110 protein-coding genes (1 of these 110 running past the window's edge) are annotated in these 113,390 nt (G+C 57.4%); 47 read left to right on the top strand and 63 right to left on the bottom strand.

Features of this window, described 5'->3' with window-relative positions; all coding sequences use genetic code 11:
• Positions 1–92: GTP-binding protein (locus C0U40_RS20125; RefSeq protein ID WP_132095103.1), on the bottom strand; the 92-nt coding region annotated here is incomplete at its 3' end.
• A gap of 293 nt (positions 93–385) precedes the next feature.
• Between C0U40_RS20125 and C0U40_RS18440 the strand changes: the two genes are divergently transcribed.
• The 3 genes from C0U40_RS18440 (at position 386) to C0U40_RS18450 (ending at position 5,223) form a co-directional block, all read left to right on the top strand.
• Positions 386–1,759 carry a cytochrome P450 gene (locus C0U40_RS18440; RefSeq protein WP_101657270.1) on the top strand — a complete coding sequence of 458 codons (1,374 nt, stop codon included), beginning with the start codon at positions 386–388 and terminating at the stop codon, positions 1,757–1,759.
• A 161-nt stretch (positions 1,760–1,920) separates the two neighbouring features.
• Positions 1,921–3,900, top strand: coding sequence for a bifunctional 2',3'-cyclic-nucleotide 2'-phosphodiesterase/3'-nucleotidase (locus C0U40_RS18445; RefSeq protein WP_101657271.1), 1,980 nt, complete (start codon positions 1,921–1,923; stop codon positions 3,898–3,900).
• A 135-nt stretch (positions 3,901–4,035) separates the two neighbouring features.
• Entirely contained in the window at positions 4,036–5,223 is a 1,188-nt protein-coding gene (locus tag C0U40_RS18450) for a YHYH protein (RefSeq protein ID WP_101657272.1), read from the top strand.
• A 42-nt stretch (positions 5,224–5,265) separates the two neighbouring features.
• Here the strand turns inward: C0U40_RS18450 and C0U40_RS18455 are convergent, their stop codons facing one another.
• From C0U40_RS18455 to C0U40_RS18470, 4 genes are all read right to left on the bottom strand, one after another.
• Positions 5,266–6,381, bottom strand: a complete 1,116-nt coding sequence (locus C0U40_RS18455; protein WP_101657273.1) for a M48 family metallopeptidase — start codon at positions 6,379–6,381, stop codon at positions 5,266–5,268.
• A 17-nt stretch (positions 6,382–6,398) separates the two neighbouring features.
• Positions 6,399–7,694: a DUF898 family protein gene (locus C0U40_RS18460; protein WP_101657274.1), complete on the bottom strand. Its 1,296-nt coding sequence runs from the start codon at positions 7,692–7,694 to the stop codon at positions 6,399–6,401.
• Between the two features lie 130 nt (positions 7,695–7,824).
• On the bottom strand, positions 7,825–10,152 hold the full coding sequence (locus tag C0U40_RS18465) for a DNA topoisomerase IV subunit A (protein WP_101657375.1): 2,328 nt from the start codon (positions 10,150–10,152) through the stop codon (positions 7,825–7,827).
• A 96-nt stretch (positions 10,153–10,248) separates the two neighbouring features.
• Positions 10,249–11,061 (bottom strand): SH3 domain-containing protein, encoded by an 813-nt coding sequence (locus C0U40_RS18470; RefSeq protein ID WP_101657275.1) that lies wholly within the window; start codon positions 11,059–11,061, stop codon positions 10,249–10,251.
• 182 nt (positions 11,062–11,243) lie between these two features.
• Here C0U40_RS18470 and C0U40_RS18475 point away from each other — a divergent pair, with 182 nt between their 5' ends.
• The 8 genes from C0U40_RS18475 (at position 11,244) to cobO (ending at position 17,075) form a co-directional block, all read left to right on the top strand.
• Complete coding sequence (locus tag C0U40_RS18475; RefSeq protein WP_101657276.1) at positions 11,244–12,077, top strand: SDR family NAD(P)-dependent oxidoreductase; 834 nt, start codon at positions 11,244–11,246, stop codon at positions 12,075–12,077.
• Between the two features lie 62 nt (positions 12,078–12,139).
• A complete protein-coding gene (locus tag C0U40_RS18480) occupies positions 12,140–12,340 on the top strand; it encodes a twin transmembrane helix small protein (protein ID WP_101657277.1) in 201 nt (66 codons plus the stop codon).
• 1 nt (position 12,341) lies between these two features.
• Complete coding sequence (locus C0U40_RS18485) at positions 12,342–12,914, top strand: cob(I)yrinic acid a,c-diamide adenosyltransferase (protein WP_101657278.1); 573 nt, start codon at positions 12,342–12,344, stop codon at positions 12,912–12,914.
• Positions 12,915–13,157: 243 nt separating this feature from the next.
• Complete coding sequence (locus C0U40_RS18490) at positions 13,158–13,919, top strand: electron transfer flavoprotein subunit beta/FixA family protein (RefSeq protein ID WP_101657279.1); 762 nt, start codon at positions 13,158–13,160, stop codon at positions 13,917–13,919.
• A complete protein-coding gene (locus C0U40_RS18495) occupies positions 13,919–14,845 on the top strand; it encodes an electron transfer flavoprotein subunit alpha/FixB family protein (RefSeq protein ID WP_101657280.1) in 927 nt (308 codons plus the stop codon). Before C0U40_RS18490 ends, C0U40_RS18495 begins: the two co-directional genes overlap by 1 nt.
• Before the next feature lie 137 nt (positions 14,846–14,982).
• Positions 14,983–15,393, top strand: a complete 411-nt coding sequence (locus tag C0U40_RS18500) for a DUF1330 domain-containing protein (RefSeq protein WP_101657281.1) — start codon at positions 14,983–14,985, stop codon at positions 15,391–15,393.
• Between the two features lie 63 nt (positions 15,394–15,456).
• A complete protein-coding gene (locus C0U40_RS18505) occupies positions 15,457–16,332 on the top strand; it encodes a 3-hydroxybutyryl-CoA dehydrogenase (protein ID WP_101657282.1) in 876 nt (291 codons plus the stop codon).
• A 134-nt stretch (positions 16,333–16,466) separates the two neighbouring features.
• Positions 16,467–17,075, top strand: a complete 609-nt coding sequence (cobO, locus tag C0U40_RS18510; protein ID WP_101657283.1) for a cob(I)yrinic acid a,c-diamide adenosyltransferase — start codon at positions 16,467–16,469, stop codon at positions 17,073–17,075.
• 58 nt (positions 17,076–17,133) lie between these two features.
• Here the strand turns inward: cobO and C0U40_RS18515 are convergent, their stop codons facing one another.
• From C0U40_RS18515 to C0U40_RS20370, 5 genes are read right to left on the bottom strand one after another with little or no spacing between them, the layout of a single operon-like run.
• Positions 17,134–18,033, bottom strand: a complete 900-nt coding sequence (locus C0U40_RS18515) for a hypothetical protein (protein WP_101657284.1) — start codon at positions 18,031–18,033, stop codon at positions 17,134–17,136.
• Between the two features lie 44 nt (positions 18,034–18,077).
• Complete coding sequence (locus tag C0U40_RS18520) at positions 18,078–20,318, bottom strand: glycosyltransferase family 2 protein (RefSeq protein ID WP_353616053.1); 2,241 nt, start codon at positions 20,316–20,318, stop codon at positions 18,078–18,080.
• Positions 20,319–20,334: 16 nt separating this feature from the next.
• Positions 20,335–21,375 carry a glycosyltransferase family 2 protein gene (locus tag C0U40_RS18525; RefSeq protein ID WP_101657286.1) on the bottom strand — a complete coding sequence of 347 codons (1,041 nt, stop codon included), beginning with the start codon at positions 21,373–21,375 and terminating at the stop codon, positions 20,335–20,337.
• A complete protein-coding gene (locus C0U40_RS18530; protein ID WP_101657287.1) occupies positions 21,372–22,280 on the bottom strand; it encodes a hypothetical protein in 909 nt (302 codons plus the stop codon). Before C0U40_RS18530 ends, C0U40_RS18525 begins: the two co-directional genes overlap by 4 nt.
• Before the next feature lie 5 nt (positions 22,281–22,285).
• Positions 22,286–23,944, bottom strand: a complete 1,659-nt coding sequence (locus tag C0U40_RS20370) for a hypothetical protein (RefSeq protein ID WP_286135112.1) — start codon at positions 23,942–23,944, stop codon at positions 22,286–22,288.
• A gap of 207 nt (positions 23,945–24,151) precedes the next feature.
• On the opposite strand from C0U40_RS20370, the gene C0U40_RS18545 reads away from it, so the two are divergent.
• On the top strand, positions 24,152–24,688 hold the full coding sequence (locus C0U40_RS18545; RefSeq protein ID WP_101657288.1) for an NADPH-dependent FMN reductase: 537 nt from the start codon (positions 24,152–24,154) through the stop codon (positions 24,686–24,688).
• Positions 24,689–24,786: 98 nt separating this feature from the next.
• On the opposite strand, the gene C0U40_RS18550 is transcribed toward C0U40_RS18545, so the two are convergent.
• Positions 24,787–25,215, bottom strand: a complete 429-nt coding sequence (locus C0U40_RS18550) for a DUF1801 domain-containing protein (protein WP_145991958.1) — start codon at positions 25,213–25,215, stop codon at positions 24,787–24,789.
• 76 nt (positions 25,216–25,291) lie between these two features.
• Between C0U40_RS18550 and C0U40_RS18555 the strand changes: the two genes are divergently transcribed.
• Positions 25,292–26,008: a helix-turn-helix transcriptional regulator gene (locus C0U40_RS18555; RefSeq protein WP_101657290.1), complete on the top strand. Its 717-nt coding sequence runs from the start codon at positions 25,292–25,294 to the stop codon at positions 26,006–26,008.
• A 71-nt stretch (positions 26,009–26,079) separates the two neighbouring features.
• Complete coding sequence (locus tag C0U40_RS18560; RefSeq protein ID WP_286135113.1) at positions 26,080–27,342, top strand: lytic murein transglycosylase; 1,263 nt, start codon at positions 26,080–26,082, stop codon at positions 27,340–27,342.
• A 63-nt stretch (positions 27,343–27,405) separates the two neighbouring features.
• On the opposite strand, the gene C0U40_RS18565 is transcribed toward C0U40_RS18560, so the two are convergent.
• Positions 27,406–28,278 carry a LysR substrate-binding domain-containing protein gene (locus C0U40_RS18565; RefSeq protein ID WP_101657291.1) on the bottom strand — a complete coding sequence of 291 codons (873 nt, stop codon included), beginning with the start codon at positions 28,276–28,278 and terminating at the stop codon, positions 27,406–27,408.
• A 103-nt stretch (positions 28,279–28,381) separates the two neighbouring features.
• Here C0U40_RS18565 and C0U40_RS18570 point away from each other — a divergent pair, with 103 nt between their 5' ends.
• Positions 28,382–28,672 carry a DUF6552 family protein gene (locus C0U40_RS18570; protein WP_286135114.1) on the top strand — a complete coding sequence of 97 codons (291 nt, stop codon included), beginning with the start codon at positions 28,382–28,384 and terminating at the stop codon, positions 28,670–28,672.
• A 35-nt stretch (positions 28,673–28,707) separates the two neighbouring features.
• Here the strand turns inward: C0U40_RS18570 and C0U40_RS18575 are convergent, their stop codons facing one another.
• Positions 28,708–31,797 (bottom strand): ABC transporter transmembrane domain-containing protein, encoded by a 3,090-nt coding sequence (locus C0U40_RS18575; protein WP_101657292.1) that lies wholly within the window; start codon positions 31,795–31,797, stop codon positions 28,708–28,710.
• A gap of 114 nt (positions 31,798–31,911) precedes the next feature.
• Positions 31,912–32,985: a cell division protein ZapE gene (zapE, locus tag C0U40_RS18580; protein ID WP_101657293.1), complete on the bottom strand. Its 1,074-nt coding sequence runs from the start codon at positions 32,983–32,985 to the stop codon at positions 31,912–31,914.
• 88 nt (positions 32,986–33,073) lie between these two features.
• Here zapE and C0U40_RS18585 point away from each other — a divergent pair, with 88 nt between their 5' ends.
• Positions 33,074–34,327, top strand: coding sequence for an MFS transporter (locus C0U40_RS18585; protein ID WP_101657294.1), 1,254 nt, complete (start codon positions 33,074–33,076; stop codon positions 34,325–34,327).
• Between the two features lie 31 nt (positions 34,328–34,358).
• Here the strand turns inward: C0U40_RS18585 and C0U40_RS18590 are convergent, their stop codons facing one another.
• A complete protein-coding gene (locus C0U40_RS18590; protein ID WP_101657379.1) occupies positions 34,359–35,267 on the bottom strand; it encodes a rhodanese-related sulfurtransferase in 909 nt (302 codons plus the stop codon).
• Positions 35,268–35,371: 104 nt separating this feature from the next.
• Between C0U40_RS18590 and pncA the strand changes: the two genes are divergently transcribed.
• The gene (pncA, locus tag C0U40_RS18595; RefSeq protein ID WP_101657295.1) at positions 35,372–35,980 is read left to right on the top strand and encodes a bifunctional nicotinamidase/pyrazinamidase; all 609 of its coding nucleotides are present in this window, start codon (positions 35,372–35,374) and stop codon (positions 35,978–35,980) included.
• A 101-nt stretch (positions 35,981–36,081) separates the two neighbouring features.
• Positions 36,082–37,374 (top strand): nicotinate phosphoribosyltransferase, encoded by a 1,293-nt coding sequence (pncB, locus tag C0U40_RS18600; protein WP_101657296.1) that lies wholly within the window; start codon positions 36,082–36,084, stop codon positions 37,372–37,374.
• Between the two features lie 9 nt (positions 37,375–37,383).
• On the opposite strand, the gene arfB is transcribed toward pncB, so the two are convergent.
• Positions 37,384–37,797: an alternative ribosome rescue aminoacyl-tRNA hydrolase ArfB gene (arfB, locus tag C0U40_RS18605; RefSeq protein ID WP_101657297.1), complete on the bottom strand. Its 414-nt coding sequence runs from the start codon at positions 37,795–37,797 to the stop codon at positions 37,384–37,386.
• Between the two features lie 155 nt (positions 37,798–37,952).
• Here arfB and C0U40_RS18610 point away from each other — a divergent pair, with 155 nt between their 5' ends.
• A complete protein-coding gene (locus C0U40_RS18610; RefSeq protein WP_101657298.1) occupies positions 37,953–38,300 on the top strand; it encodes a hypothetical protein in 348 nt (115 codons plus the stop codon).
• Positions 38,301–38,357: 57 nt separating this feature from the next.
• Here the strand turns inward: C0U40_RS18610 and C0U40_RS18615 are convergent, their stop codons facing one another.
• Together C0U40_RS18615 and C0U40_RS18620 are read right to left on the bottom strand one after the other, a co-directional pair.
• Complete coding sequence (locus C0U40_RS18615) at positions 38,358–38,600, bottom strand: calcium-binding protein (RefSeq protein WP_101657380.1); 243 nt, start codon at positions 38,598–38,600, stop codon at positions 38,358–38,360.
• Between the two features lie 215 nt (positions 38,601–38,815).
• The gene (locus C0U40_RS18620) at positions 38,816–39,058 is read right to left on the bottom strand and encodes an EF-hand domain-containing protein (RefSeq protein WP_101657299.1); all 243 of its coding nucleotides are present in this window, start codon (positions 39,056–39,058) and stop codon (positions 38,816–38,818) included.
• Positions 39,059–39,278: 220 nt separating this feature from the next.
• On the opposite strand from C0U40_RS18620, the gene C0U40_RS18625 reads away from it, so the two are divergent.
• A complete protein-coding gene (locus C0U40_RS18625; RefSeq protein WP_101657300.1) occupies positions 39,279–39,743 on the top strand; it encodes an RNA polymerase sigma factor in 465 nt (154 codons plus the stop codon).
• Positions 39,744–40,060: 317 nt separating this feature from the next.
• Here the strand turns inward: C0U40_RS18625 and C0U40_RS18630 are convergent, their stop codons facing one another.
• On the bottom strand, positions 40,061–40,690 hold the full coding sequence (locus C0U40_RS18630) for a queuosine precursor transporter (protein WP_101657301.1): 630 nt from the start codon (positions 40,688–40,690) through the stop codon (positions 40,061–40,063).
• A 186-nt stretch (positions 40,691–40,876) separates the two neighbouring features.
• Between C0U40_RS18630 and C0U40_RS18635 the strand changes: the two genes are divergently transcribed.
• A complete protein-coding gene (locus tag C0U40_RS18635) occupies positions 40,877–41,539 on the top strand; it encodes a DUF2268 domain-containing putative Zn-dependent protease (protein ID WP_101657302.1) in 663 nt (220 codons plus the stop codon).
• Here C0U40_RS18635 and C0U40_RS18640 read toward each other — a convergent pair.
• Positions 41,521–42,015 carry a DUF1772 domain-containing protein gene (locus tag C0U40_RS18640; protein ID WP_180957748.1) on the bottom strand — a complete coding sequence of 165 codons (495 nt, stop codon included), beginning with the start codon at positions 42,013–42,015 and terminating at the stop codon, positions 41,521–41,523. The genes C0U40_RS18635 and C0U40_RS18640 overlap by 19 nt on opposite strands.
• Before the next feature lie 88 nt (positions 42,016–42,103).
• Between C0U40_RS18640 and C0U40_RS18645 the strand changes: the two genes are divergently transcribed.
• Positions 42,104–42,709, top strand: a complete 606-nt coding sequence (locus tag C0U40_RS18645) for a TetR/AcrR family transcriptional regulator (RefSeq protein ID WP_101657304.1) — start codon at positions 42,104–42,106, stop codon at positions 42,707–42,709.
• A 3-nt stretch (positions 42,710–42,712) separates the two neighbouring features.
• Here the strand turns inward: C0U40_RS18645 and C0U40_RS18650 are convergent, their stop codons facing one another.
• The 5 genes from C0U40_RS18650 to dapA form a co-directional block, all read right to left on the bottom strand.
• On the bottom strand, positions 42,713–43,897 hold the full coding sequence (locus C0U40_RS18650) for an aromatic amino acid transaminase (RefSeq protein WP_101657305.1): 1,185 nt from the start codon (positions 43,895–43,897) through the stop codon (positions 42,713–42,715).
• Positions 43,898–43,918: 21 nt separating this feature from the next.
• Positions 43,919–44,770, bottom strand: a complete 852-nt coding sequence (gene sseA, locus C0U40_RS18655) for a 3-mercaptopyruvate sulfurtransferase (protein WP_101657306.1) — start codon at positions 44,768–44,770, stop codon at positions 43,919–43,921.
• A gap of 137 nt (positions 44,771–44,907) precedes the next feature.
• Positions 44,908–45,390 (bottom strand): SsrA-binding protein SmpB, encoded by a 483-nt coding sequence (smpB, locus tag C0U40_RS18660; protein ID WP_101657307.1) that lies wholly within the window; start codon positions 45,388–45,390, stop codon positions 44,908–44,910.
• On the bottom strand, positions 45,390–45,908 hold the full coding sequence (locus C0U40_RS18665; protein ID WP_180957749.1) for an AAA family ATPase: 519 nt from the start codon (positions 45,906–45,908) through the stop codon (positions 45,390–45,392). Before C0U40_RS18665 ends, smpB begins: the two co-directional genes overlap by 1 nt.
• Positions 45,909–46,006: 98 nt before the next feature.
• Positions 46,007–46,879: a 4-hydroxy-tetrahydrodipicolinate synthase gene (gene dapA / locus C0U40_RS18670; protein WP_101657309.1), complete on the bottom strand. Its 873-nt coding sequence runs from the start codon at positions 46,877–46,879 to the stop codon at positions 46,007–46,009.
• A gap of 148 nt (positions 46,880–47,027) precedes the next feature.
• Between dapA and C0U40_RS18675 the strand changes: the two genes are divergently transcribed.
• Positions 47,028–48,983, top strand: a complete 1,956-nt coding sequence (locus C0U40_RS18675) for a lytic transglycosylase domain-containing protein (protein ID WP_180957750.1) — start codon at positions 47,028–47,030, stop codon at positions 48,981–48,983.
• Positions 48,984–48,989: 6 nt separating this feature from the next.
• On the opposite strand, the gene C0U40_RS18680 is transcribed toward C0U40_RS18675, so the two are convergent.
• Positions 48,990–49,901, bottom strand: a complete 912-nt coding sequence (locus C0U40_RS18680; RefSeq protein ID WP_101657311.1) for a DMT family transporter — start codon at positions 49,899–49,901, stop codon at positions 48,990–48,992.
• A 4-nt stretch (positions 49,902–49,905) separates the two neighbouring features.
• The gene (mnmD, locus tag C0U40_RS18685; protein WP_101657312.1) at positions 49,906–50,589 is read right to left on the bottom strand and encodes a tRNA (5-methylaminomethyl-2-thiouridine)(34)-methyltransferase MnmD; all 684 of its coding nucleotides are present in this window, start codon (positions 50,587–50,589) and stop codon (positions 49,906–49,908) included.
• A gap of 57 nt (positions 50,590–50,646) precedes the next feature.
• Between mnmD and C0U40_RS18690 the strand changes: the two genes are divergently transcribed.
• The gene (locus C0U40_RS18690; protein WP_101657313.1) at positions 50,647–51,726 is read left to right on the top strand and encodes an NAD(P)/FAD-dependent oxidoreductase; all 1,080 of its coding nucleotides are present in this window, start codon (positions 50,647–50,649) and stop codon (positions 51,724–51,726) included.
• 3 nt (positions 51,727–51,729) lie between these two features.
• On the opposite strand, the gene C0U40_RS18695 is transcribed toward C0U40_RS18690, so the two are convergent.
• Positions 51,730–52,545, bottom strand: a complete 816-nt coding sequence (locus tag C0U40_RS18695) for an FAS1-like dehydratase domain-containing protein (RefSeq protein WP_101657314.1) — start codon at positions 52,543–52,545, stop codon at positions 51,730–51,732.
• Between the two features lie 67 nt (positions 52,546–52,612).
• Here C0U40_RS18695 and C0U40_RS18700 point away from each other — a divergent pair, with 67 nt between their 5' ends.
• Positions 52,613–53,014 carry a VOC family protein gene (locus C0U40_RS18700; protein WP_101657315.1) on the top strand — a complete coding sequence of 134 codons (402 nt, stop codon included), beginning with the start codon at positions 52,613–52,615 and terminating at the stop codon, positions 53,012–53,014.
• The gene (locus tag C0U40_RS18705) at positions 53,007–53,759 is read left to right on the top strand and encodes a sulfite exporter TauE/SafE family protein (RefSeq protein ID WP_101657316.1); all 753 of its coding nucleotides are present in this window, start codon (positions 53,007–53,009) and stop codon (positions 53,757–53,759) included. The genes C0U40_RS18700 and C0U40_RS18705 overlap by 8 nt, the downstream gene beginning before the upstream one ends.
• 24 nt (positions 53,760–53,783) lie before the next feature.
• On the opposite strand, the gene rnr is transcribed toward C0U40_RS18705, so the two are convergent.
• Genes rnr through C0U40_RS18730 form a run of 5 tightly spaced genes read right to left on the bottom strand, consistent with a single transcriptional unit; the run spans position 53,784 to position 58,941 of the window.
• Positions 53,784–56,003: a ribonuclease R gene (gene rnr / locus C0U40_RS18710; protein WP_101657317.1), complete on the bottom strand. Its 2,220-nt coding sequence runs from the start codon at positions 56,001–56,003 to the stop codon at positions 53,784–53,786.
• Between the two features lie 56 nt (positions 56,004–56,059).
• On the bottom strand, positions 56,060–56,629 hold the full coding sequence (locus C0U40_RS18715) for a TIGR04282 family arsenosugar biosynthesis glycosyltransferase (protein ID WP_435673803.1): 570 nt from the start codon (positions 56,627–56,629) through the stop codon (positions 56,060–56,062).
• A gap of 17 nt (positions 56,630–56,646) precedes the next feature.
• On the bottom strand, positions 56,647–57,063 hold the full coding sequence (locus C0U40_RS18720; protein ID WP_353616054.1) for a GNAT family N-acetyltransferase: 417 nt from the start codon (positions 57,061–57,063) through the stop codon (positions 56,647–56,649).
• Positions 57,063–58,214 (bottom strand): succinyl-diaminopimelate desuccinylase, encoded by a 1,152-nt coding sequence (dapE, locus tag C0U40_RS18725; protein WP_101657320.1) that lies wholly within the window; start codon positions 58,212–58,214, stop codon positions 57,063–57,065. Before dapE ends, C0U40_RS18720 begins: the two co-directional genes overlap by 1 nt.
• A gap of 52 nt (positions 58,215–58,266) precedes the next feature.
• Entirely contained in the window at positions 58,267–58,941 is a 675-nt protein-coding gene (locus tag C0U40_RS18730; protein WP_101657321.1) for an RluA family pseudouridine synthase, read from the bottom strand.
• A 105-nt stretch (positions 58,942–59,046) separates the two neighbouring features.
• On the opposite strand from C0U40_RS18730, the gene C0U40_RS18735 reads away from it, so the two are divergent.
• Both C0U40_RS18735 and C0U40_RS18740 read left to right on the top strand, forming a co-directional pair.
• Positions 59,047–59,457, top strand: coding sequence for a nuclear transport factor 2 family protein (locus C0U40_RS18735; protein ID WP_101657322.1), 411 nt, complete (start codon positions 59,047–59,049; stop codon positions 59,455–59,457).
• Positions 59,458–59,567: 110 nt separating this feature from the next.
• On the top strand, positions 59,568–61,043 hold the full coding sequence (locus C0U40_RS18740; protein ID WP_101657323.1) for a matrixin family metalloprotease: 1,476 nt from the start codon (positions 59,568–59,570) through the stop codon (positions 61,041–61,043).
• A gap of 47 nt (positions 61,044–61,090) precedes the next feature.
• Here the strand turns inward: C0U40_RS18740 and C0U40_RS18745 are convergent, their stop codons facing one another.
• Genes C0U40_RS18745 through C0U40_RS18775 form a run of 7 tightly spaced genes read right to left on the bottom strand, consistent with a single transcriptional unit; the run spans position 61,091 to position 68,932 of the window.
• Positions 61,091–63,538: a GcvT family protein gene (locus tag C0U40_RS18745; RefSeq protein WP_101657324.1), complete on the bottom strand. Its 2,448-nt coding sequence runs from the start codon at positions 63,536–63,538 to the stop codon at positions 61,091–61,093.
• Positions 63,535–63,993, bottom strand: coding sequence for a pyridoxamine 5'-phosphate oxidase family protein (locus C0U40_RS18750; protein ID WP_101657325.1), 459 nt, complete (start codon positions 63,991–63,993; stop codon positions 63,535–63,537). The genes C0U40_RS18745 and C0U40_RS18750 overlap by 4 nt, the downstream gene beginning before the upstream one ends.
• Positions 63,990–64,862, bottom strand: coding sequence for a homocysteine S-methyltransferase family protein (locus C0U40_RS18755; RefSeq protein ID WP_101657326.1), 873 nt, complete (start codon positions 64,860–64,862; stop codon positions 63,990–63,992). The genes C0U40_RS18750 and C0U40_RS18755 overlap by 4 nt, the downstream gene beginning before the upstream one ends.
• Before the next feature lie 16 nt (positions 64,863–64,878).
• On the bottom strand, positions 64,879–67,320 hold the full coding sequence (locus tag C0U40_RS18760; protein ID WP_101657327.1) for a GcvT family protein: 2,442 nt from the start codon (positions 67,318–67,320) through the stop codon (positions 64,879–64,881).
• A 10-nt stretch (positions 67,321–67,330) separates the two neighbouring features.
• The gene (locus tag C0U40_RS18765) at positions 67,331–67,957 is read right to left on the bottom strand and encodes a LysE family translocator (RefSeq protein ID WP_286135116.1); all 627 of its coding nucleotides are present in this window, start codon (positions 67,955–67,957) and stop codon (positions 67,331–67,333) included.
• On the bottom strand, positions 67,954–68,337 hold the full coding sequence (locus C0U40_RS18770) for a GFA family protein (protein ID WP_101657329.1): 384 nt from the start codon (positions 68,335–68,337) through the stop codon (positions 67,954–67,956). The genes C0U40_RS18765 and C0U40_RS18770 overlap by 4 nt, the downstream gene beginning before the upstream one ends.
• A 22-nt stretch (positions 68,338–68,359) precedes the next feature.
• Positions 68,360–68,932, bottom strand: coding sequence for a helix-turn-helix domain-containing protein (locus C0U40_RS18775; RefSeq protein ID WP_101657330.1), 573 nt, complete (start codon positions 68,930–68,932; stop codon positions 68,360–68,362).
• A gap of 160 nt (positions 68,933–69,092) precedes the next feature.
• On the opposite strand from C0U40_RS18775, the gene C0U40_RS18780 reads away from it, so the two are divergent.
• The gene (locus C0U40_RS18780) at positions 69,093–69,788 is read left to right on the top strand and encodes a Crp/Fnr family transcriptional regulator (RefSeq protein ID WP_101657331.1); all 696 of its coding nucleotides are present in this window, start codon (positions 69,093–69,095) and stop codon (positions 69,786–69,788) included.
• A 92-nt stretch (positions 69,789–69,880) separates the two neighbouring features.
• On the top strand, positions 69,881–71,578 hold the full coding sequence (locus tag C0U40_RS18785; protein WP_101657332.1) for a Y-family DNA polymerase: 1,698 nt from the start codon (positions 69,881–69,883) through the stop codon (positions 71,576–71,578).
• 10 nt (positions 71,579–71,588) lie between these two features.
• Here C0U40_RS18785 and C0U40_RS18790 read toward each other — a convergent pair whose 3' ends face one another.
• The 3 genes from C0U40_RS18790 to recQ all read right to left on the bottom strand — a co-directional run bounded on the left by C0U40_RS18790 (position 71,589) and on the right by recQ (position 76,036).
• The gene (locus C0U40_RS18790) at positions 71,589–72,821 is read right to left on the bottom strand and encodes an MFS transporter (protein ID WP_101657333.1); all 1,233 of its coding nucleotides are present in this window, start codon (positions 72,819–72,821) and stop codon (positions 71,589–71,591) included.
• 252 nt (positions 72,822–73,073) lie between these two features.
• Positions 73,074–73,838, bottom strand: coding sequence for a peroxide stress protein YaaA (gene yaaA / locus C0U40_RS18795; protein WP_101657334.1), 765 nt, complete (start codon positions 73,836–73,838; stop codon positions 73,074–73,076).
• A gap of 131 nt (positions 73,839–73,969) precedes the next feature.
• Entirely contained in the window at positions 73,970–76,036 is a 2,067-nt protein-coding gene (gene recQ, locus C0U40_RS18800) for a DNA helicase RecQ (protein ID WP_101657335.1), read from the bottom strand.
• A gap of 124 nt (positions 76,037–76,160) precedes the next feature.
• Here recQ and C0U40_RS18805 point away from each other — a divergent pair, with 124 nt between their 5' ends.
• From C0U40_RS18805 to C0U40_RS18820, 4 genes are all read left to right on the top strand, one after another.
• Positions 76,161–77,036, top strand: a complete 876-nt coding sequence (locus tag C0U40_RS18805) for a lysophospholipid acyltransferase family protein (RefSeq protein WP_101657336.1) — start codon at positions 76,161–76,163, stop codon at positions 77,034–77,036.
• Between the two features lie 64 nt (positions 77,037–77,100).
• Positions 77,101–78,324 carry a 3-deoxy-D-manno-octulosonic acid transferase gene (locus C0U40_RS18810; RefSeq protein ID WP_180957751.1) on the top strand — a complete coding sequence of 408 codons (1,224 nt, stop codon included), beginning with the start codon at positions 77,101–77,103 and terminating at the stop codon, positions 78,322–78,324.
• Entirely contained in the window at positions 78,321–78,950 is a 630-nt protein-coding gene (locus C0U40_RS18815; RefSeq protein WP_101657338.1) for a glycosyltransferase family 29 protein, read from the top strand. Before C0U40_RS18810 ends, C0U40_RS18815 begins: the two co-directional genes overlap by 4 nt.
• Positions 78,951–78,981: 31 nt before the next feature.
• Positions 78,982–79,971 (top strand): KpsF/GutQ family sugar-phosphate isomerase, encoded by a 990-nt coding sequence (locus tag C0U40_RS18820; protein WP_101657339.1) that lies wholly within the window; start codon positions 78,982–78,984, stop codon positions 79,969–79,971.
• 19 nt (positions 79,972–79,990) lie between these two features.
• On the opposite strand, the gene C0U40_RS18825 is transcribed toward C0U40_RS18820, so the two are convergent.
• On the bottom strand, positions 79,991–80,299 hold the full coding sequence (locus C0U40_RS18825) for a YciI family protein (protein ID WP_101657340.1): 309 nt from the start codon (positions 80,297–80,299) through the stop codon (positions 79,991–79,993).
• A gap of 225 nt (positions 80,300–80,524) precedes the next feature.
• On the opposite strand from C0U40_RS18825, the gene C0U40_RS18830 reads away from it, so the two are divergent.
• Both C0U40_RS18830 and C0U40_RS18835 read left to right on the top strand, forming a co-directional pair.
• Positions 80,525–81,478 (top strand): DMT family transporter, encoded by a 954-nt coding sequence (locus C0U40_RS18830; RefSeq protein WP_101657341.1) that lies wholly within the window; start codon positions 80,525–80,527, stop codon positions 81,476–81,478.
• 41 nt (positions 81,479–81,519) lie between these two features.
• Entirely contained in the window at positions 81,520–81,918 is a 399-nt protein-coding gene (locus C0U40_RS18835) for a rhodanese-like domain-containing protein (protein ID WP_101657342.1), read from the top strand.
• 15 nt (positions 81,919–81,933) lie between these two features.
• Here the strand turns inward: C0U40_RS18835 and C0U40_RS18840 are convergent, their stop codons facing one another.
• The 8 genes from C0U40_RS18840 to ubiE form a co-directional block, all read right to left on the bottom strand.
• Positions 81,934–83,577: an amidohydrolase gene (locus C0U40_RS18840; protein WP_101657343.1), complete on the bottom strand. Its 1,644-nt coding sequence runs from the start codon at positions 83,575–83,577 to the stop codon at positions 81,934–81,936.
• A 59-nt stretch (positions 83,578–83,636) separates the two neighbouring features.
• A complete protein-coding gene (locus tag C0U40_RS18845) occupies positions 83,637–84,662 on the bottom strand; it encodes an ABC transporter substrate-binding protein (RefSeq protein WP_101657344.1) in 1,026 nt (341 codons plus the stop codon).
• Between the two features lie 5 nt (positions 84,663–84,667).
• Positions 84,668–85,489: an ABC transporter permease gene (locus C0U40_RS18850; protein ID WP_101657345.1), complete on the bottom strand. Its 822-nt coding sequence runs from the start codon at positions 85,487–85,489 to the stop codon at positions 84,668–84,670.
• Positions 85,482–86,384: an ABC transporter permease gene (locus tag C0U40_RS18855; protein ID WP_101657346.1), complete on the bottom strand. Its 903-nt coding sequence runs from the start codon at positions 86,382–86,384 to the stop codon at positions 85,482–85,484. The genes C0U40_RS18850 and C0U40_RS18855 overlap by 8 nt, the downstream gene beginning before the upstream one ends.
• Entirely contained in the window at positions 86,384–87,454 is a 1,071-nt protein-coding gene (locus C0U40_RS18860; protein ID WP_101657347.1) for an ABC transporter ATP-binding protein, read from the bottom strand. Before C0U40_RS18860 ends, C0U40_RS18855 begins: the two co-directional genes overlap by 1 nt.
• A gap of 193 nt (positions 87,455–87,647) precedes the next feature.
• On the bottom strand, positions 87,648–88,529 hold the full coding sequence (locus C0U40_RS18865; RefSeq protein ID WP_101657348.1) for an MBL fold metallo-hydrolase: 882 nt from the start codon (positions 88,527–88,529) through the stop codon (positions 87,648–87,650).
• A gap of 77 nt (positions 88,530–88,606) precedes the next feature.
• On the bottom strand, positions 88,607–90,130 hold the full coding sequence (gene ubiB, locus C0U40_RS18870) for a 2-polyprenylphenol 6-hydroxylase (protein ID WP_101657349.1): 1,524 nt from the start codon (positions 90,128–90,130) through the stop codon (positions 88,607–88,609).
• 1 nt (position 90,131) lies between these two features.
• Positions 90,132–90,881 (bottom strand): bifunctional demethylmenaquinone methyltransferase/2-methoxy-6-polyprenyl-1,4-benzoquinol methylase UbiE, encoded by a 750-nt coding sequence (gene ubiE, locus C0U40_RS18875; RefSeq protein WP_101657350.1) that lies wholly within the window; start codon positions 90,879–90,881, stop codon positions 90,132–90,134.
• A 107-nt stretch (positions 90,882–90,988) separates the two neighbouring features.
• Here ubiE and mutM point away from each other — a divergent pair, with 107 nt between their 5' ends.
• From mutM to dnaA, 5 genes are all read left to right on the top strand, one after another.
• Complete coding sequence (mutM, locus tag C0U40_RS18880) at positions 90,989–91,861, top strand: bifunctional DNA-formamidopyrimidine glycosylase/DNA-(apurinic or apyrimidinic site) lyase (RefSeq protein WP_101657351.1); 873 nt, start codon at positions 90,989–90,991, stop codon at positions 91,859–91,861.
• Positions 91,862–91,935: 74 nt separating this feature from the next.
• The gene (locus C0U40_RS18885; RefSeq protein WP_101657352.1) at positions 91,936–92,712 is read left to right on the top strand and encodes an enoyl-CoA hydratase; all 777 of its coding nucleotides are present in this window, start codon (positions 91,936–91,938) and stop codon (positions 92,710–92,712) included.
• Positions 92,713–92,808: 96 nt separating this feature from the next.
• Positions 92,809–93,075 (top strand): 30S ribosomal protein S20, encoded by a 267-nt coding sequence (rpsT, locus tag C0U40_RS18890; RefSeq protein WP_101657353.1) that lies wholly within the window; start codon positions 92,809–92,811, stop codon positions 93,073–93,075.
• Between the two features lie 460 nt (positions 93,076–93,535).
• On the top strand, positions 93,536–93,973 hold the full coding sequence (locus C0U40_RS18895) for a rhodanese-like domain-containing protein (protein WP_101657354.1): 438 nt from the start codon (positions 93,536–93,538) through the stop codon (positions 93,971–93,973).
• 19 nt (positions 93,974–93,992) lie between these two features.
• On the top strand, positions 93,993–95,375 hold the full coding sequence (dnaA, locus tag C0U40_RS18900) for a chromosomal replication initiator protein DnaA (RefSeq protein WP_101657355.1): 1,383 nt from the start codon (positions 93,993–93,995) through the stop codon (positions 95,373–95,375).
• Between the two features lie 74 nt (positions 95,376–95,449).
• Here the strand turns inward: dnaA and C0U40_RS18905 are convergent, their stop codons facing one another.
• Positions 95,450–96,136 carry an SGNH/GDSL hydrolase family protein gene (locus C0U40_RS18905; protein ID WP_286135117.1) on the bottom strand — a complete coding sequence of 229 codons (687 nt, stop codon included), beginning with the start codon at positions 96,134–96,136 and terminating at the stop codon, positions 95,450–95,452.
• Between the two features lie 309 nt (positions 96,137–96,445).
• Between C0U40_RS18905 and dnaN the strand changes: the two genes are divergently transcribed.
• The 5 genes from dnaN to gyrB all read left to right on the top strand — a co-directional run bounded on the left by dnaN (position 96,446) and on the right by gyrB (position 102,398).
• Positions 96,446–97,564, top strand: coding sequence for a DNA polymerase III subunit beta (gene dnaN, locus C0U40_RS18910; protein WP_101657356.1), 1,119 nt, complete (start codon positions 96,446–96,448; stop codon positions 97,562–97,564).
• A gap of 1 nt (position 97,565) precedes the next feature.
• Positions 97,566–98,681 (top strand): DNA replication/repair protein RecF, encoded by a 1,116-nt coding sequence (gene recF / locus C0U40_RS18915; RefSeq protein WP_101657357.1) that lies wholly within the window; start codon positions 97,566–97,568, stop codon positions 98,679–98,681.
• A gap of 62 nt (positions 98,682–98,743) precedes the next feature.
• Positions 98,744–99,172 (top strand): VOC family protein, encoded by a 429-nt coding sequence (locus C0U40_RS18920; protein ID WP_101657358.1) that lies wholly within the window; start codon positions 98,744–98,746, stop codon positions 99,170–99,172.
• Entirely contained in the window at positions 99,169–99,792 is a 624-nt protein-coding gene (locus C0U40_RS18925; protein WP_101657359.1) for a LysE family translocator, read from the top strand. Before C0U40_RS18920 ends, C0U40_RS18925 begins: the two co-directional genes overlap by 4 nt.
• 188 nt (positions 99,793–99,980) lie before the next feature.
• Positions 99,981–102,398, top strand: coding sequence for a DNA topoisomerase (ATP-hydrolyzing) subunit B (gene gyrB / locus C0U40_RS18930; RefSeq protein WP_101657360.1), 2,418 nt, complete (start codon positions 99,981–99,983; stop codon positions 102,396–102,398).
• Positions 102,399–102,465: 67 nt separating this feature from the next.
• Here the strand turns inward: gyrB and C0U40_RS18935 are convergent, their stop codons facing one another.
• The 7 genes from C0U40_RS18935 to C0U40_RS18965 all read right to left on the bottom strand — a co-directional run bounded on the left by C0U40_RS18935 (position 102,466) and on the right by C0U40_RS18965 (position 108,909).
• Positions 102,466–103,416 (bottom strand): oligopeptide/dipeptide ABC transporter ATP-binding protein, encoded by a 951-nt coding sequence (locus C0U40_RS18935; RefSeq protein WP_101657361.1) that lies wholly within the window; start codon positions 103,414–103,416, stop codon positions 102,466–102,468.
• Positions 103,413–104,387, bottom strand: coding sequence for an ABC transporter ATP-binding protein (locus tag C0U40_RS18940; protein ID WP_101657382.1), 975 nt, complete (start codon positions 104,385–104,387; stop codon positions 103,413–103,415). The genes C0U40_RS18935 and C0U40_RS18940 overlap by 4 nt, the downstream gene beginning before the upstream one ends.
• A 5-nt stretch (positions 104,388–104,392) precedes the next feature.
• The gene (locus tag C0U40_RS18945; RefSeq protein WP_101657362.1) at positions 104,393–105,265 is read right to left on the bottom strand and encodes an ABC transporter permease; all 873 of its coding nucleotides are present in this window, start codon (positions 105,263–105,265) and stop codon (positions 104,393–104,395) included.
• Entirely contained in the window at positions 105,265–106,185 is a 921-nt protein-coding gene (locus tag C0U40_RS18950; protein ID WP_101657363.1) for an ABC transporter permease, read from the bottom strand. Before C0U40_RS18950 ends, C0U40_RS18945 begins: the two co-directional genes overlap by 1 nt.
• 70 nt (positions 106,186–106,255) lie before the next feature.
• Entirely contained in the window at positions 106,256–107,788 is a 1,533-nt protein-coding gene (locus tag C0U40_RS18955) for an ABC transporter substrate-binding protein (RefSeq protein WP_101657364.1), read from the bottom strand.
• Between the two features lie 54 nt (positions 107,789–107,842).
• On the bottom strand, positions 107,843–108,457 hold the full coding sequence (locus C0U40_RS18960; protein WP_101657383.1) for an RraA family protein: 615 nt from the start codon (positions 108,455–108,457) through the stop codon (positions 107,843–107,845).
• Between the two features lie 107 nt (positions 108,458–108,564).
• Complete coding sequence (locus C0U40_RS18965) at positions 108,565–108,909, bottom strand: RidA family protein (protein ID WP_180957752.1); 345 nt, start codon at positions 108,907–108,909, stop codon at positions 108,565–108,567.
• 167 nt (positions 108,910–109,076) lie between these two features.
• Between C0U40_RS18965 and C0U40_RS18970 the strand changes: the two genes are divergently transcribed.
• Entirely contained in the window at positions 109,077–110,009 is a 933-nt protein-coding gene (locus tag C0U40_RS18970) for a LysR family transcriptional regulator (protein WP_101657365.1), read from the top strand.
• Here C0U40_RS18970 and C0U40_RS18975 read toward each other — a convergent pair.
• The 3 genes in view from C0U40_RS18975 to C0U40_RS18985 are tightly spaced (at most 29 nt apart) and all read right to left on the bottom strand, a layout consistent with a single transcriptional unit that may run on beyond the window.
• Positions 109,991–110,938 (bottom strand): ornithine cyclodeaminase family protein, encoded by a 948-nt coding sequence (locus tag C0U40_RS18975; RefSeq protein ID WP_101657366.1) that lies wholly within the window; start codon positions 110,936–110,938, stop codon positions 109,991–109,993. The genes C0U40_RS18970 and C0U40_RS18975 overlap by 19 nt on opposite strands.
• Complete coding sequence (locus tag C0U40_RS18980; protein WP_101657367.1) at positions 110,935–112,179, bottom strand: Zn-dependent hydrolase; 1,245 nt, start codon at positions 112,177–112,179, stop codon at positions 110,935–110,937. The genes C0U40_RS18975 and C0U40_RS18980 overlap by 4 nt, the downstream gene beginning before the upstream one ends.
• 29 nt (positions 112,180–112,208) lie before the next feature.
• Positions 112,209–113,390, bottom strand: partial view of a TRAP transporter large permease gene (locus C0U40_RS18985; RefSeq protein WP_101657368.1) — the 3' portion only. The gene runs 102 nt beyond the window's last position; the window shows 1,182 of its 1,284 coding nt (coding positions 103–1,284); its start codon lies beyond the right edge, outside the window; it ends in the stop codon at positions 112,209–112,211.

Genomic DNA, 113,390 nt, shown 5'->3' on the forward strand with positions numbered 1-113,390 from the left:
GCAGCCGTCAGAGTCGTCTTGCCGTGGTCAACGTGGCCGATTGTACCGATGTTACAATGCGGCTTCGTGCGTTCAAATTTCTCTTTTGCCATCATGGCCTCCGTCTTCATGCGGCACGACAGTGCCAAGTGTGATAGGCCTTACCACAAGACCCGTAGAGATGCGACTGCACCCCGATTCCGATTTGCTGTCAGGTAATTGGCCTGAACACAAAAATCAACCGTCAAATTGGGGAAAACACGTCGCATCCCCAGTCTGTCAGGGTGAAATCCGTACCCGAGCTCTGTTCCCGCCGTCAACCCGCCGGTTTTGCCCTGAAACTGTCCAAGCAAACCTCTGGAAGCAGCGGCGGTTTGGCCTATACTAAGCCTATAGGAGCCTGATTATGCCTGACGGAACCCGCCCCCCTGCCCTGCCGCCCAAGGTCGAACTTGTGAAACAGCCGTTGGGGATTTTACAGACCCTTCGCAAGGCGCGGGAGAACCTGATCGAAATCATTCCCGAAATTGCCACCAAACAGCCGATCATCACCGGTAAGACAGGTATTATCCGCTGGCATATGGTGATGGACCCGGAAGCAAACCGGCGCATCCTGAAGGAAAAGCTGGATGTCTATCCGAAGTCCGATGTGACCAAGAATATCCTGCGCCCTGCCATCGGCGACAGCCTGTTCATTGCGGAAGGAGCGCACTGGCGCTGGCAGCGCCGTGCTGCGGCACCGGTGTTTTCCCATCGCAACATCGCTGCCCTTGCGCCGATCATGTCGGCCAGCGCAGAGGCGGTTTGCCAGCGGCTTGAAAACTGTGGCGGTCAGGCAGATGTGTTCGACGAAATGGTCCGCGCCACATTTGAAGTGATTTCCGATGTCACCTTTTCGGGCACCGGCACAATGGACAGCAGTGGTGTTCACAAAGCGATTGATGCCTATATCGACCAGACCGCGCGGGTCTCCCTATTTGATGTGCTGGGTGTGCCGACATGGGTGCCGCGCTGGTCACGGATCTTTGGCCCGAATTCCCTCGGAAATATGAAATCCATCGCGGACGAAAGCATCAACGCCCGCCGTGCCAGTGGCCCCAAACCTGTGCCGGACCTGCTGGACCTGCTGCTCGAAGGATCTGATCCGGAAACCGGCCGCCAGATGAACAGCGCAGAATTGCGGGACAATTTGCTGACCTTTATCGTAGCGGGCCATGAAACGACCGCCCTGACCCTAAGCTGGGCGCTTTACCTCTGCGCGTTCGATCCCGAAGTTCAGGACAAGCTACGGGCAGAGGCGCAATCTGTACTGCAGGGCCGGATCGCAACTGGCGCCGATACTGAACGGATGCCCTATTGCACGCAAGTCATCAAAGAGACACTGCGGCTCTATCCCCCTGCGGCCTTCCTGTCCCGCACGGCGCAGGCTGCGGACACATTGTGCGGCCGCGAAATCCGGCGCAAGGATACAGTGATGCTGCCGGTCTATGCCCTGCACCGCAACACATTGCTCTGGGACGAGCCGGATGCTTTCAAACCGGAGCGTTTCGGCCCTGATGCCAGCCACGACCGCTATAGCTGGCTGCCCTTTGGCGACGGCCCCCGCATCTGTATCGGCAGCCATTTCGCGATGGTCGAAGCCACTATCATCCTGTCCACGCTGGTTTCCCGCTTCCGTTTCGAACGCATGGAAGGGCGCGATCCGAAACCTGTGCTGGTTGTCACCTTGCGCCCCGAAGGCGGTGTTCCGCTGCGCATCTCCGCCGCCCCGCAGAGCTGACACGGATTTTCTTGTTTCAGACCTGAAAGAGTCCTAGGCTTTGGCATTCGCTTTGCCCTGGCTATGGGGGTTTCACAAGACTGTCACACCCTCGTGCTAGGTGCGCGGCATATCCGGCCCCTATCGGTCGGACCCTGCCAACAGCCAACGGGAGTAACACCATGACACGACCTTTTACCCAGATGAATCGCCGCAGTTTTCTAGGGGCCGGCGCGGCCTCCACCGCCTTGCTGGCGCTGCATCCTTTCTCTGCCAACGCGGCCGCCAATCAGGCCCATTTGCGGATCATGGAAACCACCGATCTGCACGTCCACGTCTTTCCTTACGACTATTACGCCGACCGTCCGGCGGATAATGTTGGTCTGGCCCGCACAGCCGCCCATATCGACACGATCCGCGCGGAATCCACCAACTCCATGCTGGTTGACAACGGTGACTTTCTTCAAGGCAACCCGATGGGAGATTACATCGCCTACGAGCGGGGCATGAAAGAGGGCGACACCCATCCGATCATCACGGCGATGAACACGCTCGGATATGAGGCATCGACCCTTGGCAACCATGAGTTCAACTACGGTCTGGACTTCCTCATGAAATCCCTTGCCGGTGCTGAATTCCCTGTGGTCAGCGCCAATGTGGTGACAGAAAAAGGCGCCAATCCCCGTGCGGACAAGGGTCTGGTGAAACCCTATGTGATCCTCGACAAGGAAATCACCGACGGGTCCGGTGAAACCCACAGCCTAAAAATCGGGCTGATCGGCTTTGTACCGCCCCAGATCATGAACTGGGACCGCCGCCATCTGGAAGGCAAGGTTCAGGCCCGCGATATTCTGGAAACCGCCCGCGCCTGGGTGCCGGAAATGAAAGAGAAAGGGGCCGATATTATCATCGCGCTGTCCCATTCCGGCATCGGGGCGGCACAGGAAACTGACGGCATGGAAAACGCCTCTGTGCCGCTGGCCGCAGTGGAAGGGATCGACGCGCTGATGACAGGTCACAGCCATCTGGTCTTCCCGAGCGAGAAATACGCAGGCTTTGCCGCAGTTGACGCGGACAAAGGCACCATCCACGGCAAACCCGCAACGATGGGCGGCTTCTGGGGATCGCACCTTGGCGTGATCGACCTGATGCTGGAGAAATCCGGCAACGAATGGCAGGTGGTCACATCCTCCACCGAAACCCGCCCGATTTCCGAACGGGACGAAAACCGCAAAACGGTGGCGCTGGTGGACAGTGTCGCCATGGTGGAAAACAGCGTTCAGGCGGAACATGATGCAACGCTTGCCTATGTACGCCGCTCGGTCGGGAAAACCGATGCGCCGTTGCATTCCTATTTTGCGCTGGTGGCGGATGATCCTTCGGTGCAGATCGTTTCCCAGGCCCAGACCTGGTATATCACCGAGATGATGAAGGGCACCGAATACGAAGCCCTGCCGATCCTCTCTGCCGCAGCCCCGTTTAAGGCGGGTGGTCGGGGCGGACCGGAGTATTACACAGATGTGCCAAAAGGCGATGTCGCGATCAAGAACGTGTCGGATCTTTACCTGTACCCCAACACGGTGCGCGCGGTGAAGGTGAACGGCGCACAGGTGCGGGGCTGGTTGGAACGGTCTGCCGGTATGTTCAACCGTGTTGAACCGGGAAAGGCGGATCAGGTTCTGCTGAACCCCGAATTTCCATCCTACAACTTTGATGTGATGGACGGTGTGACCTACAAAATCGACCTGTCCCAGCCTTCAAAATTCGACGCGAAAGGGGTGGTGATCAATCCCGAAGCCAGCCGGATTGTGGATCTCATGTATCAGGGGAAACCTGTCACGGATGATATGGAATTCATCGTGGCCACCAACAATTATCGCGCCAGCGGCGGCGGTGCTTTCCCGGGTGCGATGGGCGATACGATTGTCTTTGAGGGTCCGGACACCAACCGCGATGTGATCGTGCGCTACATCGTGGAACAGGGAACCATCAACCCGACAGCCGATGGCAATTGGGGTTTTGCGCCGCTTGAAAACACCAGCGTCCTGTTTGACACCGGCCCGAAAGGGGCGGAGCGGATTTCCGATGTGAAGGGCGTCCAGCTTGAACAGGCCGGCGACGGACCAGACGGGTTTGCACGCTACCGCATCACACTCGGGTAGATACAATGGGCGGGGGCGAACCCGAAATTCGCCCCCTGCCCTATCTGCTCGCAAAAATTTGAAAAAAATTGCGACGGAAAGCGAGCAGCCGCACGTACCAGCTTTGAGAATACCAAAAAGCGGACGTGACGATTGATGACTCCCTCCCGAAGTATCACAGCAAAACTTGTTGCAGCGCTGATCGTTGGGGCCACGCCCCTTCATGCCCATGACGCGCACAATCATGGCGGAGACCTCAATTTTTCAGGTTTGACCCAACCGGTACAAATTCAGGATTGCACACTCGCGAACGGTGACAGCGCCCAGTGTGCGCGGATCATTGTGAATTACAAACCTGCCGATCTGGAAATCGGCCCCTTCTGCCCGTCTACGCTGGATCAGAAAGGCGGGATCTGGGACTGGGACGGCGAGAACGCGGGGCTTTACCGTGTTGATGGCGACTACCTGAAGATGCTGGCCGAACTTGGCTATAAAATGTTTGATGACGCGGGCAACGTATTTACCTCTGACATCTCTGTCGCTGAACCGGTGCAAGAACATACCTGCATCAATGTCGCGCCGGATGAAACCGTCAGGATCACCGCACTACTACCCTCTGACCCTGTTATGGCAGACAAGCCCATGCAGCTTGGGGTCGTGGGCAAAGTCGGCATAGCCCTGAATGGCGTGCCGGTTTTCTCGGACGCCCCTTCGGTCCACCACACCGGACATATGCCAGCGCTCGATACTTGCGGCGGACATATCGACCCTGGCGGCTGGTATCATTGGCACGCGGCCTCAAGCGATATCGAGACCACTTTCAAAACCGAAGGCGTGGACGCCGAATGCGCACTCACCCAAGATCCTACGGCCCGTTTCGGCTTTGCTTTTGACGGATTTTCCATTTACGGCAGTCAGGATGCTGACGGAAGTGCTCCCGAAGGGCTGGATGCCTGCAACGGACACACAGGTAGAACTGCCCATTCCGAAAAGCCGGTCTATCACTATCACGCCAGCACCGATTTTCCGAATCTGCCGCCTTGTCTGGCAGGTGTTGTGGCTCAAGACAATTTCAGCACAACGGCACAAGTCGGGGTCGGAGCCAATCCGCCCGAAGGAACCGTAATTACCCGCCATGACCCGCCAGGGGGTGGACAGGGCCAGCGAGGATTGCCGCCAGGCTTCGAAGAAGCTGCAAAATCCTTAGGGATTGCACCTGAAAAACTCGGTGAGGTACTCGAAGCAAATGGCGGCCCCAAACTGGATTTCACGGCTGCTGCCAAGGCGCTCGGCAATCGTGAAAGCGCCTTGCGGGAAGCTCTGCCTCCACCTCCCGACCGGTAACCGGGCCAAAGGCTCCAGTCACACCCGACAGACAGTCAGCGCCTAGTCGCAAATGTTTTGCAGAGCGCGCCATTCTGACGGGTTGAGAACCGGTGTAAACGGACCGTCGCCTATGGCATCAGCGGCACGGGCCGCATCGGCGCGGCCTTGCAGGTCCGGATGGCTCGCCAGATGGGACATGAAACCTGCTGTATCGCCGTGTTCTTCTCGCAAGGTGATAAAGAATTGCGCAAAAGAATTGGCAGGCAACCCCGCCGCCGCCAACCGTTCGTGGGCAAACACATCGGCACCGGTTTCCGCCTGTTGAGAGTATTTTGCCGAAATCATCTGTTCCGCCAGCACCAGCGCCAGTGCGCCACCGGCAAAATCACCGAACACCATACCAAGTATCCCCACCGATCCGGCAGAGCGCAGCATAAGCCGTGTCGGATCACGGTTTACCACATGGCCGACTTCATGTCCCAGAACCCCCGCCACCTCTTCGGGCGATTGGGCTGCATCGATTAATCCGCGAAACAGCACCACCTGACCACCGGGCACTGCAAAAGCGTTTATCATCTCGTGATCGAACACTTTCACTTTCAAATCGTAAGGCACCTCTGCCTCCCCGACGATCCGCGCAGTCATCTTGCGTAGTGCGTCTGATCCCTCAGGGCTTTCACAGGTCATTTCCGCTTCGTCGCCCCCCAGAAATGTACTGATCTGGGCCAGCGCTGTACGTCCCAGGGCGGCCTCTTTATCAGGCGGGATCATTGTCGCTAGCTGGTTGGCCAGAGAGGGCAGGATCACAACCATAATAATCACCACAGACGCCACGGCCCCGCAGCTCCACAGGGCCAGCTGACGGAACTTGGAACGGGACACTCTCACCTTACCCAGATTGGGCGCAATAGCGCGGATGATTTCTTCGGCAGGGCCATGGGGCAGGATCAGACGGGCGATCCCGTCCTGTCCCTGCCGCAAGACAATCCCTTCATCCCGCGCCTGATCCGTGACCTCGCGCAGCTCCGACACTGGCCAGATGATGTCCGCGCCATTTTCGGGCCGGATCACCAGAACCTCGGTTCCGTGAAGATGGTCGCGATGCACCAGAACACGGTGCTGACGCGCCGATGCGCCATCGAAATACTTACCCTTGGCCGGTTCTTCCGTTTTCACAACCGTCCCTTTCGTTGTTAGATCGCAGCGCCCACATCCAGCGCATCTGCGAAGCCTTCGGCTTCGACCATTTCGTCACGGCTGCGTTGCTGAATGTCGTCCAGCGCGGCAGGGTTCAGGATTTGCGTCTCCTGCACGTAATGCTCCAGAACGGGTTGGCGCACAAAGATCAGGGCAAACACCCCGTAAAGCACCAGCATCATGATATAGCCCACAAAGACCATGAAGATGCCGATCGCCTCGGCCAGCCCGAAGTCTGCCAGTCCGTCGAATTCGGTCAGGTCTTCGACTGCGAACAAATCGGAAGAGCCAAGGAAATTCCCCGCTATGATGAAAAAGGCCGAGAACACCATCCCCGCACAGGTTGACGACAAAAGACCGCCCAGAACATAGGTCCAGAACACTTTGGCGCCACGCGGGGTCGACGTGAACTGCACCGTATTGCCGAGCCGCTTTGTCTCCGCCATGATCCGGAAAGACGCGACCGAATAGTAAACGACCGCATAGTAGAACCACAAAGCGCCAAAAAACGTTAGCACCAGCCAGACCGGCTGGCCGCTGGAGGCGGCAAGCAAGGCAGGGATCGCCATCGCGGCCGCCGCTATGAAGTAGTGTTTCATCGCGGGATACAGGCTCTGCCAGCGGCCATGCTGTTCAAACCGCGCATTGCCGTACCACGTCCGGTCGATCTTGTATTTCTCCAGCAGGAAGGTCTGACGCGGCAGCAAAAGGCCAAGGGACAGGATCGTCAGAATCCAGTGCCCCGTGGCCCGCCAGACATAGCCCCAAGCCGCCGGTTCCACCCCGAACCGCACCCCGCGCCAGCGGGTGCGGGACAGGATATAACGACGTGCGCGGTACTGGGCATAAAAGATAAAGGGAAAGACCGCCACCAGCGTGGCCTGACTCGCCGCAATCTGCAGCGCCGTATCCTGCCCGCTGCCCGAACCGGACAACAGGGACAGCCCCGCGAACATCAAAAGCAGTTGGAACAGCCCCAGATAAACCGCCAGAAACGCCACCGCGATCAGAAAGCCCAGAAGTTTTTCCAGCCCGTTGCCGGTATATTCCATCGGATCACCACCCGGTGCCGTAGCCGACCAGAAGTATTTGCGCACGCGGGTTTTGGCCCAAAAGCGGTAAAGGCCAAGCGTCACAAGCGTTAACAAGGCGGTTTTCAGGCCAAGCCGGAACAGCGGCCCCTGTGTCCCGCGATAATCCACCTGCATGGGCGGATCAGTCGGTCCGTCAGACGGGCTGTCCGCATGGGCTGTCAGGCGGGAAAACGGGTCATTCGGCGTTGCGCTGCTCATAATGGCCTTTCAGAAAATCTTTGGCTTTGGGGGATAATGCACGGCCAGCGCGAAACAGGAAAGCTGTATTCCACGGTCATCCGAGGATGGCAAACAACCGGCACGTGATCCCGCGCCGGCTGTTCTGATCTTAATCGGTGAACTTGTTGTCCCGCGGGAACCCGCGCGGCGCCATGCGGCCAGCGCTTGCCCGTTTGCCGATCCATTCGTCCAGTTCAAGCTGGGTGCGGGTGCGCCCTGCCGGATCAAGCCAGCTAAGACCTTCGGCCAGATTGAAGGTTTTGGCGTCACTCAGCCCGCCGTCCTTGTATTTTTGCAGGCGGACACCCTTGCCACGGCCAAGTTCGGGCAGTTCGCTGACAGGGAAGACCAAAACCTTGCGGTTTTCACCGACACAGGCCACGTGGTCCCCTTCGACAGGGGTGCAGACCAGTGCCTTTACGTCGTTGCGCACATTCAGAACCTGCCGCCCCGTGCGGGTCTGTGCGATCACATCATCCTCTGCCACAACAAAACCGTCGCCTGCACTGCTGGCCACCAGCAGTTTGCGGCCCGGTTTGTGCAGGAACATCGTGACCATTTCCACCTCGTTGGGCAGTTCCACCATCAGGCGCACAGGTTCCCCCATGCCGCGCCCCCCGGGCAGAGCATTACAGCCGAGCGTGTAAAACCGTCCGTTCGAGCCCAGCAGCAAAAGCCGGTCCGTGGTTTCCGCATGGAACAGGAAGCGGCCCTCGTCTCCATCCTTGAACTTCAGGTCCTGCTTGAGGTCGATATGCCCCTTCATCGCCCTGATCCAGCCCATCGCGGAACAGACCACCGTGATCGGCTCCCGCTCGATCATGGCTTCCAGCGGCACTTCCTCAAACTCCGGCGCATCCTCCAGCAAGGTGCGACGCTGCCCGCCCGGAGACTTCTTGCCAAAGCGGGTGCGTGTCTCTTTCAGCTCTTCGACGATCCGCTCCCATTGCAGGTCTTCCGAACCGATCAGTTTTTCGAGCGCATCCAGTTCGGCCCAGAGTTCCTCGCGCTCCTTGCGCAGTTCCATTTCTTCCAGACGGCGCAAGCTGCGCAGACGCATGTTCAGAATGGCTTCGGACTGGGGTTCGGTCAGTTGTTCGGCGTCCGGTGCGATCACATCGGACGGCGCGATATAATCCGCCTCGCTCATGGCTTTGGGATGGTCCTTGGACCAGTCCTCTAGCAAGAGTGCGGCCTTGGGGTCATCATCATAGCGGATGATGTCGATCACACGGTCGAGGTTCAGGAAGGCAATAATAAAGCCTTCCAGCACTTCCAAACGCTTTTCGATCTTGTCGAGCCGGAATTGCGACCGGCGCAGCAACACATCGCGGCGGTGGTCTACAAAAGCGCGCAACACTTCTTTCAGGCTGCACACTTTGGGGGTGCGGCCGTCAATCAGCACGTTCATGTTCATGGAAAACCGCGTTTCCAGATCGGACTGGCGGAACAGGGTTTCCATCAGAACGACCGGATCAACAGTCTTGCTGCGCGGTTCCAGAACCAGCCGGATGTCATCCGCACTTTCGTCGCGCACATCCGCCAGAATCGGTATTTTCTTCGCGTTGATCAGTTCTGCGATCTTCTCGATCAGCTTGGACTTTGCCACCTGATAAGGAATTTCGGTGACAACAATCTGCCACTGGCCCCGCGTCAGTTCCTCTTTCTCCCAACGCGCCCGCACCCGAAACGCGCCGCGCCCTGTCTTATAGGCCTGCGCAATATTCTCGCGCGGCTCTACCAATACGCCACCTGTCGGGAAATCCGGACCCGGCACATAGTCGAGCAGTTTTTCATCCGTTGTGCCCGGCACCTTCACCAGACGGATCGCGGCGGAACACAGTTCCTCAATGTTGTGGGGCGGGATGTTCGTCGCCATCCCCACCGCAATACCGGTAGAGCCGTTGGCCAGAAGGTTCGGGAAAGAGGCAGGCAGAACCGAAGGTTCGGTCAGGCGGCCGTCATAGTTGTCCCGAAAATCAACGGCGTTTTCTTCCATGCCTTCTAGCATGGCTTCGGCCACGGCTGTCATCCGCGCTTCGGTGTAACGGGCCGCCGCAGGGTTATCACCGTCGATGTTCCCGAAGTTGCCCTGACCGTCCACCATCGGATAGCGGACGTTGAAATCCTGCGCCAGACGGGCCATCGCATCATAGATCGCCGCATCGCCGTGGGGATGGAAATCCCCCATCGTGTCGCCGCTGATCTTGGCAGATTTCAGATATTTGCCGTTGGAGGCCAGTTTCAACCGGCTCATCGCATAGAGAATCCGGCGGTGCACAGGTTTCAACCCGTCGCGGGCATCCGGCAGGGCGCGGTGCATAATGGTGGACAGCGCGTAGGTCAGATACCTGTCGCCAATCGCACGGCGCAGGGTTTCTACGGCAGTGCCACCACCATTTGCAATTGAATCGGGATCATCAAAAGTATCAGACATGCAGATCGTGATATAGCCCCGTTGAATCCGCGTCCAGATCACAGTTCATCTTGACGCGAATTACTTGTCAGGGCGAATCCGCTGCCTGCTGCTGGGTCAGGAAACTTCGCTGAGAAAGTCGCGGTGCATCCAGACCTCAAGTCCGCTGTCCTGAACGATCACGCGGGACCAGTTTCCCTCACGCTCTCCGGTATCCTCTACGATCGCGCCACGCTTGAGCTGGTCCAGAACTGCATTGCCGGTGCCGGGTCCGGAACGGGCGTTCACCACATTGCCGGAAACGCTCCACAGCTTGGCAGGCGCAGGCTCCGCCACCTGTTCTGTTGTCACAGGTGTTTCTACCGCTGAGTCTTCGGTTTGCGGTGCAGCACTTGCAGATGCTTCACCCTGCTGTTCTGTTTCTACAGTCACAACGGCTTTTGACGGCTTCACAGGATCGGACACGATCACGGTTTCGATTTCTTTATCCGCCTGAACAACAGCTTCGGCAGATGCGGCAGCCAACACCGGCTGGTTGTCCGCTCGGGTATCTGCTGCCTGCACTACGGCAGGGCTGGCAACAGCTTGCGCGGGCTGCCAGCTTGCCGCCATCACCGTGAACGGGGTGCGTGCGGGATTGGAGGCCATGATATACCGGACATCATTGGAACGGGGCGCAGGACTCGCAGCAGCAGTTTGGACCATTGTATCGCCCGAGCCTGCAACAGCGTCCCTCGCAGCGCGTGCCACTTCTTCTGCTGCAAGGGGTGAAACAGCCTCTGCTTCAGCCATCGACGCCAGTTCGGCATCCGCACCGCCGGAAGCTTTCGCTGCCTGCACTGAAGCCACCGGCGTTTCCGGTGTTTCGCTCCGGACGTAAAAAACCGCCGCCAAACACACAATAAATACGATGTTAAAAAAACGTGTCATGAGTCCCCCTTCCAGAACAGTTTCAGCAAAAACCCGCTACCCGACAGGTTAGGGATTGACATGGCGCAGTTGTGACCTGTTTCAAGAAAAACATAACAAAACATAGATTTTTTCCGACCCGCTGGACCCAACCGACCCGCGCGGTTAAGGAAGGTTGTTCGACTTCAAGCAGGATTTTGCCCATGCCTTCCAGATCCATACTCATCACCGGTTGTTCTTCGGGGATCGGCTACGATGCGGCGCACACCCTGCACAAAAGGGGCTGGCAGGTCTTCGCGACATGCCGCGCACAAGAGGATTGTGACAGGCTGCAATCCGAAGGTCTGAACAGCTTCCGGCTGGATTACGCGGACGAGGACTCTATCACCGCTGCCCTGCAAACCTGCCTGGACCAGAGCGGCGGAACGCTGGACGCCCTGTTCAACAATGGCGCTTTTGCCATCCCTGCCCCTGTAGAAGATCTTAGCCGCGATGCGTTACGCCATATTTTTGAAGCAAATTTCTTCGGACATTTTGATCTTATTCGACAGGTAATCCCCGTGATGCGCAAACAGGGACACGGGCGAATTGTGAACTGCTCTTCCGTGCTCGGCTTCGCCGCGATGCGGTATCGCGGAGCTTACAATTCAACAAAATTCGCTCTGGAGGGCATGACGGATACCCTGCGGCTGGAACTGAACGGGACCGGCATCCGCACAATCCTGATTGAACCCGGACCGATCCGTACCGATTTCCGCAAGAACGCGATCAAACAGTTCGAGCGCTGGATCGACTGGGAAAACAGCGAAATACGTGATCAGTATGAAATCGAGTTGCTGGATAAGCTGAAGAAAACAGGAAGCAAACCGGATCGCGGCGAACTCGGCCCCGAAGCTGTGACTGCGAAACTGATCCACGCGATTGAGAGCCCGAATCCCAAGCCTCGCTACTTTGTTACATGGCCGACCCATGCTGCCGGCGCACTCCGGCGTCTGCTGCCGACCCGTGCGCTCGACGGGATATTTGGACGCATGTAGCAAAAACCGGTGGCCCCCGCGCCCGAAGCGATTATGTCTAAAGCAAAGAGAGGCCTTTGCTTATGACAGTCTTTTACTACATCGTAATCTTCGCGATCCTCGCCGTGTTCATCGTGCTGATGATCGGACTGGGATCCTTTACTTCGGGCGGAGATTTCAACCGCAAATACGGCAACAAGCTGATGCGCTACCGGATTATTGCGCAGGCTATTGCTATCATCCTGATCCTGCTGTTTGTTATCCTGCGCGGAACAGGGGGATGATATGGTTGTACTAAACAAGATTTACACCCGAACAGGCGACAGCGGGGACACAGCGCTTGGAAACGGAGCAAGGGTTGCAAAACACTCTGCACGGGTAAATGCCTATGGCACCGTCGACGAAACCAATGCCACGGTCGGCATGGCCCGCCTGCACGCAACCGGTGATCTGGCCGAAGCCCTGTCCCGTATCCAGAATGATCTGTTCGATCTCGGTGCCGATTTGTGTCGCCCCGAAATGGAAAAAGACGCGGATGCGGAATACCCCCCCCTGCGGGTCAATGACGAACAGGTGGACCGGCTGGAACGCGAAATCGACGGGATGAACAGCGACCTTTCGCCCCTGCGCAGCTTTATCCTGCCCGGTGGCTCGGCTTTGGCAGCCCATCTGCACCTGTGCCGGACCGTGTCGCGACGGGCCGAGCGGCTGGCGGTCGAACTGTCTACCGTCGAAAGCGTGAACCCTGCGGCGGTAAAATATCTGAACCGTCTGTCGGACTGGTTTTTTGTGGCCGGACGGGTCGAGAACAATAACGGTGCGGATGATATTTTATGGGTGCCCGGTGCGAACCGCTAGGAAATTCACAGCGCTCCGCGCGGGGATATTTGAAGAAAATGGACCCGCAGGCAGCGGTGTATACCACGGTCCGGCCGTGGTTTTCGCTGCGTTACGGAACGTTTTCGCCATAATAACTTGGCGTAAAACGCGGCCGCCGCGTCGATTTATCTCTATCGTTACTGACAGGTTTTTCGTAAATCCATTCGGGACGATTCTTAATCCTGCTCCAATCCCGGAGCAATACAAACAGGAGAAACGCATATGAAGGTACTGGTACCTGTCAAACGCGTGATCGACTATAACGTGAAAGTCCGCGTGAAAGCGGACGGCAGCGGTGTTGATCTGGCGAATGTCAAAATGTCCATGAACCCTTTCGACGAAATCGCTGTAGAAGAAGCGATCCGTCTGAAAGAGGCTGGCAAAGCAGAGGAAATCGTAGCGGTTTCCATCGGCGTCAAGCAATCCCAAGAGACCCTGCGTACAGCGCTGGCGATGGGTGCAGACCGCGCGATTCTGGTTGTGGCTGCGGATGATGTTCACACAGACATCGAGCCTCTGGCCGTTGCAAAAATCCTGAAAGCCGTGATCGACGAAGAACAGCCCGGTCTGGTTCTCGCAGGCAAACAGGCGATCGACAACGACATGAACGCGACAGGCCAGATGCTGGCTGCGCTGACAGGTTGGTCCCAAGGCACATTTGCTTCCGAGCTGGACATTGATGGCGACCAAGCCACCGTGACCCGCGAAGTAGACGGCGGCCTGCAGACCATCAAGATCAAGATGCCTGCGATTGTTACTGTTGACCTGCGTTTGAACGAGCCGCGTTATGCGTCCCTGCCAAACATCATGAAAGCCAAGAAGAAGCCGCTGGACGAGAAAACAGCTGCTGATTACGACGTGGATGTGACACCTCGTCTGACTGTTGTCAGCACCGCTGAACCTGCTGCGCGCGCGGCTGGTGTGATGGTTGCCGATGTGGCCGAACTGGTTGCGAAACTCAAAGACGAAGCGGGGGTTATCTAATGGCTGTACTTCTTCTTGCCGAAATCAACGATGGCGAGCTTGCGCTGGACCAGACTGCCAAGGCAGTTTCTGCGGCGACGTCTCTTGGTGAAGTAACTGTTCTGGCTTGTGGCGCAACCTGCGCGGATGCCGCTGCCGAAGCTGGTAAAATCGCAGGCGTGTCCAAAGTGCTTTGCGCCGAGGATGCGATCTACGGTCACCGTCTGGCCGAAGCCACTGCCGATCTGATCGTTTCCCTTGCTGGCGATTACAGCCACATCGTAGCCCCTGCCACAACAGACGCCAAAAATATCCTGCCCCGCGTTGCGGCCCTGCTGGATGCAATGGTGATTTCCGATGTGACCGGCGTTGTGGATGCTGACACATTCGAGCGTCCGATCTATGCGGGCAACGCGATCCAGACTGTAAAATCAGGCGACGAAAAGAAGGTTATCACCTTCCGCACCGCCGGTTTTGATGCAGCTGGCGACGGCGGTTCTGCCTCTGTTGAAACCATCGCAGCAGCAGGCGGCAACGACCTGTCCGAATGGGTTGAAGACAAGGTTCAGGAATCCGACCGCCCCGACCTGACATCTGCGAAGATCGTCGTGTCCGGTGGTCGTGGTGTTGGCTCCGAAGAAAGCTTTGCCATCATCGAAGCGCTGGCTGACAAGCTCGGTGCGGCTGTTGGCGCCTCTCGCGCTGCGGTGGATTCAGGCTATGCCCCGAACGACTGGCAGGTTGGTCAGACAGGTAAGGTGGTTGCACCGGATCTTTATATCGCTTGCGGTATCTCCGGCGCCATCCAGCACCTTGCAGGGATGAAAGACTCCAAAGTGATCGTTGCGATCAACAAAGACGAAGAAGCCCCGATCTTCCAGGTTGCGGATTACGGCCTTGTGGCCGACCTCTTCGACGCTGTGCCAGCGCTGACAGAAGCGCTCTGATCCGGTATCAAATGTTTTGGAAAAGCCCGCCCCTGTGGCGGGCTTTTTCGTTCGCGGGGATGACGTGGCGTTTTCTCCCCAGATCGAACAGGCGCGGCTAGGCTGGGGCAAACAGCCAGAACCAACAGAGGCCCGCCATGCATATCGACCCGACCCGCGCCCAGTTCGACGCCTTCAAATCCCTGCCACGGGACCAGCCTGTCAGCATGTTGAATCTCGTGAAACTGCGAGAACAAGCGCAATACAAGGACGGGCGGAAAGCGACAGGCGAAGAAGCCTATAAATCCTACGGTGCGGAGAGCGGCCCGATCTTTGCCCGCGTTGGCGGAGAGATCATCTGGCGCGGCAGCCCGAAGGGAATGCTGATCGGGCCTGACAATGAAAGCTGGGATATTGCCTTTATCGCCCGTTATCCCACGCTTGGCGCATTTCTGGAGATGGTCACTGACCCCGCCTATCAGGCGATCGTCTTTCACCGGCAGGCCGCTGTGGCCGACAGCCGCCTGATCCCCCATCACGAGTTGGAGGGCGGCACCGGTTTCGGCTGAGCAATCGCTTGAAGCTTTCCGCGCAATGTGTAGATTGCTGCGCAGCAGCATAGAGGAAGCTTCATGGAAATCAAAACAGTCAGCGTGATCGGTGCAGGCCAGATGGGCAACGGCATCGCCCATGTTTTCGCACTCGCCGGTTATCAGGTGCGCCTGTACGACATCTCGCGTGAGGCACTGGACGCAGGCATGGCCGCGATCAGCAAGAACCTGGACCGTGCGATTGCCCGCTCCCTGATCACCGAAGATGACAAAGCCCGCACGCTAAAAAACCTCTCACCCGTCAGCACGCTTCAGGAATGTGGCGATGTGGATCTGGTGATCGAAGCCGCAACAGAGCGGGAAGCCATCAAACAGGCGATCTTCGAGGATCTTCTACCGCACCTGCGCAAGAACACCATCCTGACCTCGAACACGTCGTCCATTTCCATCACACGTCTGGCATCGCGCACGGACCGCCCCGAACAATTCATGGGTCTGCACTTCATGAATCCGGTGCCTGTGATGCAACTGGTCGAACTGATCCGCGGGATTGCCACGGACGAAGAAACCTTCCGCGCTGTGGAAGATGTGGTCGCCAAGATCGGCAAGACCAGCAGCACCGCCGAAGACTTCCCTGCCTTTATCGTGAACCGCATCCTGATGCCGATGATCAACGAAGCGATTTACACCCTGTACGAAGGCGTCGGGAACGTGAAGTCGATTGATACGTCGATGAAGCTCGGGGCCAATCACCCTATGGGGCCGCTGGAACTGGCGGATTTCATCGGGCTGGATACCTGTCTGGCGATTATGAACGTTCTGCATGACGGTCTGGCCGACACAAAATACCGCCCCTGCCCGCTGCTGACCAAATACGTTGAGGCCGGATGGCTAGGTCGCAAATCCAAACGCGGCTTTTACGACTATCGCGGGGACGAGCCGGTTCCGACCCGCTAATCCGCCGCGCTACGCTTTAAACCTGTCGCTGTGCAATGGTACAGGGACAGGAAAAGCGGCAATCATGCTGCAATGACACGCCGGACCCGTGCCGGTTGCGCCCCGATTGGACCGGGGGCTGAGGAGGAACTGCAATGACTGAAGATACCGAACGCCACGCGATGAAAATGGCAAAGAAAAAGGCCGCCCGCGACAAGATCATGGCCACCAAGACCGAAAAGAAGGGTCTGGTGATTGTTCACACCGGCAAGGGCAAGGGGAAATCCTCGGCTGCTTTCGGGATGATCTTCCGCTGCATCGCCCATGACATGAAATGCGGCGTTGTGCAGTTCATCAAAGGCGGCATGAGCACGGGCGAGCGGGATTTGATCCTGTCAAAATTCACCGACATCTGTTCTTTCCACACAATGGGCGAGGGCTTTACCTGGGAAACACAGGACAAGACCCGCGACACGGAAATGGCGCAGGCCGCTTGGGAACAGGCCAAGACCCTGATCCGCGACGAAAGCAATCACATGGTGCTGCTCGACGAGATCAACATCGCCTTGCGCTATGACTATATCGATGTGAACGAAGTGGTGGAGTTCCTTACCAACGAGAAACCGGAAATGACCCATGTGGTTCTGACCGGACGCAATGCCAAGGAAGAATTGATTGAACTGGCTGATCTGGTGACGGAAATGGAACTGGTGAAACACCCGTTCCGCTCTGGTATCAAGGCGCAGATCGGCGTGGAATACTAACGCCGTCCTATGTTTCACGGGGCTGTTTCACGGCAAGCGTTTTACGTGAAACAATCGCTCAAAGCATTTCAGGATAAACCGGGCGCCGGATGGTGCGAATATTCTCCATCCGGTCAATGTAGTAATTATCATCGTCGTAGGCGTTTGAAAGCGCCTCTACCAGCTCCACCGGCCAGACATCCGGCACGAAATCAACCGCCTTGGCCGGAAATTTTTCCTCAAACTTATGCGCCAGTTTGCGCAGTTTAGGCTCTTCACTGGTCGGATGCTCTGCCAGATACGCCTGCATCAGCATGGCCCCTTTCAGAGACATTTCCGGCTGGGCGTTGCCCTCTGCCGCCACAAGATCCTCTTTGTTGCCCACGCCTGAAAACGCCTGTGCCACGCTGCGCCAGATGTAGGGGAAATCCTCGTAGGACCAGACGGTCAAGGGCAGTTCGCTTTCCTTGCCCTGTACACGGTGCAGATATTCGGACCAGCGCAGGTCCGAAGGGTCGGACTGATAGGCGAAATCCTGAAAGCTCTGTTTCGGATCGGCCTGCACCACCAGATTGTAACAGGCCGGCAGAAAACTCGCCGGATTGCGTGTCGCAAAGTAAAGCTGCACCTTGTCAGCCCCCACCAGACGGGTCAGTTGAACGGCGGTGGAACTGCCGCGTGGATAAAGCGTGCCTTCTTTTGTCGGACGCATCCACGAGCCGCTGATCGCCGGACGGATGACCAGAAGCCGCTTGCAGGCCACACCGCCGGACAGTTCGGCCATCAGCGTTGCAGCTGTGGTTTCATCGGCATTGCCCTTGCGCAAAGCCTTGATCGCAGCATTCACTGCGACTTCGGCAATTTCTGCGGCGGGCATGATAATACCCTGCTCTGCTAACAGATCGCTGTTCTGCTCCAGATGGGCCCGCAACTGTTCCTGTGCAGTTTGATGGGCGCCATATAAGATGCGAAGTTCCAATGGATATTCCTGTTCACTGGGTCCGGCGGCCTCAGCTGCAAAAGTTAATGGTTCGTCTCGCCCCGTTCAATGGTGAAAAAGAACTCCTCCTCAGGGCCTTTCGCGACCACCTCGTCGGGCACGCAATCTGGTCCGTTCAGAAACACATTTGCTCCGAAATGGGAATGGAGCCTTGAAAGTTTACGCAGGCGCGGGCCGGTCAGTTCCTTGTAAAAGATGGTATATTTCTCTGTCTCGCGCAACGCGTCAATCTTGGCGCGGTGCCGTTTTACAGCTTCCGCATGAATCGCCGCGATTTCGGGATCGGCCAGCAGCTTGTCATACTCCACCCGCAGCTTGGGCAACATCCGCTTGATCGAGGTTTCCTCTTCGGCGTTGTTGTTCATGCGGAACCAATAGGCCAGCCCCTGATCTCGGTCTACATGGTTTACCCGCCCGCGGTCCCGTTTGACCAAGAAGCTTTCGGCACTGCGCACGGCGTAGTGGTTCAGCGACACCAGATCATAGCCGTAAGTGTCCGTCGTGGAACGCCACGCATTGCGATAGATGTCCTTGGGCAACCGTTTTCCAGAGCCGTTGACCCAGTTGATCTGCTCCCAAAGCTGCGGGTTCAGACCTTTGGGGCGGTGCACCCCCATCTTTTTGAACAGGCCAACGTTCTGGTAGAGCGTTTTGAACCCCCACGCCTGATGGGGCTTATTGGCAAACTCCGGTGCGCAGCGGTCAAACCGTTCGGTAATCAGCTCGTCGCGGTATTCGTCCACGTCAGCATTGCCGAACAACCGCCAAGTCATTGCGATCATATTGGCGTCAGGCACTGCCTTGAACAGCGCATCAAGCGTCCCGTCCCCGCATTTGATGTTGATGAACTCGTCCACATCCATGCAGACCAGCCAGCCCGCCTTTTGCATGACCTCTTCGCTTTCGGCGGCTTGCAAGGCTGCGTGCTGGGGTTTCAAACCGCTTTCCTTAAACGGGTTGTCCCGATGCTGCACCAGCCCGCGCTTTTGCAGCAGGTCCAGCATGGTGTCGGTTCCGTCCGTACAATCGTTGGTATAGACCAGAAAATCGTCAAACCCGATGGCGCGGTGATAGGCCAGCCACTCCAGAATGAACGGACCTTCATTCTTCATACAAGTGACAATCGCCGCGCGGCCCCGTCCGGCGTCTTTCTCCGGCTTGATTTCGGGCATGCGAACCGGCTTGGCGCCAAAGCGTATGCGGGCCAGTTCTATAAGGGGTTTATGTTCTACGAGGCTGGATTTCGGGACAATCTTTGCCACAGATGGCGTCGGGTGGCGCAGGGACATATAGCGATAGAACAGGCGCACGGCTTTTACATCCGTGGCCACATTGCCCACGCGGATAAGCCGCCAGATCGCGCTGTCACTGGCCTGCGCAGGCGCAATACACCACCGCTGCTTCAGCTTTCGCGCATCAAATTGCACACAGATATGATCCCCGAACGTCGCGGGCGCGTTCTTGCGGGTGCGCCACGGATACACATGCCGTCCGGCCAGTGGAATACAGCCCGAAGGGGCCGCGACCGCCGCATCAAACAAGGTCTCAGACCCCTCGCCTTCGACCATCAAATCATAAACGTCGATATTTGCAACCGCACGGGCCGCCCCCAGAAAACGGTTGCGGATTTGCTCGTAGATCAGAACCTCCCGCAGGGGTGCTGCCCAAGGGTCGGACGGGGGGATTTCCATGCGGTCCTTGCCAGGCGCATCAGGTGCGCAGAAGGGATGGGATTCCGCAGGGCGATCAGGATGGCCAAGCGGCGTTGCCCCGTCAAGCAGCAGCACAGTGCAGGGCTGTGGCAGGTTCTTCACCCCGTCCCGCAGCTTGCGAAGAAACCCCTTGTCAGTTCCTGGCGCAGCCCGATCCAGTATAACCGCCCCCTGCAAGCCGTGGTGGTTGACGTGGTAAGCCAGCCAGTCCAGCACCGCGCCGGCGGTTTCGCCGTTGCGAATCGACACAAAGCAGTTCTTCTGGCCAAAAATTTCCGTTTCCTGCGGTGCCGGATCAATCACAACCGGCGTGTCGGCAAAGACCATCTTAAGCGGCCCCGTGCTTGATTCTGCTTCGCAGGTCCACCACATCGCCCCGCCGATGCTACGGGTTTCTAGAACGCGCATCCCTTCGCCGGGAAACACCCGCAGCGTGTCTGCGTCGCTGCGAAAGAACAGCTGCACGATGCGTTTGCCATCGCGGATTTGCGAAACCGCGTCCAGCAGGACAATCCCTTCAGCCTCAACCACGCCAAGGCTGCGTTGGATCAACTTGTTTCCGGCGGGATTACCCATTGTATTGCATCGCTTTAATCTGGTGTTGGATATAAATCTGCGCCCGCCTCCGTGGCGGTGGTGTGCTGCCCGCCAGCAGGCCAAGCCGCCAGATCAGCCGGATATTGTCCAGATCTTCAAGCATCCGGTCAATCCGCCGCTGGTGTTCCGCACCACAAGCAGCGTGAAGCCGCGCCACATCAGGCAGGGCGCAGAGCTGGTCGCGCTGCAGCGTTGTCATTGGGGCCATCCGCGCGATGCTGTCGTCCGTTACCGTGTTAAAATTCCGTTCCGCCCAATAGGACAGGTCAATGGCGCGATCCATGTGGTTGGGCAGACCCCGCTGCGCCTTGAGCATGAATTCCTGCGCCGAGCGCACAGAATAGTGGTTCAGATAGGCAATCGGCGCATCGGTGTCTAACAGACCGTAGAGCGAGATTGCCTTGTCGTTGGCCGCCACCCCTTCGGGCAGGGGCTGGCCGCTGGACACAAACCAGCGCGGCACGCGGTCTTTCTTGTTGCGCGGGCGATGCACCCCAAGCTGGCGAAAGGATTTCGGGCGGAATAGCGTCTTGTAAAGATTGGCCAGTGGATAGTGGATGTCCCGTGGCGCGGCCTGCACAAACCGTTCTGTCACCGGTGCAGTGTCAAACCGTTCCTGCCCCGCCGCCCCGAACAGCCGCCACGGAAAGGCAATCGCCTCGGCATCCGGCAGGGTCGCCACCAAGTCTTTCAGGCTTTTATGAGGTTCGGGCAGGTTCAGATATTCGTCGCAATCAAAGAACATCACCCAATCCGCAGATTTCACCAGCGGATGGGTTTTGGCAATGTTCAGCGCCTGCCATTGCACGGTTTTCTCTGCGGTATAGTCGAACGGCAAATGGGTGATCCGTCCGTCAGCGGCCAGAGCCTGCAACAGCTCCGCACTCCCGTCATCGCAATCATGGGTCAGCACCAGCATGTGATCGAACCCTGAAGCCAGATGATGGGCCAGCCAGTCCACCACATATGGACCCTCGTTGCGCAGACAGGTAACGCCGAGAAGACCGCTCATGTGGATTGCTCCGATTCCAGACGCTTGCGCCGGTTGCGAAAGGCTTTTTGCAACTTGGGAACCCAGACATCGCGGCCCCGCCGCCGCATGTAATTTTCCATCTGTGTCTTGTAGAGATACACCGCCCCGCGATTGCGGATCATCCGGGCAAAGCCTTCGGCATCCAGCGTGCCGATGACACCTTCCCCCATCACGGGTTTCAGCGCGCCAAGCCTGCGCAGAAACAGGGCAGAGCGATGGCCAAAGCCGTAGGCCCGCAGATGCACAACATTGTCACCCGTCAAACGGGCCGCATGTTGGCTGTCAGTGGGTTCGTAAGGATCATAAATCACATAGACCTTGCCAGCGGCTTCCAACCCCGCCGCCCCGTCCGCGTAAGGCAGGGACCAGTCGTATTCCTTCCCCTTGGCGTAGCGGTTTTCCCAAGGGGCAAGATCTTCAATCAGGGTGGATTGCGGGCTGAAGGCGATCACGTTCGCCCCGGGTATAAGGGCGGAAAATACCAGTGCACCAAAGCCCCCCATAGAGGCCCCTGCCAGCGTGACATAGTTGAACTGCGCAAAGAACCCGTCGTCCCGCAGCTTTTCCAGTCGGGCAATCAACCGTTCATCGCGAAACCAGCTTGGCCCCTGCGCAAAAATCCCGAGATGGGACCAGTTGTTATAATTGCAAAACCCCGAGGCCCAAGCTTCACGGTCATAGCCGTCATGTCCGGCCTCTGCCAGATTGTCGAAGGTGATAACAAGCTGCCCGAGGCTGCGCTCTACATAGCACAGGGAATGGCTGCCGAGTTTTTCATAAAAGCCGTCCCGTTCTCCGTCCGGATAGATGTCACGGTACCAGTCGGGGATTATCCCCCGCTCGACCTCCCGTTCCATCTCTTCGGATTGGATTTCTTCAGACATGGGAATTACCGTTTCTGGACAACCATCAACTGGTCTTTCCGGGATTTGTTAAAACCGACCTGATAAATAAAACATCCCGAAATATGTTCCCTCAGGGCGTTCAATTCGTCCGCGATTACAGCGTCGGAATGGCTGAATGCGCCGTCTTTCTGATAGCCGTAGAACAGATCGGCGGTCTTGGTGAAACCCGGCTTTTCCATATGCTTGGGCTGCCAGCGCAGGTTTTCGATGGTGTAAAACCCGCCCGACGCCAGTTTCGGGAACAGCTCCAGAAACGCAAATTGCTGGTGATGGGACGCATGGCTGGCGTCATCCACGATAATATCCATCTGCGGCAGGTCTTTGACCGCAGCGTTGATATTTTCACGGCTGTCCATATCGCAATTCACATAGGTAAAGCGCGGATCATCAAGCCAGCTGAAATCCGAAATATCCAGACCGTAAACCTGCGCTTTCGGGAAATATTCCAGCCACATGCGGACGGAAGGGGCATCATTGGTGATCCGCTCTGCCGCGACTTCATGTTCGGGCCCGCTGTTCAGCAGCCCCATTTCCAGCAGGTTCAGCTTGCGCCCGCGCAGGGGCAGGAACAGCATCTGGTAAAGTTCCGTGTAGCGGTGTTTCGCAGAGCCTTTGTCCGTGCTGTATTTATTGGCGATGTCGGTCAGATTAACCTGCCCGATACCCGCCCGCGCTGAAGGGTCCAGCGGCGCCACCTTGGAGGCAGCGGGTGCTACGGGTTTCTTCGGCTTGGCGGGTTTCTCTGCCGGTTTGGCCTTGGCTTCCGATTTTACTTTCGCACCTTTGGGCGCTTTCGCTGCCGCCTGTTGCGCCTTTGACATCGGCAACGGTGCCTGCGCAGGGTCGATACCGTGCTTTTTGATCAACTGCCCCAGCAGGCTTTTTGGGTGGGGTTCGCCGCCTTCCTTTTCCACCAGACGGGCCCGCATCCGGCGGCCGTATAGATGGATGGAATAGGTGTTTTCGGTCACATAAGGTGTGGTGTCAAAGTTGCGCTTTAGCATCATCCGGCGGTCTTTGTAGGTGAAAGGATAAAGCCCTTCCTGCGGCAGGGCGTATTTTGCCTCGCCGGTTTTGTGCAGGAAATGCGTCACCGCATGGGGGCCCCAAACACCCCAGGGCTGTTCGGAGGCGTGGACCGGATTACCGGCATCGCGGGCTTCTTCCAGTTCGCGGGTGTAGTCATCACCGTACCATGTGGGAATTGCGAATTCATCCGCCGTAAACTCCAGCAATTCGCGCAGGGTTTCACTGTCCGACGGCAGGCCGAGCACACCACCGTTGATGTGTTTGTCCGATTCCCAACCGTAGAAATGGCCGTTCGGCGTTTCAAACCGCTTCATGCAATAGGCATCGGTATCCGCCCAGATGGTATCCTTGTTCTGCTCGAGCATCTTGTAGCGGAACAGATCGGAGTGCAGCGCAGGTGAACCTGTGCGGGCATGGGCCAGAAAATCGGTTCGGGGCAGAACCTCAGCCGCATCGGCGAGCTCCATACCATCGGGTACATTCCGCAAGGGTCCATAGTGGTAAAGCTTCACGTGATGGCCTGCATCCACAAAGGATTTCAGGCACAACTGTTCCAGAAAGCTGAGACTGCCTTCCATCCACAATGCTGCAATTTGATAGTCTTTGCCTGCCACGATGCTGTCCCTTTGTAGACCTTTGGTTCTTGTTTTCCATACCATAAACGGCACGGCAGCATGGTACAATCACACAGCCATTACCAGCGCCAATATGGCTGTTAATGTTGTAATAAGGCAAAACCGTGAACAAACTGTCGCTTGCGCAAAAAGGCTGGACATATGTGTTTGTCATCGTATGTGAGGGCAAACAAAAAAGGAAAGACCATGGCTGACCCGAAACTCCTTGTCATTTGCGGCTCTTTGCGCGCCGGATCACTGAACCGGAAGCTGTTGGATCTGGCTGTTAACGCCTTCGGTCCTGCAGAAGTGACCTATGCCAACATCCGCTTCCCGCTCTATGACGGCGATCTGGAAGACGCAGAAGGTATTCCGGCTGCGGTACAGACCCTCCATGCTCAAATGCAGGACGCGGATGCGATTGTGATTGCGACGCCGGAATACAATGGCAACATCTCGGGAGTGCTGAAAAATGCGCTGGATTGGGTCAGCCGCGTGAAACCGATGCCAATGGGGAACACGCCTGTGGCTATCATGTCCGCCACCGGCGGGCGGACCGGCGGCGTAATGACACAGAACTCCCTACGCCAGTGTTTGACACCCTTCCAGCCAATGGTTCTGCAAGGTCCCCCCGTCGCCGTAGCACTGGCCGCAGGTGCTTTCGAGGAAGATGGGACGTTAAAGGATGAACGCTATACCAAAGCGGTACAAAAGCTGATGGACAAGCTGCGCGCGATCATCTGAACGGCGGGGAATGAAAGGTTCCCACCGAACCGACGCACTGCACCCTCTTGTATTTTGGAATCGTTCCCCGGAATCAATGAAGCGTCTTTCTTGACGCTTCATTTTTGCAGGTTCATCTGCGCAACTGTCAGACGCGCTTTAGGCGCACGTTTATATTGCAACCCGTGCAGGATCAGAAAGCGCAGCTTCTCAAGCTCGTCCGCCCCCAACTGGTCCAGATAGACGGCGCGGTTCCCGTCCAGTTCGAAATCCGTTCCGAATGCCGTGGCGAAATTGCTGATGATACTGCTTTGGCAATGGGCGAAGATCGCGGCCAGTCCCGTTTTCCCAATCCCCAACCGTAGACTGCTACCCTGTTTCACCAGATAGGCCGGCTGCCCCCAACGCAGGGTTTCCGTGACGGTGCCAGCCTCGACCGAAGCGGCACAGTCCAGAATAAGTTGCCGTACCAGCATTAACTTCTCCCGCTCGACTGCGGGAAAACTGTCGTAGACGGCCTGAACCTCTGGTGGGGGCAATCGGGTCATGTTGAATTCCTTTTTCCGCCATACCAACACAGACCTGCTGTCAACTTCTGTCAGCATTATGTAGTATCCCATTAATATGGCAAAATCCGAACGCATACTCCAGTTGATGCAGCTTTTACGGCTGCTCCCCCCACCGGTGCAGGCGGCGCAACTGTCTGCCGAACTTGGTGTATCGCTGCGCACGGTTTATCGTGACGTGGACAGTCTGCGCCGTGCGGGGGCGATCATCGACGGGGCGGCGGGCTTTGGCTACACACTGGTCGAAGATACAGCCATGCCGCCGATGCTGTTCAACACGGACGAAACCGAAGCGCTGGTGCTTGGACTGCGCGAAGTGATTGAAATCGGCGATCCGGTCCTTGCGGATGCGGCCCGAAACGCGTTGGCCAAACTGGCAGCGAGCCTGCCGGACCGCCTGTCACGCCAGATGCAGAACAGCGTGCTGAGCGCAAAACGCTTTCACAGCCGCCCCGAGATCACCGTCGATGTGGCCACGATCCGACAGGCCGCCCGCGATGAACAGGCAATTCATATCCATTACGGCGATGCCAAGGGCGCGCAGACCGAACGCACAATCTGGCCCCTGTCGATAATCTTTATGGACCAGACTTTGATGCTGCTGGCGAAATGCCAGCTCCGGCAGGACTTTCGCGCTTTTCGTGTAGACCGGATCCGGAAACTGTCCCTGACCGATCAATCCTTCCGCCCACATCGCACAAGCCTGTTGCGGGATGCGCTGGCCACCATCGAGTCTGAAGAGGCAACAGATCGCCCACCACCCTATCGCGCGTAATTCTTCTTTTGAAAAAGGGTTTTCCCCGTTATGCTTGGCAAAAAATAGGGCGATCAGAGCAGGAGCATCGCATGCTAAAATACGGATTAAAATTTGTGGCCGCACTGGCGTTTATTCCCAGTCTGGCTTTCGGAGCCGCTGTGGAGACATCTCCGCCGCCACCAGCCAAACCGGATCAGGGGGTCCTGATGGCGCAAACACAATCGGGCTTTGAACAATGGGTGCGCAGTTTCAAGGCGCGCGCGCTGGCGAACGGGATCTCATCGCGCACTTACGACCGCGCGTTTCAAGGCGTTAGGCTGAATTCGCGGGTCATCGCATCCGACCGCAAACAGGCAGAATTCTCACGCGAGATCTGGGATTATCTGGACACCGCCACTTCTCCGAAACGGGTCAAGAATGGCAAGGCGATGGTGCGCAAGCACAAATCCAAACTGCGCCGGATCGAAAACACTTACGGGGTGGAATGGTCCGTGGTTGTTGCCATTTGGGGGCTCGAGAGTTCCTACGGTGAGAACATGGGCGATATCAATATCATCGAGGCGCTGGCCACCCTTGCCTATGAAGGGCGCCGCCGGAAGTTCGGAGAACAGCAACTCCTGACTGCCTTGAAGATTATTCAAAACGGCGACATCACCCCGAACCGGATGATGGGCAGCTGGGCCGGTGCAATGGGTCATACGCAGTTCATCCCCACCAGCTATGACGCGCTGGCGGTGGATTTCACCGGCGACGGCAAACGGGATGTCTGGGACCAGCGCGATCCGTCCGATGCGCTGGCATCCACCGCAAATTACCTGCGCCGCAACGGTTGGGTCAAAGGGCAGCCTTGGGGCATCGAAGTTCAGCTGCCCAGAGGCTTTAACTATGGCAATGCCTCTTTGAAAGTGAAAGCAACGCCGGCCCGCTGGACCGAACTTGGCGTGCGCACAATGTCGGGCGGGAAAATCCCGAACTACGGCAGTGCAGCCATCCTGCTTCCTGCAGGTGCAGACGGTCCGGCCTTTGCGGTATTCAAAAACTTCTTCGTCATCAAGCGCTACAACAATGCCAATTCCTACGCGATGGCGGTGGGGCATCTAGCGGACAAAATCAACGGCGGCGGCGAATTTATACGGGACTGGCCCCGTGGTCCGGGTGCATTGCGCCTGCCCGAAAAGCTGGAGGTACAGGAACTGCTGATCAAGGCGGGCTACGATATTGGCGAACCTGACGGGATCATCGGCCCTAAAACTCTGGATGCAATCAGTGATGTGCAGCGCCGTGCCGGACGCCAGCCTACAGGTAAGGCGGATCAGGAAGTTCTGAAATTCCTCCGCCAAGCCATTCGCTAAGCCGGAAATTTGCAACAAGCCTTCAAACGCGCGGCATACCCTGCCGCGCGTTTTTGCTTCTGGCTAAGCTTCGGCACGGGAGCAAAGCCAGTTCTTTACTGTCTCTACTGCGGGATTAACGGCCCGACGGCGTTGCGACAGAAGATAGAAATCCTGCGCGCCATTCATCGTATCCGGCACCACCTGAACCAAAGCACCACTCGCAAGCTCCCGCTCCACAAGGAACCGGCTGACGAGCGCAACACCCTGCCCTGAAACAGCCGCGTCAATCGCAAGGGCCGTCTGGCTCATCCGCAAGCTTCTTTTGGATTTATCCGCTGCCCCGAGGTGATCCAGAAACTCCGGCCAAAGATCATGGGCATCGTGCAGCTTTGCTGCCTGCGCCAGCGCGTCCCCACGAAACGGCACAGTCATATCCGCGACGAAAGACGGGGCGGCCACCGCAATAATCTGTTGTTTGAAAAGCCTTATAGCCTCTATCGCGGCACCGAAAGGCGGGCTGGCCTGCCGCACGGCAATATCTATGCCATCCCCATGGAAACTGGAGGTTTTTTCAGTAGCAAGTACACGCAGGTCAATCTCGGGGTGGCTTTTGGAAAACTCGGGCAGGTTCGGGATCAGCCATTTTGCGGCAAAGGTCGGCGTGACGCTGACCAGCACCTTTCCGGGCTCAGGGCGCAGAACTTCAGTGGCGGCGCGCAACTCGGCGAAGGCTGCGGCGATCCGGTTGTGATAGGCCCGCCCCGCCGCCGTGAAAGCCACACCTTTGGACTGTCGCTCAAACACAGCAACGCCGAGATGAGACTCCAGCAAACGCACCTGCTGCGCCACAGCGCCTTGGGTCACGCCCATCTCTTCTGCGGCAGCCCGAAAGTTTAGATGCCGGCCGGCAGCTTCAAAAGCGCGCAGCGCGTTCAAGGGTGGAAGATTGCTCATCTGCCAATAGTATTTCTACAGTCTCAAAAGATCAATTCTGGCGTGAACGGACACCGGCAACAAAGTAAACCGATACTAACAGTTACCAGAGAAAGTCATTGCCATGACACATGTTCCACTTTGCACAAGCGACGCCAATGGGCCACGACAGGTTGCACAGCCTTCGCGGTCCGGTCACGACCGTGCAGCCTTCTTGATCAAGTGGGGCGCCTCGGTGATCCAGATACTCGGTTATACGGCTACTGGTTTTGGCTGGACACCGTGGAACCTCTATCTCTTTCTCGCCGGTGTGCTTGGCTGGTTTCTGGTCGGCATACTTTGGAACGATCGGGCAATCATGTTAATCCACATCGTGGCATTAGGTGCGATGCTTGCTGGAATGAGCCGCGCCTGAGTCCCTGTCCTGAAACTGCAACATGTCCTGCTGGATCACGTCTTGTCCAGTTCGGACAGGTCTAGCCCCTTTTTCACCGCGAACTCCCGTGCCGCACGGGCGTTTTCCGCAGCACCGATCAAGTGACCGGCCACTGTGCGCAGCAGGCTGGTGGCAACATTGGTATCGTTCTCTATCACAGCCAGAAGCTCTGACGCACCGATCCGCAGGAACAACGACTCCTCGAGCGCGATCAGGTCCATCGCCCGTTTTTCGTTGAGAATGATGGCCAAATCTCCGATCAGGCGGCCCGGTTCGATTTCGGATATCAAGCGGTTTTCGTCACCTTCAATGTCCCAGTAAAGCCCTGCCTTGCCTTTCACGCAGAGATAGGCCGCATCCGGTGCCTGATCCCGTGCAAAAATAACCTGTCCCGCCCTCGCCGGAAACCACTGCGCACTAAACGCGAGTAGTCTTTGCTGTTTCTGGTCGAGATTGGCGAAGAGACCGGTTTGTGCCACCACCCGCAGCTTGCGTTTAAGATCCTGCTTCGCGTCTTCATCTGCCGGTTCCTCGGCCCGCCGCACACCGTCGATGCGCCCGTCCACGATCTCGACATATAGGTCGTAAAGGTCTGGGTTGGAGAAATGGTTCTCGATGAAAATCTTCGTGGTGTCAGGCATCAACTTGCCGATACGCTCGCGCATTTGCGCCCGTTTGGCGGAATCATGACTTGCCAGCGCATTACCAAGGATCAGAATATCAGGCTTCTTCAATCCGGCACGGCTAAACGCGATGCGCTCGCGGAAGACCCGGGGCAGGTTCTGGCCCCCCGGACCCGTGACCAGATCATAGATTGATTGGGCCGCGAGACGCCGCAATCCGTGTTCGTTCAGCACCTCGACGACAAGATCTTCAACCTCCCGTTCGCGGGCACCGGCCATTCGCGAGATCCGCCCGAAGATTGCATTCCCGAGCACTGACATGACCGGCATGTACCGGCTCGGGTGGATGGTTTCGAACAACCCTTCAAGTTCGGCAACCATATGCTCGGCATTCTGCATGCGGATATCAAGAACCCGCTTCTTGAAGCTTTCCTTAAAGGCAGGCCCGATCTGTTCGGCGCTAAAGGCAAAGGGTACGGTCAGCATCAAGGCAAACTCTTCCGGCGTCAGCGCGTCATTGCCTTGCCGACGTCGCTTTTTCGTGACCATGCGCAGCTTGTGATAAAGCGCATCTTCCATATTCAATTGCCGGAACAGCGGGTGGTCTGTCGCATCTTCGCCAAAGGTGGTTGCAATCCCCTCGATCAGGCTGGCGGACATCTCCGCCACTTCATCTACAATATTTTCCTTTTTCAGGATGCTGAAAAATTTGCTCTGCTCTGCAAGATTTTCCTGCGTCAGCATCCGCGTTGGCACCGCATAAAGCAGGTTGCTGCCCAGTGGCGACACGGGGTTAAATTTGTTGGGATCGAAATGGTGCACAATATCCCCGAGCCCGGCCTGCTCCAGTCGGCGGGCGATTTCGGGGCGCAGTTCCACAATCTTTTCGGCCAGTTCGCTCTGATTTACGGGATCAAGCCGGTGACGCAATGCGCGGCGAACCATGAACTCGTCAATCCCCATAGCTTCGCCCAGATTGAACCACCAGTCGCGGATCTCATCCTCGCTCTTGAACCCCGCCAGCGCAGGATCAAGCCAGTTCACCCCAAGCGGATCGTCACTGTTTCCTGCGCGGCGCGCCTCTTCCTGCCAGCGGTACATCTCGGGTGGTACATCGCTGTCAATCAAGGGTTTCCGGCGGAACGGCATCAGCAGATTATCCCCCATCGTCCCCTGAAAAATCTGGGGGACGGGGCTGGCATAGCCAATACGGTTTGCCACGACGGTTTGATGCAGGCTGTTCAGGTCGTGCCCGGCCACCCGCACCCTGCCCCGCGCCGGAACAACCTCCCGCGTTAGAAGATCGGCAAAGGCCAGCGCGGCGGTTTCGTTGGTTGTCTGAATCGCCACCCGCGCGCCTTTGGGAATGGTCAGATTGATGTCTTCCAGAACAATATCACCAGAGTCATCGCGCACCGTAACATCGTTCAGTTCGATATCGCCTTTCAGGCTCGGGATGGAGTCGGGCTCGCCCTCAAACAGGCTGTCATCAACCAGCGTTTTCGGCGCAAAACGTTCCGTTACAATCTCCCAGCGCAGCCCCATATCCTGCACCTGATTGTAATAGGTCAGCAGTTCCTTCCAAGGGGATGATAAATCCTTATAGGCCGCAAGGGCTGCCACCAGCGCGCCCACAGTGATCTGCCCTTTGATCGCCAGATAGCCGCCAACCGAATAGAAAAAGAACGGCGTCAGCTGATTGATGAAGTTGTTCAGAAACTTCATGAAGAATTTTTTCTGGTAGATATCGAAACGAATATCAAACAGCTTTCCCAACCGGTCCGAGAACTGCGCCGCACGGTAGCGCAAGCCCCCGTTGGTCCGAATGTCACTGACACCTGCAGCAGTATCCCCGATGTCGGAAGCCAGATGGCGCACTTCTTCGATACGGGATTTGTTCAGCAGGTTGATCTGTCGTTGCAGTCTCGGAATCAGCCACGCCTGCAGCGGGATCAGCGCCACAGAGGCCAGCCCGAACCAAAAGCTTTGGGCGAAGAGGAAGGCCAGAATGGTGATCATCTGCCCTGCCTGAAAAACCGGCTGGGAAATCATATCCCCCATAAGGCCGCCCATCGGCTCGGCTTCTGATGTGACCATCGCCACCAGTTCGCCCTGGCTTGTCTGGCGGAAGTAGGGGCGCGGAAACCGCATCATTCGGGTCAGAAGCTGGAAACGGAACCGGCGCAAAAGCCGCTCTGCAAGCACACCTTTCATGGTGTTAAGCCGCATTTTCAGCAATCCGTTGGCCAGCACCGCGATCAGAAAGCCGAAACACAGGATCATCAGAAACTGGGTCTGGGTGAAGGTAAAGCCGAAGTAGGTTATATCCTCGCCACTGCCACCAATCGCGTCATTGATAATCCGCTTTGGCAGTTCGAGACTGATGTAAAGGACAGGAAAAGTTATTATTGTCAGCGCCAGTAATAGCAACTGACTGCGTTTGGAGTACTTCCAGATGTATCGAAACAGGCTTTTTTCCATCAGGGAATCCCTTAAGCGGCGGTGGCCGACTAACAAGACACAGGTCGCAGAGCCCCCCAAACAAGGGACACTTTACCTGATCAGCAGAACAGAGCAATCAAACGGTTGCGTGAACTATGGTTTACCCCAGTCCGCGCTCATCATTTCGCGCAGGCGACTGGCGGTACGTTCGAATTCGAATGCGCCCTCGCCCTCCTCGTAGAGCTTTTCCGGTATGGTTGCTGCACTGGCGATTAGTTTGGTTCGCGCCTCATAAAGGGCATCGACCAGCGTGACAAACCTTTTCGCCTCGTTGTTGTTGGCACGGCCCAACCTTGGAATATCCTTGAGGATCAGTACGCGGATTGCCTCAACGATAGCAAGGTAATCTCCCGGACCAAGCGGCTGGCCGCAAAGATCGCGAAACGTCGCCATGGCGACACCGTTATGATAGGCAGGCAGGCGAATTTCACGGGATTTGTGGTGCAGCACCAACGGCTCCGCCTTGCTGCCCGCCACATCCGTCCAGACCCGCTGGATCGCCATTTCTGCCGCGTTGTCTATCGGCGTAAAATAGGTCTTGTGGCCTTGCAGACGGTTCTGGCGATGGTCCGTCTCACTGTCGAGGTTGTAGACTTCCATCCGCTGTTTGATCAGTTCGATAAACGGCAGGAACAGGTTCCGGTTCAGCCCGTTTTTATAGAGATCGTCAGGATGCCGGTTTGATGTGGTTACGATCACAACGCCGGCCTCGAACAGCTTTTCAAACAAGCGGCCAACAATCATCGCATCCGTAATGTCGGTAATTTGCATCTCGTCAAAACACAGGACACGGGCGGATTTGATGACCTCTGCTGCCACCGGATCTATCGCATCTTCCACACCGTTCTTGCGGGCTTCGTGCATCAGGTTGTGGATTTCCTGCATGAAAGCATGAAAATGGACGCGACGTTTTTTCGGCTCTTCCAGAGAGTCAAAGAACAGGTCCATCAACATGGACTTGCCCCGCCCGACCCCGCCATAGAGGTAGAGCCCGCGCACCGGTTCAACCGACTTGGAAAACAGGCCACGCAGGCCTTTTTTCGCTGTGCCAGAGGACAGACGTGCCGCAACATCCTCAAACAGTTTCAACACGGCGAGTTGCGCCGGATCCTCGTGCAGGGCACCGCTGGAAACCCGCTTTTTATAAATATCCGTGATGCTGCCCATTACAATTCTGCCCTTGCACAGATTGGTCGATTTTGCTCTGTCACCCCTAACAAGACGCCACGGGCTGCGCAACGCAGTATGGATTCCGATGAAACAACAATCTCAACCACTGTTTACCCCGATCCTGATCGCCGGGTGTCTGATCCTGATGACCGGATTTTCCCTGCGGGCCAGTTTTGGTGTCTTCCAGATTCCAATTGCCACGGAATTCGGCTGGCTCCGTTCCGAGTTTTCCATGGCCATTGCCATTCAGAACCTTGCATGGGGCATCGGCCAGCCCATATTCGGCGCAATTGCTGAAAAATTCGGGGACAGGAAAGCCATTTTCTTGGGCGTGCTCTGCTATGCTGCGGGATTGTTGCTCAGCAGCACTGCCACCACTCCCGGCGCGCACCAGCTTTACGAGATCATCATCGGCTTTGGTATTGCAGGCACCGGCTTTGGCGTCATTCTGGCGGTCATCGGACGGGCCGCCAGCGACGAGAACCGCTCTCTGACGCTGGGCATCGGGACGGCGGCAGGGTCTTTGGGACAAGTGATCGGCCCGCCGCTGGCTGCGATCCTGCTGGCCTATATGAACTGGTCGCAGGTTTTTGTGATCTTTGCCGCGATCATCATGATGGTTCTGTTGCTGTTGCCCATGCTGCGAGCACCCGAAGCCGCCAACACCGCAGAACTGGAAGAGACCATGTCCCAGATCCTGCTCAAAGCCTTCAAGGACCCGTCTTATTCGCTGATTTTTCTCGGGTTCTTTTCCTGCGGCTTTCAACTGGCCTTTATCACCGCCCATTTTCCCGCATTCGTGACCGAGATGTGTGGCCCCATCGGACAGGACAGCCTTCTGGCCGGAATGGGGATTACCAGCACCTCTGCACTCGGCGCGGTATCCATCGGGGTGATCGGGCTGGCCAATATCATCGGGACGGTTACGGCGGGTCTGCTGGGCAAACGGCTGAGCAAGAAATACCTGCTGACCTATATCTACATTGGCCGGACCGTGCTGGCCGCATGGTTCATCCTGACGCCCATTACGCCCGTGACCGTGCTGATGTTCAGCTTTCTGATGGGGCTGTTGTGGCTGGCCACCGTGCCGCTGACCTCGGGGCTGGTGGGTCATATCTACGGGATGCGTTACATGGGAACACTCTACGGGATCATCTTCTTCAGCCACCAGCTTGGCGGTTTTCTCGGCGTCTGGCTGGGCGGTGCCCTTTATGATCTTTATGGCAATTACAACATGGTCTGGTGGGTGGGCGTCGGTGTCGGCGCGTTTTCCGCCATCGTGCATCTGCCGGTGAAGGAAATACCGCTAAAGCTGCGCGCCTCTGCAGCGGCGGGCTGAGTATTTTCAGAACATTAAAGCCGGTGGCGGGTTAAGAACCGATATGCTGTTTGCCGCGTTTTTCGGCTAGGGCCACCTGTTTCTGACGTTCGCGAAAGCGTTCCTTACGCTCTTCGGAGTGGCTGTCGATACACTGGTGGCAGGAGACGCCTTTTTCATACTCGGGACGCGCGAAATCTTCGGGCGCCAGAGGCATCCGGCAGGCATAGCAGAGTTCGTATTTACCCTCTTCCAGCCCGTGTTTCACGGATACGCGGCTGTCAAAAACAAAGCATTCGCCGTTCCAGGTGCTGTTCTCTTCCGGCACATTTTCCAGATATTTCAGAATGCCGCCTTTGAGGTGATAAACGTCCTCGACGCCCTCGTTCAGCAGGAAATTGGTGGATTTCTCGCAGCGGATGCCGCCAGTGCAAAACATGGCCACTTTCTTGTTGTGGAAGCGGTCCTTGTTTTCTTCCCACCATGCAGGAAATTCGCCAAAGGATTTGGTTTTCGGGTCTACGGCACCTTCAAACGTGCCGATGGCGACCTCGTAATCGTTGCGGGTGTCGATCACCACCACATCGTCGCAGGTGATCAGATCGTTCCAGTCCTGTGCTTCAACGTAGTTTCCCACATTAACGGTCGGGTCCACATCGGGCTGACCCATTGTGACGATCTCTTTTTTCAGTTTTACCTTCATGCGCAGGAAAGGCATTTCCGAAGCAAAACTTTCCTTGTGTTCAAAATCCGCGCAGCCCGGCAAGCTGCGAATGTGGGCGAGCACAGCGTCAATTCCGGCCCGTGGCCCGGCAATCGTGCCGTTGATCCCTTCAAAGGCCAGCAGCAGCGATCCTTTGACGCCTCCCGCATCGCAGACAGCCTGAAGCGGCGCTTGCAAGGATTTGTAATCCTCAAAACGGGTGAAATGGTACAGGGCTGCGACAACGATCTTTGACATGGCGCGCATATAGCCTTGTCTGGCAGGAAATTCCAGTGGCAAAGCAGCGCGGTTGACGAAGCGCCCGCCGCACCACATAAATTCGGGATAACAGGGAGACAGCCATGCTACAGGCCACAAGCACCGCTTTGATTATGATCGACATACAGAATGATTTCTGTCCGGGCGGGAGCCTTGCCGTGGAAGGCGGAGACCAGATTATCGAGACTGTGAATGCCCTGCAGGACGATTATCCCGTCCGTGTGCTCACGCAGGACTGGCATCCGGCGGATCACAGTTCGTTTGCGGATAATCACGAAGGCGCAGCCCCTTTCAGCATGACGGAAATGCCCTATGGCCCTCAGGTGCTCTGGCCACGACACTGTGTGCAGGGCACAGCAGGGGCAGCGTTTAAAAGCGGATTGGACACAGACAAGGCAGACCTGATTATCCGCAAAGGCTATAATCCGAAAATCGACAGCTATTCCGCCTTCTTCGAGAATGACCACAAAACCCCGACCGGACTGGAAGGGTACCTGCGGGAGCGGGGTGTCAAAAAACTGGTGATGGTCGGGCTGGCAACAGATTTCTGCGTCCGCTTTTCCGCAGTCGACGCCGTGAAACTCGGGTTTCAGGTTACGGTACTTCAGGACGCCTGCCGCGCCATCGATATGGACGGCTCTCTTGCGGTTGCACTTGAAGAAATGGACAGCCTCGGCGTGTTGCTCAAGTAGGTCGGGCTTCAGCCCGACATCCACCCCGACACACCCCCGACAGGCTGGACAAGCTGCCAAACCCCTGTTTTAACACAGTTCGGACAACCGGAGCCCGTATTATGGTCGATATCGCCACCAGAGTTTATAACCACAAATGGAAGATCGACCCGATCGTCCGCTCCCTGATCGACACGGATTTCTACAAACTGCTGATGTGCCAATCGGTATTCCGGTACAAACCGGACGCCCAAGTCACCTTCAGTCTGATCAACCGGACCAAAACCATCCGGCTCGCGGATATTGTAGACGAAGGCGTATTGCGCGAGCAATTGGACCATGTCCGCTCCTTGCGGCTTTCACGGGGGGAAAGCACCTGGCTGCGGGGCAATATGTTCTACGGCAAGCGGCAGATGTTCCGTTCCGATTTTATGGAGTGGTTCGAAAAGCTGCAACTGCCCCCTTATCACCTAGAGAAAGTGGACGGACAGTATGAACTGACCTTTGAAGGGTCATGGCCCGAAGTCATGCTTTGGGAGATTTCTGCACTGTCCATCCTTATGGAACTGCGCTCTCGTGCGGTGCTTAAGGGCATGGGCAAGTTCGAGTTGCAGGTCCTTTATGCCCGCGCCATGACCAAACTGTGGGAAAAGATCGAGCGACTGCGCGAGGTAGAACACCTGAACGTTGCAGATTTTGGCACACGGCGCCGGCACTCTTTCATGTGGCAGGACTGGTGTGTGCAGGCCATGCACGAAGGATTGGGCGAACGTTTCACAGGTACATCAAACTGCCTGATCGCCATGCGCCGGGAGGTTGAGGCGATCGGGACCAACGCCCACGAATTGCCCATGGTATATTCCGCGCTGGCTGATAGCGACGAAGAACTGGCGCAAGCCCCCTATCAGGTTCTGGCGGACTGGCAGGACGAACACGACAGCAACCTGCTGATAATGCTGCCGGACACCTACGGAACCGAAGGGTTTCTGGCGCGCGCGCCCGAATGGCTCGACAAATGGACCGGTATCCGCATTGACAGCGGCGATCCGGCCACGGGTGCAGAACTGGCGATCAACTGGTGGAAATCCCGCGGGCAGGATCCCCGCGAAAAGCGGATTATCTTCTCTGACGGGCTGGACGATTACAAGATCATCGAACTGGCAAACCAATTCAACGGCCGTGTGCGTGTCGCATTTGGCTGGGGCACCATGCTGACCAACGACTTTCGCGGACTGGTACCGGATGATGCGCTGGCGCCGTTTTCGCTGGTGTGTAAGGCGGTTGCGGCCAACGGGCGCCCGACAGTGAAACTGTCGGACAACCCCCGCAAGGCAATGGGACCGGCCGATGAGATTGCGCGTTACAAACGGGTTTTCGGCGTTGGCGAGCAGACAGAGATGGACGTGGTTGTGTAACCTCGGGGGTTACTCTTCCACCTTGCCACGCAGTTTTTTTACCGCGCCCCGCTGCTTCTTGCCTTCCAGACGGCGGCGTTTACTGCCAAGCGTGGGGCGGGTCTTGATCCGGCGTTTGGGCACTTCGGTGGCTTTCCGGATCAGTTCTGCCAGTTTCTCGCGGGCGTCATCGCGGTTCATCTGCTGGCTGCGGTGGGATTCCGATGTGACGATTACCGCTCCATCCTTTGTCCAGCGCCGCCCCGCCAGCCGTTTCAGCCGCGCTTTCACAGCGCCGGTCAGGTTCGGAGACCGTTCTGCCTCAAAGCGCAATTCCACCGCGCTTGAGGTTTTATTCACATGTTGCCCCCCGGGCCCCGACGCCCGGTGAAAGCTTTCGGTGAGTTCCCATTCCTCAATTGTAATGCTATCGTTGATGTACATTGTTTAAGCCGCGCTGCCCTTTGTTTCGCTACGCATTCACGCGTCTTTCGTTCCATGAAACCACATCACTTTATTGATAACAACCGTGTGTGGTCGCAGTGCAGAACCGCTCCTACATGTAATCCATCGCAAGACGGAAACGAAAGGAATGAGACATGAAAACGCTTATTACAACAACAGCAGCTGCAGCAATCATGGCATCGGTAACTGCCGTACATGCACAAGATAACGACAACGCACGTTACGATGCTATTACACCGGAAACCGAACTGAACGATACCAACGTCAAGATTGACGACAATGCACGCTACGATTCAGTGACACCAGACCAAAAACTGAACGATACAACGGCAACCGTACAATCTAACGAGCGGTACAAGGCAGTGACTCCGGGTACAGAAGAAGATGTATCCCGCAACTCGGGCACAGAATTTGAACGTTTGAACGGTCACTCCGACGAACACATGACACGTTCTGAATACTTGAAAGAAACACTTCGCTAATATCTGGCGACTTAGTTCAAATAGGCCGGTCCATCAGGACCGGCCTTTTTTGTGCAATCAGTTGTTTGCCAGAACACCGTCTTCAGCTGTAGCGGCTTCATATTCGGACGGGTCGATCATTCCGTCTTCATTTGTATCAATGTCAGCAAAAATTTCAGCATCGACTTCTGCATGTCCGGCAACGAATTCTTCCATGCTCAGAACACCATCAGCATCTGTGTCCAGTTCGGCCAGATCTGCGGCCTGCGCAAGCGAAGCCGTAGCAAGGATAGCTGCAAGGGTCATTGTCAGTTTACGCATCTTAATCTCCATTTATTCAGTCCGGAGCAACGCTTCTTGCGTGCTCTACAGATCAAGACGTTTTCGAAGGCTTCTTTATTCCATTGATTGTTTTGCAACGGCGGAAAATGGCTCAGGCTGGTGATGGTTTGGAAATCCGGGGATCGCACTTGAACAAAGAAAAGGGCCGGTCCAACCGGACCGACCCTTTCTGCTGATCATCAAGGGAGGGGATATCAGCTTTTCGCCAGCACGCCATCTTCTGCTGTGGCAGCTTCATATTCCGAAGGATCAATCAGACCATCCTCGTTAGTGTCAACTTCGGTAAAGACAGCCGGATCAACACCTTCATGTCCAGCTGTGAATTCTTCCACGCTCAGGGCGCCATCGGCGTTCGTGTCCATTTCGGCCAAATCCGCAGCTTGTGCAAAGGAAGCAGTGGCAAGGATGGCGGCGAAGGTCATTGTTGTTTTACGCATTGGTATAACTCCTGTTCGTTTTCGTCATAAGAGGCGCGGATTGCGCTCTCTACAGACAAGGACGAATTCGGCGGGTTGTTTATTCCACAGCTCAATTCATGGTGGCAGAAAACGGCCAATGCCCATTGGCGGGATTTGGCCATGGGCGAGAACCCACCTAACGACTTTTCCAAAATAAAGCGTAGCTAATAAGGGTAGCAAACCAACCCGGAGCATTCGCATGAATCGCGATAAACTGTTTGACCATCTTGAAGATCTTCTTGTCTACGCCCATCACCTGACCCGCAACCGCGATCAGGCCGAAGATCTTGTACAGGACGTCGTTCTACACGTTCTGAGCCGTGACACCTGCCTGTCCGATGTAGAGCATCCGCGCCGCTATATGGCCGTGATCCTGCGGAACCTGTTTCTGGACCAGACCCGCAAAAAGGGCCGCGCGCCCTCCCATGTGCCGATTGAAGACCATGACCCCGAGGACGAAAACGCTGATGTCTACGGGGCGCTTGCCTGCGCACAGACGTTGGCCGCTATTGGCAGATTGCCCGAAGAATACCGCACAGTCATGCGTCTGCGTGTGGAAGCGGGCCTGTCCTATTCGGACATGGCGCAACAACTGGAACTGCCGATTGGCACCGTCATGTCCCGCATGAGCCGCGCGCGCTCCAAATTGCGGGAATATCTGTAAATCCGTCTGCCTTAGAAACGGAAAGAGCCCTGCCGAAGCACTGGCAGGGCTCTCCTCGAGAGTTGGAGGTGGCAAGCAAGATTGGAAAATCTTGAAACCGGATGTGTGAATAGAAGGGCTGCCTTCTAAACGCTCACCTCGCTTTTAACCTTAACCAGCTGCTCCTGTTTCCCAATAATCATTGGCACCTCCTTTCTGATTGTTTCACGCGTGGGTTGTTTTCAACCCCGCACTAGAATCGTGCCACGACTTTTGGAAAACACAAAGCATTTTTTGCATCTTCAACCAGATTTTGTGGTTAAACGGTTTGCTCCTGCCTAAATATTGGCCTTCTTACCAGTGAGCATTACGGCAAGGTAACGGAAGGGTATCAGCGCAATTACGGCAAGCGACAGCTTCACGAACCAGTCGGCAACCCCAAGGCTGACCCAAAGCGGCGCAACCGGACCGACCCCCAGCAAGGGCAACATCTCACCGGCCCAAGACACATCATTTGAAGGTTCAAGGAAGGTCAGGCTGCCGGCAAAGGCGATTGTAAAGAACAAAACTGTATCCAGCGAAGACCCGACCAGCGTAGAGGCCAGCGGCGCCCGCCACCATGCGCCCTCGCGCAGACGGTTAAACACGAATACATCCACAAGTTGTGCGACAAGAAACGCTGTCCCGGAGGCGATAGCGATGCGAAGCGTAACCAGCGGCCCGAATTCTCCGATGATTTGCGTTCCGATGAAGGAACAAAGGATACCTACGGCAAAACCGGCCAGCACGACTTTGCGTGCGGCTTTGGCGCCATACACTCGGTTGGTCAGATCGGTAACAAGAAATGCCAGAGGATAGGTAAATGCGCCCCAAGTCAGCCAATTGCCGAACAGGAATTGCACAAGAATATTGGAAGCGACGACAACTGCCGCCATGGCGAGAACGCCAAGAATAAGGCCACGAGACATGTTTTTCTCCGTTTTGAAAAGGTAGCGGACACTTTTTCCCCTTTATTGGGGCTGGCGGGGCATACCCCCTCGGGGCTGGCTTGGCAAGGGACAGATTGAAATCCGGGAAATGCCATGCCGGAGCACTTGGCATGACCATATGATCTACTATGATAGGGCAACTGTCATCCGCGCTGGGAATGAAACGTGAGCAATTGGACTTTACATTGGCTGGATGCCACGGGCGATCTGAGCGCGTGGAAAGACCGGATTACAGGACAGATCAGTGACGCCTACCAGCTGATGTCCCCCTTCGTGCGCCCTTCACAGATGGACGTGCTGATCGAGCGGGGCAATGAAACCGTGACGCCGGAAACAGGCATGTCTGCCCATGTAAGCCGCCCGAACCTCTGCACTCTGATCTTCGATCCCTATAACGAAAATTTTGCCGGCACGCTGACAAGCGGTCTGGTGCAGCGGCAGATGGTAAACACTGCCCATCTTGCCATGCGCGCAGCGGGACCGGGTTACGGCTTCACGCTGGGGGGCGCCATGGTCAGCGAAGGACTTGCCGCCCAATTCGTGAGACTTGTGTTCGATTCCCCGCGTGAACCGTGGGATTGCGCCTTTGACGACGATGAGCTGGTTAAACTCTGGCCGGATCAACGCACGATGATGTCCCCGAAGTTCGACCACGCGGAGTGGTTTTCCGGTGCAGGCGCCTATCCCCGCTGGCTCGGCTTCACAATGGGTTCGCGGATTGTCGAAAACTGGCTGCTCAGCGGGGCGGAACTAACGCCGGAACGCCTGATAAACGTTCCGGCCCCGAAAGTCCTGAACGCCGTGGCGGCTCAGGCTTTGGTTTCGTAAAGCGCCAATACCGCAAGGACCATCGCTAACAGACACACGCTCATGCGGAATGTATTGAGCGGCGTCCAGTCCTGCGAATAAGTCCTCCACACCTCTGATGCCCCTACCCCCAAAACCGGACCGTCGACTACGGCCAAAGCTTCATTCATCGGAATGTGATAAAACACTGTTACGGCAAAACCACCCGCCAGATACAGAACTGCGCTTGCACCCAGATAATAGGCCGCGCGGCGACAACCGGTAAAAACCGCAACCCCTGCGAAAGCAAATGCGAACACCGGTGTCAGAAAGAATGGCACAAAGAAGTAGGCATTTCGGACCGCCGTGTTAATGCCTTGCATCGCCTCGATCGCCGCTACTCCGCTTATTAGGTCCAGACCCGGCATCGTGACGAAGGAAAAGGAAAAGAAAAAACCGCCCAGAATACCGAACAGCAGAACAACCCAAAGAATACCGGTTTGTAATAATTTTATCATCATATTCCACCTTAAAATGTACATAAGTTTACGGATTGATTATTTTCGTACTCTTTTGTACGTTCTCAGTCAAGCTTGTGAGGAAACTATGGAAACTGCGAAGCAAAAAGAACGCCGCGTCCGCATAGAAAAGGCCGCCTACGATGTTTTGGAAAAGAAGGGTTACAAAGGCGCTTCCATGTTGGACATCGCGCGGCAGGCGGGGTGTTCGAATGAGACCCTTTATCGCTGGTACGGGAACAAACAGGCGTTGTTTGCCAGTCTGGTCGCAGCCAATGCAGCCGCGGTAAAAACACAATTAGAGAAGTCAATTCAAGAGGATGGCGACACGATCGAAGAATTGCGGCTGCTTGGGCCACAGCTGCTGGAGCTTGTCACCAGTCGCCGTGCTATTGCGCTGAACCGCGCCGCGGCAGGTGATGTATATCACACCGGAACTTTGGGCGAAGCAATCGCGCGGGAAGGCAAAAACACCGTTGCACCACTCGTTGAACGTCTGGTCCGTGTCGGGTTGGATCGCAAATTGCTGCATCGCGGCAATTCTGATGAAATCGCGGGCTTGTTTCTCATGGTTCTCATCGGAGACACCCAGATCCAACGGGTGATAGGCGTGATTCCCGAACTGACAGAAGCCCAAAAAGAAGACCGCACAGACAGGGCCTGCGCGGTCATCCAGAAACTTTATGGCGCCTAGGGCCTAGCCGCCGACAGCAACAACCGCCTTGGCGATCTTTGGTATCGAGGCTTCGGACAATCCGGCCACGTTGAACCGGCTGTCACCGATCATGTAGATACCGTGGTCTTCGCGCAGTTTTGCAACCTGCTCTTCGCTCAGACCAAGCCGGGAGAACATGCCGCGATGTTCAGCAATAAAGCCGTAGCGGTCGGAACCGGTTTCCTCGCGCAGCGCATCCGCCAGCTTCTTGCGCAGCCCCAACATGCTGGTGCGAACCTCTTCCAGTTCGGCCTCCCAGTCGGCCCGCAGTTCCGGATCGCTCAGCACCATCGTCACCAGCCGTGCGCCGTGATCCGGTGGAAAGCTGAAGTTCAGACGGTTCAGGCTGGACAGCATACCCTGTGTCAGACCGGCGTTTTCGGAATTCCGCGAAATGGCAATCACCAGACCGCAGCGCTCGCGGTAGATGCCGAAGTTTTTCGAACAGCTTGCCGAGATCAGAACCTCGGGGCATTTTTCTGCCAGCAACCGGACGCCATAGGCATCTTTTTGCAAACCGTCACCAAAGCCCTGATAGGCGATATCCACAAAGGGGACCGCTTCTTTTTCAAGCAGCAGATCCGCAACCTGTTGCCATTGGGTTTCGTTCAGGTTTGCCCCGGTCGGGTTATGGCAGCAGCCGTGCAGGATCACAACATCACCGGCTTTGGCCTCTGCCAGATCAGCCATCATCCCGTCGAAATTCACTGCGCCGGTATCCGCATCGAAATAGCGATAGGTCCGCATCGGGATACCAACGCCTTTGACCATCGCAGGGTGGTTCGGCCATGTGGGATCGGACATCCACACCGTCGCATCCGGAGAAGCCACTTTGATCAGTTCCAGAATCTGGCGGATCGCACCTGTACCACCGGGCGCATGAGCAAAGGACAGACGCTCTGCCTCCACCGTATCGCCCAGCACCAGATCGGCCATCACCTTGTGAAAGGCACCATCCCCGATCAGCGCGGTGTAGCTTTTGGTGGTCTCTGTGTCCCACAGCAACTGTTCAGCCTTTTTCACTGCCCGCATAATCGGCGTGTTGCCGTTGGCATCTTTGTAGACGCCGACACCAAGGTCGATCTTTTCAGGGCGCGGGTCGGCGCGGAACATGCCGCTAAGCATGATAATCTTGTCAGGCGGTTGCTGCGTCAGGTTTTCGAGCATTGTCGTATCCTTAATCGGGCCTTAGCCCTGTTCTACTTTCAAGTCGTTGTAACTGCCCCATTCAGCCCAGGAGCCGTCATAGAGCGAATGGTCCCGATGGCCGATCATCTCCAGCGCAAGGGACAGGACAGCCGCTGTCACACCGGACCCGCAGGTGGTGATCACGGGGCGGTTCAGATCGACGCCAGCTTCTGTAAAGACGGCGCGGATTTCGTCGGGTGATTTAAAGGTGCTGTCTTCGTTCAGCAGGGTTTTGAACGGTACATTTTTAGAGTTCGGAATATGACCGGAACGCAGGCCCTTGCGGGGTTCTTCCACTTCACCGCGAAAGCGTTCGGCGGCACGGGCATCGACAATTTCTGCCTGATCCAGCTTGGAGGCCAACGCTACCTGCGTCACGTCCTTTACCAGTGTTGCATCGCGCCGCGCAGTCATGTGACGGTCGCGGATTACAGGGGGCAGGTCTTCGGTAGGGTGGCCTTCGGCAATCCATTTTGGCAAGCCACCGTCCAGCACGGCCACATCCGTCTGTCCCATATGCCGGAACAACCACCAGACACGGGCGGCCGAAAACAGGCCTTCGCTGTCATAAACAACCACGCGGTGCCCGTCGCCAACACCAAGGGCACGCATACGGGACATGAATTTTTCGGTCGGCGGTGCCATATGGGGAAGGTCGGAATTGCTGTCTGACACATCGTCTATGTCGAAAAAGCGCGCGCCGGGAATATGGGCAGCGTCATAATTCGCCCGTGCATCGCGGGGATCACCGGGCAGATAGGCTGTCGCATCCAGAATACGCAGGTCCGGTGCATCCAGATGCTGTGCCAACCAGTCGGTTGATACGATGGTTGATTGATCGCTTTGTGCCATTAAAATACCTCTGCGCTGTTCCCTCGGGATTATCCTTGCCTGTAACAGGTTTCAAGTGTCGGGTTTAATAAGAAAACACACGCGAAGCTTTGCCAAGGGGAGATTTGCCCCCCTGACACTTTGGATCACATTCGGGCCTAGCTGTTGTCCCGCAGCAGACGTGCCTTTTGCTTTTGCCAGTCCCGCTTTTTCTCTGTCTCGCGCTTGTCGGCAAGGCGTTTACCCTTGGCGATACCAATCAGCAGTTTCGCCAGACCCTTGTCGTTAAAATAGAGCTTGAGCGGAACAAGGGTCATCCCCTGCCGCCCGATGCTCTGCCACATCTTCGCCAGTTCCCGCTTGGAGGCGAGCAACTTGCGGCGGCGGCGTTCTTCGTGGTTGAAGGATTTGGCCTGTGCGTAGGGCTGGATTGCGCTGTTCACCAGCCACAATTCCCCATCTTCGATTGATGCATAGCTTTCGGCAATATTGGCCGAGCCGAGCCGGAGGGATTTCACCTCGGAACCGTGCAGGACCATGCCGCATTCCACCGTATCCTCCACGGCATAATCATAGCGCGCGCGGCGGTTCTCCGCGACGAGCTTGTTGTTCGGGTCGGCTTTCTTCTTCTTTGCGGCCATCAGTCTGTTATCCTGACACCGTGTAAACGGTGCATTTCTTCTTCGCTCGGGGCTTCCCACATGGCGTTGATCCCGTCGAACATCTCTCTCGTGACCTCGAACTGAAAGGTCTCGGCCTGTTCGGCGTTGCGCTTCAACACCCGCTGCCAGCGTATTTCGGTTGGAACATCTACATAATGTAATTGCGTGGAAAAACCATGCTCTTCTGCCCAGTTTTCAAAAATGCCCCGCTCAAGACTGTTGGTCAATCCGCAGTCGAAAATCACCGGCACACTCAGCGGCACCAGTTGCTCGGCCATTTTGCGCATCTGATGGCAGTTCCGCTGTACCCTCTCGTAAAACCATTCGAACCGCAGTTCTTCGGGTTTGTCCTGATTGTGCAGCCGCTCCATCCATTCATCTATGGCAAAACGGACGCCGCCGATGTCTTTGGCCAGACGGAAGGCATAAGTGGATTTACCTGCACCTGTGCAGCCGCAAATCAGATGAACGTCACGGATTTTTTGTATCGCAGTCAAAGTATCAATCCATCAAACAGAAAACGGCGGCAGCATTTCACGCCCCCGCCGTTCAATTTCAAAAAAAAGCCTTGCGCATCAGCGCCGGACAGACCGGATCAGTCGATCAGACCGGCCGAACGCATGGCAGCGTCCATTTTGGCCTCTGTCTCTGGCAGCAAGGACGTCAGGGGCAGACGCACCTCTGCAGAGCAACGGCCCAGTTTGGACACACCGTATTTTGCACCCACAAGACCCGGCTCTGTAAAGACAGCATTGTGCAACGGCATCAGCTTGTCCTGAATCTCCAGCGCTTTGGCATAGTCCCCCGCAAGGGTGGCCTCTTGCAGTTGCGCACAAAGCTTGGGTGCAACGTTCGCTGTGACCGAGATACAGCCGACGCCGCCTTGGGCGTTAAACCCGTGGGCAGTGGCATCTTCGCCGGACATCTGGATAAAGTCTGTACCACAGTGAATGCGTTGCGCGCAGACACGGGACAGATCGGCAGTGGCATCTTTCACCCCGACAATATTGTCCAGCTTTGCCAGTTGGCCCATGGTTTCCGGTGTCATATCCACCACGCTGCGCGGCGGGATGTTGTAGATCACGATTGGCAAGCCAACCTCGTTCACCGCTTCGAAATGGGCGATCAATCCGCGCTGCGTCGGCTTGTTGTAGTATGGCGTCACCACCAGCGCACCATCCGCGCCGATGTCTTTGGCGTATTGGGTAAACCGCAGGGCTTCGTCGGTGTTATTCGAACCGGCACCGGCAATCACCGGCACACGGCCAGCAGCGGTTTCCACTACAACCTTGATCACATGCTCGTGCTCTTCATGTGTCAGGGTCGGGCTTTCGCCGGTTGTACCTACGGGAACCAGACCGTGGGTGCCTTCGGCAATCTGCCATTCGACCAAGCCCTTAAGCGCCTTGTCATCCACCTTACCGTTCGAAAACGGGGTGATAAGCGCGACATAGGAACCTTTAAACATGGGCTTGGCCTCCGGTTGGGATGAATTGAGTCGGGTTCAATTAGCAGGGAAATTCAAAGAACGGAACGACGAAAAATTGAATTGCAACGCCAAAGGGGTGAAATACTGTTGGTACACGCTATCATTAAGGCATCTTTGGGGGTGTTGTATGCGTTTATTGATTATTCTGACGGTCTCGCTGCTGGCGTTTAACGCGCCGCGTGCTGCGGTGTCCCAGCCTGCAACCGCAGTGGACACAACCGGTGTAGAGCAGGCTCTTGCCGCGATTGCCGCGCGCAAATGGGAGCAGCTTGACGATCTGATGAACGGTATCAGCGATCCGATTGCGCGGGATTTGCTGGAATGGCAACGGTTGCGGCGCGACAACGGTAAATGGTCGGACTATGTGGCTTTTCTGACAGAGCATCCCGACTGGCCGGGTCTGAAATCCCTGCGCGCCAAGGGCGAAGTAAAAATCCCCTCGGACGCTGATCCGCAAGAGGTAATCGCCTATTTCATTGCCGAACAACCCCAGACAGGCCTTGGGGCGGTGCGGCTTGTCAGTGCCTATGAACGATCAGGACAATCCGACAAGGCCCGCGCCGAGGCGATCCGCGCATGGACCACCCTGTCGCTGTCCTCCACTTTGGAAACCGCCCTGCTGTCAGAGTATGAAGATACACTGGAGCCCCATCATATTGCGCGGCAGGATATGTTGCTGTGGCGGGGACGCATTACAGCAGCGCGGCGAATGATGCCGCTTGTGCCGGAAGGACACCAGAATCTGGCGCTCGCGCGGATTGCCTTGCAGGAAACAGCCGACGGCGTGGATGCAGCAATTGCCAAAGTGCCAAAGGAATTACAGTTGCACGGCGGACTGGCCTATGACCGATTTATCTGGCGCGTAAAGAAAAACCGTTGGGACGACGCCGAAGAACTTCTGGCCGAGCAATCTGCCGATGTATCCAATCTGGGCCGTGCCGAAGAATGGGGCAACCGCCGCCGCACCTATGCGCGCCGCGCCATGCGGGCGGGTGATCCGGATCTGGCCTATTGGCTCGCCAGCCAGCACGGGCTGAGCGAGGGCAGCGATTATGCGGATCTGGAATGGATTGCAGGCTATGTCGCCTTGCAGAAACTCGACGCGCCAGAACAGGCAGCTATCCATTTCGAGAACCATTTTAATGCGGTCCGCACGCCGATCAGTCTCGGGCGGGCGGGCTACTGGCGGGGCCGCGCTGCAGAAGCACTGGGCGATTTTGACAAAGCGGCAGATTATTTCCGGCAGGGCGCTGAACACCAGACCAGCTTTTACGGACAACTGGCGGCGGAAAGGATCGCGGCCGATCCCGACCCGCTGCTGACAGGTCTGGGTGAAACAACGGATTGGGAGAACAGCGCTCTTGCCGCCTCCGGTCCGGTGCGCGCGGGGCTGCTGCTCCATGCGATCGACCGCCAGTATCTCATGCGCTGGTTCTTTTCCCATGTGGCAGAAACCGCGCCCGAAGACCAAACCGCACAACTGGCTGATCTGGCCCTGTCGCTGGACCGGCCCTATGTGGCGCTGGCCGTGGCCAAGGAGGCTGCACAACGGGGTATCATCCTGCCCCGCGCCTATTTTCCTGTGACCGAACTGGCCAAACATTCCGGCGATGTCGCCCCCGAACTGGCGCTCGCCATTGCACGCCGCGAGAGCGAGCTGAACCCCGAAGCCGTTTCCCCGGTAGGCGCGCGCGGGTTGATGCAGGTCATGCCCGCCACCGCACAGCAGGTGGCAAAGGAGATCGGAGTCGAATATTCGAAATCCCGCCTCTCTGACGACTGGCGATATAATGCGCAGCTTGGCACGGCGTATCTTGCCTCCATGCTGGAACGCTACAACGGGTCTTACATCCTTGCCTTTGTCGCCTATAACGCCGGCCCCCACCGCGCCGACCGCTGGATCGAGGAATACGGCGATCCCCGTGATCCGGACATCGACCAGATCGACTGGATAGAGCACATACCCTTTCGTGAAACCCGCAATTATGTGATGCGGGTTAGCGAGGCGCTGTTCGTCTACCGGATGCGGCTGAGCGGCACAGCCAAACCCCTGCGCCTTAGCAAGGATCTGGTCGGCGGTTGAAGGTGATCAGGTACCGGTGGTCCCGGCCTGCGCTTTAGCCCGCAACGCCGCGCGCCGCGCACGGTTCTCGCGCCAGAGCGTGAACACACCGGCCGCAACAATAACAGCCGCACCGATTGCGGTGGAAAACGGCAGATGCTCTCCGAAGATCAGAACGCCGATGAACGACACAAAGACAAGCTGCATGAAGGCAAAGGGCTGGACGATACTGGCCTGTGCCATTTCATAAGACTTGATCAGCAGATAATGGCCCAGCGCACCTGTCACACAAAGCACCGCCAGCCAGATCTGATCTTCGGGCAACATCGGTTCCCAGAAGAACGGACCGATGGCCGTCATCACAATAAATCCGCTGATTGCAGTCCAGAAAAAGCTGGTCTCGGCACTGTCCTTGGCCGCGGCCATCCGTGTCATCAGATGATAGATCGCAAACAGAAGCGCACCGGCAAAAGACACGAGCGAAAGCGGCGAGAACACCTTCACACCCGGTTGCAGGATAATCAGCATACCGACAAAGCCGACCCCGATCGCCGCCCAGCGCCGCCAGCCGACTTTTTCCTTCAGAACAGGGCCGGACAGGGCCGCAATCAAAAGCGGGTAAACGGCGAAAATGGCATGGGCCTCGATCAGGCCCAGCAGCGTGAAGGACAGGATCGTGACAAGGATTTCAAAAGCCAGAATAAAGCCGCGAAAGAACTGCAGCACCGGCTGTGTGGTCCGCGCATCCCCGAACAGGCTACCGCTACGATAACGGGACACGCCCATAAGCACCAACAGGATGAACCAGTAGCGCACCATAACAATCATGAAGACGTTGTATGTATCCGCAAGATGACGGGAAATGCCGTCCTGTGCTGCAAATACAAAGGTTGCAGCAATCATCAGCCAGATACCGGCGCGCGGGTTGTCTTTGGTCATTGGTCTATCCGGATTCTAGGGAACCTCGGGTCATATGCCGCTTGCGGCCATACCCTTTGCTCCTTTTGACGGTAAACCCGCCCGATGCCAAGGCCCGACGCACATGGCCTGCAGCGGTATAGGTGGCAAAGCTGCCCCCCTGCACCGTATGCCGCGCCACCTCTGCCATCAGATCCGCGCCCCAGAGTTCCGGATTTTTGGCCGGAGAAAACCCGTCAAGAAACCACGCGTCTGCGGTTCCCGACCAGCGTGGCAGAGTCGCACGGGCATCCCCTGCAACCACTTCAGCCTGAAGTGTCTTGTATTCAATCCGCCCAATTTCGTGATCCCAAAGCTGTGCAAATCGCGTGGCATATTCAGTCAGTTCCGGCCAGGCGGCCTGCGCCTGTGCGATGTCTGCGGGGGCCATCGGGAAAGCTTCGAAACTGGTGTAGCGCAAGGGCGTCGTGTGACCTGCCTCCTCCCAAGCCTTCCACGCGCACAGCAGGTTTAACCCTGTGCCAAAACCCAGTTCGGCAATGTGGAATCCTGCTTTGAACCTTTCGGGCAGGCCGTTACCGGCAAGAAATACATGGGCCGTTTCGGCGATGCCGTTCTCCAGAGAGAAATAGGGATCGTCAAACCGCGTCGCGACAGGAATTTTTCCGTCCCGCCAGCTCAGCTCTGCATATTCATTCTGGTCGCTCATACCCGATTGCTTTAGGTCAAGCGCCAGACGAAAGAAAGGCACGATAGGAGTGTGCGCATGCGGGTGAGTGTTGTGGGGGCGGGAATATGGGGACTGGCCAGCGCATATGCCTGCGCGCTGCGGGGCGATGAGGTCACCGTGTACGAAGCCGGAGAAGTCGGTTGTGGCGCCAGTGGCGGAATCGTTGGGGCGCTTGCCCCGCTGGTGCCTGATCAGTGGACACCGAAAAAGCAGTTCCAGTTCGAATCGCTCCACAGTGCCGCGAATTTCTGGGCCGAAGTGGATAAAAAGTCCGGCCAGCTTTCAGGATATGGACGGATCGGGCGCGTACAGCCCTTGCAGACCGAACGGGCAAAAGAACTGGCCGTAGCCCGCGCCGAAGAATCCCGCACTCTTTGGCAGGGAAAGTACCAATGGACGCTTCACTCCTGCCCCGAATTCATCGCGCCAGAGGTAGCCCCGTTGGGCGTTATCCATGACACACTTTCAGCCCGCATCTTTCCCGCACAGGCGGCCCGTTCCCTTGCACTGGCCTGCAAAACCCTTGGTGTGAAAATTCTGGAAAACCACCGCGTAGAGAGCTTGCATCCGGACGGCTTTAGCGGTGCCTTCGGCAGGGTAAAATCGGATGCGGTGATCCTCTCTGCCGGATCGGAAGGATTTCGCATGATGGACCCCTATGTGCCGATCCATGAGACAACCGGCGTCAAGGGACAGGCCGCCCTGCTTGATGCCGATCTGACCGGACAGCCTCAGGTCTATGCCGGAGGGGTTTATGTGATCCCCCATGCCAACGGCACCGTCGCGATCGGCTCCACATCCGAGACAAGCTGGGACTATCCGGAACCCGACGGCAAGCTGGATGCGGTAATCGCACAGGCCCGTGCGATGGTGCCAGCGCTGGCCGATGCGCCGGTGCTGCAAAGGTGGGCCGGCATCCGCCCCAAGGCGCGACGGCGCGACCCGATGGTTGGAAAACTGCCGGAACTGGAACGGGTCTTTACGGTATCAGGGGCCTTCAAAATCGGCTTTGGCCTTGCCCACAGCCTTGGAGAGGTCATGGCGCGAATGATCCGCGACGAACCCTACTCGATCCCCGAAAGTTTCACAGTAGAGTGGCATCTGGCAGGCGGGTAAACCCTAGCCTGCTTTCGCGCTCATACACATACGGCCGTCCGATCCGCGCACCCAAAGCGCCAGCCCGTTGTCGCCTTCCGGGCGGGCGCAAAAAGTGGCTTCCTCAAAGTCGAACAGCGGTGCTGTCGCACGGAAGGAAAAGCGGGACAGCTCCCCCAACATCCCCTGCGCGAGGTTTACCAGCATCTGGGCAAGGATCGGTCCATGCACCACCAGCCCGGCATAGCCCTCGACCTGCATTGCATAATCGCGGTCGTAATGGATACGGTGACCGTTAAATGTCAGCGCGGAATAACGGAACAGATCAGTGGGCGAGAATTTCCGGCTTTGGCTCACGGTTTCGTCCGTAGGCGCAACCGGCGGCACCGGTTTGGGCGCATCTGGTGCAGCTTCTTCCCGATAAAGCAGGGACTGGGTCTCTGACAGGCACAACTCCCCCCACTGGGTGATCTTGTGGTCCAGCGTCACGACCGCCAGTTTGCCGCTGCGGGCGTCCTTTTCCTGAACATCTGTAATAGTGGTCCGTTTGACTGCCGGTTCGCCCAGCCGGATCGGTGTATGAAACTCCAGCGCGCCCCCTGCCCACATCCGCCGTGGAAGACCGAGATTGGGAATGAAATCCCCTGTCCGGGGATGCCCGTCACGTCCCAGATCAGCGGGGCGTTGCGGTTCCCAGAAATAGGCGTAATGCCAGAAGGGCGGCAAAGGATCGCGCGCCTCCGGCACAGGGCCAGCCAGATCCAGCGTAGCCTTCATCGCAGCCGCGCGGGCCGGATCGAGCGTATCGGAGATTTCAACGGTTCTACCAAGTGCTTTCATAACCTGTTCATCGCCCGATTGAGCGGGTATAGGCAAGGGGTGAATTTATTAAGTCGGCGGATATTTCATGACGAAACCGGAACTTACAGGCTTGGACCATCTGGTTCTTACGGTCGGGGATATGGACGAAACCGTTGCCTTTTATACCCGTGTTCTAGGGATGACAGAAGCGCGATTTACCGTGGCAGACGGCACCATCCGCAGTGCATTGGCCTTTGGCAGCATCAAGATCAACCTGCATCCGGCCGATGCGCCCTTTGCCCCCCACGCCCGCACACCGGCGCGCGGCTCTGCCGACCTGTGTTTGCTTACCAACGCGCCGCTCGACGACTGGATCGCGCATCTGCAGCACTGCGAGGTGGAGCTTCTGGACGGGCCTGTCCCCCGTACCGGAGCACGAGGCCCGATGACCTCTATTTACTTGCGGGACCCTGACGGCAACCTGATCGAGATCGCCTGCTATGACTGAATTTTTTGCAGTGCTCGACATCAGCTTTGGCATTTGGTTCGCATGTTTTTGTGCGGTCACATTATCGTCGTTCATACAGCGCCTGTCCGGACAGGCCTTTGGCATTGTCGCAGCGCCGCTGATTGCGCTGGTGGCGCCGCAGTTCTTGCCTGCAGGCTTGCTGCTGCTGGGAATCTCGGTCGGTCTGACCTCTACCGCGGTGGACATTTCCGCGATCAACAAGGCCGAGATCATCCCCGGTTTCTTTGGCCGTGCGCTTGGCGCGGTGCTGGCCGCAATGGTGGCGGCGCAGATCACGGATGTGGACATGATTGCAGGGCTGACAGGACTGGTGGTTCTGGCCGGCATCGCGCTCAGCCTGTCGGGTATCCGCGTGCGGATTGCGCCTGTGTCGCTAACACTGGCGGGCATTGCTGCGGGACTAATGGGCACGATCACGGCTGTCGGTGCGCCGCCAATGGCGCTGTTGTACCAGCACGAGCCTGCAAAACGGTCCCGCGCGATGCAGAACGCGTTCTTCTTCTGGGGCATGTGCGTATCGGTGCTTGCACTGGCGTGGCAGGGACTGGTGACAGGGCGGCATCTGGTCTTTGCCCTGTCCCTTATCCCCGCAATTGTTCTGGGGCTGTCCACTTCCATGCCGCTGGCCAGACGGATGGAGCGCAAGGCGCTACGACCCTATGCGCTCGGTCTGTCTGCTTTTGCGGCGACCACTCTGATCCTGCGGCTGATACTCTCGCATTAGGCAGGTGTCAGGGGGCAAGCGGATCTAACGCTTTTTCTTGCGCCCCTTGACCAGTTTGCGCTTCTTGCTGGGTGCACGGCGGCCGCTTTCGCCTTTGGGCATGGGCTTACCGCCCACTTCGATCAGTTCCAGCAACAGACCACCCGTCATCGGCGCAGCTTCGGCCAGACGCACGGTTGCGGGCATCCCGACAGAGATCACCCTACCGGAGCGGTCGCCCCTCAGGGACTTGTTTTCGTGATCGTAGACCCAGTATTCGCGACCCAGATTGGACAGAGGGATCATCCCGTCTGCGCCGGTTTCGTCCAGCTTCACGAACAATCCGAACCGCGCGATACCAGACACGCGGCCTGAAAACTCGTTCCCGACCCGTTCGGACAGGAAAGCCGCAAGGTAGCGGTCCGTTGTATCCCGTTCCGCCAGCATGGAGCGCCGTTCCGTCTGGGAAATCCAGTCGCCGGTATCCGACAGCCCTTCGACATCCTCGGGACGCAATCCGTCATCGCCCCAGCCGTGGGCCGAGATCAATGCGCGGTGCACCAGAAGATCGGCATAACGCCGGATCGGAGAGGTGAAATGCGCATAGCGTTTCAGGTTCAGACCGAAATGCCCGAAATTATCCGTGCCGTAATAGGCCTGTGTCATGGAACGCAGCACAGTCAGGTTGATCACCTCTGCATCCTCTGTGCCCGCCGCCGCATCCAGCAGTTTGTTAAGGTTGGAGGTTTTCAGCACCTGACCTTTAGGCAAAGACAAACCCGCGCTTTCAGCAGTTTCGCGCAGGGATTCCAGCTTCTCTGGTGAAGGTTCTTCGTGCACGCGGTACAACAACGGCTGGCGCTTCTGCTCCAGCGTTTCTGCGGCACAAACATTGGCCGTCACCATGAATTCTTCAACCAGCTTGTGGGCATCGAACCTTTCACGGAAGGCGACACTTGTGACGACGCCTTCATCCGACAGAACGATCTGGCGTTCGGGCAGGTCAAGGTTCAGGGGCTGGCGTTCGTTGCGCGCCTTTGTAGCACTCGCATAGGCGGCGAACAGGTCGTTGATCGGTCCGGCCAGCGGTTCTGTCGCGCTGTCATAGGTGCCTTTTGAAGCGGCCTGCGCCTGCTCGTAAGACAGCGACGCGGGGGAGCGCATCAGCCCGCGATGGAATTCGTGGTGCAACCGGCGGCCCTTGGCGTTCAGCACAATCCGCACAGCGATACAGGCGCGGTCCACACCTTCGTGAAGCGAACACAGATCCCCCGAAAGCGCATCGGGCAGCATCGGCACAACACGGTCGGGAAAATAGCTGGAATTGCCCCGCTTGCGGGCCTCTTTGTCCAGTTGCGAACCGGGGCGCACGTAATGTGCCACATCGGCAATCGCCACCCAGACCACATGGCCGCCCTCATTCTTCGGGTCGTCATCAGGGATGGCACAGATCGCGTCGTCATGGTCCCGTGCATCAGACGGGTCGATGGTAAACAGCGGCAGGTGACGCAGGTCTTTGCGCTTGCCCAGCGCCACCGGCTTGGCGGCTTCTGCTTCGGCAATCACATCATCAGGGAAGTGGTCAGGAATGCCGTGCTGGTGAATCGCAATCAGTGATATGGATTTGGGCGCCATGGGATCGCCGAGACGTTCGACAATCCGCGCCTTTCCAAGCCCCGCGTGGCGCTGCTTGCCTATCTGCTCGGCCTCGACCAGTTCGCCGTCCTTGGCACCGCCAGCCTCTGCCCCCGGCACGATAAATTCACGGTCTGCTTTCTTGTCCACCGGAACCAGCCGCCCGCCTTCAGAGCCGACACGGTAAATCCCGAGTATGCGCTGCGGACCGGACCCGATGCGCCGGATCAAACGGCCCTCATATTTCACATCAGGATCGTTTGACGGAGACAGGCGCAACAGCACCTGATCATTGGCCCCAAGGGCCGGATCACCCTTCTTGGCCATGATCAACGCGCGGGGGCCATCGCCCTCTCCGTCCCATTCCAGCGGCTTGGCAAACAGATCGCCGTTTTCATCCGGTGGCAGCACCATCATGACGGACACAGGGGGCAATTCGCCCGCGCCTGTGTAATTGCGTTTCTTCTTTTCGATATGACCTTCTTCGGTCAGGTCCTTAAGAATCCGCTTAAGTTCTATCCGGTCGCTGCCTTTGATCCCAAAGGCCCGCGCCACGTCCCGTTTGCTCGATTTGCCGGGGTTGTCCTTGATCCATTCAAGGACTTGTTCTTTTGTAGGTAGTTGTTTCATACCCTGCGATACCACGGCGCAATGCAAAGGTCATTGGCAAAACGCTGCTCGGCGGTCTATGGCGCAGTGACTGTGGCAAGGTCAGAGGCACGGTCCACATCCTGCAATTCCGCCACCATCGCACAGGACAGCCCGCGCAGGGTTGCAAGGGTATCGGCGCGGGCGTGTTCACTGCTCCAGCGCACGCCTTTGAACAGTTCGCGCGGTGCAGGGCGGGCGTTTTTCAACCCCACCAGCCAGTAACCGCCATCTGGCGCCGGACCAAGCACAGCATCATGATCGCCCAGCGCCTTGAACGCATCGGCAATATGGCGCGGAGTAATGCCCGGAATATCCGCCCCGATCACCAGAACCGGCCCCGGAACAGGGCTGCGCAAGGCACGGCCCATCCGGTCCCCGAGATCGCCGCCCCCTTGGGCAAAACGGGGCAGATGGGACGGCCAGATGCGGCTGTGCACCCCTGCATGATCAGGAGACACCGCCAACACCGTCTGCCAGCGCGGGTCCGCAGAGAGGCGGCGAATTAACCGGCGGGTCTGATGGCGGAACCACCATGTGGCTGGGATCGTTCCGATATCCCCGCCCAGCCGCGTTTTCACACGGCCCGGTCGGGGTTCTTTCACCATTATGTAAAGTTGCGGCGTCACAGCCCCCGCTCCATCATCAAATGGGGGATCCCCGCATCGTCGAACACATCGCCGTAGCTCGCATAACCGAGCCGCTCGTAAAACGACAACGCCCGCGTCTGTGCCGACAGGATCACCCGAGTGGCACCAGTCGCGCGGGCGGCATCGTGACAAGCTTCAAGCACAGCGATCCCGACAGCCTTTCCCCGAAATTGAGGGAGGACACAAACCCTCCCGATCCGCGCCGTTGTTCCGAACGGAAGCACCCGCGCGCATCCTGCCGGTATATCCCCTTGGCGGGCCAGCACATGAATGGCAGTTGCGTCCTTACCGTCAAACTCTTCTGCTTCCGAAATGCCTTGTTCGTCCATGAACACCTTACGGCGCAGGGCGAAACAACTGTCCAGATCATCGGTCACTTCAACACGCAGCATCAGGCGAAATAGTCCGTCAGGATGCGGGTATAGATGGATTTCAACTGCTCGATCTGGGCCACTTCGACATGTTCATCCACTTGATGCATGGTTTTACCCACCAGCCCGAATTCTACTACCGGACAGTGGCTTTTGACGAACCGTGCATCCGAGGTGCCGCCCGAGGTGGACATCACAGGCTCCACCCCTGTTTCTGCTTTTACAGACTTGGCAATCAGCGTGGATAACTCTCCCGGAGGGGTAAAGAAACTCTCGCCGGAGACTTTGACCTGCATGTCAAAAGAGATGTCGAACAGGCTCGCCACCCCGTCCATCTCGCGCTGCAGCCAGTTGGTCAGCGCGGTCGAGGTCCATGTGTCGTTGAACCGGATATTCACCGTTGCGCGGCATTGGGCCGGAATAACATTATTGGCCGGATTGCCTGTGTCGATGGTGGTCACGGCCAGGGTGGTCGGGTCAAAATGATCTGTTCCCTCATCCAGCGTATGGGCGGCGAGTGTGGCCATCAGTTGCGCCATGGCAGGCAGCGGGTTTTTGGCGCGGTGCGGATAGGCGGAATGGCCCTGCACACCGGTTGCGGTGAAAAACGCAGTCATGGACCCGCGCCGCCCGATTTTCATCATTTCGCCCATTTCATTCGGGCAGGTCGGTTCCCCCACAAGGCAATGGTCGATCCGTTCGCCCTGTGCATCCATCCAGTCCAGCAGCGCGGTAGTTCCGTCCAGCGCATCGCCCTCTTCGTCGCCAGTAATCGCCAGCACAACGGAACCGTCCGGCGGGCTGTTGCGCACGAAATCAATCGCAGCGGCGGCAAAGGCGGCCACGCCGGATTTCATATCCGTTGCCCCGCGCCCGTAGAGAATACCGTCCCTGATCTCCGCACCGAAAGGATCAACCGTCCAGGCGTCCACATCCCCGACAGGCACCACATCCGTATGGCCGTTAAATCCGAAAGTCCGCCCGTTCGCCCCCTGCCCCCAGCGGGCAAACAGGTTTGACACGCCACCACGATCCACCCGCGTACAGGTAAACCCCGCACCGGACAGCAGCCTGTCCAGCAGCACCAGCGCGCCGCCTTCATCAGGGGTTACGGAAGCGCATTTCACAAGGTCAGCTGTCAGTTTTACGGGATCAATCGGTTCGTGGGTCATAGGGTCTTCTCCTTTGCGCACAGACCTACCTGCGCCACGGCGCGGCATCAAGTCAGGGGTTCGTGATTTCCCGTGCAAAGGTGCAAGGGGCCGTCGCGGTATAAGCCGCCCCGCTGCCGGGCAGATCACAGGTCAGTTGAGAGGCATGAAGATGCAGACGCGGGCTGCTTTCGGCCAGATCGGGCGCTGCATAAAACCTGTCGCCTACAATCGCATGCCCCATAAAGGCCATGTGCAGACGCAACTGGTGGCTGCGCCCTGTGAGGGGTGTCAACTCTACTAGCGTTGTGTGCGCCAGACGCCGCAACACCCGCCAGTCCGTGCGCGAAGGCTTCCCCGCCGGATCAATCTTTTGCAGCGGCCGGTTCGGCCAGTCCTTCATAAGGGGCGCGTCAACTGTGCCGCTGTCCTCCTGCGGGTGGCCCCCGATTTCCGCGATATAGGTTTTCGCTGCCTTTCGCGTTTCAAACTGTCGGTTCAACACCCGCTGTGCCGCCGCTGTCCGCGCAAACACCATCACGCCAGAGGTATCCATATCCAGCCGGTGAACCAGCCGCACTTCGGGATCGTCAGAGAGCAACCGGTTGAGCAGGCTGTCCTTATGCTCCGGCAATCGTCCGGGTACGGACAACAGGCCCGCAGGTTTGTCCACAAACAGCAGATCATCGTCACGATAGAGCACCGTTACAGGGTCGGTGGGCGGAAGATAAAGGAACGGCGGTTTCATCGCCCCGCCATATACCCGATGCGGCCAAAGGGGAAGTTGCGCAAGGTCAGCCTTGCCCGAAATAACACAGCCCCCCTAAGCTGTCCGCAACAGAGGAGGACCCCCATGCACCCGACAATCGAGAAGTTCAAGGAAATCGCCAGCAAGGGCGATGAGGCTGGAATGTTAACTATTCTGGCCGATCAGGTGGAATTCCGCCCGCCCACCTATTTCGCCACATGGACCGGCAAGGAACCTGTGGCCGCCGTGCTCGGCCATGTGGGGCAAGTGTTTGAGGATTTTAAATACCGCCGTGTGATGGGGGACTGCAAGGACTGGGCGCTGGAGTTCCAGTGCAAGATCGGCGAGCTCGACGCAGTGGGTGTGGACCTGCTGACGCTGGATGATGAGGGGAAGATCATCAACTTCGAGGTGGTCATGCGCCCGTATAAATCAATCGGTGCGCTGAAAGAAGCGATGATGCAAAAGGTTCAGACCGACGCCCGTTTTCTGGAGTTCCGCAAAGCCCTGAGCTGACCTTGACCAGTCGCAGCGATGACAGGTGACACAGGCAGGACAACTGCCCTATAACTTAAGAACCGAGGTGCCGGAGGTGCACCGCCTTTTTCAGCCCGAGAGGTAATATTATGGAAATTTCAGACGAAGTCCTTTCCCTTCTCGGCACAGACATAAACCGGCGCTGGAACATCGAAGCCCCGCTAGGCACACCCGTTGTTGTGACTTACAGCTTTCCAGCGGAACAGAATACCTATGACACCGGCGAGCGGCCCGGCTTTGCAGGCTTTACCGAAAGCCACATCGCACACATTGAACAGGCACTGACCACTTGGGGGAATGCCTCGGGCATTGATTTTGTGCGCGTACCTGAAAAGATCGGCGGCGATATCCAGATGGCGATGTTCGATATGACAGGGCATCTGAACTCTGTAGGCAATCAGGTGTCCGGCTGGGGGTATTATCCGCAATATACTTTCTCGGAGTTCGTGGACGGGGAATGGCTTCTGGAGAACACCCACCACAATATGGGCGGCGATATCTTCATGAATGCCAATTTCTATCGGGCAGATGCAAGTTCCATGGCACCGGACATTCGCGGGTATTCGATTCTGATCCACGAAATCGGCCATGCCATCGGGTTAAAACACCCGTTCGAAGGCGAACCGGTGATTGATGATGCTTATGACAGCGGATTTTACACCGTTATGTCCTATGACCGCTCCCGCTCGACGACAACACTTGGTATTTTCGACATTGAAGCCACGCAACTGGTCTATGGCACCGCCGATCTGGAGGCTCGTTGGGTCGGCAAATACAAAGCGGTGGAACAGACCGGAACGAATGGCGGCGAGTGGCTTTTGGGGCGGGATATCAATGACATCGTGATCGCCAGAGGCGGTGATGATGTGATCCGCACTAAAGAAGGCAACGACCGGATTTATGACGGTTTTGGTAATGACACTGTGGAGGCGGGTGCTGGCAAGGACATCGTCTTCGCAGGTGCTGGTAAAGACAGCTTTGACGGTGGTGACGGCGTTGACACCCTCTCCTTTGAAACCGCCCGTGGCGTGACGGTGAACCTTTTGACGGGCGACACGGGGCGCGGTGCGAAGGGGGACAGCATCACAGGTTTCGAGAATCTGGACGGTTCGGATAAGGGCAGTGACAAGCTGACCGGCACGGATGGGAAAAACACGCTGAAAGGGAACGGCGGCGATGACCGTCTGTTTGGCCTTGGAGGGCGCGACAAGCTTGACGGCGGCAATGGTGCAGACCGTCTGTTTGGCGGCAGTGGACATGACAAACTGATCGGCGGGGCAGGCCAGGACCGGCTGTCGGGGGACGGTGGCAAGGACAAGCTTGAAGGCGGCAGCGGCGCAGATGTTTTTGTTTTTGCACCGGATTTCGGCAAGGATGTCGTTCTGGATTTCGAGAATGACAAGGACAGCATCGACCTGTCCGGCTTTGGGCTCGGCTCGGTAGAAGAAGCTCTGGCCCGCGCCAGTCAGCAGGGCGATGACGTGGTGATAAAATTCCCCGCCCGCACTGTGCTGACGGTGAAAGACACCACTCTGGATGCACTGGCGGACGACCTGATCGTCTGAAGCTATGTGTCAGGCACCCCGTTCGCGGGATGCCTGATGTGATCCGGTTACGCCTTGGCCCGCTCGCCTTTCGGATCATACCAAGGGCGGGTTTGCGCCTCGGCCGCGAAACGTACACCGGCGACTTCGATCTCGAAACTGGATGCCAGAAGCTGGTCCAGCGTCTCGCCCTTGCAGGGCACATAGCCCATCCCGATCGCCGCGCCAAGCGTGTGCCCGTAGCTGCCCGACGACAGAAAGCCGACGATTTCGCCGTCCCGAATGATCGGTTCGTTATGGTAAAGGAGCGGTTCAGGGTCTTTCAGGCGGAATTGCACCATGCGAGCGTTCAACCCCGCCTCTTTCTTGGCCAGCACCGCATCGCGACCGATGAAATCGGGCTTGGACGTCTTCACAGCAAACCCCAGCCCCGCCTCCAGCACGTGATCCTCGCAGGTGATGTCATGCCCGAAATGCCGGAAGCCTTTTTCCAAGCGGCAACTGTCCATCATATGCATTCCGCACAGCTTCAGCCCCATGTCCTGACCCGCCGCATGCAGCGTTTCAAAAGCATGGCCTGCCATATCCGCAGACACATAGACCTCCCAGCCGAGCTCTCCCACGTAGGTGACGCGGTGCACCCGTGCCAGCCCCATGCCGAGTTCGATTTCTTGCGCTGTACCAAAAGGATTCACAGCGTTGGAAAAGTCGTTGGGAGAGACTTTTTCCAGAAGCGCACGGCTGTTCGGCCCCATGACCGCCAGCACACCTTCGCCGGCTGTCACATCTGTGATCACGACGCGGAAATCGCCGGTGTGACGTTCCATCCACGTCTGATCCGCCAGTCGGGTCGCCGCGGGTGTCACCACCAGATAGGCCGTTTCGGACAGGCGGGTGACAGTTACATCTGCTTCGATCCCCGCACGACTGTTGAGGAACTGGGTGTAGACGATTTTGCCAACCGGCACCGAATAATCGCCACCGCCGACGAAGTTCAGAAATGCCTCGGCATCCGGCCCCTCGACACGGATTTTCCCGAAGGAGGACATATCATACATGCCCACGTTTTCGCGGATGGCGCGGTGTTCGGCGGCGGAATTTTCAAACCAGTTCTGCCGCTTCCATGAATATTCATACTCCGCCTTCTGCCCTTCATTCGCAAACCAGTTGGCCCGTTCCCAACCTGCAATTTCCCCCATAACCGCGCCGTTCTCCAGCAGGTGATGGTGGAACGGCGTGCGCCGTACGCCCCGCGCGGTGGCCTTCTGACGATAGGGGAAGTGATCGGCATAGAGCAGCCCCAGCGTTTCCTTGGAGCGTTCAAACAGGTAGTGCTTATTGCCCTGAAACGGCTGCATCCGGCTGATGTCCACATCGCCCAGATCAAACGGTTTCTGCCCCTCGTCCATCCATTGCGCCAGCGCCATGCCCGCGCCACCCGCCGACTGGATACCGATAGAGTTAAAGCCCGCCGCGACCCAGACGTTGTCCATCTCCGGTGCCAGCCCCAGATGATATGCATCATCGGGCGTAAAGCTTTCGGGCCCGTTAAAGAATGTGTGAATTCCCGCTTCGGCCAGCATCGGCAAGCGCGCACAGGCGGCCTCAAGGATCGGTTCGAAATGATCGAAATCCTCTGGCAATTGATCGAACTCGAAATTGTCGGGAATACCGTTCATGCCCCAAGGCTTGGAATTCGGCTCAAACGCGCCGAGCAGATATTTCCCCGCGTCTTCCTTGTAATAGGCGCATTCATCCGGCACCCGCAGCACCGGCATCTGGGTCAGTCCGGGGATCGCCTCGGTGACGATATAGAAATGTTCGCAGGCATGGAGCGGCACATTCACACCAGCCATACGACCCAGTTCATGCCCCCACATGCCACCACAATTTACCACCATATCCGCTTTGATATGCCCGTGGCTGCCATCCTCTGCCACCCAGTCCACACCGGTGATCTTGCGGCCCTGTTTGGTCATTCCGGTGACTTTGGTACGCTCGACCACTTTCGCACCGCGATTGCGCGCGCCTTTGGCCAGTGCCAGTGCGATATTGGCCGGATCGCCCTGCCCGTCCAGCGGCAGCCAGACCCCTGCCTTTACGTCGTCAATGTTGAGATGTTCGTATTTGGCTTTTACTTCCTGAGGCGAGATTTCTTCAACCTCAACCCCGAAGGCCCGCGCCATGCTAGCCTGACGGAAGATCTCCTCGCGCCGCTCGTCGGTCAGGGCAACAGTGATCGAACCACAGCGTTTGAAGCCGGTGGCCACGCCTGTTTCTGCTTCCAGATTGCCGTAGAGTTCCTGCGAATATTTCGCCAGTTTTGTCATGTTTGCGGTCGCGCGAAGCTGGGCAATCAACCCTGCCGCATGCCATGTGGTGCCGCTGGTCAATTGCTTGCGCTCCAGCAGGACAACGTCTTTCCAGCCCAGTTTGGTCAGGTGATAAGCGACCGAGCAGCCGATCACACCGCCGCCGATAATGACCACGCGGGCCTGATCCGGTAGATTGCTCATGGGTAAAACTCCGCAAATTTCGCCTTGTAAGTGGCGATCATGTCTTCTTCGGTTGCACCGTCGTCATAGGGCGGCGTGCTAAGCGGCTTGGCTTCGGACACAGGGATTTTCACGATCACATTAATCCGTGCGGCCAAATCGCCCCACAGGGCTTCCCAGTGGCCGATCAGACTGTCGAACTCCTCCGTCCCACGGCGCACCATTTGCGCATCGCCACGCAGGCGCACGCCCTTGCGGGTGAACTGGTCCACAAAGTTGACTTCCAGTTCCGGCATATTTGTCAGGTTGGTAATGGTCTGCGGCGAGCGGATTTCCCCGAAGGCAATGGTCTGTTCATCCAGCACCACGAATGTTCCTTTGGGCGACACATTAGGCCGCCCGCCTGCCGTTACGGTGGCCACGAAGCCAAGCCGCCACATTTCAATGGTCTCTACAGCGGATTTTGGCAGTTTCATCCTGCAAACCTCCGGCTGAGTTCGGCAATGTGATCCGGTCCGACCTCGCAGCAGCCGCCGATAATCGTGGCACCAAGCGCGATCCAGTCCGCCGCGAAATCCGCGTATTCCTGCGGGCCAAGATCTGTTCGCGCCTGCAATCCGTCCACAGTTCCGCCCGGCTGCAGGGCCTTGATAGAGGTAAAGCCGTTGGCGTAAGCCCCGAACCGCAGGCCCCGTTGTGCCACCAAAGGCAGGGCCGCGCTGATCGCTTCAGGGATGGAGCAGTTCAACAGAACCGCCGCCGCCCCAAGATCAGCCACCGCGTCGAGCGCCTGTTCCAGCGGTTCACCCGAACGCAGGGTGTTGCTGGAATCATCGGACACCGACAGGCCGAGCCACACCGGTAGGCCGGTTTCCACAGCTGCGGTGCAGGCTGCCGATGCTTCGGCGATGGACGACATGGTTTCGCACTGGATCAGATCCACATGATCCTTCTGCACCGCCACAATCTCGCGGTAGCGGCGCAGGTTGTCTTCGAAATCCGGCGACAGGTCGGGACGATAGGACGCCCGCAACGGCGGCAGGCAGCCGCCAATCTTCACCGAAGGATCAACCCCGTCCCGCGCTGCTTTGGCCAGCGCAATCGCCCGCTTCTGCAAGGGTTCGAACCAGTCCGGTTTGCCATCCCGCGCCAGCCGTTCCGGTGTTGCGGAATAGCTGTTAAGCGTGATCACCTGCGCACCGGCCCTGATGAAATCCTCGTGCAGTCCCTGCACGATTTCAGGTTCGTCCATCAGCACCTTTGCAGACCACATCGGATGGGCCGGATGGGCAGAGCGGCGCAGCAGTTCCTGCCCCATGCCGCCGTCCAGAATTGTAACCGTCATCGCAATCTCCCTTCTGTCAGGCGCGCAAACGTTCGTTTTGCGGATCCCAAAGCGGCGCGTCTTCCTGCACCACAGCTTTGAACCGCTCTCCGTAGATTTCCACTTCCAGTTCGGTGCCCGGCTCGGCCAGATCCGCCCGCACCATGCCCAGCGCAACCGAGGCATTCACGCGGTAGCCCCAATCCCCCGAAGTGGTTTCACCCACAACCTGCCCGTCATGCCAGAGCGTTGACATATAGGGGGCATCCGCCTCTCCCGCGTCCACGATCAGGGTGACAAAAGCCTTTTTGCGGCCCTGCTGTTTCTCGCTCTGGATTGCAGCCCTGCCGGTGAAATCGAACGGCTTGTCGAGCTTCACAAAGCGTTCCAGCCCGCCTTCCAAAAGGGTGTAATCGGTGGACAGATCGCCTTTCCAAGCACGATAGCCTTTTTCGATCCGCAAGGAGTTCAGGGCATACATACCAAAGGGCTTGGCCCCTGCGTCAAGAACCGCCTGATAGATTGGCGGCATATCGGCATTTTCGGCGTGGATTTCCCAGCCCAATTCCCCCGCAAAAGACACACGGATCAGGAATGCCTTCTGCCCTGCAACGGTGGCCCATTGATGTGTCAGCCAACCCTGTTCCAGATCGGCGTCGGTAATTCCGGACAGTACCTCACGGGATTTCGGGCCGGTCACGATCAGCGTATCCCGCTCGGTGGTGGTTTCGCGAACCGTCACGCCGTCCGGTACGGAGTTGCGGATCAATTCGCCGTCGTGCCACTGGGCCGTGGCAGCGGTGATCAGAACGAAACTGTTCTCTTCCAGCCGGATGCAGGACATTTCTGTCAGGATGCGTCCGCGTTTGTCTGAAACGTAAATCAGGTTCATCCGGCCCGCCTTGGGGATGCCGCCGGTGCAAAAGCCCCGCAGCCAGTCATCGGCCCCGTCGCCCTGCACCCAGAACCGCGAGAATCCGGGCAGGTCCAGCACACCGCAGTGATCGCGCACCGCTTCGCATTCCTCTTTTACCCGCTGGGTCCACGGGCCCTGACGGTTCCACGTGTGGGTGGCTTCTTCGGATGTGTCATCCCCGTCCTTTGCAAACCAGTTGGCCCGCTCCCATCCGTTATAAGCACCCATCACACCGCCGAGTTCGACAACCTTGTCGTGGTTCGGAGACAGTTTCTTGTCCCGACCGGCAGGCCATTCGTGGTGGGGGAAGTGCATGGCGTATTCGTGGCCGTAGACCTCCATCCCTTTCTGGATGCAGTAATCCTCGTCGGTGTAATCGGTATAGCGGCGCGGATCGACAGCCCACATATCCCACTCGGTTTCGCCTTCGGTGATCCACTCCGCCAGTACCTTGCCAGCACCACCCGCTTGGGCGATGCCAAAGGTAAAGACACAGGCCTCAAACGCGTTTTTCACACCGGGCATCGGCCCGATCAACGGCAACCCGTCCGGTGCGTAAGGGATCGGCCCGTTGATGACTTTGTTGATCCCGCTCTGCCCCAGCAGCGGCACGCGGGCCATGGCATCCTCCATGTACCACTCCAGACGCTCCAAATCGTCGGGATATAGCTGGAAGCTGAAATCCTCGGGCATCGGATCTTCGGGTGTCACCCAATGGGCCTTGCAGTTGCGTTCATACGGGCCAAGGTTCAAGCCGGTTTTTTCCTGCCGCAAATAATAGGATGTATCCACGTCCCGCAGCAGCGGCAGTTTGCCGTGTTCCTTGGTAAAGGCTTCGATCTCGGGAATTTCCTCGGTCAGCATGTACTGGTGGCTCATCACCATCATGGGCACGGTGCGCCCGCCGTAGGGTTTGAACCACTCGCCCACGCGCTGCGCGTAATAGCCAGCGGCATTCACCACAAATTCGCAGCGGATTTCGCCCTTTTCGGTTTCAACGATCCATTCATCCCCTTCGCGGCGCACGCCGGTGGCGGGGGTGAACCGCAGGATTTGCGCCCCCATATCCCGCGCGCCTTTGGCCAGCGCCTGTGTCAGTTGGGACGGGTCCATATCCCCGTCATAGGGGTCGTAAAGCGTCCCTTCGAGATCGTGGATTTCAAGGAAGGGATAGCGCTCTTGCGCCTCTTTCGGGGTTTCGATGGTGATGTCCATCCCCTGATACCGCCCCATGCCTGCCGCCCGCTCGAACTCCTGCATGCGCTCTTTGGAATGGGCCAGCCGGATAGAACCGGTGACATTATAGTTCATCGGGTAATCCACCTCTTCGCCCAAACGGCGGTACAGTTCGGTGGAATAGCGCTGCATGTTCATGATCGACCAGCTGGTGGAAAACGTCGGAATATTTCCCGCCGCATGCCATGTAGACCCGGCGGTCAGTTCGTTCTTTTCCAGAAGGACACAATCGGTCCAGCCTGCCTTGGCCAGATGGTAAAGCGCGGAGGCCCCGACCGCCCCGCCGCCGATGATGACTACCCGTGCAGTCGTTGGAAAATCAGCCATGTTGAACTCCTTAGTCGATCACCAGTCTGGCAGCGAGACCGCCAAACAGGATTGCTGTTATCTTGTTGAGGATTGCGACCCGCTTGCGCAGGACCGCCGAAAATGCACCTGACGCTGCGCCGAGGCAGAGACAGAAAATTAAGCCGAAAAACTGGAACACCGCCCCGAGCACGAGGATCTGCATCCAGATCGGGCCGATTGCCGGATCGGTGAATTGCGGGATGAAGGCAAAGATGAAAAGGGCGGTTTTCGGGTTCAACACGTTGGTCACAAAGCCGCGCCGGATTGCGACTGTGACGCTCTGCGCGGCGCGACCCCGCCCCACGTCCCCGTCGGCCCGCCATGCCTGTACCGCCAGCACCAGCAGATAGGCCGCCCCCGCATATCGGATCGCGCTATAGGCGGCAGGATGGGCCAGCAGCAGGGCAGACAAGCCCGCCGCTGCCATCAGAATATGCACTGCGATCCCGATGTTCACCCCGACCGCCGCCGCCATACCGATGCGCGGCCCACCCGAGATGCCGGAAGCCGAGACAAAGACGAAATCCGCGCCGGGGGTGAGGTTTAACAACAGACCGGCCCCGATAAAGGCCAGCATCACCGCAGGGTCAAATCCGGTAAGCACCTCCCACATCATCCCTGCTCCTTTTGAGGCAGACCGTCGGCAATCTCGTAATAATCGCCTTTATCGGCCACAAATATGTGTTTCTCCGTATGCAGGCCGGTGTCCCCGTCAAGGGTGCCGGTTCCGATGGAAGTGGCCCCTTCGCCGTCCATTTCCCAGAACAGCGATGATCCGCAGACCGAACAAAACCCGCGCCGCGCTGTGGGCGAGGATTGATACCATTGCAGACCGTCACTTCTGGTCAGGGTCAACCGGTCGCTTGGCACTTGTGTCGCGCTCCAGTAGTGGCCGCTGGTTTTGCGGCACTGGGTGCAGTGGCAGGCAACCGAGGGGCGCAAATCCCCGCTGACTTCAAAGGTGACAGCACCACAAAGGCAGGATCCGGTTTTCATCTGTTTCTCCCCTGAACGCGCATTAATACACCGGCGGCGCAATGGCCCAGACCGCCACCGCATCCTGATCCCAAGGGTTGGCCCAGCGGTAGGGTTCTCCACGGATGCGGAAACTGTCGCCCGGTTGCAGATCGAACTGATGCGCCCCCACCCAAAGCCGCAACCGACCCGAAATCAGATAGCCAACCTCTTGCGTGGGACGGCTTTCGAAATGGTCCATTTGCGCGCCAGCCTCGAATGTGGAATGGAACATTTCGAAATCATCGGTCAGATCGGGGGACAGCAACTCCTCTACCAGCCCGTCGTTCGTGGTGCCGATCCGGCGGCGGGCGCCCTTGCGCACAACGTAACCTTCTTCGCCCGCAATGGCCGGCGCCTGCCCGAAAAACAGCGAAACTGACACATCCAGCGCCTGCGCAAGGATTTTAAGTTCTTCGATGGAAGGATGGGAAATATCCCGTTCCACCTGACTAAGCCAGCCTACGGATTTCCCCGAAGCCTCTGCCAGCGCGGTCAGGGTGACATTGCGCAGTTTGCGCAAGGCCCGCAAATCAGCCCCGAGTGATGCAGAAAGCTGTGCTGACGTATCCGGCATGATTCCCCGCGTGTGAAATTATACATGAAAATTTCACCATAATTTTCATACTCGCAAGTCCAATTGCGACAAATTTTGAATTTTCAGACGTTTTTGACCATTTGGGTGCTATTCCCGAATCCAAAGCCGCGCCATAGTGTCGGGAATACTGGGGAGAACCATGCAGCGAAACGAGCTGACATTTCCAAGCACGTCTTTCTTGGGCCGCTTAAGCGATGAGTCGTGGAACGAACTGTCGTCCCTGTGGACGGTCAAAATGTACCGTGCCCGCCACTTTCTGATATCCGCCGACGACAAGGACAGTATGGATGTCTATTTCGTCATCGACGGCTCTATCCGCGCCACCGTTTACACGGATGCCGGACGGGAGGTATCGCTGCTGACCTTTTCGAATGGCGACTGCATCGGAGAGTTCTCGGCCCTCGACGAAGCCCCCCGCTCCAGCGATGCCATTGCAGAGCGGGACAGTATCGTCGCCCGCATCTCTCCTGAACAATTCAGAAGCCTTGTGAAAAAAAATCCGGATCTCAGCTATACTTTGCTGATGTTGCTGGTGGGGCATTTGCGCCGCCTGTCAAAACGGGTGATCGATTTCAACGCGAAATCCGCGGATGAAAGATTACGGGATGCAATCCTTGATCTGGTTGAAAAACGGGCCGGCAACGGGGATTCCGTTCTGATCGACCGTCCCCCGACCCAATCGGAACTGGCCGCCGTGGTGTTTTCCTCCCGTGAAAGCGTCGCCCGCGAAATGGGCCGGATGCGCAACGCCGGTGTTCTGTTGCGCGTCAAACGCAGCCTGCACGTACCAAGCGTGGCAAAGCTGCGCGACTATGTAGAATCCACCTCTCCCTGAACCTTCGCCTGACGGCTTTCCAAAGGAATCATCTCGACTCCCGTGCTGGAATTTTGATAGGAACAAAACCGGAACATAACTCTGTTAGTCTCATGCCGATCCGTCGAATCCTGTCTGTCTGGTTTCCCCATCTTGCCGCCGAAAGGGTGCTGCGCAACCACCGTGGGGCGTTGCTGCACCCGTTCGCAATTGTGGCCCAACAGGGCAATGCGCTGTCGCTTTCCAGCCTTTCGCCCGAAGCGGCTGCCGAAGGACTGCAGGTGGGGCAATCCCTTTCGGATGCACGGGCCTTTTGCCCCGAGCTGCTGACCGCGCCGGAAAACCCGCTGCAAGAGGCTGCCTTTCTGGCAGGATTGCGCCGCTGGGCAGGGAAATACACCCCTTGGGTGGCCAGCGAGGCACCGGCTTCCCTGTTGCTGGACATCACCGGTTGCGCCCATCTGTTCGGCGGGGAAAACGGTATGGCGGAAAGCATCACGCAGGATCTGGCCCGCCTGCGTCTGACAGGGCGGTTCGGAATTGCCGATACACCGGGTGCAGCCTGGGCATTGGCCCGTTATGCCGGACAGTCTGCGACTGCCCACCGTTCCGGCGATGCCATTGATCAGGAAGCCCGCGCCACCCGCTCGCGCGCCTTCAAGCGGCGCAACTGGGAAAAGGGCGGCCCTGCACCAAGCCGGATTGCCGCTGATCCCGACGCCCCGAGCATTGCACCACCCGGTGAAACCCGCAGCGCCATTTCCCGCCTGCCGGTGGCCGCCCTGCGGTTGTCAAAGGAGGATTGCGTCAATCTCAACCGGTTGGGGGTGCGGATCATCGCGGATCTGATCGGCCTGCCCCGCGCCGCCCTTGTGCGTCGCTTTGGCCGCGATGTGGTGATGCGGCTGGATCAGGCGCTCGGGGTGGATCCCGAACCGGTCTCTCCGGCGAAACGGACCCATCACTTTGCCACCCGCCTGTCCCTGCCCGACCCGATCGGCCTGCAGGATGACATCACTGCGGGCGTTGACCGACTGCTGCCCCCGCTCTGTGAAAAGCTGCGCAAGGCAGGACGCGGGGCACGACAGGTGCGGCTGTGGTGTTTTCGAACGGATCACACGGTCCAGATCATCGAAATCGGGCTGGCCCGCCCGAACCACGATCCCGACCGCATCCGCCCGCTGCTGTTGCTGCGCCTGCCCGATATCGAGGCCGGTTTCGGGATCGATACCCTGCGGCTTGAGGCGTTTCTGACCGAACCCCTGTCCGACATTCAGCACAAAGGCCATGCAGATGCGGTGGCCGCCGCCCGTGAACGCCGCGATAATACCGACACGACGAGCGACCTTTTGGGGCGGCTTGGCGCGCGGATCGGGCTGGACAGTCTGACCCGCCTGCATCCCGCAGACAGCCACATCCCCGAAAAGACTGCAACACGCATGGCCGCAGCCTATTGTGCACCTGCCCGAAACTGGCCCGAAACCTACCTGAACCGGCCTGTGACGCTCTTCCCGCCGGAACTTGTCACCCCTATCGACGAACAAACCACCCCGACCACGACGGCTCCGCCCGCCACCGGCCCGATGCCACCGCCCCCCTGCTTTCGCTGGCGACGGCGGGAATTTCACACCCGCAGCGCCAGCGGCCCCGAAAGGATTTCCCCCGAATGGTGGCTGGACGATCCCAACTGGCGCAGCGGCACACGGGATTACTGGCAGGTGGAAACCCGCACGGGGGAAAGGCTCTGGCTGTTCGAAACCAAGACACGCATGCGATCAGGGGGATGGTTTTGTCAGGGGGATTTCGGCTAGGCCGCCCCCGTCAGAGCCGCAGCCGCAGCAATCCGTAAGCCGCAAGCAGAATGGCAATGCAGCTTGCCAGCGCATAGGGCGCGCGCAGAGCAAGCTCCCTCCCGATTTCCGGCTCAACGACCGAGACCACCCAGCCGGCCAGCAACGCCCCGACCGGCATCATGCCCCAGCCGAAGAAGCGGTAAATGCTGTTCACCCGCCCCAACAACCCGTCCGGAATCAAGCGCTGGCGATAGGAGACCGTCACCACATTCCACAACAGGGCAGCGAACATTTCGATAAACAGCGCAAAGGCGACCACCCACGGATTGGACGTCGCAAAAATAAGAATGAACATCACCGGAAACAGGAAAAGAACAACTTGCAAGCTGCGCTCTGCCCCGAAACGCGCAGCGATGCCGGGACACACAATACCACCGACCACACCGCCAGCGGCTCCCGCCGTCAGCAGGAAGCCGTGGCCGACGCCGTTCAGCCCGAGAATTTCCTGAGAGAAGAGAACCAGCACGGTCAGCGCCATCACAGCCAGCATGTTGGAAACGCCCAGCATCAGGGCAAGACGCATCAGCTTGGGGTGCTGCACCAACCATCTGAAGCCCTCCAGAACCTCTGTAAACATGCTGCGTTTGGCAGGCATGGCACGGGGCGGCACCACAATCAGCCAGACCACCCAGGCCGCAACCGCAAAGGTCACTGCATCGAGCGCGAAAGGCGCAGGCACCGCATAGGCGATCAGCAGGCCGGCCAGCGGCGGACCAATGAAACTGCCCATGATCTGCTCAACGCTCCAGATCTGCCCGTTCGCCCGCTCCAGATCGCCCGGCGCGACCACCGATGGCAGGGCAGTTTGTGCTGCGTTATCCCGAACCACTTCGGCAGAGCCGAGCAGAAAGGCCAGACCGCAGAGCGCCAGAATATACAGGTTCACCTTATCATCCGGCGGCAGGTCCGGCAGAAAGGTGATCAGGGCAATCACCCCCGAGGTGAGCAAAAGCCGCAACAGATCGGCCATCACCATAAGGCGCTGACGGTCCCCCCGATCGGTAATGACACCGGCAGGCAGGGTAAACAGAAGCCAAGGCAGGCGGGTCGCAAAAGCGACATAACCGATAAGAACCGGATCCCGCGTGATCAAGGTAGCCAGCCAGGGGAAGGCCAGCGCGGAAACCCCGTCCCCCAGATTTGAAATTGCAGAAGCTGAAAATAGCAGCCTATAATTCCGGTTAGAATACAACAAAGACATGGGCTACTCTGTCCTGCCTTTCCACTTCAAAGTCAACTACCACAAGTAGAAGCAGGGTTAATTTACCCAGCCTGCCGGAAACAGATCAGCGCAGACATTGGTTTGACTGGCAGGTCGCGGCGTAGGAAGCCTTCTGCTTTTTGCTCGCGCCATGGTGGAACCGCCGGGACATGCATAAGGCAAAGAGCCCCGCTGACACCACACTTATCATGACATTACAGAAACTGGAGCAACCTCACCCGTCAAACCGTTTCACCCTGCGCTGCGGGTAAAGGTAAGTGTTTTCTCATCCGACAGCGCGGGTTGGAACTTATACCCGTCGAGATCAAAATCCTGCAAACCCTCAACCGTTTCCACACGGTTTTTGATGATATAACGGGCCATCGCCCCGCGCGCACGTTTGGCAAAGAAGCCGATCATCTTCAGTTCGCCGTTGCGTTCCTCTTTGAACGAAGGGGTGATTACAGGCGAAACCATCTTCTTTTCCTTCGCCGCTTTGAAATATTCGGTACTGGCAAGGTTAACCACGGGCGCACCACCTGAAGCCTCATCCAGTGCGCCACAAAGCTTTTCACCCCAATAGGCATAGAGCGTAGCACCCGCGTCGTTTTTGAGCCTGCTGCCCATTTCCAGACGATAAGGCTGGATCAAATCCATAGGGCGCAGCAAACCGTAAAGCCCGCTCAGAATGCGCAAGTGATCCTGCGCATAGCTGCAATCGGATTCATCAAAACCGGCAGCTTCCAGTCCGGTATAGGTGTCACCGGCGAAGGCAAACATGGCCTGCTTTGCATTCTCCGCAGAGGATTGCGCAGAAAAACCGTCAAACCGCGCCTTGTTCAGTTTCGCCAGATCCTCGCTGATGTGCATCAGGCTGCGCAGATCACTCACGCTCAACTTCTGCGCAATCGCAGCCAGCCGGTTCGCATCTTCCTGAAACGCCGGATAGGTTTCCGGCATAGGTTCTGCAGGTCGGTCAAAATTGAGCTTTTTTGCAGGGGAAAGCACAGCCAACATATCGGGTCTCCAGATTTTGTTGGGCCGCTATTACAGGAAGAAACGCCGGAAGACCAACCCCGATTGGCCAATAAATCCCGAACTCTGACCAAGCCTTACGGGATGGGGCAGAATAAACGAAGGCTGCCTGTTTAAGCAGCTTTCTCTGAATGAATTTCATCCAGAAAGGCGGCGCCGAACCGTTCTGCCTTAACCTCTCCAACCCCAGAAATTCGGGCCAGCGCGGCCAGATCGGACGGACGGGCCTGCGCGATCTTTGACAGGGTCGCGTTACTGCAATTGAGGTAGGTATCCATACCGCTTTCGCCTCGTGCCAAGCGCAACTGGGCCGTTTGCAAACGGTCGAACAAATCGCCGGCTTCCCGTCCGGCGAGCTTGCGTCTGGCGGGATGGACCTGTTCGGCTTCCCCGTTAATCACCTCAAGAAAAGCCGCGCCGTATCGCTCCAGTTTGACGGCTCCCACTCCCCCAATCCTTGAGAATTCGTCAAGCGAGCGGGGCCGTGCCTCAACCATATTGATCAAAGTGGCGTCGGGAAAAACCACGTATGCCGGTGCCTGAATGGCCTCCGCCAGCGCACGCCGCTTTGCCTTTAACGCCGAAAGCAGCGGTTCGTCCTCTTCGGCAACCATTGCGCGTACCTTGCTGGTCCTGCGGTTCTGACGCTGGATCGTATCGCGGCGCAATTCTATGCTTTCCTCACCTTTCAGGATTGGCCGTGCCCGCTGTGTCATGCGAAACGCACCGTGCCGTTCCATATCCGGCCGGATCAGATCATACCCCATCATTTGACGGAAAATGGCCTGCCACTGTGCCTTGTCATATTCAGCCCCGACACCGTAGGTCGGCAAGGCATCATGGCCGCGCTGGCGGATCTTGTCAGTTGCAACGCCGCGCAGGATATCGATCAGATGCCCCGCACCAAAGGATTCTCCTGTCCGCAAAACCGCAGAAAGCGCCTTGCGCACGGCATCTGTCCCGTCAAAAACCTCCGGCGGATTGGCGCAAAGATCGCAATTGCCGCAACCATCAATTTCGTCTCCGAAATAACGCAAAAGGACGCGACGGCGGCAGCGCCGCGCCTCGGCCAGCCCAAGCAGAGCGTTCAAACGCCCGTGGTCTGCTTCCTTGCGTTCGGGCGGGGCAAGTCCTTCGTCAATCTGGGCGCGGCGCAGGCGGACATCATCCGCACCGTAAAGGGTTAACGTATCGGCAGGCGCCCCGTCCCGACCGGCACGGCCGATCTCCTGATAATAGGACTCCATCGACTTGGGCAAATCCGCATGTGCCACCCAGCGGATGTCTGGCTTGTCGATGCCCATGCCAAAGGCCACTGTCGCGACGACGATCAACCCGTCTTCCCGCTGGAAACGGGTTTCGGCAAGTCGGCGGTCGTCCCGTTCCATTCCCGCGTGATAGTGCAACGCCGAATGCCCTTCGGACCGCAGGGCAGTGGCAAGTGTCTCACATTTGTTGCGCGACGAGCAATACACGATGCCCGACTGCCCCTTGCGTGCGCCAATAAAGTCAAGCAACTGGCGGCGCGGGCTGTTCTTGGGCTGGAACGCGAGGTTAATGTTAGGCCGGTCAAATCCGCGCAGGAATGTGGAGGGCGTCTCACCATCGAACAACCGGTTTACAATTTCCTCTCGCGACTGGGCATCGGCGGTTGCAGTGAACGCGGCCAGAGGCACGCCCAGTTCTTTGCGCAATGCCCCGATCCGCAGATAATCCGGACGGAAATCATGGCCCCACTGGCTTACACAATGGGCTTCATCAACTGCGATTAACCGTGTGCCGATCTTCCGCAGGAGCATCACCGTGCCGGGGTTGGCCAACCGCTCCGGCGCGATATAAAGCAGTTTCAAGGCACCGTCTTCCAATGCCTGAAAAACTTCCTCCGTCTCTTCCTCACTGTTTCCCGAAGTCAGCGACCCTGCGCCGACACCCACCGCATTCAGGGCGCGCACCTGATCCCGCATAAGGGCAATCAATGGCGAAATGACCACTGTGACCCCGTCCAGACAAAGAGCTGGCAACTGGAAGCACAGGGACTTTCCGCCCCCCGTCGGCATGATCGCCAACACGTTTTCACCAGCGAGAACCGCGTCCACCACTTCCTTTTGGCCATCGCGGAAAGCGGTAAAACCGAAAATTTCCGCCAGTAAATCCTGGGCTTTTGCCTGTCGGTCTAACATATTTGTTTTTCGTCTGCTCGTTCACTTGTAGTTTTGACAGGTTGATAAACGCTTAACAACCCGCAACCATCCAGCTTAATGCCCATTCCCAAGCCCCCCTGCATCCATTAGAAGGCGCGGTATCATGGCGTCAGAAAAACCGAAATCCCTGTTCTACTTCCTGCAGTACCTGCCCGTTGCAGCTTTGCTGGCGATCTCGAAACGGCTGCCTTTTGACGCCCGCGGCGCATTGGCGGGTGCGGTTGTCAGCTTTGCCGTGCGCTGGCTGCCGCCGTTCCGCAAACGGGTCGAGGAAGGGCTTTGCCGCGTTTACCCTGATATGCCCCGTTCGGAACGCAACCGCATTGCATCGGCAGTCGGGCGTAACATGGGACGGACCCTGACCGAAATTCTCTACAATGCGGAATTTGCCAGCAAAACCGACCGTTTCATCGCAAACGGGCCGGGGCTGGCAGCGCTCCATCAGGCCCACGCAGAAGGCAAAGGCGCTTTGATCGTGTCGGGCCATTTCGGCCAGTGGGAGGCGATCCGCCACTATCTGAAAGCCGAAGGGCTTGAAACCGGCGCTGTGTACCGTCCCAATTCGAACCCTTGGTATGAACCGCATTTTCTGGGCGGCATTCGCGAGGGCGGTGCACCGATCGTACCACGCAGTAATAGCGGAACGCTTCAGATGGTGCGCCACATCCGCAAAGGCGGATTCTTTGCAATTCTGGCGGATCAATATGTACAATGGGCTGAAAAAATTCCTTTTCTCGACCATATGACTTCAACCACCACATCTCCTGCGGAGCTGGCACTTAAATACAATCTGCCACTCGTCCCTGCCTTTGGATTGCGCGATGCTGACGGCCGAACGATCCATATTACTTTTGAAGAACCGATCGCCCACACTGATCCAGCCACGATGATGACCGAGTTCAATGCGCGGATAGCTGCGCGGATACATGCCAATCCCGGACAGTGGTACTGGTTGCATCGCCGTTGGAAAAACCTGTAACACCTTTCCATTCGCCCGTATTGTCTGACCAGAACTGACTTGGAAGAAACCGGTGCCGCACGCTGTGATTAAACTCCTTACCTATGTCGCGACGATACCATTACTTTTCTGGGTGGTGCTGCAAGTCCTGCTCCGGCGCGGCAGTTTAGACACTGCGAAAAACCGCTTGGGCATTTCTACGGAACAGACACCTGACAAGCCGTTGATCTGGCTTCACGCGGCATCGCTTGGCGAACTTACCTCAGTCAAACCGTTTCTGCTCTTCCTTGCGCGCAACTTTCCAGAGCATGTCCTGTTGATTACAACGAACAATCCTGCCGCGCTAACAGCAGCACGCGGCTGGGCCGATTTGCCGACCATTTTGCAATCAGCCCCGCTGGATGTGCCTTTTATTATCAATCGCTTCCTGAAGCATTGGAAACCTGTGGGTTTCATCAACATAGAAGGCGAGATCTGGCCGAACCGGTTTGCTGCTCTGGCAAAGAAGAACATTCCTTCCATTATGTTAAATGCCCGCCTTTCCGAACGATCTTCCGAAAAACTTTCGGTATTCGGAGCACGCGCGATGGGCTTGATGCACTTCAGACAGATTTACGCGCAGGATCCCCGCTCCGCAGAGAACTTCGAAACTCTGGGCGTTCCGCGGGACTGTGTTCGCACTATCCCGAATTTCAAATCTCTGGTGTCACTTCCTCCTCCTGATCCGCGCATGGTCGCGCGGTATGATCGTGAAAATACCTTACTGGCTGCTTCAACCCATGAGGGCGAGGAACCGTTGATTCTGGATGCGTTTCAGTCACTATTGTCAGAAAATCCTAATTTACGATTAATACTGGTGCCAAGGCACCCGAACCGCGTGCCGGGTATCGTCAGAACCGCGCAGCAGCAAAATCTGGAGGTGGGCATCTACGGCGAAAACCCTGTTCCGGAACAGGTTACTGTTGTGGACTCTCTGGGGAGCCTGCAACGCATCTATCCTCTTGCAAAGGTTACGCTTGTCGGGGGCTCGCTGGTGCCTGACATCGGCGGACACACCCCCTACGAGCCGCTTCGGGCCGGCAGTGCCATCGTGAGCGGGCCGTTTCATTCAAATTTCAAACAGGAATACGAGGTGCTTGCCCAATCGGAAGGCTGTATTCTGGCAAAAGAGACCGAACTGGCGTCCGCCCTGACAGATGCTTTCACTCGGGGAGATGATATGGCTGCGAATGCCCAGAAGGTTTACCCGTCGGCAGCGGATCCGACAGTGCTTTTCAATGACATAGCACAGAAGGTCGGGCTTGAATGATCAGTGAACTTGCATTTGCATCAAAACGTATCTTTCTGGGTGAGGCCTTTCTGGCGCAACATTCATGTAAAATTAATATTTTGCATGAAAACTTGGCTGGGAAAACCGTGGCAATCGTCGGCAACGCCCGCAGCCTGAGCGATCAGTCTTTCGGACCGGACATCGACCGGTGCGATCTGGTAATCCGGATGCACGCGGCGCCTCTGCCCCAGGCAGAAAGTCATGGAACGCGTACCTCCTGGCTGGCGCTTGGTATGCCTGTGCCACAGGAGATTATAGACGAACGGAAGCCTGACCGCCTGTTGTGGATGGCAAAGAAACGCAAGCGCCTGCGGGCACGCTTTGCAAATGCGAAAGGATTTTATCTACACCCCAAAACAGAATGGGACCGAATGGCAGATGAACTTAAGGCTCCGCCAACGACGGGCATCATGTTGATTGACCTCGTCGCGCGGTCCGAGGCTTCGGAAATTCATCTGTTCGGGTTTGATTTTTTTACCAGCCTGTCCCTCTCCGGTCGTCGCACGGCTGCTCAAGTTCCCCATGACTTTACCGCAGAGAAACACTTCGTTCAGAAGCTCGTCGCACGGGATCAGAGGGTTGTACACCACACTGATACACACTAACCACAGTTTCAAAGACTGATCAGGTGGACCAATGGACAAAGCGGTATCAATCAAAGACGCGATTCAGACCAACCTCGTGGGATTACGCGCGCTGGACGAACAGCTCGGGTCTGCCGAACTGGCTGCGGCGCTCGATGCGGCACTTGACCTGCTTTACGCGATGAAAGGCCGTTTGATCGTTGCCGGTGTCGGGAAAAGCGGGCTGATCGGGCGCAAACTTGCAGCGACCTTTTCATCCACGGGTACACCGGCCTATTTCGTCCATCCAGTAGAAGCAAGCCACGGCGATCTGGGCATGATCCAGTCTGACGATGTGGTGATGCTGCTAAGTTGGTCCGGTGAAACCCGCGAGCTTTCTGATTTGCTGGCGTATACCCGCCGCTTTGGCGTTCCTGTAATTGCCATAACCGGCAGCGCGAACAGCACGCTGGCCCGCTCCGCCGATGCCGCGCTGGTTCTTCCGAAAGCACCTGAAGCTTGTCCGCACAACCTCGCCCCGACCACCTCAACCCTTCTGCAACTCGCTATCGGCGATGCGCTGGCTGTTACCGTGCTTAAGATGAAGGGCTTTTCGGAAGAGAGTTTCCGCGATTTCCATCCGGGCGGCAAACTTGGTGCAGCATTGACACCGGTTCGGGACATAATGTTCAAAGACTCCGACCTGCCGACCGTCCATGAGGACGCGCCAATTATCGAAGTGCTCGGGGAAATATCCCGCAAGACCCTTGGCATCGTCGGTGTACTTGATGAAAGCGGCGCCCTTAAGGGGGTGATCACGGACGGGGACATCCGCCGCTATCTGGAGGCAAATTCCGCCGGTTCCATGAAAGAGGCGATGTGGGAGAAACTCGCAAGCGCCCTTATGACGCCCGGATCGGTGCATCTGGAACCGCAAAGATCTTGCGCACGCGCCTTGCACGTCCTTCAAAGCAACAAGATTTCAGCGGCTTTCGTCATCGAAGACGGCAAGCCGGTCGGGGTTGTTACCCTGATCCAGCTCTTGTCCCTCGGCGTTGCCTAAAGGCGCCTCCGCGCCCGATTTACATATCGATACAACCGGCGACTTCCACATTACCGTGTTTGAGGATGGGGCAGCCTTTTGCCAGTTCCACAGCTGCATCAATTGAGTCCGCTGAAACGATTGTGTAACCGGATGCCGGATTCGATCCGCCATCATCCGCGACCCCTTGCGCACTCACGGTTTTACTCTTGCCGACGGGTGCACCGCCGTCCACCACAGCCTCCCCCATGTCGGCATACCATTGCTGCCAGGCCTCCATCTCCCGTGCGCCTTCTTCGGGGGTGTCGGGCATTTTGCCGCCATGAAATACAAATAGAAAATTGGGCATATTATTCTCCAGTTCGAGTTCATTAAAAATTAATCTGCACGAAAGCTTGATCCTGCACCTTCAGGACCGGCTGCTTTGCGAAGCTGCACCAAATCCAAAGACTGCCTCATACGACAAAACCTGTACCTGAAAGCCTAACACATTTCGTTGCTTGAAAGAATTTTTATTACGGGTAGGGTCTGCCCGATAAAACCCCAAGTCCTTTCTTACCCATAGGTTAACGCGATGAAACTCTCGGAAAACATGCAAGGCGCCGCCTTGATGACGGCCGCAATGGCGGGGTTTGCACTGAATGATGCTGCGCTGAAATTCGGCGGCAGCGACATGGGCCTGTTTCAGGCGATTTTCCTGAGAGGTATATTTGCCGCCCTGCTGATCGGTGTCTTCGCTTACATGCGCGGGGCATTGCAATCGCCGCCGTCGTTCCGCGATTCAGGCTGGATCGCCCTGCGCTCTTTGTCTGAGATCGGCGCGACGCTCAGCTTTCTGACCGCCCTGTTCCATATGCCACTGGCGAATGTGACGGCCATTCTGCAAATCCTGCCCCTGACCATCACACTGGCTGCGGTTGTGTTTCTGGCCGAACCCATCGGTAAAAAACGGATACTGGCGATCCTCGCAGGTTTTCTCGGGGTACTGATTATCATCCGGCCCGGCACCTCCGATTTCAACGCTTATGCCCTGCTCGGGTTGCTGGCCGTGGCGTTTGTGACGGTGCGCGATATTTCTGCGCGCCAGCTAAGCGTTAATGTCTCAAGCCTTTTCGTCGCCTTTGTCGCCGCCCTGGTCATCATGCTGACAGGGGCAACGGGTGTCATTTTCAGCCAGAGTTGGGCGCCCACATCCCCGTCCGAACTGGGCATTCTTGCCCTTGCCGCCTGTTTCCTGTTCGTGGGGTATTACTGCTCCGTTGCCACCATGCGGGTGGGCGAGGTCGCGGTCGTCACACCGTTCCGCTATTCCATTTTACTTTGGGCTATTGCGCTCGGCTGGATCATCTTCGGAGATGTACCGGACGGTTGGTCGATCCTCGGTATGGCCATTATTTTCGGATCAGGCGTTTTTGCAATGTGGCGGGAGCGGAAAGTGAAGCGCAAGGCTGAACGGCTTTCGAAACAGCGTCAGACAGCGGTAAAGGCAGGGCTTGCCAGCGACATGCCACCGGTTAATCTGCGATAGAAACCGGCCTTCATACTGCCGCGCAACAGAAAGCAATTCCCATGCCCCAAACCATTACCAAACACGTCAAGGATATGGTCGCCGAAGCGAATACCCGCGTGACAACAATTCCGACAACTCAAGCCTTTGATCTGGTGAACAGCCCGGATCACGTATTGGTGGACCTGCGGGACTTTCGCGAACTGAAACGGGGCGGTAAAATTCCCGGCGCGTTTTCCTGTCCGCGCGGGATGCTGGAATTCTGGATTGATCCGGACAGCCCCTATCACAAAGAGGTTTTCAATCAGGAAAAAACCTACGTCTTTTACTGCGCCAGCGCATGGCGGTCTGCACTCAGTGCGCTGGTTGCACAAGAAATGGGATTGAAACCTGTTGCCCATATCGAAGGTGGTTTCGGAGCATGGGTCAAGGCTGGCGGTCCCGTCGAAACCGTGGAATAGCGCCGGCCCTGCCTGTCACGCGCGATAGGTGATCCGACCACCGCAAATGGTTGCAACCGGCCGGGCCGCACCCAACTGGTCCGGCGCAACACTCTCCAGATCGGTGTCCATCACCACCACATCAGCCATCATACCGGCCCGCAAACGGCCTTTGCGGTTCTCGTTGAACTCCACCCAAGCGTTGTCACGGGTGTAGGACGCCAATGTATCCCGCAGTGTCTGGCGCTGGTCGGGCCAGTGATCGGGCAGATCCACGCCTGCAACTGCCCCCTGAATGGTTGGCATGACATCCACCGGCACCACCGGCCAGTCGGTCGAGAAAATCACCTTGGCGCCAGAGTTGCGAATGGTCTGCCATGCGAAGGCATGTTCATACTGGAAATCATGAAGAAGGTAGCCTTTTTCATAAGGCGGAAAGAACCCGCCAAGGGGCGAGTGTAACGGCTGGATGGACGCCACAACGCCAAGTTCGGCAAAGCGCGGTATATCGTCGGGATGCACGGTTTCGATATGTTCGATCCGGTGGCGGCTGTCACGGGGGCCATTGGCACGCCGCGCGGCCTCGTACCCGTTAAGTGTCTGGCGCACGGCAGCATCCCCGATGGCATGAACTGCAATTTGCAGCCCCATCGCGTCTATGCGGGTACAGGCCTCGTCAAAATGTTCGGGCGAAAACAGCGGCGCACTGCAACTGTCTGTGTTCGGATAGGGCTGCAACATATAGGCAGTGCGGCTGTCGATCACCCCGTCCATGAACATCTTGACCCGAGAGGACCAGACCATATCACCTTTATAAGCCGCGCGCATTTCTGCGGCTTCTGCGATCCTGTCCAGCGGGTCGGTGTGTTTCAGGTGCATCGGCACTTCGGTCCGGCACAAGAGATCACCGTCCTCCTCCAGTGCAGCCAGCAATTCGAGCTGATAAAAATTGCCATCCATATTATGCAGACCGGTAATCCCGTGAGAGGCGCAATGCTCCAGTCCGCGCAGCATCACCGCCTTGTCCACGGCCCGTTCCTTGGAAGTTGCCGGTGGCTCGGGATTTGCGCCGGTCATCAGGCCGAGCATCTCCCGCCCGCCCAGCGCAGTGCAATCCAGTACCGCTTTATAGGCTCCGGGCTCGCGCAGTTCTCCGGCTGCGGTGCCGTCTTCAGCCATCACCACTTCAGAGCCTTCGTCCACCTCTGCGCCGTGCAACAGACCTGCCATTTCCAGCGCCTTGGTATTGGCCCAAACCGTGTGATGGTCCGAGGCCATAGCCGCAAACGGGCGGTCCGGCATCGCCGCATCCAGATCCTGACGGGTAATCGGGCGGTCGCCCATCGCATGATAGTCTATGGCGCTGGCAAAGAGGAGCGGATCATCGGGGCGGGATTCGGCATAGGGGCGCACCGCTGCCGCAATCCCATCTACGCCTTCAGCACCATAGAGATTCAGGTAATCCAGTTCTGCTGCGCCCTGAAACAGATGCACATGGCTGTCAATAAATCCGGGGAGCACGGTGCCACCCTCCGCGTCGATTACTTGGGCGGTGCCTGCGATCTCTTTGATTTCCGCAGTGCTGCCCACAGCGGCGATCATGCCGTTCTTTATTGCCAGCGCTTCGGCGTCCGGCCCGTCAAACGTGATGACGCGGCCATTCAGGATTACCAGATCCATATTTTCGGTCCTTCAGGAAAAACGGCGCACCCCACCACAGGATGCGCCGAAAAGATGTTTTACTTTTGCAGTTCGGTCCAGATTCTTGTGTAAATCTTGGTGGCTTCAGGCGGGCAGACTTCGGCAATATAAGCCGCGCCTTTCAGGTCGGCCGGAATGTTTACTTCCGGTGCATCCGCCATATCCGCTGGCATGAACTCTTCAGAACCGCTGATCCCGTTTGCATAGCGTGCAAATTCGGAAATCAGGGCCGCATTCTCGGGCGCCATGATAAAGTTCATAAACGTTTTGGCGTTGTCAGGGTTCTGCGCATCGGCAAGAACGGCAACGTTATCCATCCAGACGGGAAAGCCTTCCTGTGGATAGCCGAACACGATGTCCTCGTTTTGCAGGCGGGCACGGAAGGACGCGCCGTTCCAGTTCACACCGGCAGACAGGTCGCCTTTTGCGTATTTTTCAATCGCGCCGTAATCAATCGACAGCCAATGCGGTTTCGCTGCCATCAGTGTATCACGAACTTTCTTGAGCACATCCTTATCAGCGGTGCATTGCTCGCCGCCAACGTATTTAATCGCCATGCCCATCACGTCATTCATTTCAGGAACAACGTTGATCTTGCCTTTCAGTTCTTCCGGCGGGTCAAGAACGATGGCCGAAGTGTTCGGATCGCCATCATAGACCGAGGTATTGACCGTAACGCCTACGGTACCCCATTGCCACGGCACGGTGTAATTCCGGCCCGGATCAAACGCTACATCAACCCACTGCGGGTCCATGTTCTTGAAGTTTTCCATTTCATTGGGCTTGGCTTCCATCAAAAGCCCTTCGTTAATCCAGATTGGCACATAGGTGCCTGACGGAACCACGATATCGAACCCGTGACCACCGGCCTTCACCTTGGCCAGCGCGGTGTCGTTACTGTCGTAATCCGTGACCGTCACCTTGATGCCGGTTTCTTCTTCGAACTTCTTGATCAGATCGGGGTTCGTATAGTTGCCCCAGTTGTATATATTCAGCTCGCCATCTGCAAAGGCAGGCGCGCCCAGCGCAGCCGCAATCCCGATGGCCGTTACCAACGTTTTCATGTCAGTTACTCCCTGTTCGTTTGTGTTCCGCCCTTGGAAAGTAGGTAGAACGCGATCACAAGAGCGACTGAGATCGCGAGCAAAGCTGTCGATATGGCGTTGACTTCCGGTGTAATTACGCGGCGCATTTGACCGAGCATATAGGTCGGCAGAGTATCCTGCCCCGCAGATTTCACAAATTCGGTAATCACCACATCGTCCAGCGATATGACAAAGGCCAGCATACTGCCCGCCAGAACACCTGGCCAAAGCTGTGGCAGCGTCACGCGGCGGAAGACCCGCCACGGTGTACCGTACAGGTCCGCCCCCGCCTGTTCGAGGTTCAGGTCCATACCCTGAAGCCGCGCGCGGATCGGCATATATGCAAAAGGGATACAAAAGGCAGAGTGGGCGATAATCAGGTACATCAGTCCGGTGTACCCCGTAGCCACTTTGATCATGGCAAAGAAGATCAGCAGCGCCACCGCTGTGACAATTTCGGGGATCATCAAGGGCTGGTTGATCAAAGCAAAGACAAAGGTATAGCCACGAAACCCTCTGGTCCGCGTTGTCGCCAGCGCCGCCATCACTGCTGCACTGGTGGCAATCAGAGAGGCGCTTGTCGCGATAATCAGGGACAGGATTGTTGCATCCTGTACCTTTTCATTCTGCCAGGCCTTCACGTACCATTGCCACGAAAACCCTTCCCAAATCGCTATGCTTTCACCCTTATTAAAGGAATAGACCACCAGCAGGATGATCGGCAGGTAGAGTACCAGAAAGCATAGCAGCGCAATAGGAACGAAACCGGTCTGGCGGCGGACATCAAACGCTCGGGATTTAGCCATGAGACATCTCCTCACGGCCAGCGGCCCGCACGTAAACAATCAGCGCAACCATCACGATAGCAAGCAGGGTGATCGACAGAGCCGCGCCAAGGGGCCAGTTCCGCCCCTGCCCGAATTGCAGTTCGATCAGGTTGCCCAGCATCAACTGTTTTCCCCCGCCCAGCACACGCGGCGTCACATAGGCACCAAGGGAGGGCACAAAGACAAGGATCGAACCAGCTATCACACCGGGCTTCACGATGGGAAAAATCACCCGCCGCAGCACCCGCCAGCGAGAAGCGTAAAGGTCATAAGCCGCCTCTACCAATGAAAAGTCGAACCGCTCCATCGCGGCATAGATTGGCAGCACCATCAGCGGCAGATAGACATAGAACATGCCCAAGGTGATCGCAAATTCGGTAAACAACATCTGGATCGGCTGGTCGATTATTCCCAGTCCGATCAACAAAGAATTTACCACCCCTTCGTTCCGGATGATCTCCATCACCGCAAAGGTGCGGATCAGCAGGTTGGTCCAGAAGGGGATCATGATCAGCAGCATCCAGATGTCGCGCTTGTCCTTGGGCCGTGTCGCAATGAAATAGGCAGTCGGGAAGCCCACAATAAAGGCGACCAGTGTCGTCATCAGCGACAGTTTCACAGAACGCCAGAAAATCGAAAGATGCGCATCCGAGAAGGAAAGCGTGTCATCAAAGAAGTCACGCTCCACCACCACATTGAACCATGCGTCGGTGGAGAACTTCCAGACGACCCCGCCATAATCACCCGGTGTCAGGAATGAATAAAGCACGACGATCAACAGCGGACCGGAGGCCGCAAACAAGAGGATCAAAAGCGCTGGCGAAAGCAATAACCAGCGGCGGCGGGTGGCTTGGGTGTCGGATGCCTGTGTCATCAGTCCCTCAGCACCTGACCGACTCCGGCCTCAAAGCTCACGCCAACTTTATCACCGACTTCGAAACCTTCGCCGGTGTTGGGCTGGTTTTGTTTGCGCACCACAAAGGCAGAGCCTCCGTCGAGCGTTATATGATAATGGGTATCGGTGCCAAAATAGACGATGTTTTCCAAAACACCGTCGAGCAAGCCGCTCTCTTTGGTCAGAACCGCGTGTTCTGGGCGCACTGCAAGCGTGACCGCACCGGATTGTCCGCCCCCCTGTACTGCCCGCGCCGCAACAGTTTTACCGGACGGAAGTGTCACGGTTGCGACCTCTCCGGCAACCGACTGAAGCGTTGCTTCCAGAAAATTTGTATCCCCGATAAAATCCGCCACGAAGCGTTCGGCGGGATGGTCATAAATGTCTTTCGGCCCGCCGATCTGTAATATCCGACCCGAGCTCATCACTGCGATCCGGTCAGACATCGTCAGGGCTTCTTCCTGATCGTGCGTGACAAATACAAAGGTGATGCCGGTTTCCGATTGCAGACGCTTCAGTTCGATCTGCATTTCCTTGCGGAGTTTGAAATCAAGCGCTGACAGGGGCTCGTCCAGCAGCAGGACTTTCGGTCTCGGGGCCAATGCCCGGGCCAGCGCCACACGCTGTTGCTGCCCACCGGAAATCTGGCTGGTCATCCGGTCGGCCATGGGGGCCATTTGCACCAGTTCCAGCATCTCGCCAACGACCTGTTTGATCTCTGCTTTGGGACGGTCCTGCATCTCCAGACCAAACCCTATATTCTGGGCCACAGTCATATGCGGGAACAGCGCGTAATTCTGGAATACCGTGTTTACCGGCCGCGCATAAGGCGGCAGCGGCAGCACATCCTGCCCTTCGATTGTTAACGATCCGCTGGTTGGGTCAACAAATCCCGCAATGGAGCGTAGCAAGGTGGTTTTACCGCAACCCGAGGGGCCAAGAAGCGTGAAAAATTCGTTCTGCCGTATCTCTACATTGATGTCGTCAAGGGCGGTGAAAGCATTGGCGCCTAACCCGAAGGTTTTCGACAGACCGGAGATTTCAATCATTGTGCCTCTGCTGAATTGCTGGAGCGGTATTCTTCCGGACGGCCACGATTTGGCGCCACCCATCGCCTACCTTAGCGTCAACAGTCTGTCCTGAGTCAACGAGTTTATTTTAATTTGCAGGCTGAAAATAAGGCAGTTTGCCTACATATCGAACACCGCCCCGACATAGATAAAAAGATTGAGTGACAATAACTTACAATCCGTTCACCGGAACCTTCAGCACCGGGTTCCCGTCGTCGTCCGTTGGCATGACCCCTGCGCGCATGTTCACTTGCAGGGACGGAATGATCAGCTTGGGCATCGCCAGTTGCGCATCCCGTTCGGTGCGGAATTTGATGAACTCCTCGCGGGTTTTTCCGCCGCCTACGTGGATGTTGTGGATCTTCTCCTCGCCCACGGTGGTTTCCCATTTGATGTCCCGCCCGTTGGGGCCGTAATCATGACAGATAAACAGGCGCATCTCGTCCGGCAGCGCCAGCACTTTCTGGATACTGTCGTACAACTGACCTGCATCGCCGCCAGGAAAATCCGCCCGTGCCGAGCCACCGTCCGGCATAAACAACGTGTCCCCCGTGAAGGTCGCATTGCCGATCACATGCACCATACAGGCAGGGGTGTGGCCGGGGGTGTAGATGGCAAAAGCCTGCATAGTGCCGATCTGGTAGGTATCCCCATCCCTGAACAACGCATCAAACTGCGACCCGTCCCGCTGGAATGCGGTGCCTTCGTTGAAGATCTTCCCGAAGGTTTCCTGCACCTCCATGATCTTCTCACCCACACCAACCTTACCGCCGAGCTTCTCTTGTATATAAGGCGCCGCGCTCAGGTGGTCGGCGTGGACGTGGGTTTCGATTATCCAGTCAAGCGTCAGCCCGCGGCTGGTGATTTCGGCAATCAGCGCATCGGCGTGGTCATAGGTGATCCGTCCTGCTGCGTAATCAATGTCCATAACACTGTCGATAATGGCACAATGCTCACTGGCCGGATCTTTGACGATGTAGCTAACCGTGTTGGACTCCGCATCAAAATGCGCCGAAACCTCTGGCTTGACATCCATGTTCACCGGATAGTTCATCTGCAATCCTCCGCAAGCTGGGTATTCCCTTGCAAGTGTTGCACAGGTGAAGCGGCTGCCGCAAATGCAAATCCGGTTTAGTCCAGCGCCGCCACAAGGATCGCCACAAAGGCCCCGCCCAGCACGAACCACGCCATCTGACGCCACCGCGAAACCGGACGGCGGGTTTCCGGCGGGGCGGCGGTCCGCAACAAGGCATTTTCCACCAGCTGCGGCAGTTGCGGCCCGAAGCGGGACAGGGTGCGCATGGTTCGGCCCAGATCGCGGACGATCGCCTTTGGCCCCAGATTGTCGGTGATGTAGGTTTCAACCACCGGCTTGGCCACTTCCCAGATATTAAGGGACGGATCGAGAGAGCGCCCGACCCCTTCCACAACAACCATCGTCCGTTGCAACAGGATCAGTTCGGTGCGGGTTTCCATGCCAAAGCGTTCGGTCACGTCGAACAAATGCCCCAGCAGCCGCGCCATGGAGATTTTGGTGGCATCCTGTCCGAAAATCGGCTCCCCTACGGCCCGCAGGGCAAGGGCAAACGCCTCTACATCCTGATGGGCGGGCACATAGCCCGCTTCGAAATGCACTTCGGCCACGCGGCGGTAATCCTTGCGGATGAAACCGATCAGGATCTCCGCATAAACGCGGCGGGTGTATTCGTCGATCTGCCCCATGATCCCGAAATCCAGCGCGACAAGATCGCCATCCGGCCCCACCTTCAGGTTGCCCTGATGCATGTCCGCATGAAAGAACCCGTCCCGCAGCGCGTGGCTGAGAAAGACCTGCACAATCCGTGCGCCCAGCGCAGGCAGGTTGTAACCAGCACTCCGCAGCGCCTCCACATTGCTAAGCCCGATGCCTTCCACCCATTCCAGTGTCATCACAGAACGGGCAGAGTGCTGCCAGACCACACGGGGCACGCGGAAGCCTTCATCGCCTTCGGTATTGGCATGGAACTGATCGGCGGCACTTGCCTCCATCCGCAGGTCCAGCTCTCCTTTGACGACGGATTCAAAGTGGTTGATCACCTCGGTCGGATGCAAACGGCGGCTGGAAGGGGACAGCAGTTCGATCATCTGCGCTGCAAAATGAAAAGCGTCGATGTCCTTACGGAAGGCCCGCTCGATTCCGGGACGCAGGATTTTCACCGCAACGTCCTGCCCTGTGTCTTGCAACCGCGCGTGGTGCACCTGTGCAATTGACGCGGCTGCAACCGGCTCGGAGAATTCCGAGAAAATCTGCTCGACGGGGGCGCCAAGTGCGTATTCAATCTCGGCACGGGCCTCTGCCATCGGGAAAGGCGCAATCTTGTCCTGCAAGACCTGCAATTCCCGCGCCATTTCCGCCCCGACCACATCGGGGCGTGTGGACATTAACTGGCCAAATTTGATGTAGGCGGGACCAAGCGCCGTAATCGCCCGCAGCATCGGAGGCTGGGCCGGATCCCCTTTCAGGCCAAGCCATTTGAACGGCCAGCCGAGCACCCGCGCGGCAAATCGGACAGGCGCGGGGGCATCCACCGCTTCAAGCGCCATCTTCATCGCGCCGGTGCGTTCAAACGTGGCTCCGGTGCGGATCAACCGCCAGATATTATGAGGTCCGCGCATGTCAGATTTTCCACCCGCTGTGCAGCGCGGCGATGCCCAAGGTCAGATTGCGGTACTTGGCATTTTCAAACCCCGCATCCTTCACCATCTGCAAGAAGGTGTCCTGATCGGGGAATTTGCGGATCGATTCCACCAGATACTGGTAACTGTCTGCATCATTGGCGATGATCTTGCCCATTGGCGGGATGACATTGAAAGAGTAGCGGTCATAGGCCCATTGCAGCGCGGGGTTCGGTATCTGCGAAAACTCCAGCACCATCAACCGCCCCCCCGGACGCAATACGCGGTAGGCTTCGTTGAGGGCTTCCTGCGGACGGGTAACATTCCGGATACCGAAAGAGATCGTGTAAACGTCAAAGGAGTTATCTGCGAAAGGCAGCGCCATCGCATCGCCGCAGACCCAATCCAGATGATCGGCCAGATCCTCCGCCTCGGCCCGCAGACGCCCTGCATCAAGCATGCCTTGGGTCATATCGAACACTGTTGCGTGAGCTTGCGGTGCGCGTTTCAAAAACCGGAAGGAAATATCCCCTGTTCCGCCCGCCACATCCAGCAACTTTTGCGGACCGCGCGGTGCCAGCCAGTCCATCATCGCATCCTTCCAGATCCGGTGGATGCCCATGGACATAGCGTCATTCATAATATCGTATTTTGACGCCACATTGGAAAACACCCCGTGTACCATGCCTGCCTTGGCGTCTTCATCTACGGTCTGAAACCCGAAATGGGTGGTCTTTTGCGATTCGGTCATGGTCTGGCCCTCGGGTCTTGTGTTCGGACTATATATAGGGTGATTGAAACAGAGGAAATGCGGCATGGTTGTTTGTCGCAGTTTATCCACCAGATACGGAGAGGCCGATGCCCGAACTTCCAGAGGTAGAAACAGTGCGGCGCGGGCTGGAGCCTGCAATGGTAGGCAAACGGATTGCCCTTGCCGATGTGCGCCGCCCCGATCTGCGCTGGCCCTTTCCTGAACGCATGGCCGACCGCCTGACGGGGGCGCGGATCGAACGCTTGCGCCGACGCAGCAAATATATTCTGGGGGATCTTGATACCGGCGAGACCCTTCTCATCCATCTTGGAATGTCAGGCCGGATGCTGATCGCGCAACCGAACGCAGACAACGGGCGCGATATGCTGGGGGAATTTCACCACCTGCACCCTGCCCCCGAAAAACACGATCATGTCGTCCTGGATATGGAAGACGGCACGCGGATCACCTTTAACGATGCCCGCAGGTTTGGCGCGATGGACCTGTTTGCCACCGAACTGGGCGAAGCGCATAAACTGCTCGCCGTGCTCGGGCCGGAGCCTTTGGGCAACAGCTTTGACGATGACTATTTCAAAGCGGCATTAAAAGGGAAGAACACACCGATCAAATCCGCCCTTCTCGACCAGCGCATCGTTTCGGGACTGGGTAATATCTATGTTTGTGAAGCGCTCTGGCGCACCGGCATTTCCCCCCTGCGCAAGGCTGGTGGTATCAGTGCCAATCGGGTCGCCTCTCTGGTGCCTGCGATTCGACAGGTTCTGGCCGAGGCCATCGAATCAGGCGGATCTTCCCTGAAGGATTACCGGCAGACGGACGGCGAACTGGGGTATTTCCAACACAGCTTTGCCGTCTACGGCCGCGAAGGCGAACCTTGCAGGAAACCCGATTGCGCAGGCAATATCAAACGGGTGGTACAATCGGGACGGTCGAGCTTCTTTTGTAACACCTGCCAGCGGTGATTTGGCCCCAGACTTGAAACCGGTGCTGGGCGTGATAAGGCTAAACGCTTGAGAAACAGCAAGTGAGTGCTCTAATGGGCTATGAAACCCTGATTGTAGACATCGACGACCACGTGGGTGTGATCACCCTGAACCGGCCGGATGCCCTGAACGCCTTGAACCAGCAATTGCTCAAAGAGCTGGCCGCGGCCTTGGGCGTGATGCAAGAGAACGAAAAAGTACGCTGCATCGTTCTGACCGGAAGCGAAAAGGCTTTCGCAGCCGGCGCGGACATTAAAGAAATGTCCGAACAATCTTTCGTCGATATGTTCTCGTCAGATTTTTTCACTGCAGAAACCGAAGCGATCCTGCGCTGCCGCAAGCCGATCATCGCAGCCGTATCGGGTTATGCCCTTGGCGGTGGTTGCGAACTGGCAATGATGTGCGACTTCATCATCTGCTCGGACACAGCGAAATTCGGCCAGCCCGAAATCAACCTTGGCGTTATTGCCGGAATCGGTGGCTCCCAGCGCCTGACCCGCTTTGTCGGCAAATCCAAATCCATGGAAATGCACTTGACCGGCCGCTTCATGGACGCAGAAGAAGCCGAACGCTCCGGTTTGGTCAGCCGAATCGTTCCGGCCAAAAAGCTGATGGAAGACGCAATGGCCACAGCGGCCAAGATTGCCGAGAAGTCCACTTTGGCCACAATGGCAGTGAAAGAAGCGGTCGACCGCTCTTATGAAACCACTCTGCGCGAGGGCATTTTGTTCGAACGCCGTTTATTTCATTCACTTTTTGCCACAGAAGACCAATCCGAAGGCATGTCTGCCTTCATGGAAAAACGCTCTGCAAAATTCCGGGGCAAGTAACACACAAACTTTCGCGCTTCAGACCGTTGACTTATTGGCAAACTGGTCCTAGAAGCGCGTTTCATCTTTCGACTCCGTAAGATCAGGATATTTATAATGGCTAACTCGCCACAAGCGAAAAAACGCGCGCGCCAAATCGAACGCCGCACCGAAGTAAACAAAGCCCGCCGCTCGCGGATCCGCACTTTTCTGCGTAAAGTAGAAGAAGCGATCACAGGTGGTGACCAGGCTGCTGCCGCTGCTGCTCTGAAGGCTGTACAGCCAGAAGTCATGCGCGGTGTCTCCAAGGGTGTTCTGCACAAGAACACAGCCAGCCGTAAAATTTCTCGCCTGTCCGCACGCGTGAAAGCAATGGCCGCCTAAAACAGGCTGCCATCGGCGTACACAAAAGATGCAGGGCTTATGGGCCCTGTTTTTTTGTGCCCGAATGACAGCAATCGCCCTGTTGCGATCGCCTTGTGTATTTCGGACACACCTTCAACTCTTCCTGCTTATTCGCGGATGTTCCGCTTTTAGTCCCGTTGTCGGAATCGGCAGCGTTTACTAGATTGGCCGGACCGTTCCGGATTTTGCTCCCGGAGCATTTCTGAGATGGGAAAGCTTGTAAAACACCACCGAACCGTGGTGAAATTTTCCGTGCGCGATCAGAATTTATCCAATACTTCCAAGATGTTACATAAGTGCAGATTCGGATAGCAATTTGCGAGTCAACAGAGAAGAGTCGTTGTCCGCCGCGCCTTGCAGTTGCTATCAACGACGGGTGATTCATCGCAAAGCGAAGAATCGAAGAACAGAATAGTCTTTGAATCGGGGCAGACACATCATGACAAACAAGGTTTCAGAAGTTGAACCTCAGCTGGCTTGGGAAATGCTGCGCGATCACGAAGATACAGTATTGGTGGACGTGCGCACACAGGCTGAATGGTCTTTTGTGGGGCTCCCCGATCTTTCTGAGCTGGGCAAACAACCGCTGCTGATTCAATGGATGACCTTGCCCGCTATGCAACCGAACCCGGACTTTCTGGACGGGCTCGTAAACCAGCTGGACGGTGCTGCGCCGTCCCGGATCTTCTTTCTGTGCCGATCAGGTGCCCGTTCTATGGCTGCTGCATCACTCACCGCCGAAGCCTTTGCTGCGCAAGGCAAGACAGTGGAATGTGTGAATATTGCCGAAGGGTTTGAAGGAGATCTGAACGAGAACCGACACCGCGGGGATCTGAACGGCTGGAAGGCAAGAGGATTGGCCTGGCGGCAATCTTAAAGACGAATTTGGGGAAAGAATGAAGACTGATGTTTGGGGCTCAGTACAGGACCGGCTGCGCGATGATTTAGGAGCAGATGCTTATAAGAACTGGATAGAACCGCTGGTTTTTGAAGGATTCGAGGCAAATGTTGCACGTTTCAAAGCGCCCACCGGATTCCTGGGCAATTGGGTATCACGGAACTATTCCGACAAAATACAAATGCTCTTCTCCGAGCATGGCGCCGATGTAGCACGCGTGGAATTTGCAACAGGTGTTGCAAAGAAAGCCGCAACCGCGGGGACGGCGAATCCGGCTCCCGCCAACGCCGGCAAGCCTGCAGTACCTGCTGCCCAATCTCAGGCGACCGGTTCTCCCGAACTGCCCGGCGCCCCACTGGACGCACGCTTTACCTTCGATGCTTTTGTCGTAGGCAAACCGAACGAGCTGGCCCACGCTGCGGCCCGTCGCGTGGCCGAAGGCGGCCCCGTTACGTTCAATCCACTGTTCCTTTATGGTGGGGTTGGCCTTGGTAAAACCCACCTGATGCACGCCATCGCCTGGGAAGCCCGCCGCCGCGATCCCAACGCGCGTGTGCTTTATCTTTCGGCAGAGCAGTTCATGTACCGTTTTGTGCAGGCCCTGCGTTTCAAGGACACGATGAGCTTCAAGGAACTGTTCCGCTCTGTAGACATTCTGATGGTCGATGACGTGCAGTTCATCGCCGGAAAGGACAGCACACAGGACGAGTTCTTCCACACATTCAACGCCCTGGTTGATCAGAACAAACAGATCGTGATTTCAGCAGACCGTGCCCCCGGTGAAATCGACGGGCTGGAAGAACGCATCAAATCCCGTCTTCAGTGGGGTTTGGTCGTAGACCTGCACCCGACAGATTACGAATTGCGGCTGGGCATCCTGCAAACCAAAGCGGAATCCCAGGCCCAGCACTACCCTGAAGTCAGCATCGCCCCCGGCGTTCTGGAGTTTCTGGCACACCGGATTTCTACCAACGTGCGCGTACTCGAAGGGGCACTGACACGTCTTTATGCCTTCGCCTCGCTGGTCGGTCGTGAGGTGACGCTTGATGTGGCGCAGGAATGTCTTGCCGATATTCTGCGTGCCACCGATCGTAAAGTTACGATTGATGAAATCATCCGCAAGGTTGCAGACCACTATAATATCCGCATGACTGATATCCTTAGCGCGAAACGTGCGCGGGCCGTGGCCCGTCCCCGTCAGGTAGGTATGTTTCTTGCCAAAACACTGACCTCCAAGTCGCTACCGGAAATCGGGCGCCGCTTTGGCGGACGTGACCATACTACGGTTATTCACGCGGTGAAAAAAATCGAAGAACTGCGCGCGATCGACAGCCAGATTGCTGAAGATGTAGAAATGCTGCGCCGTATGCTTGAAGCCTGAGACCAAGCACCCTTACCGGATTATTTCGACGGGCGGCTTTCGGGCGGCCCGTTTTCCGTTTCAAAGGATCGAAATCAGCCGTCGGTGCGGATCACTTCTGCCACACGGGCTGCAATAGCGGCGCTGCCTTTGCGGGAGGGGTGGATCATGTCAGCAGCATGGAAACTGCGGTCACCAAAAGGAACCATATCTTTCAAAGACACCATATGAACCCCGTCGTCAAAGGCTGCAAAGCGGGCGATCCGGCGTTCCAGTTCATCGCCCTCGTCCCGGCAGTGTTCAATCGGAGAACCAAGGCCCGGACTGCGCAGATAACCGACATAGACAACCTTGGCGCCCGTCTTGCGTATCTCTTGAATCAGTGACGGAATCTCTCCGCCCTTCCCGTCTTTACGACTCAGTCGGTCCAGCTTGTTTTTGCAAACGATGCAGCCGCAACCGAGCCACAGGTCATTCCCGCCCCCGTTCAGTACGACCCAATCCCAGTCTCCGACACGAAACTGTTTGGCGATATTCAAACCGGCGCTGCCCGAAATCGGAAGGTGATAAATGATCCGCGCCCCCATCACAGAACGGTCGATCACCGGCCTGCCAAGCGCCCGTTCCAACACATCCGAAACGGCATTGCCGCTCATCCCGTGGGACGCCAGCAGAGAATCACCCATCGTCAGAATCCGCGCCGAGGAATCCCGCGATACGGATTCGGTACATCCCGACAGAAACAGGAAAAAAATGGCGAAAAAGGTGGCAGAAAATTTCATTGCGTTGTCATCTCCGTTGGCTTTCAAAGCAATCTCCACGCCAAAGCGTTCCGGAAGAATTTAACGGATAACCTGTGCAGATTTTGTGACGCTGAAAAGGAAATAGCAAAGCCAGCAAGGGCAAAAAGCAAGGGACTGGGGCAGCCCTTGGGCAACTCTGTGGCATCCCCGTAAGATTGCAGGGTTTTTTGCCGTTCCGATTCGCCTTCTGCTTGACCCTTTGCGCTATCCCGTGCTTTGTGAAACAGAGCTTGAAATCGAAGCCATTTGGCGTAGAGTTTGCGACCCACGCAATCTGAGGAGCGGGACATGAAGGTCAGTATTGAACGCAGCGCTTTGCTAAAAGCGATGTCACAGGCGCAATCCGTAGTGGAGCGTCGCAATACGATCCCTATTCTGGCCAATGTGCTGATCGAAGCCGAAGGCAATACTGCCAGCTTCCGCGCCACGGATCTGGATATAGAGGTCGTGGACAAGACACCTGCGATGGTGGAACGGTCGGGTTCGACCACTGTGGGCGCCCACACACTGCACGAAATCGTACGCAAACTGCCTGACGGCGCGATGGTCGATCTGCTGGACGACGGCGCATCCGGCCGCCTTGAGGTCAGCGCGGGCCGCTCCAACTTCTCTCTTGCGACGCTGCCCAAAGAAGATTTTCCGGTCATGGCCACCTCGGACTATGACTGCAACTTCACAGCGAATGCTGCTGTGTTGCGGCGCCTGTTCGACAAATCGAAATTTGCCATCTCGACAGAAGAAACCCGCTATTATCTCAACGGTGTATATATGCACGCGTCAGATCGTGACGGCGAGAAAGTCTTGCGCTGCGTTGCAACGGACGGTCACCGACTGGCCCGGATCGATGCACCCCTGCCGGAAAACGCGGAAGGCCTGCCCGGTGTGATTGTTCCGCGCAAAACCGTGGGCGAACTGCGCAAGCTGCTGGAAGATGACGACGCGGATATCGCTGTGTCGGTCTCCGAGACCAAAGTACGCTTCGCCACACCGGAAATTACCCTGACCTCCAAAGTGATCGACGGGTCCTTCCCTGATTACACACGGGTGATTCCCCAAGGCAACACGCGCCGTCTGGAGGTGGATGCGGCAGAGTTTGCAAAGGCGGTGGATCGTGTTTCCACTGTATCAAGCGAACGTTCCCGCGCCGTGAAACTGGCACTGGACGAAGACCGTCTGATCCTGTCTGTCAACGCACCGGACAGCGGAGCCGCCGAAGAAGAACTGGCCGTGGCCTATGGCGACGAACGGCTGGAAATCGGCTTTAACGCCAAATACCTGCTGGAAATCGCCGGACAGGTGGACCGCGAGAATGCCGTGTTCATGTTCAACTCGTCCGGCGACCCGACTTTGATGCGGGAAGGCAACGATGAAACCGCGGTCTATGTCGTGATGCCGATGCGGGTGTAAGTTGCCCGCAGCCCCGACACTCGCGCTGCAAAGCCTGACGCTTTCCCATTTCCGATCCCACAAGATGACCCGTCTGGAAACAGACGGGCGGCCGATTGCGATTTACGGGGCAAACGGGGCGGGTAAGACCAACATACTTGAAGCGATCTCTCTGCTTTCGCCGGGGCGTGGGCTGCGCGCTGCCAAGGTAGACGAACTGGCCCGCGCGCCGGAATCGGTGGGCTGGAAAATCTCGGGCGTGCTTCAAAGCCTCAACCAGATACACGAAATCGAAACCACTTTCGCGGGCAGCGGATCGCGGGTGGTGCGGATTGACGACAAGACCACATCGCAGGCCGCCTTGGGGCGTGTCGGACGGGTCGTCTGGCTGGTGCCGGTGATGGACAGGCTTTGGGTGGAAGGAGCCGAAGGGCGCCGACGGTTTCTCGACCGGCTCGCTCTCAGCTTTCATCCGGGCCATGCCGATGCAAGCCTGACCTATGACAAAGCAATGCGCGAACGCAACCGGATGCTGAAAGATCAGGTGCGCGATCCTGCTTGGTACAGCGCTGTCGAATCCCAGATGGCCCGCGCCGGTGCGCAAATCCACGCCAACCGCACAGAAGCCCTGACGTTGTTACAAGCCGCCCAAGACAAGGCAGACACAGCTTTTCCTGCGGCGCACTGTACCCTGATCCACGCTGACGGCATCGCCCTGCCCGAAACCGACGAAGAACTGGCCGCGGCCTTTGCGGGCAACCGCAACCGTGATCTGATGGCCGGACGCACCCTGATCGGCCCCCACCGCGCCGATCTGGAAGCGGTCTATGTGGCCAAAGGCATCGCCGCGCGCAACTGTTCCACCGGAGAGCAGAAAGCCCTGCTGATTTCGCTTATTCTGGCAAACAGCCGTGCGCTGGCGCAGGAATTCGGGGCGCCGCCGATCCTGCTGCTGGATGAAGTCGCCGCCCATCTTGACGCCAGCCGCCGCGCCGCGCTCTTTGACGAGATCTGCGCCCTTGGTGCTCAGGCCTGGATGACAGGAACAGGGCCGGAGTTATTCACCGATTTCGGCACCCGCGCGATGCGACTTGCAGTGCGCGAGGAAAACGGGCTTTCTGTGGTAGAAACACATTAGTGAAATATTGAGACTCCGTTGGAATCCTTAGCGCCCCGACTATCCGCAAGAAAGGCAGCCCGATGACACCACAACGCGTCACAATGATAACCTTGTCGGTTCAGAACATCTCGGCATCCCGCGATTTCTATCTGAAGCTGGGGTGGCAGGAAGCTGAAGGCGGCAATGAAAATATAGCCTTCTTCAAATTGCGCGGATTGCTCCTGTCGCTTTACAGCCGGGATGCTCTGACCAGCGATATTGGCATGCCGATTGCCCCGCGCACGACAGGGTCAATCACTCTGGCAACCAACTATGACAGCCCCGCCGCCGTGGATGCCGCCTTTGACGCTGCTATGGAAGCGGGCGCCATTGAAGTCGGCAAACCGGCGGGAACAGACTGGGGCGGTTATTCCGGCATGTTTGCCGATCCGGACGGCCACCTTTGGGAATATGCCCACAACCCCTTCTGGACCTTTGATGCAGACGGCTATTTGACAGGCGACGCGTGAGTATTTCCCCGATTGACCTGCTTTTATATGCAGGCGCTATTTTCCTTTTGTTCCTGACCCCCGGCCCTGTTTGGGTGGCGCTGATTGCACGCGCGGTCAGTGGCGGCTTTCACAGCGCCTGGCCGCTTGCGCTCGGCGTGGTCGTGGGCGATGTGCTCTGGCCGCTGGTCGCGGTTTTCGGGGTCAGTTATCTGGTCTCGGTCTATGCGGATTTCATGATCGTGCTGAAATACATCGGCGCAGCGATGTTCCTGATCATGGGCGTCAGTCTGCTGCGCAAACCGATGCAAACGCTGGAAGAAGGCAATTCCCGCCTGACCCGCCCCGGCATGTGGGCGGGGTTCATAGCAGGTGTACTGGTGATCCTGTCAAACCCCAAGGCGATCCTGTTTTACATGGGTGTCCTGCCCGGCTTCTTCGACTTCCGCACGATCACTGTGCTCGACATAGCTGCAATCTGCATGATCTCTCTCATCGTTCCGCTTTTGGGTAATCTGATGCTCGCCCTGATGGTGGACAGGATGCGTCGTTTTCTGTCATCTCCCAAAGCTGTGCGGCGGCTCAATCAGGTCTCCGGCGCTGCATTGATCGGGGTCGGGGTGCTGATCGCCTTGACTTGAAACGGCTATACGGGATGACAGGTTTGTAGTGGATATTTTAAGAAAATGGAGCCTGCTCCGCTGTCATTTCAGACCCTGCCGGACCAAGCGCGCTACGGGCGGTATTCCACCACAAAATATTGTGTCTTGGACGTGACATTCTCTCTGCAAAACGCTATAAATTGGGAAAAATCCCAGAAGGCGTATCCATGTCAGAAGAGCAAATTTCACCGGAAGAGTACGGTGCCGATTCTATTAAGGTTCTCAAAGGCTTGGAGGCTGTTCGCAAACGGCCCGGCATGTATATCGGTGACACCGACGACGGTTCGGGTTTGCACCATATGGTCTATGAGGTCGTGGACAACGGCATTGACGAGGCGCTTGCCAAACATGCGGACTTTGTTTCGGTGACAATTCACGCCGATGAAAGCGTTTCCGTGCGGGACAACGGTCGCGGCATTCCGGTTGGCATTCACGAGGAAGAAGGCGTCTCTGCGGCCGAAGTGATCATGACCCAGCTGCACGCTGGTGGTAAATTCGACAGCAATTCATACAAGGTGTCAGGCGGTCTGCATGGGGTTGGTGTTTCGGTTGTGAACGCGCTGTCGGACTGGCTGGAACTGCGCATCTGGCGGGACGGGAAAGAACACACTGCACGCTTTGAACACGGCGACACAGCACGCTCTTTGGCGGTGGTCGGGGATGCCAACGGCGAGACCGGTACCGAAGTGCGCTTCATGGCCTCTACCGATACATTTTCCAACCGCGATTACAGCTTCAAGACCCTTGAAAACCGTCTGCGCGAACTGGCATTTCTGAACTCCGGTGTGAAAATCATCCTGCGGGACGAACGCCCGTCAGAGCATCTGGAAAGCGTTCTGCAATATGAAGGCGGCGTTAAGGAGTTCGTGAAATTCCTCGACCGCTCGAAAACCGGTCTGCTGTCCGAACCGATCTATGTGGTGGGTGAAAAAGACGATATCGGCGTTGAAGTCGCCATGTGGTGGAATGACAGTTACAACGAAATGGTGCTGCCCTTCACCAACAACATCCCCCAGCGGGATGGCGGCACCCATATGGCGGGTTTCCGCGGCGCGCTGACCCGCACCATTAACAATTACGCCCAGTCCAGCGGCATCGCCAAAAAAGAGAAGATTTCCTTCTCCGGTGACGATGCCCGCGAAGGTCTGACCTGCGTTTTGTCGGTGAAGGTGCCGGACCCGAAATTCTCCAGCCAGACCAAGGATAAACTGGTCAGTTCCGAAGTCCGCCCCGCGGTTGAGGGTCTGATGAACGAAAAACTGGCCGAATGGTTTGAAGAAAACCCCGTTGAGGCCAAAAACATCGTCTCCAAGATCGTAGAGGCCGCACTGGCCCGCGAAGCCGCCCGCAAGGCCCGCGAGTTGACACGGCGCAAGACAGCCTTTGGCGGCACCGGACTGCCCGGCAAGCTGGCTGACTGTCAGGAACGGGATCCGTCCAAATCCGAAGTCTTCATCGTGGAGGGGGATTCCGCGGGTGGTTCTGCCAAACAGGGGCGCTCCCGCGAAAATCAGGCGGTTCTGCCGCTGCGGGGTAAAATCCTTAACATCGAGCGGGCACGCTTTGACAAAATGTTGTCGTCCGAGCAGATTACCAACCTGATCACCGCCCTTGGCACCGGGATCGGCCGCGACGAATTCAACATCGAAAAGCTGCGCTATCACAAGGTCATCATCATGACCGATGCGGACGTGGACGGTGCACACATCCGCACACTGCTGCTGACCTTCTTCTTCCGGCAGATGCCCGAACTGATTGAAGGCGGCTACCTCTATATCGCCCAGCCGCCCCTTTACAAAGTGGCACGGGGCCGGTCCGAAGTTTATCTGAAGGACCAGCAGTCCCTTGAAGATTACCTTGTAAGCCAAGGGGTTGAGGGAAGCACGCTGCGGCTGGCGGACGGTACTGTCATCACCGGCGCCGATCTTGCCCGTGTCGTTGAGGAAGCCCGCAAGGTTAAATTCCTGCTGAACGCCTTCCCGACCCATTACAACCGCCACGTGCTGGAACAGGCCGCCATTGCCGGTGGTCTGGTGCCGGGCCGCGTAGATGAAAACGCGCAAGGTGTGGCCGATGCAGTGGCGGCACGGCTGAACAAGGTTTCGCTGGAATACGAACAGGGCTGGACCGGCCGGATCACACAGGACCACGGACTGCGCTTTGCCCGTATCCTGCGCGGTGTTGAAGAAAGCCACACGCTGGACGGCAAATGCCTGCGCAGCAGCGAGTCGCGCAAACTCGGCGGTCTGACAGAGAGCCTGCAAGAGGTTTATGGTTCTATCGCGACCTTCACCCGCAAGGACAAATCCCAACCTGTCTTCGGGGCAACCGACCTGTTGTCTCTGGTCATGGAAGAAGGCGAAAAGGGCCTGTCTCTGCAACGGTATAAGGGTCTGGGCGAGATGAACCCCGACCAGCTCTGGGAGACGACACTCGACCCTGAAGCCCGCACCCTGCTGCAGGTCCGCGTTGAAGATATCGCGGATGCGGATGATCTGTTCACGAAGCTGATGGGTGACGTAGTAGAACCCCGCCGCGACTTTATTCAGCAGAATGCCCTGAGTGTGGAAAATCTGGATTTCTGATCTGGTGTAAGGAAGCACATAAAATTGCGTGGCGCGCATAAGTTTGCGCGTCGCGGATAGGGGCGGATCACTGCGCCCTTTCGCATCTCACACTGCTTTCGCGCAACCGACGCAGCTCTTGCGAATTTTCGAAACAGCTTTGTTTTACATCCGGACAACGGGGTGCAAAAAGACAGCCCTCTCGCGCTGCAAAAGGGTCCGCCGCTGCTGCGCCCAGCTTTTGTTTGGGCAGGCCCACTTGCGGGTCGGGCAGCAAGGTCGCAGACAGGAGGGCGCGGCTGTATGGATGGCAGGCATCCGCAAAGAGTGCATCCGTCGCAGCTTCTTCGATTTTCTGCCCGAGATACATGACAGCCACGTGGTCGGCCAGATGCTCGACCACGGCGAGGTTATGGCTTACAAACACCATTGTGAGTCCGAGGTCTTTCTTCAGCGAAAGCAACAAGTTAATGATTTGCGCCTGCACCGAAACATCAAGTGCCGACGTCGGCTCGTCACAGATCAGAACGCGGGGGCCGAGGATGAGGGCGCGGGCGATGGCGACCCGCTGCCTTTGCCCGCCTGAGAGTTCACCGGGGTAGGCATCGGCCAATCGTGTAGGCAGCCCCACCAGATCGAGCATCCTTTTAACCTCTGCATCGACATTCATGCCGCCATGCAATCGCAGCGGCTGACCTACAAGTGTCTGGATGCGCTTGACCGGATTGAGCGAGGCATTGGGGTTCTGAAACACCGGCTGGATCAGCCGCACACGATCGGCAACCGCCATCGCGCCGATCTTTTGGCCTGCAATCTCGACCTCACCACAATCAGGTTTTAGCAGACCCAGCATGATACTGACCGCCGTGCTCTTGCCACAGCCGGATTCACCGACGAGACCAAGCGTTTCGCCTTCAGCCACGTCTAGCGACAGGTCGTTGACAGCCACCAATTCTTCGGTCGGGGCGAACATGCCACGGCGCAAGCGATAGGTTTTGCGGATGTTGCTCATGCGGATCATCGGGATCGGGGCGGTCATACTGACACCTCCGCTGCTTTGACACATTCAATGAAATGTCCTTGTCCGGTGCTGACAAGTGGCACCGGATCGTTTGCACACTCCGGTCCGGCAATAGAGCAGCGATCACGAAAGGCGCAGCCCTGCATCGTGCCAATCAGTCCCGGCACACGTCCCGGAATGGCAGGCAATTCACTGCCCCGCCGGGTGACGCCCGGAACCGGAATGGCAGCAAGCAACCCTTTGGTATAGGGGTGGCGCGGCGCGGCAAAGAGTTCCACGGCGGAAGCGCGTTCCGCAATCCGGCCGGCGTACATCACCGCGACATTGTCGGCGATGGCCGCGACCACGCCCAGATCATGGGTAATCAGCAAAAGCGACAGGCCAAGATCGGCTTGCAGTTCGCCCAGAAGCGTCAGGATCTGGGCCTGAATGGTCACGTCCAGCGCCGTCGTCGGCTCGTCCGCGATCAGCAAACCGGGCCGTCCCATCAGCGCCGAGGCGATCATGATACGCTGGCGTTGCCCGCCGGAAAACCCGTGCGGGTATTGTGTCAGCCGTGCTGCCGGATTGGCGATTCCCACGCGGTCGAGCATCTCAATTGCGCGGGCGTCAGCTTCGCTCCGGCTCAATTTTTCGTGGCGCATGACGCCTTCGGTCAGTTGCCGCCCTATGGTAAGCGTCGGGTTCAGCGCGCTGGTCGGATCCTGAAAGATCATCGCCACATCGCGGCCACGCAGCTTTGCCAGTTTGGCGTCAGTCTTGGTACTAAGGTCCTGCCCCGCCATCTCGAAACGGTCGCTTGTAACCCTGGCATAGCGCGGTAGCAGCCCCATAATCGAAGTCGCCGTCAGTGATTTACCGCAACCCGACTCCCCCACTAGGCAGAGCGTCTCTCCCTTGGCTATCTGTAGATCTACACCCCGAACCGCGTTCAACATGCCTCTGTCGGTGGGGATCGACACCTTCAGATTGCGTATATCAAGCATCATCTCGGTCATTTGCGTGCAGGCCCCGTTATGTCGCGCATTCCGTCACCAAACAGGTTCACCGCGAGCACCAGCACACAAAGCGCCGATCCGGGCAGAGCGATCAGCCACGGATCAAACAGGATATTGTCACGGCCTTCGGAAATCATCAGTCCCCAGCTTGGTGTCGGCGGACGCACCCCGAGCCCGAGGAAGGACAAGGCCGCTTCCAGCAGGATCACGTTTGCAACCTCCAGCGACACGACGACAAGGATCGTGGCGCGCATGTTGGGCAAAATTTCACGGAACAGGATAAGCGTCCGGCTGGCACCGATGGCCCGCAGGCCCATAATGAATTCCTGATGCCGCAGGCTTTGTGCGGCAGCGCGGGTGACGACTGCAAACCTGTCCCACAAAAGCAGCCCCAGCACCGTTATCAGCGTCGTCAGGGATGCTCCGCCCAAAGCCACAGCCGCCAAAGCAACCAGCACGATAGGCAAAGACAAACGCGCTGTTGTGGCAAAGCTGATAACCATGTCGATCCAGCCGCCAAAATATCCTGCAATCAGGCCAAGCGTGATACCGATGACCCCGGACACAAGGATCACCCCCAGTCCGACACCCAACGAGACCCGCGCCCCGTAGATGAGGCGCGACAGGTAATCGCGTCCCAGATGATCGGTTCCAAGAAGATGTTCCGGCACCGAACGGTCATGCCAGAAAGGGGGCAGCAGTCGCCGGGTCAGATCCTGTGCAATCGGGTCGTGGGGCGCAAGCAACGGCGCGAACACAGCAATGAGGATAATAATCGCCAGAAGTGTTCCTCCGATCAGGGTGCCTGTATTGCCGCGCATCTTGCGCCAGACCGTGGGGCGGGCGGTTTCCATATTGACGTCGGACATCAGGAGTTCCCTCTCAGGCGCGGATCCAGCACCGCGTTCAGGATATCGGCCAGCGTGGTCAGGACCACATAAAGCAGCGAAAGGATCAGGATGATTGCCTGTACCACCGGAAGGTCACTGCGCAGAAGGGATTCCCAAGCCAGTCGCCCCAGCCCGTTCAGCGCGAATACACTCTCAATCACGATGGAGCCTGACAAAAGCTGGCCCAGTTGCACCGCAGCCAGAGACACCAGTGGCAATACCGCATTGCGCAGGGCATGGCGCGAAATCACCAGATGCATCGGCAGTCCTTTGGCCCGCGCGGCCCGCACGTAATCCGTAGCCAACACATCGATCATGCCCGAACGCGTAATACGCATGAGTTCCGGGATAGCATAATAACTCAGCACGATGACCGGCAGGATGTAACCCTGCCATGTGTCCGCACCCGAAATCGGAACCCAGCCATACCAGACGCCAAAGACAACGATGGCCATCAAGCCCAACCAGAAACTCGGTATTGCCTGACCCGAAACGGCAATCACCAGCGCGAAGCGGTCAAGCCAGCCGTTCGGCCGGAGCGCCGCCGCGACACCTAAAGGCACCGCGATTACCAAGGCCACCAGAAATGAAATGAAGCCGAGCGTCAGTGTGACGCCGACACGGTTGCCGATGATCTCGGTCACCGGCACATTGAAATAGATGCTCTGCCCCAGATTGCCGGTCAGGGCACTTCCGATCCAGTCAAGGTATTGAACGATCAAAGGCCGGTCAAAGCCATAGGCCACGCGGATCGCCTCGGCATCCTCGGCCCGGCCACCGGCTCCTGCGATGGCAATCGCAGGGTCACCCGACACGAACATCAAGCCAAAGCTCAACGCCGAGACAGTCAGACAGACAAGAAGCGCCACAAGCAGACGTTTGGAAATGAAAGAGAGCATAGGTCTTTCCGTTATTTGGGCCGGACGTCAGGGAGAAAACCGTCCGGCCCGTTACGTTGGCAGCGCCAGCTTACTTCCAGCTTGCAGCCCACCAACGGGCAAACTCGTCAGGGTGCGGAGTGAAGTCCAGATCGTTGGACAGACCATAGTTGACGTTGAAATTGTACATCGGCATCCAATAGGCCTCTTCCGCAATCTTCTTGACCGCCATGGAATAGTTCTCTGAACGCACATCGCGGTCCGATGCCGTGTCGGCCTCGGTCAGCCATTCGGCCAGTTCAGCGTCCTGCACAAGGTCATCCGCGCCGCCGCCAAAGAAGTTGGACAGGATAAACGCGGTGTCACCGATGCCGTAGCTGCCCCAGTTCGAGAAGAACGCCGGAAGTTCTTTGGCACGCCATTTGCCGATACCGGAAGAATACTGCTGCTCGTTCAGCTCCAGCGTGACACCGACTTTGGCGAGATCAGCGGCCACAGCTTCGGCTGTCGGGCGCGGCATGGCAGCAAAGACCATCTCCATCGTGAAGCCGTCTTCATAACCGGCTTCCGCCAGCAACGCCTTGGCTTTTTCGGGGTCGTAGTCATAGGCCGCTACATCCTGTTCGCAGCCGAACTGCGCAGGATTGCACGGGGTGTTCAGCACCTTGGACGCGCCACCGGCAAAGGCGTCAACGATCGCGCCACGGTTTGTGGCGTGGATCAAAGCCTGACGGACACGTTTGTCGGCAATCGGCGTGTCTCCGGCCATCGCCTCGGGCGCAAAGCCAACATAACCGATGCGCATGATTGGCGCGCTGATGATCTGCACACGGCTCTCAAGCTTCGCCGCCTGATCCGGTGGAATGCGCCAGATCCAGTCCAGCGAACCGGACATCAACTCGGCGTATTGTGTGTTCATCTCGGGGATGGTGCGGACAGAAATCTTGTCGATGGTAGCGCCGGATTTAGGGCTGCCTTCGTAGTGATCCTCGAACCGTTCCATTTCATACCGGATGCCCGGTTCCTGACTGATCAGCTTGTAGGGGCCGGTTCCGATCGGAGTGGCAGACATACCGGCGGACCCGTTCTCTGCAAAGAAGGCGTGCGGATAGATCGGTAGCGCATCAGCCAGCATCTCGATCGCACCGGCAAAGGGTTTGGACATGTTGATGCGGACCTTATAGTCGTCCAGCTTCTCGACGCTGTCGATCCAGTCAACCGAGATCGAATAGCGGGTACCGTATTCCGGTGTGATCACTGTGTTGAGCGTTTCAACCACATCATCGGCGGTAAAGTCGGCGCCATTGTGGAACTTGACACCTTGGCGGAGGACAAATTCCATTGTCAGCGGGCCGGTGAATTCCCAAGATTCAGCCAGAGCTGGAACGATCTCTCCGGTGTCGAGGTTCTTGTAGAGCAACCCGTCATAGATGTGCCGTGCAAGGATCAGACCCTGACGCCCGGCGATCTTGTAGGTATCGAGCGGCTCCGGTTCGGCAGCGAAAGCTACGTTGAGCGCGTTGGAGGCCTTATCGGCAAGGACCGGTGTGCCAAGTGTCAGCGCTGTGCTGGCAGCAAGGGCGGCCATTACAGTGAGGCCTTTTAGGGTAAATGTCTGTGTCATGTATCTCTCTGTCGGTTGAGTGAAGGGGAGGTGATTTACGCCGGTTTTCCGGTTCTAAGCGGGCTGTTTTGCACCCCGCGCTATTTCGGCCAGTGTTTCGCCCGCACGCAGTCGTTCAAGGATCGTGACCTCTTCCTCCTGCATTTTACGGGCGCGTTCGACGTGGGCTGCGGCCTGATCCTTGTCCAGTACGGCAACCCCGTTTTCGTCAGCCAGAATGATATCGCCGGGCCGGACAGAGACGCCACCACACCCCACGGTCACGTTGAAATCGCCGCCAAGCCCGCGCGGCTTGGTGGTGATCGGTGACCGCCCGCGGCACCAGACTGGAAAGTCTTCTTGTTCAATGGCGGAGCGGTCGGTGACAAAACCGTCGATCACCGCCCCCACTACGCCGCGTGCTTTGGCGGCTGCCGTTGTTACGGCGCCCCAGCAGGCGTGACGAAGATCGCCGCAACGGTCAATGACGATGACTTGCCCGGGTTTTGCGACGGACAGTGCCTCGGTCAGCATCGCGCCGTCATCGCCAAGCATCCGCACAGTCAAGGCGGGTCCAAAGACAGCCCGACCTGGCAACAGCCCCTGCAGCGCAGGCGACATAAAGCCGGATTCAAGGAAATGGCCCAGCGTTGCTGTTTCGATGTCCGAAAGGTCGATTTGAGATGTCATGCCCTGTCCTGTCGCCTGATTTGTGGGAAAAGGATGGCGGTGAGACAGCCGGTGGGTCAAATAGCCGGAGGTTATGGCAAGCATAACCTCCGGCACGAACGGGGCGTTCAGACCGCCGCTGTAATGATGAATTCCACCTTGTACTCCGGCGTGGCCAACTTGGCTTCACCACAAGCACGCGCTGCCGGATTGGCAGGATCGATCCACTCGTCGTAGACCGTGTTCATTCCCTCGAAATCGGCCATATCAGCAAGCCAGATGATGACTTGCAACAGCTTTGATTTATCACTGCCTACTTCCGCAAGCAGGCGGTCGATGGCGTCCAGACAATCCTGGGTCTGGGTGGCGATATCGGCACCGGCAGTGCCGACCTGACCGGCAAGGTAAACGGTGTGGTTGTGAACGACGGCCTGACTCATACGTGGGCCGGTGTGAAAACGGGTGATGCTCATGTTTTTTGCTTTCTGATGAAATGAGCGGCAAGTTTATACTAACGCAGGCAATGGGCACAGATGCGCCCCATAGCCTGAACCCATTTCAAGTATTGGCGTTGACTATGCTGGGATTGGTGAAAATAGGGTACCCTCAGACAACCCTAACATGAAAACGAATCGCCCGTATGAACATCCAAACGCAATCCGACCTGAACTGGAACCTGCTGCGCATGTTCTACATGATTGCGAAAGAGCAAAGCATTACCAAGGCCGCGAACCGGCTTGGCCTGAGCCAGCCGTCTGTCAGCAACGCGCTGCAAAAGCTCGAAGCCCAGCTCGGTTGCCAGTTGGTCTTTCGCGACAGCCGCCACTTTGAATTGACAACCCGCGGCGACAAAATCTTTCAGGAATGCCGCGACATCTTTCACAGTGCCGAACGGATCAATCTTCTGGTCCGTGATGCCGAAGAAGAGGAACGCGGGCAGGTCCGGTATCAGATCATCAGCAATCTGGTGTCTCCGATGATGGACGAGTTATTGCGGCTTTACCATCAGCGGTATCCGTCAGTGGCCTTTCAAAGCGAGGTCCAGAACAGCCAAGCGATCGTCCGCTCGATCCAGCAGGGGCGCGCAACGATCGGTTTCTGCCTGCTGGCCAAGCCCCTGGTCAACCTGCCTTCGATACGATTGTTCCGGGAAGAATTTTATGTGTTCTGCGGCGCCGAGCATCCGCTGTTCGGGCAGGAAAGCGTCGCGCTGCGTGATCTGCAACGCGAACCCTTCATCAGCTTTGCTTGCGCCACCGAAGGAATGGGGCTGGAGCCGATGTCGGTTTTGCGCGAAGGGACACGGCTGGGCAATCGCATCAACGGGTTGAGCACCAACATCGAAGAAGTGCGGCGCATGATCGTGGCCGGAATGGGCATTGGTATCCTGCCGCTGATGACCGCGCAGGATGACATTAGGCGCGGCGACCTGTGGCCGATCAAAATTACCGACGAAACGATAGGGGCGGATGTGTATCTGGTTCACGCCCCGAGAGAGAAACTATCGCCCTCGGAGCAGAAATTCGTGGATATCGCGCAAGAGCTTCTGGCGTTTTACCCCGATATGGTGTGATCTCGCGCCATATTGGCTGCCGCCAGATCCTGAAGCGCCATGCCGGCGGATTTGAAAACGGTGCGCGCGGTGTCATCGCTGCGCCCTGAATGGTCACCACGGCAGAGTTCCGCCAGATCAGCGCGGATGTGGTCCGCTGTGATCTGTCCCGCTTCAAGCGGTGCGGCAAGATCGCCCGCCAAGGACGCCCCTGCCCGCAGATCGACGAAAACTTCTGCCTGCTTGATCGCCTGATCGTCGCTTTCGCGCATGTCGCCCTTGAATGCACCGATCAAATCAAGGTGGCTGCCTGCTTTGAGCCATTCTCCATGAATGATGGGCCTTGTCGAAGCTGTGACGGTACTGATCACATCCGCTTCGCGACAGGCCGTTTCAAGATCGCTCACCGGTTGGGCGGGTAAGCCCTGCTTTCTTAGCGCGGCGGCCACAGTCGCTGCCTTTTCGCTGTTCCGGCCCCAGATTGACACCGAAGTATAGGACCGCACTGCACTATGCGCCGCCGCGACAGCAAGCGAAAGCTGCCCGGTGCCGACAACCAGCAAATTGCGGGCATCCTTGCGCGCAAGGACATCTGCCGCCAGTGCCGAGGCTGCTGCTGTGCGCCGCGCGGTCAAAGCATCACCATCCAGAGCCGCCTGCATCTGTCCGTTCTCGCCGTCAAACAGCAGATAGCCCGCGTTGATCGTCGGGAGGCCCTTGGCAGCGTTCTCGGGGAAAAAGGTTACCACTTTAACACCGATGCTTTCGCCCGGAACCCAGGCAGGCATGATCAGAAGCGATGCTTCGCTACCGTCGGGCTGCTTTATTGTCAGTACCTGCCGGTCCGGCGCCTGCACCGGCTTGCCGCTATACCATTCACGCAACTGCCCGATCAGATCCGGCCAGTCCAGCGCGGCTTCAAGCGCCTCATGTCCGATCAGAGTGCTCATCGATCCGCCCGTTTGGTCACTGCATGCAGCAGAATGTTAAGCCCGGCAAGAAAGCTCTCGGGCGTGCAGTTTTCTTCGTTGTTGTGGGTAATACCGTTTTCGCAGGGCGCAAAGATCATTGCGGTCGGGCAGTGGGTGGCAAGAAAGTAAGCGTCGTGACCGGCCTGACTCTGGATATCGCGCCAGTTGAAGCCCATGCGGACCGCCTCGTCGCGGATGCCGTCGATCATCTCGTGGTCAAAGATGTCGCCGCCCCATTCCCATTCATCCTCGATCACCGCCTCGCAGCCACAACGCGCCGCGGATTCAAACAGCGCACGACGCATTTTCTCTGCCATGGCGCGGGTGGTAATCGGGTCGGGATGGCGCACATCACAGACCGCTTCGGCAGTATCGGACAAAATCCCCGGCTTGTTGGGCCATGCGGTCAGCCGCGCGGCCGTGGCCTTGCCGTCATGGACCGCGAAATCCCAACCGATGTCATCCACAGCGGTCAGCCAGCGAGCCCCCGCCGCCAGTGCATTCTTGCGCAGGTCCATCGGTGTTGGACCGGTGTGCGAGGTCTGGCCCTTGAACGATGCCCGCATACCGCGCACCGGATAACCGCCAGTTACGATGCCGACCTGCCGCTTTTCCGCATCCAGGATCGGCCCCTGTTCAATATGCAATTCGAAATAGGCGTCGATTTCGCCTGCCGTGCAAGCCCGTTCGCCCTTGTAACCGATCCGTTCCAGTTCATCACCAAAGCGCGCGCCATCATCACCGATCAGGTCATGCACCCAGTCGATGTCATACTTCCCGACGAAACAGCCGGAGGCGACCATTGGCGGCGAGAACCGCGCGCCTTCCTCATTGGTCCAGTTCACCACCACAATGGGGCGTTTCGTGACATGGCCCGCATCGTTCAGGCTGCGGATCACTTCCAGCCCGGCCAGAACGCCTGCGATTCCGTCAAAGCGACCGCCGTTGATCTGGGTGTCAAGGTGGCTGCCGATCAGGATCGACGGCAGGTCGTTGTCCGTGCCGTCGCGGTGGCCGAAGATATTGCCGGCGGCATCCACTTCGACACGCAAACCCGCCTCTTCGCACCAGGACCGGAACAGATCGCGCATATCACGGTCGGCATCGCCAAGCGTCAGGCGCGACAGCCCGCCGGGGCGGCCTTTTCCAATCTCGCCAGAGGCTTCGATGGTGGACCAGAAACGGTCAAGATCGACACGGGTATCGGGGTTAAACGACATGGAAACCTTCTTTCTTTCGAGGGTCGGGATCAAAACAGGATGCCCGGAAGTTCGGTAATCAGAGCAGGGAAGAGAACAAGTAGAAGCAGCACGCCAACCATCACACCAAGGAAAGGGATCAGGTATTTGAACGATGCGCTAAGCGAGATTTCACCAACCCGGCATGCGGCCATCAGGTCGATACCGAGTGGCGGAGTATTGGCACCAACAGCCAGATTTATGGTCAACAGGATGCCGAAATAGACCGGATCTATGCCATAGTGGCCAAGGATCGGCAGGAACACCGGAGCGAGGATCAGAATAATCGCAATACTTTCCATGAAGGTGCCAAGGATCAACAGGACCGCCATCATCATCAAAAGCGCGACGGTTGCATTTTCCGTGGCCTGCGTGATGCCGTTTACAGCCATCTGTGGCACTTGTTCCGCTGCCAGAATCCAGCCAAAGACAGAGGCCGCCGCGATCACCAACAGGATCACGCCGGTCATCTCGGTGGTTTCGCGCAAAAGCCGCATCAAGGTTGAAAGCGACAGAGCACGATAGACAAACACTCCGATAAACAGCGCGTAGGCCACACCGATCCCCGCGGCCTCTGTCGGGGTAAAGATGCCAAGGCGGATACCGCCCACGATGATAATCGGGGCGAGCATGGCAAGGATTGATCCCTTTGCCGCGCGGCCCAGTTCTCCCCATGAAAATGGCTCCCCGCCCTGCCAGCCATTGCGGCGGGAGATCCACCAGGCGACAAGCATCAGGCCGAGGCCGAGCAGGATACCAGGCACGATCGCAGCGACAAAAAGCTGGCCGATAGAGCTGTTGGTAGCGGTGCCGTAGACGATCAATACGATTGACGGCGGGATGACCGTGCCCAGCGATCCGGCACAGCCCAACGCAGAAGCCGAAAAGCCCGGCGCATAGCCCTGATCCTTCATCGCAGGCAACATCATTGTGCCAATGGCCACCACGTCGGCCACGCCGGAGCCCGAAAGCGAACCGAACATCATACAGGCAATGATCATCACCATTGCCAAGCCGCCAGTGCGCCGCCCAATCAGGGCAGAACACAGCGCGATGATCCGCGGCGCAAGTCCGCCATGGACCATAAGCAAACCCGCCAGCAGGAACAGTGGAATTGCCAGCAAGGTAAAACTGTTGATCCCCGCGACTGCGCGTTGCGCAACCACAATCAAAGGTGCGGTATCGGCAATCAG

The sequence above is a fragment of the Neptunicoccus cionae genome (assembly GCF_002860325.1).
In the GTDB taxonomy this organism is placed as follows: domain Bacteria; phylum Pseudomonadota; class Alphaproteobacteria; order Rhodobacterales; family Rhodobacteraceae; genus Amylibacter; species Amylibacter lutimaris.

Coding starts and splice junctions, on each gene's coding strand:
- C0U40_RS18585 (WP_101657294.1), top strand. CDS start 33,074: ATGAAACAACAATCTCAACCACTGTTTACCCCGATCCTGATCGCCGGG.
- C0U40_RS18775 (WP_101657330.1), bottom strand. CDS start 68,932: ATGCCGGATACGTCAGCACAGCTTTCTGCATCACTCGGGGCTGATTTG.
- C0U40_RS18815 (WP_101657338.1), top strand. CDS start 78,321: ATGATCAGTGAACTTGCATTTGCATCAAAACGTATCTTTCTGGGTGAG.
- C0U40_RS18955 (WP_101657364.1), bottom strand. CDS start 107,788: ATGACACAGACATTTACCCTAAAAGGCCTCACTGTAATGGCCGCCCTT.
- C0U40_RS18730 (WP_101657321.1), bottom strand. CDS start 58,941: ATGAAACCGCCGTTCCTTTATCTTCCGCCCACCGACCCTGTAACGGTG.
- yaaA (WP_101657334.1), bottom strand. CDS start 73,838: ATGTTGGCTGTGCTTTCCCCTGCAAAAAAGCTCAATTTTGACCGACCT.
- C0U40_RS18780 (WP_101657331.1), top strand. CDS start 69,093: ATGCAGCGAAACGAGCTGACATTTCCAAGCACGTCTTTCTTGGGCCGC.
- C0U40_RS18740 (WP_101657323.1), top strand. CDS start 59,568: ATGGAAATTTCAGACGAAGTCCTTTCCCTTCTCGGCACAGACATAAAC.
- C0U40_RS18830 (WP_101657341.1), top strand. CDS start 80,525: ATGAAACTCTCGGAAAACATGCAAGGCGCCGCCTTGATGACGGCCGCA.
- C0U40_RS18555 (WP_101657290.1), top strand. CDS start 25,292: ATGGCAAAATCCGAACGCATACTCCAGTTGATGCAGCTTTTACGGCTG.
- smpB (WP_101657307.1), bottom strand. CDS start 45,390: ATGGCCGCAAAGAAGAAGAAAGCCGACCCGAACAACAAGCTCGTCGCG.
- dapA (WP_101657309.1), bottom strand. CDS start 46,879: ATGTTTAAAGGTTCCTATGTCGCGCTTATCACCCCGTTTTCGAACGGT.
- C0U40_RS18675 (WP_180957750.1), top strand. CDS start 47,028: ATGCGTTTATTGATTATTCTGACGGTCTCGCTGCTGGCGTTTAACGCG.
- C0U40_RS18460 (WP_101657274.1), bottom strand. CDS start 7,694: ATGAGCAGCGCAACGCCGAATGACCCGTTTTCCCGCCTGACAGCCCAT.
- ubiE (WP_101657350.1), bottom strand. CDS start 90,881: ATGACCGAATCGCAAAAGACCACCCATTTCGGGTTTCAGACCGTAGAT.
- C0U40_RS18550 (WP_145991958.1), bottom strand. CDS start 25,215: ATGACCCGATTGCCCCCACCAGAGGTTCAGGCCGTCTACGACAGTTTT.
- C0U40_RS18805 (WP_101657336.1), top strand. CDS start 76,161: ATGGCGTCAGAAAAACCGAAATCCCTGTTCTACTTCCTGCAGTACCTG.
- C0U40_RS18750 (WP_101657325.1), bottom strand. CDS start 63,993: ATGAAACTGCCAAAATCCGCTGTAGAGACCATTGAAATGTGGCGGCTT.
- C0U40_RS18950 (WP_101657363.1), bottom strand. CDS start 106,185: ATGCTCTCTTTCATTTCCAAACGTCTGCTTGTGGCGCTTCTTGTCTGT.
- ubiB (WP_101657349.1), bottom strand. CDS start 90,130: ATGCGCGGACCTCATAATATCTGGCGGTTGATCCGCACCGGAGCCACG.
- C0U40_RS18570 (WP_286135114.1), top strand. CDS start 28,382: ATGACACATGTTCCACTTTGCACAAGCGACGCCAATGGGCCACGACAG.
- rnr (WP_101657317.1), bottom strand. CDS start 56,003: ATGAAACAACTACCTACAAAAGAACAAGTCCTTGAATGGATCAAGGAC.
- C0U40_RS18970 (WP_101657365.1), top strand. CDS start 109,077: ATGAACATCCAAACGCAATCCGACCTGAACTGGAACCTGCTGCGCATG.
- zapE (WP_101657293.1), bottom strand. CDS start 32,985: ATGGGCAGCATCACGGATATTTATAAAAAGCGGGTTTCCAGCGGTGCC.
- C0U40_RS18695 (WP_101657314.1), bottom strand. CDS start 52,545: ATGAAAGCACTTGGTAGAACCGTTGAAATCTCCGATACGCTCGATCCG.
- C0U40_RS18885 (WP_101657352.1), top strand. CDS start 91,936: ATGGGCTATGAAACCCTGATTGTAGACATCGACGACCACGTGGGTGTG.
- C0U40_RS18790 (WP_101657333.1), bottom strand. CDS start 72,821: ATGTCTTTGTTGTATTCTAACCGGAATTATAGGCTGCTATTTTCAGCT.
- C0U40_RS18480 (WP_101657277.1), top strand. CDS start 12,140: ATGACAGTCTTTTACTACATCGTAATCTTCGCGATCCTCGCCGTGTTC.
- C0U40_RS18440 (WP_101657270.1), top strand. CDS start 386: ATGCCTGACGGAACCCGCCCCCCTGCCCTGCCGCCCAAGGTCGAACTT.
- pncB (WP_101657296.1), top strand. CDS start 36,082: ATGGTCGATATCGCCACCAGAGTTTATAACCACAAATGGAAGATCGAC.
- cobO (WP_101657283.1), top strand. CDS start 16,467: ATGACTGAAGATACCGAACGCCACGCGATGAAAATGGCAAAGAAAAAG.
- C0U40_RS18735 (WP_101657322.1), top strand. CDS start 59,047: ATGCACCCGACAATCGAGAAGTTCAAGGAAATCGCCAGCAAGGGCGAT.
- arfB (WP_101657297.1), bottom strand. CDS start 37,797: ATGTACATCAACGATAGCATTACAATTGAGGAATGGGAACTCACCGAA.
- C0U40_RS18690 (WP_101657313.1), top strand. CDS start 50,647: ATGCGGGTGAGTGTTGTGGGGGCGGGAATATGGGGACTGGCCAGCGCA.
- C0U40_RS18895 (WP_101657354.1), top strand. CDS start 93,536: ATGACAAACAAGGTTTCAGAAGTTGAACCTCAGCTGGCTTGGGAAATG.
- C0U40_RS18610 (WP_101657298.1), top strand. CDS start 37,953: ATGAAAACGCTTATTACAACAACAGCAGCTGCAGCAATCATGGCATCG.
- C0U40_RS18640 (WP_180957748.1), bottom strand. CDS start 42,015: ATGATAAAATTATTACAAACCGGTATTCTTTGGGTTGTTCTGCTGTTC.
- C0U40_RS18530 (WP_101657287.1), bottom strand. CDS start 22,280: ATGTCTGAAGAAATCCAATCCGAAGAGATGGAACGGGAGGTCGAGCGG.
- C0U40_RS18745 (WP_101657324.1), bottom strand. CDS start 63,538: ATGAGCAATCTACCGGATCAGGCCCGCGTGGTCATTATCGGCGGCGGT.
- C0U40_RS18575 (WP_101657292.1), bottom strand. CDS start 31,797: ATGGAAAAAAGCCTGTTTCGATACATCTGGAAGTACTCCAAACGCAGT.
- recQ (WP_101657335.1), bottom strand. CDS start 76,036: ATGTTAGACCGACAGGCAAAAGCCCAGGATTTACTGGCGGAAATTTTC.
- C0U40_RS18705 (WP_101657316.1), top strand. CDS start 53,007: ATGACTGAATTTTTTGCAGTGCTCGACATCAGCTTTGGCATTTGGTTC.
- C0U40_RS18590 (WP_101657379.1), bottom strand. CDS start 35,267: ATGTCAAAGATCGTTGTCGCAGCCCTGTACCATTTCACCCGTTTTGAG.
- C0U40_RS18785 (WP_101657332.1), top strand. CDS start 69,881: ATGCCGATCCGTCGAATCCTGTCTGTCTGGTTTCCCCATCTTGCCGCC.
- C0U40_RS18715 (WP_435673803.1), bottom strand. CDS start 56,629: ATGGTGAAAGAACCCCGACCGGGCCGTGTGAAAACGCGGCTGGGCGGG.
- C0U40_RS18845 (WP_101657344.1), bottom strand. CDS start 84,662: ATGAAAACGTTGGTAACGGCCATCGGGATTGCGGCTGCGCTGGGCGCG.
- gyrB (WP_101657360.1), top strand. CDS start 99,981: ATGTCAGAAGAGCAAATTTCACCGGAAGAGTACGGTGCCGATTCTATT.
- C0U40_RS18965 (WP_180957752.1), bottom strand. CDS start 108,909: ATGAGCATCACCCGTTTTCACACCGGCCCACGTATGAGTCAGGCCGTC.
- C0U40_RS18720 (WP_353616054.1), bottom strand. CDS start 57,063: ATGCTGCGTGTTGAAGTGACCGATGATCTGGACAGTTGTTTCGCCCTG.
- C0U40_RS18860 (WP_101657347.1), bottom strand. CDS start 87,454: ATGATTGAAATCTCCGGTCTGTCGAAAACCTTCGGGTTAGGCGCCAAT.
- C0U40_RS18630 (WP_101657301.1), bottom strand. CDS start 40,690: ATGTCTCGTGGCCTTATTCTTGGCGTTCTCGCCATGGCGGCAGTTGTC.
- C0U40_RS18445 (WP_101657271.1), top strand. CDS start 1,921: ATGACACGACCTTTTACCCAGATGAATCGCCGCAGTTTTCTAGGGGCC.
- C0U40_RS18505 (WP_101657282.1), top strand. CDS start 15,457: ATGGAAATCAAAACAGTCAGCGTGATCGGTGCAGGCCAGATGGGCAAC.
- C0U40_RS18940 (WP_101657382.1), bottom strand. CDS start 104,387: ATGATGCTTGATATACGCAATCTGAAGGTGTCGATCCCCACCGACAGA.
- C0U40_RS18500 (WP_101657281.1), top strand. CDS start 14,983: ATGCATATCGACCCGACCCGCGCCCAGTTCGACGCCTTCAAATCCCTG.
- C0U40_RS18485 (WP_101657278.1), top strand. CDS start 12,342: ATGGTTGTACTAAACAAGATTTACACCCGAACAGGCGACAGCGGGGAC.
- C0U40_RS18475 (WP_101657276.1), top strand. CDS start 11,244: ATGCCTTCCAGATCCATACTCATCACCGGTTGTTCTTCGGGGATCGGC.
- pncA (WP_101657295.1), top strand. CDS start 35,372: ATGCTACAGGCCACAAGCACCGCTTTGATTATGATCGACATACAGAAT.
- C0U40_RS18450 (WP_101657272.1), top strand. CDS start 4,036: ATGACTCCCTCCCGAAGTATCACAGCAAAACTTGTTGCAGCGCTGATC.
- C0U40_RS18975 (WP_101657366.1), bottom strand. CDS start 110,938: ATGAGCACTCTGATCGGACATGAGGCGCTTGAAGCCGCGCTGGACTGG.
- C0U40_RS18755 (WP_101657326.1), bottom strand. CDS start 64,862: ATGACGGTTACAATTCTGGACGGCGGCATGGGGCAGGAACTGCTGCGC.
- C0U40_RS18770 (WP_101657329.1), bottom strand. CDS start 68,337: ATGAAAACCGGATCCTGCCTTTGTGGTGCTGTCACCTTTGAAGTCAGC.
- C0U40_RS18680 (WP_101657311.1), bottom strand. CDS start 49,901: ATGACCAAAGACAACCCGCGCGCCGGTATCTGGCTGATGATTGCTGCA.
- C0U40_RS18560 (WP_286135113.1), top strand. CDS start 26,080: ATGCTAAAATACGGATTAAAATTTGTGGCCGCACTGGCGTTTATTCCC.
- C0U40_RS18645 (WP_101657304.1), top strand. CDS start 42,104: ATGGAAACTGCGAAGCAAAAAGAACGCCGCGTCCGCATAGAAAAGGCC.
- C0U40_RS18620 (WP_101657299.1), bottom strand. CDS start 39,058: ATGCGTAAAACAACAATGACCTTCGCCGCCATCCTTGCCACTGCTTCC.
- C0U40_RS18935 (WP_101657361.1), bottom strand. CDS start 103,416: ATGACCGCCCCGATCCCGATGATCCGCATGAGCAACATCCGCAAAACC.
- C0U40_RS18840 (WP_101657343.1), bottom strand. CDS start 83,577: ATGGATCTGGTAATCCTGAATGGCCGCGTCATCACGTTTGACGGGCCG.
- C0U40_RS18650 (WP_101657305.1), bottom strand. CDS start 43,897: ATGCTCGAAAACCTGACGCAGCAACCGCCTGACAAGATTATCATGCTT.
- C0U40_RS18565 (WP_101657291.1), bottom strand. CDS start 28,278: ATGAGCAATCTTCCACCCTTGAACGCGCTGCGCGCTTTTGAAGCTGCC.
- dapE (WP_101657320.1), bottom strand. CDS start 58,214: ATGACCCACGAACCGATTGATCCCGTAAAACTGACAGCTGACCTTGTG.
- C0U40_RS18465 (WP_101657375.1), bottom strand. CDS start 10,152: ATGTCTGATACTTTTGATGATCCCGATTCAATTGCAAATGGTGGTGGC.
- C0U40_RS18545 (WP_101657288.1), top strand. CDS start 24,152: ATGGCTGACCCGAAACTCCTTGTCATTTGCGGCTCTTTGCGCGCCGGA.
- rpsT (WP_101657353.1), top strand. CDS start 92,809: ATGGCTAACTCGCCACAAGCGAAAAAACGCGCGCGCCAAATCGAACGC.
- sseA (WP_101657306.1), bottom strand. CDS start 44,770: ATGGCACAAAGCGATCAATCAACCATCGTATCAACCGACTGGTTGGCA.
- C0U40_RS18700 (WP_101657315.1), top strand. CDS start 52,613: ATGACGAAACCGGAACTTACAGGCTTGGACCATCTGGTTCTTACGGTC.
- C0U40_RS18470 (WP_101657275.1), bottom strand. CDS start 11,061: ATGACACGTTTTTTTAACATCGTATTTATTGTGTGTTTGGCGGCGGTT.
- C0U40_RS18820 (WP_101657339.1), top strand. CDS start 78,982: ATGGACAAAGCGGTATCAATCAAAGACGCGATTCAGACCAACCTCGTG.
- C0U40_RS18945 (WP_101657362.1), bottom strand. CDS start 105,265: ATGTCCGACGTCAATATGGAAACCGCCCGCCCCACGGTCTGGCGCAAG.
- C0U40_RS18980 (WP_101657367.1), bottom strand. CDS start 112,179: ATGTCGTTTAACCCCGATACCCGTGTCGATCTTGACCGTTTCTGGTCC.
- C0U40_RS18760 (WP_101657327.1), bottom strand. CDS start 67,320: ATGGCTGATTTTCCAACGACTGCACGGGTAGTCATCATCGGCGGCGGG.
- C0U40_RS18960 (WP_101657383.1), bottom strand. CDS start 108,457: ATGACATCTCAAATCGACCTTTCGGACATCGAAACAGCAACGCTGGGC.
- C0U40_RS18615 (WP_101657380.1), bottom strand. CDS start 38,600: ATGCGTAAACTGACAATGACCCTTGCAGCTATCCTTGCTACGGCTTCG.
- C0U40_RS18850 (WP_101657345.1), bottom strand. CDS start 85,489: ATGGCTAAATCCCGAGCGTTTGATGTCCGCCGCCAGACCGGTTTCGTT.
- C0U40_RS18825 (WP_101657340.1), bottom strand. CDS start 80,299: ATGCCCAATTTTCTATTTGTATTTCATGGCGGCAAAATGCCCGACACC.
- C0U40_RS18865 (WP_101657348.1), bottom strand. CDS start 88,529: ATGAACTATCCGGTGAACATGGATGTCAAGCCAGAGGTTTCGGCGCAT.
- mutM (WP_101657351.1), top strand. CDS start 90,989: ATGCCCGAACTTCCAGAGGTAGAAACAGTGCGGCGCGGGCTGGAGCCT.
- C0U40_RS18495 (WP_101657280.1), top strand. CDS start 13,919: ATGGCTGTACTTCTTCTTGCCGAAATCAACGATGGCGAGCTTGCGCTG.
- C0U40_RS18625 (WP_101657300.1), top strand. CDS start 39,279: ATGAATCGCGATAAACTGTTTGACCATCTTGAAGATCTTCTTGTCTAC.
- C0U40_RS18765 (WP_286135116.1), bottom strand. CDS start 67,957: ATGATGTGGGAGGTGCTTACCGGATTTGACCCTGCGGTGATGCTGGCC.
- dnaA (WP_101657355.1), top strand. CDS start 93,993: ATGAAGACTGATGTTTGGGGCTCAGTACAGGACCGGCTGCGCGATGAT.
- C0U40_RS18525 (WP_101657286.1), bottom strand. CDS start 21,375: ATGAGCGGTCTTCTCGGCGTTACCTGTCTGCGCAACGAGGGTCCATAT.
- C0U40_RS18855 (WP_101657346.1), bottom strand. CDS start 86,384: ATGACACAGGCATCCGACACCCAAGCCACCCGCCGCCGCTGGTTATTG.
- dnaN (WP_101657356.1), top strand. CDS start 96,446: ATGAAGGTCAGTATTGAACGCAGCGCTTTGCTAAAAGCGATGTCACAG.
- mnmD (WP_101657312.1), bottom strand. CDS start 50,589: ATGAGCGACCAGAATGAATATGCAGAGCTGAGCTGGCGGGACGGAAAA.
- C0U40_RS18835 (WP_101657342.1), top strand. CDS start 81,520: ATGCCCCAAACCATTACCAAACACGTCAAGGATATGGTCGCCGAAGCG.
- C0U40_RS18490 (WP_101657279.1), top strand. CDS start 13,158: ATGAAGGTACTGGTACCTGTCAAACGCGTGATCGACTATAACGTGAAA.
- C0U40_RS18920 (WP_101657358.1), top strand. CDS start 98,744: ATGACACCACAACGCGTCACAATGATAACCTTGTCGGTTCAGAACATC.
- C0U40_RS18905 (WP_286135117.1), bottom strand. CDS start 96,136: ATGAAATTTTCTGCCACCTTTTTCGCCATTTTTTTCCTGTTTCTGTCG.